General features: G+C 68.7%; 105 protein-coding genes, 2 pseudogenes and 1 riboswitch (2 of these 108 running past the window's edge). Of the genes and pseudogenes, 46 read left to right on the top strand and 61 right to left on the bottom strand.

The genetic code is table 11. From position 1 onward, the window contains the following. Positions 1-223, bottom strand: the beginning of a protein-coding gene (locus tag ACJ7VY_RS14350) for a DUF4126 domain-containing protein (RefSeq protein ID WP_161614956.1). 416 nt of this gene lie to the left of the window's left edge; only the first 223 of its 639 coding nucleotides appear in the window; it begins with the start codon at positions 221-223; its stop codon lies off the left edge, out of view. A 169-nt stretch (positions 224-392) separates the two neighbouring features. Between ACJ7VY_RS14350 and ACJ7VY_RS14345 the strand changes: the two genes are divergently transcribed. From ACJ7VY_RS14345 to ampE, 5 genes are all read left to right on the top strand, one after another. Continuing rightward, entirely contained in the window at positions 393-1,133 is a 741-nt protein-coding gene (locus ACJ7VY_RS14345; protein WP_161614955.1) for a DUF6776 family protein, read from the top strand. Then, positions 1,133-1,561 (top strand): polymer-forming cytoskeletal protein, encoded by a 429-nt coding sequence (locus ACJ7VY_RS14340; RefSeq protein ID WP_104939710.1) that lies wholly within the window; start codon positions 1,133-1,135, stop codon positions 1,559-1,561. The genes ACJ7VY_RS14345 and ACJ7VY_RS14340 overlap by 1 nt, the downstream gene beginning before the upstream one ends. 31 nt (positions 1,562-1,592) lie before the next feature. Continuing rightward, on the top strand, positions 1,593-1,979 hold the full coding sequence (gene erpA / locus ACJ7VY_RS14335; RefSeq protein WP_161614954.1) for an iron-sulfur cluster insertion protein ErpA: 387 nt from the start codon (positions 1,593-1,595) through the stop codon (positions 1,977-1,979). Between the two features lie 86 nt (positions 1,980-2,065). Beyond that, positions 2,066-2,971 carry an NAD(+) diphosphatase gene (gene nudC, locus ACJ7VY_RS14330; protein WP_409475902.1) on the top strand — a complete coding sequence of 302 codons (906 nt, stop codon included), beginning with the start codon at positions 2,066-2,068 and terminating at the stop codon, positions 2,969-2,971. Between the two features lie 76 nt (positions 2,972-3,047). Next, complete coding sequence (ampE, locus tag ACJ7VY_RS14325; RefSeq protein WP_293760912.1) at positions 3,048-3,935, top strand: regulatory signaling modulator protein AmpE; 888 nt, start codon at positions 3,048-3,050, stop codon at positions 3,933-3,935. Positions 3,936-4,139: 204 nt separating this feature from the next. On the opposite strand, the gene ACJ7VY_RS14320 is transcribed toward ampE, so the two are convergent. From ACJ7VY_RS14320 to ACJ7VY_RS14300, 5 genes are all read right to left on the bottom strand, one after another. Then, on the bottom strand, positions 4,140-4,550 hold the full coding sequence (locus ACJ7VY_RS14320) for a DUF2752 domain-containing protein (RefSeq protein WP_233996392.1): 411 nt from the start codon (positions 4,548-4,550) through the stop codon (positions 4,140-4,142). 9 nt (positions 4,551-4,559) lie between these two features. Further along, a complete protein-coding gene (locus tag ACJ7VY_RS14315) occupies positions 4,560-4,868 on the bottom strand; it encodes a CD225/dispanin family protein (protein ID WP_104939708.1) in 309 nt (102 codons plus the stop codon). 22 nt (positions 4,869-4,890) lie between these two features. After that, positions 4,891-5,217 (bottom strand): hypothetical protein, encoded by a 327-nt coding sequence (locus ACJ7VY_RS14310; protein ID WP_240212366.1) that lies wholly within the window; start codon positions 5,215-5,217, stop codon positions 4,891-4,893. Between the two features lie 90 nt (positions 5,218-5,307). Continuing rightward, positions 5,308-7,197 (bottom strand): MFS transporter, encoded by a 1,890-nt coding sequence (locus ACJ7VY_RS14305; protein ID WP_409475901.1) that lies wholly within the window; start codon positions 7,195-7,197, stop codon positions 5,308-5,310. Then, entirely contained in the window at positions 7,184-8,119 is a 936-nt protein-coding gene (locus tag ACJ7VY_RS14300) for a LysR family transcriptional regulator (RefSeq protein ID WP_409475900.1), read from the bottom strand. Before ACJ7VY_RS14300 ends, ACJ7VY_RS14305 begins: the two co-directional genes overlap by 14 nt. Positions 8,120-8,218: 99 nt before the next feature. On the opposite strand from ACJ7VY_RS14300, the gene ACJ7VY_RS14295 reads away from it, so the two are divergent. Next, on the top strand, positions 8,219-9,400 hold the full coding sequence (locus ACJ7VY_RS14295) for an MFS transporter (protein ID WP_409475899.1): 1,182 nt from the start codon (positions 8,219-8,221) through the stop codon (positions 9,398-9,400). Here ACJ7VY_RS14295 and yccS read toward each other — a convergent pair. Then, positions 9,397-11,595 (bottom strand): YccS family putative transporter, encoded by a 2,199-nt coding sequence (gene yccS, locus ACJ7VY_RS14290; RefSeq protein ID WP_409475898.1) that lies wholly within the window; start codon positions 11,593-11,595, stop codon positions 9,397-9,399. The two genes, ACJ7VY_RS14295 and yccS, sit on opposite strands and share 4 nt — an antisense overlap. A 491-nt stretch (positions 11,596-12,086) precedes the next feature. Here yccS and ACJ7VY_RS14285 point away from each other — a divergent pair, with 491 nt between their 5' ends. The 3 genes from ACJ7VY_RS14285 to ACJ7VY_RS14275 all read left to right on the top strand — a co-directional run bounded on the left by ACJ7VY_RS14285 (position 12,087) and on the right by ACJ7VY_RS14275 (position 14,874). Continuing rightward, the gene (locus tag ACJ7VY_RS14285; protein WP_313248698.1) at positions 12,087-12,557 is read left to right on the top strand and encodes a hypothetical protein; all 471 of its coding nucleotides are present in this window, start codon (positions 12,087-12,089) and stop codon (positions 12,555-12,557) included. Positions 12,558-12,605: 48 nt separating this feature from the next. After that, positions 12,606-13,607: an acyltransferase family protein gene (locus tag ACJ7VY_RS14280; protein WP_409475897.1), complete on the top strand. Its 1,002-nt coding sequence runs from the start codon at positions 12,606-12,608 to the stop codon at positions 13,605-13,607. Positions 13,608-13,878: 271 nt separating this feature from the next. Then, positions 13,879-14,874, top strand: a complete 996-nt coding sequence (locus tag ACJ7VY_RS14275) for an aldo/keto reductase (RefSeq protein WP_409475896.1) — start codon at positions 13,879-13,881, stop codon at positions 14,872-14,874. Positions 14,875-15,007: 133 nt separating this feature from the next. On the opposite strand, the gene purD is transcribed toward ACJ7VY_RS14275, so the two are convergent. The 13 genes from purD to cutA form a co-directional block, all read right to left on the bottom strand. Then, a complete protein-coding gene (purD, locus tag ACJ7VY_RS14270; protein WP_409475895.1) occupies positions 15,008-16,294 on the bottom strand; it encodes a phosphoribosylamine--glycine ligase in 1,287 nt (428 codons plus the stop codon). Positions 16,295-16,317: 23 nt separating this feature from the next. Next, positions 16,318-16,725: a hypothetical protein gene (locus tag ACJ7VY_RS14265; RefSeq protein ID WP_409475894.1), complete on the bottom strand. Its 408-nt coding sequence runs from the start codon at positions 16,723-16,725 to the stop codon at positions 16,318-16,320. Further along, entirely contained in the window at positions 16,725-17,534 is an 810-nt protein-coding gene (locus ACJ7VY_RS14260; protein WP_409475893.1) for a hypothetical protein, read from the bottom strand. The genes ACJ7VY_RS14265 and ACJ7VY_RS14260 overlap by 1 nt, the downstream gene beginning before the upstream one ends. A gap of 22 nt (positions 17,535-17,556) precedes the next feature. Next, the gene (gene purH / locus ACJ7VY_RS14255) at positions 17,557-19,140 is read right to left on the bottom strand and encodes a bifunctional phosphoribosylaminoimidazolecarboxamide formyltransferase/IMP cyclohydrolase (RefSeq protein ID WP_409475892.1); all 1,584 of its coding nucleotides are present in this window, start codon (positions 19,138-19,140) and stop codon (positions 17,557-17,559) included. Positions 19,141-19,453: 313 nt separating this feature from the next. After that, the gene (gene fis, locus ACJ7VY_RS14250) at positions 19,454-19,726 is read right to left on the bottom strand and encodes a DNA-binding transcriptional regulator Fis (RefSeq protein WP_054667755.1); all 273 of its coding nucleotides are present in this window, start codon (positions 19,724-19,726) and stop codon (positions 19,454-19,456) included. A gap of 97 nt (positions 19,727-19,823) precedes the next feature. Further along, the gene (locus ACJ7VY_RS14245; RefSeq protein ID WP_409475891.1) at positions 19,824-20,588 is read right to left on the bottom strand and encodes a DUF3426 domain-containing protein; all 765 of its coding nucleotides are present in this window, start codon (positions 20,586-20,588) and stop codon (positions 19,824-19,826) included. Positions 20,589-20,617: 29 nt separating this feature from the next. Continuing rightward, a complete protein-coding gene (gene prmA, locus ACJ7VY_RS14240) occupies positions 20,618-21,532 on the bottom strand; it encodes a 50S ribosomal protein L11 methyltransferase (RefSeq protein WP_104939699.1) in 915 nt (304 codons plus the stop codon). A 177-nt stretch (positions 21,533-21,709) separates the two neighbouring features. Next, positions 21,710-23,077 (bottom strand): acetyl-CoA carboxylase biotin carboxylase subunit, encoded by a 1,368-nt coding sequence (accC, locus tag ACJ7VY_RS14235; protein ID WP_104939698.1) that lies wholly within the window; start codon positions 23,075-23,077, stop codon positions 21,710-21,712. 10 nt (positions 23,078-23,087) lie between these two features. Next, a complete protein-coding gene (gene accB / locus ACJ7VY_RS14230; protein ID WP_104939697.1) occupies positions 23,088-23,570 on the bottom strand; it encodes an acetyl-CoA carboxylase biotin carboxyl carrier protein in 483 nt (160 codons plus the stop codon). Positions 23,571-23,631: 61 nt separating this feature from the next. After that, positions 23,632-24,066: a type II 3-dehydroquinate dehydratase gene (aroQ, locus tag ACJ7VY_RS14225; RefSeq protein WP_409475890.1), complete on the bottom strand. Its 435-nt coding sequence runs from the start codon at positions 24,064-24,066 to the stop codon at positions 23,632-23,634. A 210-nt stretch (positions 24,067-24,276) separates the two neighbouring features. Continuing rightward, complete coding sequence (locus ACJ7VY_RS14220) at positions 24,277-24,849, bottom strand: TlpA disulfide reductase family protein (RefSeq protein ID WP_409475889.1); 573 nt, start codon at positions 24,847-24,849, stop codon at positions 24,277-24,279. A gap of 1 nt (position 24,850) precedes the next feature. After that, a complete protein-coding gene (locus tag ACJ7VY_RS14215) occupies positions 24,851-27,175 on the bottom strand; it encodes a protein-disulfide reductase DsbD domain-containing protein (protein ID WP_409476820.1) in 2,325 nt (774 codons plus the stop codon). 2 nt (positions 27,176-27,177) lie between these two features. After that, positions 27,178-27,504 carry a divalent-cation tolerance protein CutA gene (gene cutA, locus ACJ7VY_RS14210; RefSeq protein WP_409475888.1) on the bottom strand — a complete coding sequence of 109 codons (327 nt, stop codon included), beginning with the start codon at positions 27,502-27,504 and terminating at the stop codon, positions 27,178-27,180. 217 nt (positions 27,505-27,721) lie between these two features. On the opposite strand from cutA, the gene ACJ7VY_RS14205 reads away from it, so the two are divergent. Beyond that, entirely contained in the window at positions 27,722-28,009 is a 288-nt protein-coding gene (locus tag ACJ7VY_RS14205) for a co-chaperone GroES (protein WP_104939694.1), read from the top strand. A gap of 58 nt (positions 28,010-28,067) precedes the next feature. Then, a complete protein-coding gene (gene groL, locus ACJ7VY_RS14200; RefSeq protein ID WP_104939693.1) occupies positions 28,068-29,711 on the top strand; it encodes a chaperonin GroEL in 1,644 nt (547 codons plus the stop codon). Positions 29,712-29,959: 248 nt separating this feature from the next. Here groL and trxC read toward each other — a convergent pair whose 3' ends face one another. Then, positions 29,960-30,403: a thioredoxin TrxC gene (gene trxC, locus ACJ7VY_RS14195; protein WP_293760961.1), complete on the bottom strand. Its 444-nt coding sequence runs from the start codon at positions 30,401-30,403 to the stop codon at positions 29,960-29,962. Between the two features lie 304 nt (positions 30,404-30,707). Between trxC and ACJ7VY_RS14190 the strand changes: the two genes are divergently transcribed. The 4 genes from ACJ7VY_RS14190 to ACJ7VY_RS14175 all read left to right on the top strand — a co-directional run bounded on the left by ACJ7VY_RS14190 (position 30,708) and on the right by ACJ7VY_RS14175 (position 33,124). Continuing rightward, positions 30,708-31,781 carry a 3-deoxy-7-phosphoheptulonate synthase gene (locus ACJ7VY_RS14190; protein WP_313248683.1) on the top strand — a complete coding sequence of 358 codons (1,074 nt, stop codon included), beginning with the start codon at positions 30,708-30,710 and terminating at the stop codon, positions 31,779-31,781. 148 nt (positions 31,782-31,929) lie between these two features. Continuing rightward, complete coding sequence (locus ACJ7VY_RS14185; protein WP_161615507.1) at positions 31,930-32,373, top strand: hypothetical protein; 444 nt, start codon at positions 31,930-31,932, stop codon at positions 32,371-32,373. Positions 32,374-32,391: 18 nt separating this feature from the next. Further along, entirely contained in the window at positions 32,392-32,652 is a 261-nt protein-coding gene (locus tag ACJ7VY_RS14180) for a GIY-YIG nuclease family protein (protein ID WP_104939689.1), read from the top strand. A gap of 133 nt (positions 32,653-32,785) precedes the next feature. Continuing rightward, a complete protein-coding gene (locus ACJ7VY_RS14175) occupies positions 32,786-33,124 on the top strand; it encodes a YegP family protein (RefSeq protein WP_240212351.1) in 339 nt (112 codons plus the stop codon). A 69-nt stretch (positions 33,125-33,193) separates the two neighbouring features. Here the strand turns inward: ACJ7VY_RS14175 and ACJ7VY_RS14170 are convergent, their stop codons facing one another. From ACJ7VY_RS14170 to ACJ7VY_RS14160, 3 genes are all read right to left on the bottom strand, one after another. Beyond that, positions 33,194-34,708 (bottom strand): acetyl-CoA hydrolase/transferase family protein, encoded by a 1,515-nt coding sequence (locus ACJ7VY_RS14170; protein ID WP_104939687.1) that lies wholly within the window; start codon positions 34,706-34,708, stop codon positions 33,194-33,196. Between the two features lie 303 nt (positions 34,709-35,011). After that, positions 35,012-35,422: a TA system VapC family ribonuclease toxin gene (locus ACJ7VY_RS14165; RefSeq protein WP_409475887.1), complete on the bottom strand. Its 411-nt coding sequence runs from the start codon at positions 35,420-35,422 to the stop codon at positions 35,012-35,014. Next, the gene (locus ACJ7VY_RS14160) at positions 35,419-35,691 is read right to left on the bottom strand and encodes a hypothetical protein (RefSeq protein ID WP_321989388.1); all 273 of its coding nucleotides are present in this window, start codon (positions 35,689-35,691) and stop codon (positions 35,419-35,421) included. The genes ACJ7VY_RS14165 and ACJ7VY_RS14160 overlap by 4 nt, the downstream gene beginning before the upstream one ends. Positions 35,692-35,783: 92 nt before the next feature. Here ACJ7VY_RS14160 and glnE point away from each other — a divergent pair, with 92 nt between their 5' ends. Beyond that, positions 35,784-38,588, top strand: a complete 2,805-nt coding sequence (gene glnE / locus ACJ7VY_RS14155) for a bifunctional [glutamate--ammonia ligase]-adenylyl-L-tyrosine phosphorylase/[glutamate--ammonia-ligase] adenylyltransferase (protein WP_409475886.1) — start codon at positions 35,784-35,786, stop codon at positions 38,586-38,588. A gap of 89 nt (positions 38,589-38,677) precedes the next feature. Here glnE and ACJ7VY_RS14150 read toward each other — a convergent pair whose 3' ends face one another. The 4 genes from ACJ7VY_RS14150 to ACJ7VY_RS14135 all read right to left on the bottom strand — a co-directional run bounded on the left by ACJ7VY_RS14150 (position 38,678) and on the right by ACJ7VY_RS14135 (position 41,790). Then, positions 38,678-39,232, bottom strand: a complete 555-nt coding sequence (locus ACJ7VY_RS14150) for a queuosine precursor transporter (protein ID WP_409475885.1) — start codon at positions 39,230-39,232, stop codon at positions 38,678-38,680. A 162-nt stretch (positions 39,233-39,394) separates the two neighbouring features. Next, entirely contained in the window at positions 39,395-39,913 is a 519-nt protein-coding gene (locus tag ACJ7VY_RS14145) for a hypothetical protein (RefSeq protein ID WP_313254836.1), read from the bottom strand. 16 nt (positions 39,914-39,929) lie between these two features. Continuing rightward, positions 39,930-40,778 carry a DUF2145 domain-containing protein gene (locus tag ACJ7VY_RS14140; RefSeq protein WP_409475884.1) on the bottom strand — a complete coding sequence of 283 codons (849 nt, stop codon included), beginning with the start codon at positions 40,776-40,778 and terminating at the stop codon, positions 39,930-39,932. 37 nt (positions 40,779-40,815) lie between these two features. Continuing rightward, entirely contained in the window at positions 40,816-41,790 is a 975-nt protein-coding gene (locus ACJ7VY_RS14135) for a mitochondrial fission ELM1 family protein (RefSeq protein ID WP_409475883.1), read from the bottom strand. Between the two features lie 130 nt (positions 41,791-41,920). On the opposite strand from ACJ7VY_RS14135, the gene ACJ7VY_RS14130 reads away from it, so the two are divergent. Then, positions 41,921-42,511, top strand: a complete 591-nt coding sequence (locus ACJ7VY_RS14130; protein ID WP_054667717.1) for a malonic semialdehyde reductase — start codon at positions 41,921-41,923, stop codon at positions 42,509-42,511. Positions 42,512-42,596: 85 nt separating this feature from the next. Further along, on the top strand, positions 42,597-43,289 hold the full coding sequence (locus ACJ7VY_RS14125; RefSeq protein ID WP_312345740.1) for a YceI family protein: 693 nt from the start codon (positions 42,597-42,599) through the stop codon (positions 43,287-43,289). A gap of 86 nt (positions 43,290-43,375) precedes the next feature. Here the strand turns inward: ACJ7VY_RS14125 and ACJ7VY_RS14120 are convergent, their stop codons facing one another. From ACJ7VY_RS14120 to ACJ7VY_RS14105, 4 genes are all read right to left on the bottom strand, one after another. After that, complete coding sequence (locus ACJ7VY_RS14120; RefSeq protein WP_054667716.1) at positions 43,376-43,777, bottom strand: hypothetical protein; 402 nt, start codon at positions 43,775-43,777, stop codon at positions 43,376-43,378. 117 nt (positions 43,778-43,894) lie between these two features. Then, complete coding sequence (locus tag ACJ7VY_RS14115; protein ID WP_293760988.1) at positions 43,895-44,206, bottom strand: I78 family peptidase inhibitor; 312 nt, start codon at positions 44,204-44,206, stop codon at positions 43,895-43,897. 70 nt (positions 44,207-44,276) lie between these two features. Next, a complete protein-coding gene (locus tag ACJ7VY_RS14110) occupies positions 44,277-45,068 on the bottom strand; it encodes a siderophore-interacting protein (RefSeq protein ID WP_409475882.1) in 792 nt (263 codons plus the stop codon). Positions 45,069-45,152: 84 nt separating this feature from the next. Then, positions 45,153-45,659, bottom strand: coding sequence for a PadR family transcriptional regulator (locus ACJ7VY_RS14105; protein ID WP_161615409.1), 507 nt, complete (start codon positions 45,657-45,659; stop codon positions 45,153-45,155). Positions 45,660-46,734: 1,075 nt separating this feature from the next. On the opposite strand from ACJ7VY_RS14105, the gene aceE reads away from it, so the two are divergent. The 7 genes and pseudogenes from aceE to ACJ7VY_RS14070 all read left to right on the top strand — a co-directional run bounded on the left by aceE (position 46,735) and on the right by ACJ7VY_RS14070 (position 56,650). After that, positions 46,735-49,422: a pyruvate dehydrogenase (acetyl-transferring), homodimeric type gene (gene aceE, locus ACJ7VY_RS14100; RefSeq protein ID WP_409475881.1), complete on the top strand. Its 2,688-nt coding sequence runs from the start codon at positions 46,735-46,737 to the stop codon at positions 49,420-49,422. Positions 49,423-49,479: 57 nt separating this feature from the next. Next, the gene (locus tag ACJ7VY_RS14095; protein ID WP_409475880.1) at positions 49,480-51,759 is read left to right on the top strand and encodes an NACHT domain-containing protein; all 2,280 of its coding nucleotides are present in this window, start codon (positions 49,480-49,482) and stop codon (positions 51,757-51,759) included. 378 nt (positions 51,760-52,137) lie between these two features. Further along, the gene (locus ACJ7VY_RS14090; RefSeq protein WP_409475879.1) at positions 52,138-52,410 is read left to right on the top strand and encodes an XAC0095 family protein; all 273 of its coding nucleotides are present in this window, start codon (positions 52,138-52,140) and stop codon (positions 52,408-52,410) included. Next, a complete protein-coding gene (locus tag ACJ7VY_RS14085) occupies positions 52,407-52,763 on the top strand; it encodes a SymE family type I addiction module toxin (RefSeq protein WP_082394158.1) in 357 nt (118 codons plus the stop codon). The genes ACJ7VY_RS14090 and ACJ7VY_RS14085 overlap by 4 nt, the downstream gene beginning before the upstream one ends. A 1,021-nt stretch (positions 52,764-53,784) precedes the next feature. Next, positions 53,785-53,964 (top strand): annotated as a pseudogene (locus tag ACJ7VY_RS14080) (SymE family type I addiction module toxin); the annotation flags it as partial. Positions 53,965-54,168: 204 nt separating this feature from the next. Next, positions 54,169-55,122 carry a hypothetical protein gene (locus tag ACJ7VY_RS14075; protein ID WP_409475878.1) on the top strand — a complete coding sequence of 318 codons (954 nt, stop codon included), beginning with the start codon at positions 54,169-54,171 and terminating at the stop codon, positions 55,120-55,122. 247 nt (positions 55,123-55,369) lie between these two features. Beyond that, complete coding sequence (locus ACJ7VY_RS14070) at positions 55,370-56,650, top strand: restriction endonuclease (protein WP_312345721.1); 1,281 nt, start codon at positions 55,370-55,372, stop codon at positions 56,648-56,650. Between the two features lie 67 nt (positions 56,651-56,717). Here ACJ7VY_RS14070 and ACJ7VY_RS14065 read toward each other — a convergent pair whose 3' ends face one another. The 3 genes from ACJ7VY_RS14065 to ACJ7VY_RS14055 form a co-directional block, all read right to left on the bottom strand. After that, a complete protein-coding gene (locus ACJ7VY_RS14065; protein ID WP_409475877.1) occupies positions 56,718-56,927 on the bottom strand; it encodes a hypothetical protein in 210 nt (69 codons plus the stop codon). A 287-nt stretch (positions 56,928-57,214) separates the two neighbouring features. Then, positions 57,215-57,673 carry a hypothetical protein gene (locus ACJ7VY_RS14060; protein WP_409475876.1) on the bottom strand — a complete coding sequence of 153 codons (459 nt, stop codon included), beginning with the start codon at positions 57,671-57,673 and terminating at the stop codon, positions 57,215-57,217. A gap of 58 nt (positions 57,674-57,731) precedes the next feature. Then, on the bottom strand, positions 57,732-58,463 hold the full coding sequence (locus ACJ7VY_RS14055; RefSeq protein ID WP_409475875.1) for a hypothetical protein: 732 nt from the start codon (positions 58,461-58,463) through the stop codon (positions 57,732-57,734). 583 nt (positions 58,464-59,046) lie between these two features. Here ACJ7VY_RS14055 and ACJ7VY_RS14050 point away from each other — a divergent pair. Further along, complete coding sequence (locus ACJ7VY_RS14050) at positions 59,047-60,213, top strand: diguanylate cyclase (RefSeq protein WP_409475874.1); 1,167 nt, start codon at positions 59,047-59,049, stop codon at positions 60,211-60,213. 115 nt (positions 60,214-60,328) lie between these two features. Here ACJ7VY_RS14050 and pnuC read toward each other — a convergent pair whose 3' ends face one another. The 7 genes and pseudogenes from pnuC to ACJ7VY_RS14015 all read right to left on the bottom strand — a co-directional run bounded on the left by pnuC (position 60,329) and on the right by ACJ7VY_RS14015 (position 68,133). Beyond that, positions 60,329-60,922, bottom strand: coding sequence for a nicotinamide riboside transporter PnuC (pnuC, locus tag ACJ7VY_RS14045; protein WP_409475873.1), 594 nt, complete (start codon positions 60,920-60,922; stop codon positions 60,329-60,331). Beyond that, positions 60,919-63,087 (bottom strand): TonB-dependent siderophore receptor, encoded by a 2,169-nt coding sequence (locus ACJ7VY_RS14040; RefSeq protein ID WP_409475872.1) that lies wholly within the window; start codon positions 63,085-63,087, stop codon positions 60,919-60,921. The genes pnuC and ACJ7VY_RS14040 overlap by 4 nt, the downstream gene beginning before the upstream one ends. Positions 63,088-63,157: 70 nt before the next feature. Further along, positions 63,158-63,254, bottom strand: a riboswitch (TPP riboswitch). A gap of 318 nt (positions 63,255-63,572) precedes the next feature. Continuing rightward, the gene (locus tag ACJ7VY_RS14035; protein WP_409475871.1) at positions 63,573-64,109 is read right to left on the bottom strand and encodes a GrpB family protein; all 537 of its coding nucleotides are present in this window, start codon (positions 64,107-64,109) and stop codon (positions 63,573-63,575) included. A 62-nt stretch (positions 64,110-64,171) separates the two neighbouring features. Then, entirely contained in the window at positions 64,172-64,459 is a 288-nt protein-coding gene (locus tag ACJ7VY_RS14030) for a hypothetical protein (protein ID WP_161615396.1), read from the bottom strand. Positions 64,460-65,404: 945 nt separating this feature from the next. Then, positions 65,405-65,671: pseudogene (locus ACJ7VY_RS14025) on the bottom strand (aminoglycoside phosphotransferase family protein); the annotation flags it as partial. A gap of 875 nt (positions 65,672-66,546) precedes the next feature. Then, positions 66,547-67,671, bottom strand: a complete 1,125-nt coding sequence (locus tag ACJ7VY_RS14020) for a phosphotransferase enzyme family protein (RefSeq protein ID WP_409475870.1) — start codon at positions 67,669-67,671, stop codon at positions 66,547-66,549. Between the two features lie 177 nt (positions 67,672-67,848). Further along, a complete protein-coding gene (locus tag ACJ7VY_RS14015; protein ID WP_233996229.1) occupies positions 67,849-68,133 on the bottom strand; it encodes a helix-turn-helix domain-containing protein in 285 nt (94 codons plus the stop codon). Between the two features lie 366 nt (positions 68,134-68,499). Between ACJ7VY_RS14015 and ACJ7VY_RS14010 the strand changes: the two genes are divergently transcribed. Together ACJ7VY_RS14010 and ACJ7VY_RS14005 are read left to right on the top strand one after the other, a co-directional pair. Continuing rightward, positions 68,500-70,932, top strand: coding sequence for a TonB-dependent receptor plug domain-containing protein (locus ACJ7VY_RS14010; protein WP_409475869.1), 2,433 nt, complete (start codon positions 68,500-68,502; stop codon positions 70,930-70,932). Between the two features lie 152 nt (positions 70,933-71,084). Continuing rightward, positions 71,085-73,121: an Atxe2 family lasso peptide isopeptidase gene (locus ACJ7VY_RS14005; RefSeq protein WP_409475868.1), complete on the top strand. Its 2,037-nt coding sequence runs from the start codon at positions 71,085-71,087 to the stop codon at positions 73,119-73,121. On the opposite strand, the gene ACJ7VY_RS14000 is transcribed toward ACJ7VY_RS14005, so the two are convergent. The 4 genes from ACJ7VY_RS14000 to ACJ7VY_RS13985 all read right to left on the bottom strand — a co-directional run bounded on the left by ACJ7VY_RS14000 (position 73,118) and on the right by ACJ7VY_RS13985 (position 76,579). Continuing rightward, a complete protein-coding gene (locus tag ACJ7VY_RS14000) occupies positions 73,118-74,845 on the bottom strand; it encodes an asparagine synthase-related protein (protein ID WP_409475867.1) in 1,728 nt (575 codons plus the stop codon). The two genes, ACJ7VY_RS14005 and ACJ7VY_RS14000, sit on opposite strands and share 4 nt — an antisense overlap. Further along, complete coding sequence (locus ACJ7VY_RS13995) at positions 74,845-75,510, bottom strand: lasso peptide biosynthesis B2 protein (RefSeq protein WP_409475866.1); 666 nt, start codon at positions 75,508-75,510, stop codon at positions 74,845-74,847. Before ACJ7VY_RS13995 ends, ACJ7VY_RS14000 begins: the two co-directional genes overlap by 1 nt. Positions 75,511-75,556: 46 nt before the next feature. Next, positions 75,557-75,700: a benenodin family lasso peptide gene (locus ACJ7VY_RS13990; RefSeq protein ID WP_104939662.1), complete on the bottom strand. Its 144-nt coding sequence runs from the start codon at positions 75,698-75,700 to the stop codon at positions 75,557-75,559. Positions 75,701-75,943: 243 nt separating this feature from the next. Then, positions 75,944-76,579 carry a GntR family transcriptional regulator gene (locus ACJ7VY_RS13985; protein ID WP_409475865.1) on the bottom strand — a complete coding sequence of 212 codons (636 nt, stop codon included), beginning with the start codon at positions 76,577-76,579 and terminating at the stop codon, positions 75,944-75,946. A gap of 148 nt (positions 76,580-76,727) precedes the next feature. Between ACJ7VY_RS13985 and ACJ7VY_RS13980 the strand changes: the two genes are divergently transcribed. From ACJ7VY_RS13980 to ACJ7VY_RS13970, 3 genes are all read left to right on the top strand, one after another. Then, on the top strand, positions 76,728-77,819 hold the full coding sequence (locus ACJ7VY_RS13980; protein WP_409475864.1) for a DNA glycosylase AlkZ-like family protein: 1,092 nt from the start codon (positions 76,728-76,730) through the stop codon (positions 77,817-77,819). Between the two features lie 290 nt (positions 77,820-78,109). Continuing rightward, positions 78,110-78,607, top strand: a complete 498-nt coding sequence (locus ACJ7VY_RS13975) for a hypothetical protein (protein ID WP_312345675.1) — start codon at positions 78,110-78,112, stop codon at positions 78,605-78,607. A 99-nt stretch (positions 78,608-78,706) separates the two neighbouring features. Then, on the top strand, positions 78,707-79,903 hold the full coding sequence (locus ACJ7VY_RS13970) for a serine hydrolase domain-containing protein (RefSeq protein WP_409475863.1): 1,197 nt from the start codon (positions 78,707-78,709) through the stop codon (positions 79,901-79,903). Between the two features lie 25 nt (positions 79,904-79,928). Here the strand turns inward: ACJ7VY_RS13970 and ACJ7VY_RS13965 are convergent, their stop codons facing one another. Then, positions 79,929-80,246 carry a hypothetical protein gene (locus tag ACJ7VY_RS13965; protein ID WP_240212320.1) on the bottom strand — a complete coding sequence of 106 codons (318 nt, stop codon included), beginning with the start codon at positions 80,244-80,246 and terminating at the stop codon, positions 79,929-79,931. 76 nt (positions 80,247-80,322) lie between these two features. Continuing rightward, entirely contained in the window at positions 80,323-80,754 is a 432-nt protein-coding gene (locus ACJ7VY_RS13960; RefSeq protein WP_409475862.1) for a helix-turn-helix domain-containing protein, read from the bottom strand. 68 nt (positions 80,755-80,822) lie between these two features. Between ACJ7VY_RS13960 and ACJ7VY_RS13955 the strand changes: the two genes are divergently transcribed. The 3 genes from ACJ7VY_RS13955 to ACJ7VY_RS13945 all read left to right on the top strand — a co-directional run bounded on the left by ACJ7VY_RS13955 (position 80,823) and on the right by ACJ7VY_RS13945 (position 82,541). Then, entirely contained in the window at positions 80,823-81,317 is a 495-nt protein-coding gene (locus ACJ7VY_RS13955) for a DUF2938 family protein (protein WP_409475861.1), read from the top strand. A gap of 67 nt (positions 81,318-81,384) precedes the next feature. Beyond that, complete coding sequence (gene map, locus ACJ7VY_RS13950; RefSeq protein WP_409475860.1) at positions 81,385-82,131, top strand: type I methionyl aminopeptidase; 747 nt, start codon at positions 81,385-81,387, stop codon at positions 82,129-82,131. Positions 82,132-82,205: 74 nt separating this feature from the next. Next, positions 82,206-82,541 carry a hypothetical protein gene (locus ACJ7VY_RS13945; protein WP_313248616.1) on the top strand — a complete coding sequence of 112 codons (336 nt, stop codon included), beginning with the start codon at positions 82,206-82,208 and terminating at the stop codon, positions 82,539-82,541. 874 nt (positions 82,542-83,415) lie between these two features. Here the strand turns inward: ACJ7VY_RS13945 and ACJ7VY_RS13940 are convergent. The 4 genes from ACJ7VY_RS13940 to ACJ7VY_RS13925 all read right to left on the bottom strand — a co-directional run bounded on the left by ACJ7VY_RS13940 (position 83,416) and on the right by ACJ7VY_RS13925 (position 87,044). Further along, the gene (locus ACJ7VY_RS13940; protein ID WP_233996226.1) at positions 83,416-84,057 is read right to left on the bottom strand and encodes an ABC-type transport auxiliary lipoprotein family protein; all 642 of its coding nucleotides are present in this window, start codon (positions 84,055-84,057) and stop codon (positions 83,416-83,418) included. Next, complete coding sequence (locus tag ACJ7VY_RS13935; protein ID WP_104939653.1) at positions 84,054-84,980, bottom strand: MlaD family protein; 927 nt, start codon at positions 84,978-84,980, stop codon at positions 84,054-84,056. The genes ACJ7VY_RS13940 and ACJ7VY_RS13935 overlap by 4 nt, the downstream gene beginning before the upstream one ends. Positions 84,981-85,097: 117 nt before the next feature. Then, positions 85,098-85,919, bottom strand: a complete 822-nt coding sequence (locus ACJ7VY_RS13930; protein WP_161615468.1) for an ABC transporter ATP-binding protein — start codon at positions 85,917-85,919, stop codon at positions 85,098-85,100. A gap of 12 nt (positions 85,920-85,931) precedes the next feature. Then, positions 85,932-87,044 (bottom strand): ABC transporter permease, encoded by a 1,113-nt coding sequence (locus ACJ7VY_RS13925; RefSeq protein WP_293762159.1) that lies wholly within the window; start codon positions 87,042-87,044, stop codon positions 85,932-85,934. A gap of 90 nt (positions 87,045-87,134) precedes the next feature. Here ACJ7VY_RS13925 and ACJ7VY_RS13920 point away from each other — a divergent pair, with 90 nt between their 5' ends. Then, complete coding sequence (locus ACJ7VY_RS13920) at positions 87,135-88,403, top strand: threonine/serine exporter ThrE family protein (RefSeq protein WP_104940275.1); 1,269 nt, start codon at positions 87,135-87,137, stop codon at positions 88,401-88,403. A gap of 180 nt (positions 88,404-88,583) precedes the next feature. Here the strand turns inward: ACJ7VY_RS13920 and ACJ7VY_RS13915 are convergent, their stop codons facing one another. From ACJ7VY_RS13915 to ACJ7VY_RS13905, 3 genes are all read right to left on the bottom strand, one after another. Further along, positions 88,584-88,955, bottom strand: coding sequence for an H-NS family nucleoid-associated regulatory protein (locus tag ACJ7VY_RS13915; protein WP_104939651.1), 372 nt, complete (start codon positions 88,953-88,955; stop codon positions 88,584-88,586). Between the two features lie 222 nt (positions 88,956-89,177). Beyond that, on the bottom strand, positions 89,178-90,872 hold the full coding sequence (locus ACJ7VY_RS13910) for a proline--tRNA ligase (RefSeq protein WP_409475859.1): 1,695 nt from the start codon (positions 90,870-90,872) through the stop codon (positions 89,178-89,180). 72 nt (positions 90,873-90,944) lie between these two features. Further along, complete coding sequence (locus ACJ7VY_RS13905) at positions 90,945-91,328, bottom strand: DUF4124 domain-containing protein (RefSeq protein WP_104939649.1); 384 nt, start codon at positions 91,326-91,328, stop codon at positions 90,945-90,947. An 80-nt stretch (positions 91,329-91,408) separates the two neighbouring features. Between ACJ7VY_RS13905 and pssA the strand changes: the two genes are divergently transcribed. Genes pssA through rimI form a run of 3 tightly spaced genes read left to right on the top strand, consistent with a single transcriptional unit; the run spans position 91,409 to position 93,143 of the window. Further along, positions 91,409-92,188, top strand: a complete 780-nt coding sequence (gene pssA, locus ACJ7VY_RS13900) for a CDP-diacylglycerol--serine O-phosphatidyltransferase (protein WP_240212314.1) — start codon at positions 91,409-91,411, stop codon at positions 92,186-92,188. After that, positions 92,185-92,643 carry a hypothetical protein gene (locus tag ACJ7VY_RS13895; protein ID WP_409475858.1) on the top strand — a complete coding sequence of 153 codons (459 nt, stop codon included), beginning with the start codon at positions 92,185-92,187 and terminating at the stop codon, positions 92,641-92,643. The genes pssA and ACJ7VY_RS13895 overlap by 4 nt, the downstream gene beginning before the upstream one ends. Before the next feature lie 5 nt (positions 92,644-92,648). Beyond that, on the top strand, positions 92,649-93,143 hold the full coding sequence (rimI, locus tag ACJ7VY_RS13890) for a ribosomal protein S18-alanine N-acetyltransferase (protein WP_409476819.1): 495 nt from the start codon (positions 92,649-92,651) through the stop codon (positions 93,141-93,143). 9 nt (positions 93,144-93,152) lie between these two features. Here rimI and ACJ7VY_RS13885 read toward each other — a convergent pair whose 3' ends face one another. The 5 genes from ACJ7VY_RS13885 to ACJ7VY_RS13865 form a co-directional block, all read right to left on the bottom strand. After that, positions 93,153-93,977 (bottom strand): EamA family transporter, encoded by an 825-nt coding sequence (locus tag ACJ7VY_RS13885; RefSeq protein ID WP_409475857.1) that lies wholly within the window; start codon positions 93,975-93,977, stop codon positions 93,153-93,155. An 89-nt stretch (positions 93,978-94,066) separates the two neighbouring features. Beyond that, positions 94,067-96,892, bottom strand: coding sequence for a valine--tRNA ligase (locus ACJ7VY_RS13880; protein WP_409475856.1), 2,826 nt, complete (start codon positions 96,890-96,892; stop codon positions 94,067-94,069). 32 nt (positions 96,893-96,924) lie between these two features. Beyond that, the gene (locus tag ACJ7VY_RS13875; protein ID WP_104939644.1) at positions 96,925-97,125 is read right to left on the bottom strand and encodes a YqaE/Pmp3 family membrane protein; all 201 of its coding nucleotides are present in this window, start codon (positions 97,123-97,125) and stop codon (positions 96,925-96,927) included. Between the two features lie 9 nt (positions 97,126-97,134). Continuing rightward, a complete protein-coding gene (locus tag ACJ7VY_RS13870; protein ID WP_104939643.1) occupies positions 97,135-97,560 on the bottom strand; it encodes a DNA polymerase III subunit chi in 426 nt (141 codons plus the stop codon). Between the two features lie 98 nt (positions 97,561-97,658). Beyond that, on the bottom strand, positions 97,659-99,131 hold the full coding sequence (locus ACJ7VY_RS13865) for a leucyl aminopeptidase (RefSeq protein ID WP_313248106.1): 1,473 nt from the start codon (positions 99,129-99,131) through the stop codon (positions 97,659-97,661). Positions 99,132-99,236: 105 nt separating this feature from the next. On the opposite strand from ACJ7VY_RS13865, the gene lptF reads away from it, so the two are divergent. After that, on the top strand, positions 99,237-100,319 hold the full coding sequence (gene lptF / locus ACJ7VY_RS13860) for an LPS export ABC transporter permease LptF (protein ID WP_161615514.1): 1,083 nt from the start codon (positions 99,237-99,239) through the stop codon (positions 100,317-100,319). Then, positions 100,316-101,422, top strand: coding sequence for an LPS export ABC transporter permease LptG (gene lptG, locus ACJ7VY_RS13855; RefSeq protein WP_104939640.1), 1,107 nt, complete (start codon positions 100,316-100,318; stop codon positions 101,420-101,422). Before lptF ends, lptG begins: the two co-directional genes overlap by 4 nt. A gap of 952 nt (positions 101,423-102,374) precedes the next feature. Here lptG and ACJ7VY_RS13850 read toward each other — a convergent pair. Continuing rightward, the gene (locus ACJ7VY_RS13850) at positions 102,375-102,842 is read right to left on the bottom strand and encodes an RDD family protein (protein WP_161615518.1); all 468 of its coding nucleotides are present in this window, start codon (positions 102,840-102,842) and stop codon (positions 102,375-102,377) included. Positions 102,843-102,913: 71 nt separating this feature from the next. On the opposite strand from ACJ7VY_RS13850, the gene xerD reads away from it, so the two are divergent. The 6 genes from xerD to ACJ7VY_RS13820 all read left to right on the top strand — a co-directional run. Next, complete coding sequence (gene xerD / locus ACJ7VY_RS13845) at positions 102,914-103,918, top strand: site-specific tyrosine recombinase XerD (protein ID WP_409475855.1); 1,005 nt, start codon at positions 102,914-102,916, stop codon at positions 103,916-103,918. A gap of 526 nt (positions 103,919-104,444) precedes the next feature. After that, a complete protein-coding gene (locus ACJ7VY_RS13840; RefSeq protein WP_104939638.1) occupies positions 104,445-105,224 on the top strand; it encodes a DsbC family protein in 780 nt (259 codons plus the stop codon). Between the two features lie 32 nt (positions 105,225-105,256). Beyond that, positions 105,257-105,751 carry a hypothetical protein gene (locus ACJ7VY_RS13835; RefSeq protein WP_409475854.1) on the top strand — a complete coding sequence of 165 codons (495 nt, stop codon included), beginning with the start codon at positions 105,257-105,259 and terminating at the stop codon, positions 105,749-105,751. Between the two features lie 105 nt (positions 105,752-105,856). After that, positions 105,857-109,810 (top strand): phosphoribosylformylglycinamidine synthase, encoded by a 3,954-nt coding sequence (gene purL, locus ACJ7VY_RS13830; protein ID WP_409475853.1) that lies wholly within the window; start codon positions 105,857-105,859, stop codon positions 109,808-109,810. Positions 109,811-110,070: 260 nt separating this feature from the next. Continuing rightward, positions 110,071-110,940, top strand: a complete 870-nt coding sequence (locus tag ACJ7VY_RS13825) for a glycosyltransferase family 2 protein (RefSeq protein WP_409475852.1) — start codon at positions 110,071-110,073, stop codon at positions 110,938-110,940. Next, on the top strand, positions 110,937-111,139 hold the 5' end (the start) of the coding sequence (locus ACJ7VY_RS13820; protein ID WP_293762684.1) for a glycosyltransferase family 2 protein. 634 nt of this gene lie beyond the right edge of the window; the window shows 203 of its 837 coding nt (coding positions 1-203); it begins with the start codon at positions 110,937-110,939; its stop codon lies beyond the right edge, outside the window. The genes ACJ7VY_RS13825 and ACJ7VY_RS13820 overlap by 4 nt, the downstream gene beginning before the upstream one ends.

Raw genomic sequence — 111,139 nt, 5'->3', positions numbered from 1 at the left:
AGATCGAATCCACGCCGGGGATCTTGTCGGCGAAGAACTCGGTGGTCGCCAGCGCCGCCGAGGTGCCCAGCACCCACCAGGACTGGGTGGCCTGCAACGCCGGCGGCAGCTCGACCCAGCCCAGCACGCCGGCCAGGCCGACGCCGAACACGGTCAGGTACACGCGGATGCCGGCCAGCCAGGCCAGCAGGATGCCGATGACGAAAACGTGGGCGTCGGTCATGGTCGCGGACTCCCGCGGGAACTGTGAGCAGGATCGCAACTATCGACCAAGCCCCTGGCGATTGCCAGTTCCCGGCGGGCCATGCCGGGAGTCGTTTACACTGCCCAGCCGTTTCAACCGGAGCGAAGGTGCCGCTTCGCGCAGGACCCGGCACCGGTGATGCAGCGCCATGAGCAACCGATCCCCGTCGCGTTTCCAGATCACCCTGCGCGGCACCCCGCAGCGATCGGCCTGGACCCGGCTGGCCGCCCTCGCCGTCGCCTGGCTGGTGTCGCTGCTGCTGGTCGGCTGGCTGGCCGCCCGCTACGCCTCGCCCGATGCCGGCGGGTTGCGCGAGCGGCTGCGCCAGAGCGAGCGCACCGTGGCCGCGCAGCGCGCGCAGATCGAGGAGCTGCGGCAGCGCCAGGCCACGCTGGAGGCGTCGGACAAGATCAGCCGCGCGGCCAACACCGAGGTGCAGGCGTCGCTGGCCGAGCGTGACGAGGAGATCGCCGGGCTGCGCGCGGACGTCGCGTTCTACGAGCGGCTGGTGGGCGCCACCAGCCAGCGCAAGGGGCTGAATGCGCATTCGGTGGAGTTCTCCGCCGAAGCCGCGGGCACCTGGCAGTACAGTGTGGTGCTGACGCAGAACCTGAACAGGGGAGCCATCAGCCAGGGGCAGATGCGGTTCTCGGTGGAAGGGGTCAAGGGCGGCAAGCTGGCGACGGTGAGCTGGGATGAGCTCCACCAGCGCCGCGACGTGCCCGGGCAGGCCTATTCGTTCCGCTATTTCCAGCGTCTGGACGGCAGCGTGATGCTGCCCAAGGATTTCACCCCGCAACGTGTGCGAGTCTCGTTGACCGGGCCCGGGGGGAGCGCGACGCAGACATTCGATTGGAAACTCGCCGGCAACGGCAGAGGGGAGCAGTGATGTTCAAGAACAAGTCCAGCCGCGACAGCCACCTGGTGGTGGACGCCCTGATCGGGCCGCAGGTGGTGATCCGGGGCGACGTGGTGTTCAGCGGCGGCCTGTACGTGGAAGGCCGCATCGAGGGCCGGGTGATCGCCGAGGAGGGCGCCAAGGCGGTGCTGACCCTGGCCGAACAGGGCCATATCGACGGCGAGGTGCGCGCGTCGGTGGTGGTGCTCAGCGGGCGCATGGACGGCGACGTCCACGCCGGCGAACGCATCGAACTGACGCCCACCGCCCGGGTCAACGGCAACGTCCATTACCAGGTGGTGGAGATGGGCGCCGGCGCGCAGCTCAACGGCCGCCTGGTGCATGCCACGACGATGGCCGCGCTGCCCTCGCCCGAGGCGGCCGCGCTGCAGGCGCAGGCTGAAGCGGCGGAGGCTTGAATCGGCGGGCGGGCGTCCCCATGCTGGGCGCATGAGCACGCTCGTTTCCCTGCCCGGCGCAACGGCCGCCCCCGATTACCAGTCCCTCGATCGCCCGCTGAACTTCACCCCGGCCGCCGCGGCCAAGGTGGGCGAGCTGATCCGCGAGGAGGGCAACGCTGCCCTGGCCCTGCGCGTCTATATCCAGGGCGGCGGCTGTTCCGGCTTCCAGTACGGCTTCGAGTTCGACGAGAACCGGGCCGACGACGACCTGGCGGTGGTCACCGATGGCGTGACCCTGCTGGTGGACCCGCTGAGCCTGCAGTACCTGATGGGCGCCGAGGTCGATTACTCGGAAAGCCTCACCGGGGCCCAGTTCGTGATCCGCAATCCCAATGCCCGCACGACCTGCGGCTGCGGCAGCAGTTTCGCCGTCTGAGCGCGGCGCCAGGCCGCCGGCACGCGCATCCCGCGGCGGACGCCGGCCGCTTCTCGCCACGCTGGTTTGCCGGTAGTCTGCCGACGATGCCTGCTTCCGATTCTTCCTTCCACGCCCATGCCTTTGCCGGCGCAGCGCTGGACCGCGCCGACGCACTGCGCGACGACGCCGACGCGCTGGCGCGGCTGTGGCCCGATGCCCGGGTGCTGGTGCTCGACGCCGATGGCACCGCCTTCGCCGACGCTGATGGGCAGCCGTTCCTGACCAGCGGCCGCGAACTGGGCGGCGGCCCGGGCACCGCCATCTTCCTGGGCATGCAGCAGGCGCGCGCCTGGTTCGTGGTTGAAGCGGCGATGGTGTCGGTACAGGCGCCGGGACGCATCGACCTGCGCCGCGCCGCCGCCGAGTGGCCGGCCGACGCATCCGGCGTGTTCTGCTATGCGCGCGGCATGTCGTACTGGCACTCGCGCAACCGCTTCTGCGGCGTCTGCGGCGCCGCGGTGGTGTTCGGGCGCGGCGGTTTCATCGGCCGCTGCGGCCAGTGCGGTACCGAGCACTACCCGCGGGTGGATCCGGCGGTCATCGTCGCGGTCGAGCATGACGGCCGCCTGCTGCTGGGCCGCCAGGCCAGCTGGGCGCCGCGGCGCTGGTCGGTGGTGGCCGGTTTCGTCGAACCCGGCGAGACCTTCGAGCAGACCGTCGCGCGCGAAGTGTTCGAGGAGACCCGGGTGCGGGTGATCCAGGCCGACTACCTGTGCACCCAGCCGTGGCCCTTCCCGGGGGCGCTGATGGTCGGCTTCCGCGCGATCGCGCACGGCGACGTGCCGCAGGTCGACGGCGAGCTCGAGGACGCACGCTGGTTCGATGCCGAGGAAATCGGCGCGGCGCTGCGCCGCGAGCAGGCCGACGATGGCCAGGGCATCCTGTTGTCGCCACGCATCTCGATCGCCCGTACGCTGATCGAGGACTGGTACCGGCGCCGGCAGCCATGAAGCCGGCAGCGGGTCGTCGCCGGCAGCAGCCTGCGCGGCCATGGCGGGGCCTACAATCGGGACCCGGAGGAATCGCATGTTCACGACCCTGGTAGCAGTGATCGCGGCACTGGTCCTTGGCCACCTGGCGCCCGCGGCGATGGCGGCGCTGCGCGACTGGCGCTGGTTCGGGCGCTGGCTGGGCTGGCTGCAGGTACACGAAGGCGGCGGCAATGCCGGCCGCTTCGGGCTGCTGCTGGCGATCCTTCCCTGGGTGCTGCTGGTGGCGGTCGTGCAGTGGCTGCTCGCCGGGCACCTGCACGGGCTGCCGTCGCTGCTGTTCGGCATGGGGGTGCTGGCGCTGTGCTGGGGGCCGCGCGACCTCGACCGCGATGTCGAGGCGGTCATCGACGCCGAAGACCCGGCCGCCTACGACGCGGCGGTCGCACAGCTGCAGTCGGCCGGCGGCAGCCTGCGCGAGGACCTGCCGACGCTGGTCGACGCGACCCTATACAACGCGTTGCGGCGCTGGTTCGCGCCGCTGTTCTGGTTCCTGCTGCTGGGCCCGCTGGGGGCGGTGCTGTACCGGCTGCTGGTGCAGTCGGTGCATGGCCCGATCGCCGCCGGCGTGGCCACCGAAGCCCGCGAAACGGGGGGCTGGGCGCTGGCGTTGCTGGAATGGCCGGTGGCCCAGCTGATGACCCTGTCGATGGCGCTGGTCGGCAATTTCGACACGGTGTTCTCGGCATGGCGCCGTGCCGGCGGCAACCGCTGGGCGCTGGACCTGGGATTCCTGGGCGAGGCCGCACGCGCCGGGGTCGGCATGGAGCTGGCCGAGGACGCGGCCGATGCGCGCGAGGCCGGCCTGGTCCCGCACGCCGAGCGTCACCCCGAGCTGCGCGACGCGATGAGCATGGTCTGGCGCATGCTGCTGCTGTGGATGGCGCTGCTGGCGCTGTTGATCATCGCCGGCTGGGTGGGCTGAGACCGGCGCAGGTGGCGGGCGTGCCCGGCACGGGGCATCGGCGTTGGGATTTCATGCCAGGCAAACCCCGCCTCCACGCGCCGGTCGCCTGATGCCGCCGGGGGCGCAAACGTAGGTGCCGGGCTTGCCCGGCACGGGCCTGGTGCGCGCGATGCCGGCACGCGCGCCAGGCATGGCGCGCCGGAGGTTGCCGCCCGATGTTTTTCAGCCCGGTGCCAGCAGGGTGAACGGATACCAGGGCAGGTTGCGGGCGATCCAGTAGGCCGGCAGCACCGCCAGCCACAGCTTCGGTGCCATCACCACCTTCATTAGCGGCTGCAACCAGCGTGGGTTCCAGCCGGCGGACCACAGCACCATCAACGGGATCAGGGCCAAGGTCACCAGGCCCAGTGGGTTCATCGAAAACGCGCGCAGCAGGTCGCCGTGGGCCAGCGCGTGCAGCGCGCGGGTCAGTCCGCAGCCGATGCAGTAGTAGCCGGTGAAGGCCAGGAACATGCAGGGCGGGAACGGGTTGCCCTCGACGTTCGGGTCGAAATGCCACAGCAGCCAGAGGCCGGCGGGAATCGCCAGTGCGACCCCCGCCAGCCCGAGCCTGTGCCGGGTTTCGAGCACCAATGCCACGGCTTACTGGTATTTCTGCAGCATTTCCATGTAGGCGGCGGCGCCGCCCATGGCGAAGTAGATGGCGTTGAACACCACGCCGATGATGGCCAGCGCGGTGGCCACCCAGCACCAGGTCTTGGCGTTGTTGGAGGCGCGGCGCGCGCCGTCGATATCGCCCTGGGCCAGCAGGTTGTTGACCTTGCTGGAGAACACGATGGCGACGATGCCCACCAGGCCCAGCGGGCAGCACAGGCAGGTGGCCAGGACCGTGGCGATGATCGACCAGGCCAGGTGGTTGGGGATGCTGCTGGCGGGATTGACGGTATTCATGGGTTCTCCGGTGGGATGGCGATCAGCGTGACTTGCAGGCGTTCGCCGCGGTCAGCGACGAGAGGATCATGGCCGCGACCCAGCACAGCGGCCAGGTGATGAAGCCGATGAAGACGAAGCACAGCAGCAGGTTGACGAGCGTCAGCGCCCAGTAGCCGAACATGATGATCAGGCCGGTGCCGACGTTGCCGGCGTACATGTGGCCGATGCCGAACGTCTGCAGGAACAGCCCCGGCAGCACCTCCAGCAGCGCCGCCACGCCGCCGGACTTCTGCGGATGGTAGTAGTGGTGCACCTGCTGCGGCGCGGGAGCGGCGGGAGCGCTGGGAGGGGGCGGTGGGATGTCCATGGTTCCTCGGTGTCGGCGGATGCCGTGCAATCCCTGCAGCCGCGTGTGGACGGGTAGCGTAGCGATTTGCCGGGCAGGCGGTAAAGCCGGTCAGGCGTCGTCGCCGCGCAATGCCCGTACCCGGGCCTCCAGCGCCGCCGCGTCGGTGGCGGTGCCGTCGACCGCGGGGGCAGCCACCACCTCGATGTGGGCGCGGAAGCGGCGCGGTACCCGCATCCGCCCCAGCCGCGTGTCGCGGCGGCTCCACATGCTGCTCCACATGCCTTTCAGCGCCAGCGGCACCACCGGCACCGGCCGCCGCGCGAGGATCTTCTCCACCCCGGAGCGGAACCGCGCGATGTCGCCGTCGCGGGTCAGCGCGCCCTCGGGGAAGATGCACACCAGTTCGCCTTCGGCCAGCGCCGCATCGATGGCGTCGAACGCGCGCTGCATCAGTTCGGCGTCCTCCTTGGGGCTGGCGATGGGAATGGCCTTGGCGGTGCGGAAGATCCAGCGCATCACCGGGATGTTGAAGATCCGGTAGTACATGACGAAGCGCACCGGGCGCGGGATCACCGCGGCCAGGATCAGCGCGTCCATGTAGCTGACGTGGTTGCACACGATCAGCGCCGCGCCTTCGTCGGGCACGTGTTCCTCGATGCCGGTCCGGCGCAGGCGGTACAGCGCGCGCACCATCACCCAGCTCAGGAAGCGCATCAGGAACTCGGGCACGATACTGAAGATGTAGCCGGCCACCAGCACGTTGGCGATGGCCAGCGCCAGGAACAGCTGCGGCACGCTCCAGTCCAGCACGCTCTGGGTGAGCAGGCCGGCCATCGCCGCCAGCACGATGAAGCCCGAGTTCTGGATGTTGAGCGCGGCGAACACGCGCGACATCTCCGACTTCGGCGTGCGGCTCTGGATCAGCGCGAACAGCGGCACCACGAACAGGCCGGTGAACAGACCGATGCCGAGCAGGTCGACGACGATGCGCACGCTGCCGGGCTGGCGCAGGAAGCCGGCCACGTCCAGCCCGCTCGCCGCCACCGTGCCGGTACGGGCGAAGTACAGGTCGAACAGGAACGCGCTCATGCCGAACGCGCCCAGCGGCACCAGGCCGATCTCGACGGTGCGCGCGGACAGCTTCTCGCACAGCAGCGAGCCGGTGCCGGTGCCCACCGAGAACAGCGCCAGGGCGAAGATGTACAGGGTCGAGCCGCCGCCCAGGTTGATCTCGGCGTAGGCCGGCAGCTGCGAGGTCAGCACGGTGCCGACGAACCAGAACCAGGACACGCCCAGCACCGCGTTGCGCACCGCCTTCTGCCTCCTGACCATGCGCAGCACCGCCAGCGATTCGGACAGCGGGTGCCAGTTGATCTTCAGGCCGGGCGCGCCGGCATCCACTTTCGGGATCAGCCGCGCGGCGATGTTGCCGGCCACCGCCAGCGCGATCACCGCCACCGAAGCCACGACCGGGCCGTGGCTGCCGGCCAGGGTGAAGATCATGCCGCCGGCGATCATGCCACCGAGGATGGAGAGGGACGTGCCCATCTCGACCAGGCCATTGCCGCCGGTCAGTTCCTCCGGCTTGAGGATGGACGGCAGCACCGAGTACTTCACCGGTCCGAACAGGGTGGACTGCAGCCCGGTGCAGAACAGCGCCACCAGCAGTACCGGCATGCTCTGGGTGAGGAAGCCCAGCGCGGCCAGCGACATGATCACGATTTCCATCGTGGTGGTGATGACGATCAGCCGCTGCTTCTCCAGCTTCTCGGCGAACTGGCCGGCCAGCGCCGAGAACAGGAAGTAGGGCAGGATGAAGATCGCCGGCGCGAGCATGGCGTAGATGCTGCGTTCCCTGGTGCTGACGCCGAGGAAGAACAGCAGGCCGATGATCGCCTGGCGGTACACGTTGTCGTTGAAGGCGCCCAGCGCCTGGACGACGAAGAACGGCAGGAAGCGGCGCTGTCCGAGCAGCGCGAACTGGTTATGGCCGGCCACGTGGGTTCCTTGGTTTGCGCCGCACCTTAGCAGGTTCGCTGTCCGCCCCGTGCGTCGCGGCGGCGGGCAGCAGCGCGAGCAGGGCGCGCGCGGCCGGGGTGGGATCGGCACGCCACACCGCGCAGGTCCGGAAGCGGAACGGTTCGTCCAGCGGGCGTACCTCCACCGCATGCATGCGCGCGGCCATGCTGTCCGGAATCGCCGCGACCGCCAGCCCCGCGGCCACCAGCTGGCGCAGCAGTTCGCCGTGGCTGACCTCGTATTGCAGCCGCGGCACGACGCCGCGCTCGTCCAGCGCGTCGTCCATCATCCGGCGCACCCCGGCGCCGGGCACCAGCGCCGCCAGCGGCACGCCGTCGAGCGCGCTCAGCGGCACCCGCTGCATCGCCGCCAGCGCATCCCCGGGCGGCAGCAGCAGCGACAGGCCTTCCTCGTCGAGCAGGCGGTGCTGCGCCGGCAGCGGCACCTGCGGGCCGACGCCGACCAGGGCCACGTCGAGCCGGCCCTCGGCCAGCTCGGCCAGCAGTTCCTCGCTCATGCCCACGCGCAGGTGCACGTCCACGGCCGGATGCGCGCTGCGGAAGCGGGCCAGCAGCGCGGGCACGTCGACCACGCTGAGCGCGGTGATCTGGCCGATGCGGATGCGCCCGCGCACCGTGCCCAGCGCCAGCGCCATTTCCTCCTGCAGCCGGTCGGCGGCCTGCAGGGTAAGCCGGGCGTTGCGCAGGAACACTTCACCGGCCGCGGTGGGCCGCACCTGGCGGTGGCCGCGTTCGAACAGGCGTGCGCCGAAGGCGTCCTCCAGCCGCGCCACCTGGTGGCTCAGCGCCGACTGCACGGTATGGCAGCGCGCGGCGGCGGCGGTGAACCCGCCCTCCTCGGCGACGGCGACGACGAACTCCAGCTGGCGCAGGGTGAACATGCCATCACTCAGAAAGATGGAAAGGATGAAAACAATACATTGGCGTCATTCATGGGTGGCCCACAGACTTGCCTTCCGTTGTTCCCCATCGAGGCCGTGATGTCCAGCCAATCCCCCCAACCGCACGTGCTCAGCCAGCGCCGGGTCATGCTGCTGGCCGCCGCCACCGGGCTGATCGTGGCCAGCAACTATTACGCCCAGCCGCTGCTGCAGCTGCTGGGCGACGCGTTCGGGCTGGGCGCCGGCCGCGTGGGCTGGGTGATGACCGTCGCGCAGTTGTCCTATGCCGCCGGGCTGCTGCTGATCGTGCCGCTGGGCGACCGCCTGGAACGGCGCCGGCTGATCGTGGCGCTGTTCGTACTGGCGGCGCTGGGGCTGCTGGTCAGTGCCAGCGCCGGCCATTTCACGCAGCTGCTGGCCGGTACCGCGCTCAGCGGGCTGTGCGCGGTGGCCGCGCAGGTGATCATCCCGCATGCGGCGACGCTGGCGGCGCCGGAGCGGCGCGGGCGCGTGGTCGGCACGCTCATGGCCGGGCTGCTGCTGGGCATCCTGCTGGCGCGCACGGCTTCGGGGCTGCTGGCCGGGATCGGCTCCTGGCATACCGTGTACTGGGTGGCCGGTGTCGCGCTGCTGCTCATGGCGCTGGCGCTGGCGCGCGCGCTGCCGGCCTACCGGCCGCGGGCGACGCTGTCGTATCCACGGCTGCTCGCCTCGGTGCTGGCGCTGTTGCGCGACGAGCCGGTGCTGCGCCGGCGCGCATGGCTGGGCGCGCTGCTGTTCGCCGGCTTCAGCGTGTTCTGGACGCCGCTGGCGTTCCTGCTGTCCGGGCCGGCCTATGGCTATTCCATCGCCAGCATCGGCCTGTTCGGGCTGGTCGGTGCCGCCGGTGCGCTGGCCGCCAGCCGCGCCGGGCGCCTGAGCGACCGCGGCCACGGCCGCCTGGTGACCGGTGGCGGGCTGGTGCTGTTGCTGCTGTCGTGGGGGGTGTTGCTGCTGGCGCCGGTGTCGCTGGCCGCGCTGGTGGTGGGCGTGCTGGCGCTGGACGTGGCGGTGCAGGCGGTGCACATCGACAACCAGAGCACGATCTACCGCCTGGACGAGAGCGCCCGCAGCCGCATCACCGCGGCCTACATGACCTGCTACTTCATCGGTGGCGCGGCCGGTTCCGCGCTGGGCACGCTGGGCTGGACCCGGTACGGCTGGAACGGGGTGTGCGCGGTGGGCATCGCACTGGCGCTGGCGGCGCTGCTGGCAATGCCGCGCGCGTCGGCGCGACGCTAGCCTTGCGAAGCCGCCAGCGTGGCCGGCGCCGGCGCGCCCACCGCTTCGTCCGCGGCCGCGCGCAGCCGCGGCAGCAGGCGCAGGATCAGCGCCAGCTGGGTGCGTACCAGCCGCGATTTGTCGTCGCTGTCGCCGGGCAACTGCTCCAGCGTATCCGCCAGCGCGGCCTCATCGACCTCGGCCGCCGGCACCGGCCGCCGCGCGGCGAGCGCGGCCGACAGCCCGGCCAGCGCCTGCTGCAGGCATTGCTGGGCATGGCTGACCAGGGGGTCGTCGGTCACCGTGGCGCGCGCGCGGTGCGCGCCGAGCGCGGACAGGTAGCCGAGCAGGGTGTTGGACAGCGCCAGGAAGCGGAACCCGGCATCCAGGTTGCCGCGCGCGTAGCCGGGCTCGCGCAGCATGTTGGACAGCGCCACCGACAGTGCGACGTCGGCGTTGTGCATGTCGCGGCGGGCGATGCGGTAGGGCAGGTCGTCGCGCATGCCGCTGCGGTACTGGCCCAGCACCTCGTCCAGGTAACGGGCGCTGGTGGCGATCACCTGTGCCATCACCCGGTGCAGGCGCCGCCCCTGCCAGTCGGGCAGGATCAGCAGCGAGGCGGTGGCGGCGATCACGCAGCCGATCAGCGTGTCCAGCAGCCGCGGCCAGATCAGCACGAAGCCGTCGCCGAGCAGGTTGAAGCACAGCAGCGCCATGGTGGTGATCGCGGCGGTGGCGATCACGTAGCGCTCGGTGCGGGTGACGAAGAACAGCAGCGCCGCGGCCAGCGCCAGCAGCAATTGCAGCGTGGTGCCCGGGAACAGCTGCATCAGCGCCCAGGTCACGCCCAGCCCGACCAGGGTGCCGCCGATGCGCTGCACCAGCCGCAGCCGGGTGGCGCCGAAATGCGGCCGGCACACGAACACGATGGTGAGCAGGATCCAGTAGCCGTTGCTGGGGTGCACCAGCTTGAGCACGGCGTACCCGGCGATCAGCGCCAGGGCGATGCGCACGCCGTGGCGGAACAGCACCGAGCCGGGCGTCAGCGCCTGGCGCAGCCGGGTGGCCATCTCGCGCAGGGTATGCGGCGAGGAATCGCGCAGGCGGGTGTCGATGCCTTCCAGTGGCGTGTCGGCCAGCGACGCCTCGGACAACTGCCGCGCGATGCTGGACAGGTTGCTCGCCAGCAGCTGCAGCGAGCCGAGCAGGCGCTGCCAGTGCGGGTTGTGCTGGTCGCGCAGGTATTGCAGCGAATGTTCCAGGTCCTGCCCGGCCTGGCGGTTGCGCTCGCCGTAGTCGAACGGCTGGCGCAGGCGGATGGCCTGGCCCAGCGCCATGCAGGCGCTGCCCTGCAGCGACAGCAGGCGCCGGCAGCGGTACAGCACGTCGCTGTGGAAGAACGCCTCGGTCAGCGCCTCGTAGGGATAGTGCGAGGAACTGGCGCGTTCGTGGAAATCCTGCGCCATGTAGTACAGGCGGAAATACAGCCCGGACTGCACCCCGGGGCGCCCGGAGCGGCCGAAGCGGCTGAGGATGGCGGTCTTGGCCGCGTTGAGCGCCTCGACCACGCGCACGTTCTGCTCGGCCAGCGCCAGCCGCCGTGCCTCCAGGTCGCCATGGCGCACCGGCTCGAACAGGTCCGCCTTGAGCTGCAGGTAGCGCCCGAGCTCGGCGAACAGCCGTGCCAGCCGCTCGCGCACCGGCCGGTTGGCGAACATCACCGTCCACAGGATCGACAGCGCGCCATACCACGCCGCGCCGGCCAGCATCTGCGCCACGTCGCGCCAGGCCGCACCGGTGCCGGCGCCGCGGTGCTGGTCCATCGCGATCATGGTGTAGATCGCCAGGGTCACCGTGGCCTGGCCGATGGAGGCGTAGCGTTCGCCCAGGGCGCCCAGCAGGGTCAGCGCGAACGCGGCCAGTGCCACCGCCGCGACGAACGGCAGCGGCCAGTCGAACAGCTGGATGACCGCGGCGGCGGCGGCGACGAAGCACAGCAGCGACAGCAGCACCGATTTGCTGCGGCCCCAGCCGTTGTCGTCGGTCTCGGCCACGGCGCTGGCGATGGTGCCCAGGAACAGCGACGGCAGCGGCTGCAGGTCGCCGCGGTACCAGCACACGGCCATCAGCGTGCCCAGTGCGATGAACACGCGCAGGCCGTAACTGGCCTTCTCATGGGCCCAGAGCCGGTTCAACAGGCGTTCGGTGGGGCGCATGCCGGTGCGGTGGGTCGCCAAGCGATGGAGTGCGTCAGCTTGCAGTGCCTGCCCGTGCAGGACAAGGCCGGGTATGCGTTGCGTCGTGAGCAGGGCGGGTCGACAGGGGTATTGGCATTGCTTGGCGTGGTTGGGTCATGGGATCGTTTGGCCGGCACCCGCCTGGTGGGCAGCCTGCCCGGAGAATCAACGGGAGCCCGCGGTCTTGGAGCGCGGGCTCCACACGCAGGACAACACATGCGAGGAGTGCCCGTCGATGGAGAAGACCTGGACAGATGCATTGGATTGTCTCGGATAATGCTTGGCTCATGATGAGGAGGCAGGGGCGCACCTGTTTCTGATGTGATGCCATCTTGCCAGCCGATTGGTCGGGCCTTGCCGCCGTGGCAATTATCACTTTAGCTGGAGCAAGGCTTCACCAATTGTCCCTAGTGGGTTAAAAGGTGCGCTTACTCCACCATCGGCGGTGGATGACAAGGAGAAGTCTTCTAATGCGGATTCAATCGCGCGTGCTTTTTTTTTGCGCATCGGTGCTGCTAGTAGCCGGTTGTTGCGATGAAGCGGGCCGGCGCCGCGCCGGTGCGGCAGGGACGACGCCGGGCGCACCGAGCATGCAAGCCGAGGTGACCGATGCGTCTGTTGCCGGCATGAGCCTGATTTTCAGCAGTATTGAAGGGATGATGGTGCAGCCGAAAGTGCTCAGGTTGGACTGCAGTGGTGCAGCAGGGTCGTTGGCTGAAGTACAGGTGGCATGGAAATCCGATGTCCCTGCGGCGAATTTCGTGCAGATCACGGTAGGCAGCAAGACCCAGGCGCCGAAGGTATGGGTGGAAGGCGGCGCAGCGGGTACTGAAGTTACCGGGCCTTGGGTCAACGACGGCTCCGTATTGACCCTGAACGATGGCAATGGCCGCACGCTTGCCATCATCCGAGCTGTTTCCACGGCCTGTGCATCCCGCTGATCACGGACGGGCGTTGCGCGGCATCGCCATGTCAACAGGAGCTTTGCTTTGAAACTACCTGTATTTGGATTTGGTGCGAGTCGCTTCGTTCTTGCATCGTTGGTGGCAGCCTCTCATCTGTGGTCGAACATGCCGCATGGCTATGCCGCCTATGCGGTCTGGGCCTTCTTCGTCTTAAGTGGTTTTCTGATGACCCTGGTGCTGACCACCAAATATGGGTTCGATCGCGTCGGCCTGAAGGCTTATGCGTTCAATCGCTTTATGCGGATATTTCCCCTGTACTGGCTGGCTGTGATCATCGGCCTGCTCACACTGTGGTACTACGGCAGTGTCGGCATCGATCTGCGGCCGATCAATGGCGAATTCCACATGCCGCATGGCATGCGGGACTGGGCCTATGTTGTCACGCTTTTCCCAGGTATAACCCGCGGCGGCCTGCCGGTGCCGGTGGCCAATGCGCTGGCCATCGAAGTGGGTTTCTACATGCTGTTGCCGATGATGGCTACCTCGCGCGGTGCAGCGGCGTTTGGTGTTGTCATCGGCATGCTCATCAACCTCAAGATGGGCATCCAGCCGGAGAGTTTCGGTGAACGCTATGCCACGTTCCTGCCATGCCTGCTGCCTTTCGCGGTTGGTGCTCTGATTTGCCAGTATCGCGAATCGCTGTCGTTTATCCGCATGCCGATCATCAGTTGCACGATGTGGCTTTTGCATGGAGCAGTGTGGTTTTTTGTGCCCGGTTGGCCGTGGCACTGGGGTTTGTACGTATCCGTTCTGCTGTCGGCATGGATGGTGTTGTCGCTGCATCAACAGCGTGGCGGAAGGCTGGACAGGATGTTGGGTGACCTTAGCTATCCGATCTACCTGATCCACACCACGGTGGCCGCCTGGTTCGTCTGCGCCTGCGGCTTCGCCCGTCCGTTCATGACCTTTTTCTTGCCGGCATTCGCGGCCACGGTGGCGCTCTCATGGCTGATCGTCATGTTGATCGATCGTCCACTCTCGCGGTTGAAGCGCAAGCCACCCGTACACGTGGTCGAAGCGCGCTAGTTTTGAGGTATCGCCGGGATGCGCATCCGCCGTATCCCGGGAAGCCTGGATTGGACGCCAGCCCAACTCCGGAATGTGGGTTGTGCGACCCACCGCAGGCGGATCGAGCCACTACCGCGACGATGACATGCGAGTCGCCATCTTGAGCTCAGCATCATCGGCTGTGTCTGCAACCGCGACGTGGCGCGGCGCAGCAGCATGCGCTTGGTCCGGCGGTTCGGCACCGGTGTTGAAAGGTAGTGCTGTCCAGATTGCATATCCAGGAGATTCCATGCAGACCCGCACCCTTGGCCGCGACGGTCCCGTGGTTTCCGCCCTCGGCCTTGGCTGCATGGGCATGAGCGCGTTCTACGGCGGCCGTGGCGACGATGCCGCGGCCATCGCGGTGATCCAGCGCGCGCTGGAACGCGGCGTCACCCTGCTCGACACCGCCGACATGTACGGCCCGCATACCAATGAAAGGCTGGTCGGCCGTGCCATCGCCGGGCGCCGCGGGCAGGTGCTGCTGGCCACCAAGTTCGGCGTCCGCCTGGACCCGTCCGACCCGCAGGCGCGTGGCGTCGATGGCCGCCCCGAATACGTGCAGGCCGCCTGCGAGGCCAGCCTGCAGCGGCTGGGCGTGGAGCACATCGACCTGTACTACCAGCACCGCGTGGACCCGCAGGTGCCGATCGAGGAAACGGTGGGCGCGATGGCGCGGCTGGTCGAGCAGGGCAAGGTGCGCTGGCTGGGCCTGTCCGAGGCGGCGCCGGAAACGATCCGCCGCGCGGATGCGGTGCACCCGATCACCGCGCTGCAGACCGAGTACTCGCTGTGGTCGCGCGAACCCGAGCACAACGGCGTGCTGCATACGGTGCGTGAGCTGGGCATTGGTTTCGTGCCGTACTCGCCACTGGGCCGCGGCTTCCTGACCGGCGCGATCCGCAGCCCGGACGATTTCGAGGACGGTGACTACCGGCGCAGTTCGCCGCGTTTCCAAGGCGAGAACTTCGCCCGGAACCTCGCGTTGGTGGCGCAGGTCAACGCGATTGCCGCCGCCAGGGGCATCAGTCCCGGGCAACTGGCCCTGGCCTGGGTACTGGCCCAGGGCGAGGACCTGGTGCCGATCCCGGGTACCAAGCGCCTGGCCTACCTGGAGGAAAACCTGGACGCGCTCGACGTGGTGCTGGATGCCGACGAACTGGCCCGCATCGACGCGGTGTTCCCGGTGGACGTGGCCGCCGGTGCACGTTACCCGGCGGCGAGCATCGGCAGCGTGCATCGCTGAAGAAAGCGGTACGGGCAGCTCTGCGCCGTGCGCCTCTCGCCGCCATAGGCCATGTCCCATCCCGCCGGCAGAGGGAGACAACGAAAAGGGCGGCACCGGGGCCGCCCTTCTCATCTTCCGCCACCCCGGTGGCTTACTGCTGCTCGCGTGCGATCGCCCGCCAGCCGATGTCGTTGCGGTGGAATTCGTTGGCCCAGTGGATCTTCGCCACGCCGGCGTAGGCATGGGCCTGCGCGTCGCCGACGCTGTCGCCCAGCGCGGCCACGCACAGCACGCGGCCACCGGCGCTGACCACGTTGCCGTCGGCGTCCAGCGCGGTGCCGGCATGGAACACCTTGGCGCTGGCCGGTACGTCATCCAGGCCGCTGATCACATCGCCGGTGATCGGCGTGTCCGGGTACGGCTTTGCTGCCATCACCACGCCCAGCGACGGGCGCGGATCCCATTGAGCGTCCACGCCGGCCAAGGCACCGTCGATGGCCGCTTCGAGCAGGTCGACCAGGTCCGACTGCAGGCGCAGCATCACCGGCTGGGTTTCCGGGTCGCCGAAGCGCACGTTGAACTCGATCACCTTCGGTGCGCCCGTGGCGTCGATCATCAGCCCGGCGTACAGGAAGCCGGTGAACGGCACGCCGTCGGCGATCATGCCGGCCACGGTCGGCTCGACCACTTCGCGCATGACCCGGGCGTGCACCTGTGGCGTCACCACCGGCGCCGGCGAGTACGCGCCCATGCCGCCGGTGTTGGGGCCGGTGTCGCCGTCGCCCACGCGCTTGTGGTCCTGGCTGGTGGCCATCGGCAGCGCGACGCGGCCATCGACCATGGAAATGAAGCTGGCTTCCTCGCCCTCCAGGAACTCCTCGATCACCACCCGCGCGCCGGCATCGCCGAAGGCGTTGCCGCTGAGCATGTCGCGCACCGCGGCCTCGGCTTCGTCCAGCGTCATCGCCACGATCACGCCCTTGCCGGCGGCCAGGCCGTCGGCCTTGATCACGATCGGCGCGCCCTTCTCGCGCAGATAGGCCAGTGCCGCATCGACCTCGGTGTGCACCGCGTAGAACGCGGTGGGGATGCCGTGGCGGGCCAGGAAATCCTTGGCGAAGGCCTTGCTGCCTTCCAGCTGCGCGGCGGCGGCGGTCGGCCCGAAGATGCGCAGCCCCGCCGCGCGGAAGGTATCCACCACCCCCGCCACCAGCGGCACTTCCGGGCCCACCACGGTCAAGCCGACGGCCTCGTCCTGCGCCAGCTTGAGCAGACCGGCGATGTCGGTGACCTTGACCGCCGCGTTGCGGCACTTGGCTTCGGTCGCGGTACCGGCATTGCCCGGGGCGACGATCACTTCGCTCACGCGCGCGGACCGGGCCAGCTTCCAGGCCAGCGCATGTTCGCGGCCGCCGGCGCCGATGACGAGGATTTTCATGGGGCAGTTCCTGTAGGGGGAATTCAAGGGGAAAGGCAATCGGAGGCTTTCAGCGTGGCGTCGAAGAACACCGCCCCGTCGGCATCGACGAAGTGCCGGCGCACGCCGCCGCCGGCGGCATGCAGCGGGGCGAACAGCGGATCGGCGCACAGTGCCTGCATCGCGGCCTGCTCGTCGTCGCGCAGCGCGTCGAACACGGCGGGCCTGGCCTTGGCCATGGCCACGGTGATCTCCGCCGAACGGATCACCAGCACCAGCTCGTCGCCGTCGCGGTGCACCGATTCAACCACCAGCCCGTCGCGATAGGGACGCGGAAGCTGCGCGCCGATCTCCTGCAGGGCCGCGCGCTGCGCCTGGTCGAGCGCGTGGTTGCCGCACCCGGCGGCCGCCGCCAGGCAGGCGGTCAGGAGCAGGGGCAGGCGCCAGCGCATCAGCCGCAGGCCTCCAGCTGCATGCGCGCCGGGACCAGGTAGCGCGATTGCGCCGGATCGTAGGCAATGGAATGCAGCGCATCCACCGCGCCGGTGCAGCCGTTGCCGGCCTCGTGCACGCGCAACGGCCAATAGCGCAGCCCGGGCTCGCTGTCGTCCGGACGGGCGTCGAAATCCAGGTCCAGCGTCCCGGGCCGGCAGCTGCCGGTGGTGATGCAGTCGATCGCATTCTGGTCGTCCAGGTGGGCACGCAGCCAGCCCGCTTCGGACACCGTGCTGCCGCCGTCGAACACCAGCCAGCTGCGGTCGCGCATCCGCGCGCCCACCACCACCCGCTCTTCGTCGATCTGGTAGGCCCAGGCACCGGCACCGACCTGCAGGATGCTGATCGCGCCCGGTTGGCCGCCGCTGCCGCTGGCCCGGCCCGGCAGCTCGGCGGCGATGCCCACGCTGCCATCGGCGGCCTCGCGCAGCACGATGAAGTCGCTGACGCCCAGTTCCACGGGGGTCGCGTCGGCATAGCGGGTGCAGACCGCCAGCATGCGATAGCGGCCGCCCGCAAGGGTGATGCCGCGGTCGGCGCACAGCGCGCGCTGGACCTGGCGCGCGGGGTCCAGCTGCGGGTCGTCGAGGCGTTGCGTCCACGGGCCCTTGAGCCGCGCCGGCGCGCCGTAACGCGCCTTGAGCAGCGCCAGCACGGCCGCATCGCCGTCCGGCGCCTGCGCCGTGCCGCCGTCCTGGGTGGCCGCATCCTGCCGGCACGACGCCAGCACGAGCGCCGCGAGCAGTACCGCCAGCGTCCGGATCATGCCCGCCGCCATGCCTGCGGCCTCAGTGGCGGAAGTGGCGCACGCCGGTGAACACCATGGCGATGCCATGTTCGTCGGCCGCGGCGATCACTTCGGCATCACGCATCGAGCCACCCGGCTGGATCACCGCGGTGATGCCCGCTTCGGCGGCGGCGTCCAGGCCGTCGCGGAACGGGAAGAACGCATCGGAGGCCATCACCGAGCCGGGCACCACCAGCCCGGCATCGGCGGCCTTGATGCCGGCGATGCGCGCCGAGTACACGCGGCTCATCTGCCCGGCGCCGACGCCGATGGTGCGCTCGTCCCTGGCATAGACGATGGCGTTGGACTTGACGTACTTGGCCACGCGCCAAGCGAACAGCAGGTCGCGCAGCTCGGCCGCGGTCGGCGCGCGCTGCGTCACCGTCTTCAGCTCGTCGGCGCTCATGCCGCGGTTGTCGGCGCTCTGGATCAGCAGGCCAGAACCAATACGCTTGGTGTCGTAGTTGTTGCGCGCGTCGCCGGCCGGGATGCGCAGCACCCGCACGTTGGCCTTCCTGGTGGCGTACTCCAGCGCGGCCGGCTCGTAGTCCGGGGCGATCAGCACTTCGACGAACTGGCGGTCGAGGATGGCCCTGGCGGTGGCCGCGTCCAGCGTGCGGTTGAACGCCAGGATGCCGCCGAACGCGCTGGTCGGGTCGGTGTTGTAGGCCATCTCATAGGCGGCGCCGACATCGGCGGCCACCGCCACGCCGCACGGGTTGGCGTGCTTGACGATGACACAGGCCGGCAGGTCGAACTGGCGCACGCATTCCCACGCGGCATCGGCGTCGGCCAGGTTGTTGTAGCTCAGCTCCTTGCCCTGCAACTGCACGAACGTGGCCAGGGTGCCCGGCACCGGGTACAGGTCGCGGTAGAACACGCCGCTCTGGTGCGGGTTCTCGCCGTAGCGCAGGTCCATCACCTTGACGAAGGTGGAGTTCATCTGCGCCGGGTATTCCTCGCGCACCGGCACCGCGGCGGCGGTGTCGCTGATCGCCGACAGGTAGTTGCTGATCGCCGCGTCGTACTGGGCGACGCGGTTGAACGCGGCCACCGACAGCTGGAAACGCCTGGCCGCCGACAGCTGGCCGCCGTTGGCGTCCAGTTCGGCCAGCAGCGCGGCGTACTGGTCCGGGCTGGTGGCCACGGCGACGCGGGCGAAGTTCTTGGCGGCGCTGCGCAGCATGGCCGGGCCGCCGATGTCGATGTTCTCCACCGCGTCGGCGAGCGTGCAGTCGGCCCTGGCGGTGACCGACTCGAACGGGTACAGGTTCAGCACCAGCAGGTCGATCGGCGCGATGCCGTGTTCGGCCATCACCGCATCGTCGGTGCCGGCGCGGCCGAGCAGGCCGCCGTGCACCATCGGGTGCAGGGTCTTGACCCGGCCGTCCATCATCTCCGGGAAGCCGGTCACGTCGGACACGTCCTTGACCGGCAGGCCGGCCTCGCGGATCGCCTTGGCGGTGCCGCCGGTGGACAACAGTTCAACGCCGTGCGCGGCCAGCGCGCGGGCCAGTTCGACCAGGCCGGTCTTGTCGGAAACGGACAGCAGGGCCCGGCGCACGGGCAGCAGATCAGCGGACATGGGGGTGGGGAAGGAAGCGGAAGCGGGCCCGTATTGTAGCCGCGCGCAGCGTGCCGGTCCGGTTGCAGCGGTGACGACGCGTACTGCCGGTTGCCGGTTCGGGGTGGTGCGCAGCACCGGCTTGTCCGGCAGGTGCTGTCGACGACGTGCCGTCCAACGCTCGGCACCCACCGCAGGCAGTGGGGGATATATCCGGAGCAAAGTCCCCCTGGGTCAGGGGGCGCGCCGAAGGCGCGGGGTATGCAGGGCGAAAGACGGGGCCCGCGGTTTGCATTGCAGACCGTGCGGCGCCAGCGCGCAGCGATGGCGCCGCTCAGGCCAGCCCGTATTCCTTGAGCTTCTTGCGCAGGGTGGCGCGGTGGATGCCCAGCAGCGCCGCGGCGCGGCTCTGGTTGCCCTCGCAGTGGTTGAGCACCTCCACGAACAGCGGAATCTCCATCTCGCGCAGGACGATTTCGTAGACATCGTCGGCGTCGCAGCCATCCAGATCGCGCAGGTAGCGACGCACGGACTGGGCGACGTGTTCGCGCAGCGGCGGCTTCGGAGCGCCACGACTGTTGTCAGGACGGGGTGGGGCAGCGTTCAAGGGAATTCCCGGATTCAGCGGAGCCGGCGCGGCCGCGCCCGGCATGGGGAGGGGAGTCTAGCGCGTGAACGAGGGGGCCGCCATGTCGGGCGCCGGGTCAGCGGAACTCGAACGCGTAGGCCACCGTGGCCGCCGACGGCTCGCGCAGCAGGAACGCGACCTGTGCGCTCTGTCCCGGTTCCAGCCGCTGCGCGGGGTCGTGCGCGCTGCCCAGGTAGTCGCGCGGCTGCAGCAGGCGGCGCCCGATCACCCGGCCGTCGGCGTCGGACAGCGACAACGACAATACCGGCCAGGCCTGCGCCCAGCGCGCGTCGTTGCGGAAGCTGGCCTGTACCTGCAGCACGCCCGGGCGCCCGGGCAGCGGCCGCACTTCGCGCTGCAGCATGGTGTAGGCCGCGGGCTGGTGCCACGGCGGCAGGGTGCAGCGTAGCACCGCGCACAGGCCGGCCACGACCGGGCGCCAGCCGGGACGCGCGGCCAGCGTGGCGCGGTCGGCGATCACCACCTGGACGGCGAGCAGCAGGGCCAGCGCGGCCAGCAGCAGCCACTGCCAGCGCGGTGCGCGGCGGCCACGGGCGGTTGCCACCGGGGAGCGCTGCAGGAAGCTCGGCGCGCTGCCGCTTTCCTGCGCCGGGCCGTCGCCGTCCTGCGCGCTGTCCGCGGCGTCGCCCAGGGCCGGCGCTTCGCCGTCGGCGGCTCCATCCGCGGGCGGGACCGGCTGCGGCGCATCGCCACCGCCACCGCCATCGACGTCGCCGTCGCCGTCGCCGTCGCGGGCGGGCGGGGTGTCCGGCGGCGGTGTGGCCCCGCTCCGCAGGAGCGTGGCCAGCGAAGGACGGGGCGGCGGGGTTTCTTCGCTCATGGCAGGTCGGTCGCGGACGCTGCGTTCATTCAAGCACGGCGCACGCCGGTAATGCGCATCCAGTCGCCGTCCTGCACGGCTTCCAGCTGCACGAACCACGGCGCGTAGCGTTCCAGCAGTTCGCCTTCCTGGCCATGCAGGATGCCGGACAGGGCGATGCGCCCGCCGGGCGCCACCCGCGCCGCCAGCCGTTCGGCCAGCGCGTCCAGCGCCGAGGCCAGGATGTTGGCGACCACCACCGGGTAGGTCGCCGCCGGCTCGTCCTCGGGCAGGTACGCGGCGATGTGCACGCCGTTGCGCTCGCCGTTGTCGGCGGTGGCGGTGAGCGCCTGCGGGTCGTTGTCCACGCCCACCGCGGCGGCGGCACCGAGCTTGAGCGCGGCCAGGGCGAGGATGCCCGAGCCGCAGCCGAAGTCGAGCACGCTGCGGCCGGCCAGTTCGCCCTCGGCCGAAAGCTGGTCCAGCCAGCGCAGGCACAGCGCGGTGGTCGGGTGGGTGCCCGAGCCGAACGCCAGGCCCGGGTCCAGCCGCACCACCGCGGCGTCGGCGGCCTGCGCTGCCTCGGGCAGTTCATGGTTCCACGGCACGATCCAGGTGCGCTGGCCGAACTGCATGGGCTGGAACTGGTCCAGCCAGGCGCGTTCCCAGTCCTCGTCCTGGACCGAACGGAAGCCGGCGCTGCTCCAGTCCAGCCCGGCGTCGAACGATTCCAGCGCGGCCAGCAGCGCCAGCGCGTTGGTATCGGCCGGGAACAGCGCGCTCAGCACCAGTTCGTTCCACAGCGGCGTCTGCCCCACGCCCGGCTCCAGGATCGCGCGTTCGTTGCTGGTGTCGGCATCGGCGTCGAGCATCGTCACCGCCAGCGCGCCGACGTCCTCCAGGGCGTTCTCGTAGCGGGGCTGGGTGGCTTCGGTGCAGCGCAGGGTGAGTTCGAGAAAGGGCATGGCGATGACGGCGACGGCAGAACGGAAGCGGGCATCCTAGACGAGGCGGCGGATGTTTTCCTTCTCCTGCCGGCCACGGATGCCGTGGTGCCCGGGGCCGTTGCACCCCCATGCGGCCGCGCAGACGGAAGAAGGCGGGTTTCCCCGCCTTCTTCCTTCACCCGCGACGCACCGCGCTCAGGTCAGCGCGATCGACTGGTTCTTGCGCTCGGCCAGGCGCTTTTCCAGGTAGTGGATGTTCTGCCCACCGGCCTGGAAGCCCTTGTCGCGCATGATCCGCTGCTGCAGGGCGACGTTGGTCTTGATGCCGTCCACGACCATCTCGCTCAGCGCCACCCGCATGCGGGCGATGGCGGTGTCGCGGTCCGGGCCGTGCACGATCAGCTTGCCGATCATCGAGTCGTAGTTGGCCGGCACCCGGTAGCCGCCGTAGATGTGCGTGTCCACGCGCACGCCGGGGCCGCCCGGCGGGTAGAAGCCGGTGATGGTGCCCGGACACGGGAAGAAGGTCTCCGGGTCCTCGGCGTTGATGCGGCACTCGATGGCGTGGCCGTTGATCTTGATGTCGCTCTGCTTGATCGACAGCTTGTGGCCGGCGGCGATCTTCAGCTGCTCGGCGACCAGGTCGATGCCGGTGATCATCTCCGTCACCGGGTGCTCCACCTGGATGCGGGTGTTCATCTCGATGAAGTAGAAGCGGCCGTTCTCGAACAGGAACTCGAAGGTGCCGGCGCCGCGGTAGCCGATGCGGATGCAGGCTTCCACGCAGACCTTGCCGATCTCCTCGCGCAGTTCCGGGGTGATGCCCGGCGCGGGCGCTTCCTCCACCACCTTCTGGTGGCGGCGCTGCATCGAGCAGTCGCGTTCGCCCAGGTGGATGGCGTTGCCCTGGCCGTCGGCCAGCACCTGGATCTCCACGTGGCGCGGGTTCTCCAGGAACTTCTCCATGTAGACCATGTCGTTGCCGAACGCGGCCTTGGCTTCCTGCTTGGTGGTGGCGATGGCGTTGACCAGCGCGCCCTCGGTGTGGACCACGCGCATGCCGCGGCCGCCACCGCCGCCGGCCGCCTTGACGATGACCGGATAGCCGATCTCGCGGGCGATCTTGACGTTGGTCGCCGGGTCGTCGCCCAGCGGGCCGCCCGAGCCGGGCACGCACGGCACGCCGGCGGCCTTCATCGCGCGGATCGCCTCGACCTTGTCGCCCATCAGGCGGATGGTGTCGGCCTTGGGCCCGATGAAGATGAAGCCGGACTGCTCCACGCGCTCGGCGAAATCGGCATTCTCGGAGAGGAAGCCGTAGCCGGGGTGGATGGCCTGGGCGTCGGTGACCTCGGCCGCGGCGATCAGCGCCGGGATGTTGAGGTAGCTCTCCGACGACGGCGCCGGGCCGATGCAGACCGATTCGTCGGCCATGGCCACGTGCTTGAGGTTGCGGTCGACGGTGGAGTGCACCGCGACCGTACGGATGCCCAGGGTGTGGCACGCGCGCAGGATGCGCAGCGCGATCTCACCCCGGTTGGCGATTACGACCTTGTCGAGCATGGCCGGCGCCTCAGGCGATCACGAACAGCGGCTGGTCGAACTCCACCGGGTTGCCGCTTTCGCCGAGGATGGCGACCACGGTGCCGGACACCTCGGCCTCGATCGGGTTGAACATCTTCATCGCCTCGATGATCGCCAGGGTCTCGCCGGCCTTGACCTGCTGGCCCACGCTGACGAACGGCGGCTTGTCCGGCGACGGCGACGCGTAATAGGTGCCGACCATCGGCGCGCGCTGCACGTGGCCGTCCGGCAGGGCGTTGCCCGGCTTGGCGGTGCCGCCGGTGGACGCTTCGGTCGGCGAGCTCATCGGCATCGGCGCGGCCGCGGCCGGGGCGGCGACCGGGGCCGGGGCGGCCATCACCGGCGCCGGCGCGTAGCCGCCGACCGGGGTGCGCGACAGGCGCACGGATTCCTCGCCTTCCTTGATCTCGATCTCCGCCAGGTTCGACTCTTCCAGCAGGTCGATCAGCTTCTTGATTTTGCGCAGGTCCATAGGATGCCTCTTGGGTGGTGTAGGCGGTGGCGCGCTCGCGCCCACCGCCCGGGAATGGGGGTCACAGCCGCAGCAGTGCCGCGTCCATGGCGTAGCGGTAACTGTCCGCGCCGAAGCCGCAGACCACGCCGACCGCCTTGTCGCTGAAATAGCTGTGCTGGCGGAACGGCTCGCGGGCGTGGGGGTTGGACAGGTGGATCTCGATGAACGGGATGGCCACCGCGGCCAGCGCGTCGCGCAGCGCCACCGAGGTGTGGGTGAAGGCGGCCGGGTTGATCAGGATGAAACCGATACCATCGCCGCGTGCGGCCTGCACCCGCTCCACCAGCACGTGCTCGGCGTTGGACTGCAGGCTCTCCACCACGTGCCCCGCCGCCTGTGCCTGGCGCGCCAGCGCGGCATCGATGTCGGCCAGCGTGGTGTGCCCATAGACCTCCGGCTCGCGCGTGCCGAGCAGGTTCAGGTTGGGGCCGTGGAGGACCAGCAGTTTTGCCATGGGCCAGCGGTGGGCGGGAAAGGGCGGCAGTGTGAGCGAACCGGGGAATACTGTCCAGTTCGGCGAAATTGACGACGTTTTAATCGATTGTTTGAAATTGCCCGGGATCCCGCCGGCTGCCCGGGGCGTCGTGTGGATGCATGCGTGCGGCGCCCGCGGGGCGTCATGGGCGCGGCCTGCTGGCGGATGTTGGCGTCACGTTCGCCGCGGTTAGCGCGCTTCTTCGTCCAGCCCGGCCCACGCCTCGATCTCGCCGGCCTTGAACGGGCCCAGCTTCTGCCGGACCACGCGCCCCTGCGCGTCGATCAGCACGCTGTAGGGCAGCAGCCCCTGGTGGTTGCCCAGTTTGACGCTGGCGTCGGCCGGGCCGGGGGTCTCCAGCACGATCGGGTAATACACCGGCACGTTGCCGAGGAAATCGAGCACGGCTTCATGGGTGTCCAGTGCCAGCCCCACCACCTGCGGGCCGTCGTCGGCATGGCGGGCGGCGAAGCGCGCCAGTTCCGGCATCTCCTCGACGCAGGGCGCGCACCAGCTGGCCCAGACGTTGATCAGCAGCGGCCGGCCCAGGAAGCGGTCCGGGAACCGCACCGGCATGCCGTCTAGGTCGGGCAGGGTGAAGGCCGGCACCCGGTCGCCCGGGGCGAGCGCCGCGGGCGCCGTGGCCGCGGGCGGCGTCGACGGCTCGTTCATCGGCGGCAGCGCGGGCCGGCTCAGCCAGGCGCCGGCGGCCAGCCCGGCCGCCGCGGCGATGCCCACCACCCACCCTGCCGCGCTGCGCATCTCAGCGCGCCGCGCGCAGCAGCGCGTCCTCGACGATGGCCTGGGTCAGCACGGTCGGCAGCACGCGCGGCGGCGCACCCGGCCCGTACACCACGTACAGCGGCACGCCCACCGCCTTGTGCTGTTCCAGGAACGCGCTGATCTTCGGATCCACGTTGGTCCAGTCGCCGCGCATGTACACCGCGTCCACCCGCTTGAGGGTGTCGCGGAACGTATCGCGGTCGAGCACGTTGCGTTCGTTGGCCTTGCAGGTCACGCACCAGTCGGCGGTCATGTTGACGAATACCACGCGGTTGTCCGCGCGCAGCCGGTCCAGCATTTCCGGCGAGTACGCCACCGTGCCCTCGCTGGCCGCGCGTGCCGGCGGTTCCATGCGGGTCACGCCCCACACCGGCACCAGCGCCAGCAGCGCCAGCACCGCGCCCAGCGCCATGCCCGCGCGGCGGCTGCGCCAGCGGTTGCGCTCGAACCACCACAGCCCCAGCGCCAGCAGCGCCGCGCCGGCCAGCAGCAGCGCCATCGCGTCGATGCCGCGCTGCTTGCCCAGCACCCACAGCAGCCAGATCGCGGTCAGGTACATCGGGAACGCCAGCACCTGCTTGAAGGTTTCCATCCAGGCGCCGGGCCTGGGCAGGCGCCGGGCCAGCGCCGGCACGAAGCCGATCAGCAGGAACGGCAGTGCCAGCCCCAGCCCCAGGGCCAGGAACACCAGCATCGCCACCGCCGCCGGTGCGGTGAACGCATAGGCCAGCGCCGGGCCCATGAACGGGGCGATGCACGGGCTGGCGACCACGCAGGCCAGCACCCCGGTGAAGAAGTCGCCGGCCGCGTCCTGGCGCTGCGCCAGCGACTGGCCGACGCCGCCGAGGTTGCCGCCCAGGGTGAACACGCCGCTCAGGCTCAGGCCGACCACGAACATCAGGTACACCAGCGCGGCGATGAACCACGGGTGCTGCAGCTGGAAGCCCCAGCCGGCGGCCTGCCCGGCCGCGCGCAGGGCCAGTACCAGCGCGCCGATGGCGGTGAACGCCACCAGCACCCCCAGCGTGTACCACAGCGCGTGGCGGCGGGCGTGCTGGCGGCTCTCGCCGCTCTGCGCCAGCCCCAGCACCTTCAGAGACAGCACCGGCAGCACGCATGGCATCAGGTTCAGGACCAGGCCGCCGGCCAGCGCCAGCAGCAGGATCCACGCCAGCGAGTCATCCTCGCCGGCGCTGCCCGGCGGCTGGCTGCGGCCGGCGTTGTCGGCCGAGGCGTCGGGCGTGGTGGCGGCGCCGTTGCCGCTGTCGTTGGAACGGACCACCAGCGGCTGCGGGGCGGGCGGGTTGGCCGGGTCGATGGCCACCGGGTCGGCGGGCTTGCGGCCGCTGGGCAGCGGCGTGATCACCAGCGGCGTGACCATGGCCTCGCCGCTGGGCGAGACCTTGCCGGCGGGCAGTGACAGCCGCACCCGCCGGGTCATCGGCGGGTAGCAGATGCCGTCGGTCTGGCAGCCCTGGAAGGTGGCCACCAGCGTCGCCGGGCTGGCGTCGGCGCGTTCGCGGTGCAGCGGCAGCGGGACGTCGACCTGGTCGAAGTAGACCACCACGTTGCCGAAATGCTCGTCGCGGTGGGAGGTGCCCGCCGGCCACTGCGGCTTGCCGGTGCGGATCCCGGCCGCGCCTTCCAGCGCCAGCGAGGTGCGGTCGCGGTACAGGTAATAGCCCGGCGCCGGGGAGAACCGCAGCAGCAGGCGGTTGCCGTCGTCGACGATCGCCTCGAAGCCGAACGCCTGCTCCGAGGGCAGCGGCAGCGACTGGGTGGCGGCGCTGCCCGGCAGCTTCAGGCCGCCGCCGTCGTTGCGCGCCAGCGGGTTGAACAGCGGCGCGCCGGTCGCCGCGGCAGGGGTGGCTGCGGCGCCGGGCAGCCGGACCTCGACGGTGCGCTTCTGCGGCGGATAGCACACGCCGGCATCGGCGCAGCCCTGGTAGCGCACCTCCAGCGTCACCGTCCCGGCGGTGGCGTCCGCGGTGCCGGGCAGGGTGGCCTTGAGCTGCCGGTGGTAGGTCTCGACGTCCCCGAAGAACTCGTCGTGCTTCTTTTCCCCGGCCGGCATCTGCAGCGCGCCGGCGCTGAACCCGGGCCCGGCCTTGACGCTGGTGCGGTGGCGGTAGAGGTAGTAGCCCGGGGCGATGTCCCAGCGCAGCTCGATGCGGTCGCGCGTGTCCGCCTGGACCTGGAGGGCGAAGGCCTGGTCGACCGGCAGCAGGTCCTTCTCGTCCAGGGCCAGCGCCGGGAAGGCACAGAGGGTAAGCAGGCACAGGGCGGTGAAACGGCGCAACAGCATCTTCAAGTCAGGTCCTCGCGGGTCTGGGCCCGGATCCAGTCCAGGTAGGCCGGCAGCCCCGTGCTGGGGGAAACGGCCAGTATTTCCGGCAATTCATACGGGTGGTGCTGCAGGAGCGCCGCGGTCAGCGCGTCCAGGCGATCGGCGGTGGTCTTGATCAGCAGCTGGACTTCCTCCGCCTGCTCGACCCGCTCCTGCCAGCGATACACAGACTGTATATGCGGCAACAAGTTCACGCAGGCGGCCAGCCGCTGCTCGACCAGCAGCCGGGCAAGCGCCTGGGCGGTGGCGGCGTCGGGGCAGGTACAGAAGACAAGGCGGGCGTCCATCCGCGGCATTGTCGCAGATGCCGCCGCCGCCGCCGGGGGCACCGGTGGCGGGGCCGCAGGAAGTTGGGTTCAGGCACTTGAAAGCCCGCCGGCGGTCCCCATTTCCCAGCCAAGCCCGGCGACGGGCGTTTTTAGGCGTGGCGTCGCTGCTGCCGGACGGCAGCGGTGGCGACCACCGGACTTTCCAGACCCATCACCAACATCCAAGAGGTCTCACATGAGCATCAAGCCGCTGCACGACCGCGTCGTGGTCAAGCCCATCGAAGCCGAGGAAGTCTCTGCCGGTGGCATCCTGATCCCCGATTCGGCCAAGGAAAAGTCCACCAAGGGCGAAGTCGTGGCCGTCGGCCCCGGCAAGCCGCTGGACAATGGCAGCGTCCGCGCCCCGGCGCTGAAGGTCGGCGACAAGGTCATCTACGGCCAGTACGCCGGTTCCACCTACAAGGCCGACGGCGTCGAATACAAGGTGCTGCGTGAGGACGACGTGCTGGCCGTGATCGGCTGAGCCGCGTTTCCGAACGACTCCCAAGACCCCTTAAACCCTGATCCACTGAGGTATAGCAATGGCTGCCAAGGATATCCGTTTCGGTGAAGACGCCCGTTCGCGCATGGTGCGCGGCGTCAACATTCTCGCCAATGCCGTCAAGGCGACCCTGGGCCCGAAGGGCCGCAACGTCGTGCTCGAGAAGAGCTTCGGCGCCCCGACCATCACCAAGGACGGCGTGTCCGTCGCCAAGGAAATCGAACTGGCCGACAAGTTCGAGAACATGGGCGCGCAGATGGTCAAGGAAGTCGCTTCCAAGACCAACGACAACGCCGGTGACGGCACCACCACCGCCACCGTGCTGGCCCAGGCCCTGATCCGCGAAGGCGCCAAGGCCGTGGCCGCCGGCATGAACCCGATGGACCTCAAGCGCGGCATCGACAAGGCCGTCGTGGCCGCCGTCGCCGAGCTGAAGAACATCTCCAAGCCCACCGCCGACGACAAGGCCATCGCCCAGGTCGGCACCATCTCGGCCAACTCGGACGAGTCGATCGGCAACATCATCGCCGAAGCGATGAAGAAGGTCGGCAAGGAAGGCGTGATCACCGTCGAGGAAGGCTCGGGCCTGGAGAACGAGCTGGACGTGGTCGAGGGCATGCAGTTCGACCGCGGCTACCTGTCGCCGTACTTCATCAACAACCAGCAGGCGCAGTCGGCCGACCTGGACGACCCGTTCATCCTGCTGCACGACAAGAAGATCTCCAATGTCCGTGACCTGCTGCCGGTGCTGGAAGGCGTGGCCAAGGCCGGCAAGCCGCTGCTGATCGTCGCCGAGGACATCGAGGGCGAGGCGCTGGCGACCCTGGTGGTCAACACCATCCGCGGCATCGTCAAGGTCGTGGCGGTCAAGGCCCCGGGCTTCGGCGACCGTCGCAAGGCAATGCTGGAAGACATGGCCGTGCTGACCGGCGGCACCGTGATCTCCGAGGAAGTGGGCCTGTCGCTGGAGAAGGCCACCATCAAGGACCTGGGCCGCGCCAAGAAGGTGCAGGTCTCCAAGGAGAACACCACCATCATCGACGGCGCCGGCGATGCCGCCGCCATCGAATCGCGCGTCAAGCAGATCAAGGTGCAGATCGAGGACACCACCTCCGATTACGACCGCGAGAAGCTGCAGGAGCGCGTGGCCAAGCTGGCCGGTGGCGTTGCCGTGATCAAGGTCGGTGCTTCGACCGAGATCGAGATGAAGGAAAAGAAGGACCGCGTCGACGACGCCCTGCACGCCACCCGTGCGGCGGTCGAGGAAGGCGTGGTGCCGGGCGGCGGCGTCGCCCTGATCCGTGCGGTCACCGCGCTGGCCGGCCTGAAGGGCGCCAACGAAGACCAGAACCACGGCATCCAGATCGCCCTGCGCGCCATGGAAGCGCCGCTGCGCGAGATCGTCGCCAACGCCGGTGAAGAGCCGTCGGTCATCGTCAACAAGGTCAAGGAAGGCACCGGCAGCTTCGGCTACAACGCCGCCTCGGGCGAGTTCGGCGACATGCTGGAGTTCGGCATCCTGGATCCGACCAAGGTGACCCGTTCGGCGCTGCAGAACGCCGCCTCGATCGCCGGCCTGATGATCACCACCGAAGCGATGGTGGCCGAGGCCCCGAAGAAGGACGAGCCGGCCGCTGCCGGTGGCATGGGCGGCATGGGTGGCATGGGCGGCATGGACTTCTAAGTCCGCCGCAGCCTCACCGCTGCCGTTGCACGAAGGAACCCCGCCGCGAGGCGGGGTTCCTGCTTTTTGGTTCCCCGTCGCCGGACCGGGTGTCTTGTGGGGCGAGGCTCGCCCCGCACGATGGCTTTTGCGATGAAGCTACCGTGCCGTAGGTGCGGGGGCTCGCCCCGCACCGGGCTTTCGCGGTGAAGCTTCATGCGGGGCAAGCCCCGCATCTACGGTATGCGGGTTGTTTCGATGCCGGGCGCTCACCGCAACTGCGCGCGCACCCACTGCACGATCGCGCCGGCCGGCATCGCCCCGGACTGGCGCGCCAGCTCGCGGCCGCCGTGCAGCAGCACCAGCGTGGGGATGCTGCGGATGCCGAAGCGCGCCGCCAGCGCCGGCTCGGCCTCGGTGTCGAGCTTGCCCAGGCGCACCTGCGGCTCCAGCTGCGCGGCCGCCCTGGCGAACTCCGGCGCCATCTGCCGGCAGGGGCCGCACCAGGCCGCCCAGAAGTCGACCAGCAGCGGCAGCTGCGAGCGCTGCGCGTGGGCCTCGAAGGCGGCGGCGTCGAGCACCACCGGCGTGGCGGCGAACAGCGGCCGGTGGCAGCGTCCGCACGCGGGCGACTGCGCCAGCCGTGCGGCCGGCAGGCGGTTGATGGCGTTGCAGTGCGGGCAGGCGACCTGCAGCAGGGTGTCGGTGGTCATGGCCGGGCCTCGCCGGGCATCGGGGGGAAGACGCACAAGTATCGCGCCCCGGGGGTGAATCGCGGTTGCGGTTGAAACTGTCGCATCGCACAAAAAACCGTGTTATCAATGCTGCCCATGAACGCAACCCGCGCCAGCTTTTACTTCTGGTACTACTTTCCGAAGCCGCTGGCGGAGGAAGGACTGCGCTCACCCTGAAGAAACTTTCAGACGCATTCCCGAAAAGCCGCCAGCGAACCTGGCGGCTTTTTTCATGCCGCCTTCCGCTGGGGCCCCCACCACGCTTGACACCGGAGACCCCGCAATGCCCCCCCACACCGACGACCTTCGCATCCGCCGGCTCGATCCGCTGACCCCGCCGGCGCACCTGATCTCGCTGCTGCCCTGCGACGAACAGGCCTCGCAGACGGTGGCCGACGCCCGCGCCGCGCTGCACCGCATCCTGCATGGCCATGACGACCGCCTGGCGGTGGTGGTCGGGCCGTGCTCGATCCACGACCCGGTGGCGGCGATGGACTACGCCCAGCACCTGCGCCCGCTGCGCGACGCGCTTGGCGGCGAACTCGAAATCGTCATGCGCGTGTACTTCGAGAAGCCGCGCACCACCGTCGGCTGGAAGGGGCTGATCAACGACCCGGACCTGGACGGCAGCTTCAACATCAACAAGGGCCTGCGGGTGGCGCGCGGCCTGCTGCGCGACATCAACCGGCTGGGCCTGCCGGCCGGCGTGGAGTTCCTCGACGTGATCTCGCCGCAGTACATCGCCGACCTGGTGGCCTGGGGCGCGATCGGCGCGCGCACCACCGAAAGCCAGGTGCACCGCGAGCTGGCCTCCGGGCTGTCGTGCCCGGTGGGCTTCAAGAACGGCACCACCGGCGACGTCAAGATCGCCGCCGATGCGGTGGGCGCGGCCTCGCATCCGCACCATTTCCTGTCGGTCACCAAGGAGGGCGGCACCGCCATCGTCGCCACCCGCGGCAACCCCGACTGCCACGTCATCCTGCGCGGCGGCAAGCTGCCCAACTTCGACGCGGCCAGCGTGCAGGCGGCCAGCGAGGTGCTGGCCAGGGCGCAGCTGCCGGCGCGGTTGATGATCGACGCCAGCCATGCCAACAGCAGCAAGAAGCCGGAGAACCAGCCGCAGGTGATCGCGGACATCGCCGCGCAGCTGGAAGCGGGCGAATCGCGCGTGGTCGGGGTCATGGTCGAGAGCCACCTGGTCGCCGGCCGCCAGGACCTGGTCGACGGCCAGCCATTGGTCTACGGCCAGAGCATCACCGACGGCTGCATCGGCTGGGACAGCACCGTGCAGGTGCTCGAGCGCCTGGCCGAGGCGGTGCGGGTGCGCCGCCGCGCGCGGCTGGAGGCGGCCGCCTGAGCGGATGTGACGCCTGCACTGGCAACGGCCGGCCGCTCCAAGTAGCTTACCCGGCGGGAGGCGCCAGGCCTCCCGCCTGCTGTGTGGAACAGGACGCGCCGCGTCCGGCAGGAAGCCGATCAATCACCGTACCAGGGAGAAGGAAGTGATGCGTACCCTCAGTTGCACCGTCGCGATGGCATTGATGCTGGTGCCGGCACTGGCCATGGCCAAAAAGCCGGTCCAGGACTCGGGCAGTGGCTGCCTGCAGAATCTGTCGGTGACCGGCGGCTTCACCACCGGCAAGCAGTTCCTGGCCGCGACCGAACACGAAGGCGTCAGCTACGCCGAAGCCTTCCGCAAGACCGTCGCCGCGATCGAGGCCGAGGGCATGGTGTCGGTGTCGCCGAACGAGCGCACCGGCTACATCGCCGCCGAGAACCCGGTGCGCGGTGGCGGCGGTTCCACCGTGCCGCTGCGCACCACCGTGCGCCGCCAGGACGACGGCAGCATCCGCGTGGAAGTGCGTTTCAGCATCAAGGGCGGGCAGATGACCTCGAACAAGGCCGTGGGCGAGGGCATGTGCAAGATCGCCGACGCCGCCAGCCTGTAAGCCGCGTACGGGGGCAACGTGGCCGGCGGCGCCTGGTTCCTGTACCTGCTGGAGTGCAGCGGCGGCAGTTACTACGCCGGCATCACCACCGACGTGCAGGCGCGCTTCCAGGCGCATGCGGCCGGCAAGGGCGCGCGCTACACCCGCGCGCACCCGCCGCTGCGCGTGCTGGGTGTCCGCCAGTACGCCGACCGCGCCGCCGCGTCGCGCGCGGAGTGGCAGCTGAAGCGGCAACCACGCGACCGCAAGCTGGCCTGGCTCGAACACGGCGGCCGATAAGGGTAGATTCGGGCCTGGCCGTGGGGCTTTGCGCGGCCACAGCGGCCCGCTTGCGGCGGGCCTCCGGCCGGAGCGGGGCGGCGGCGGTGCCGCGGCGTCGCGCGCCGGCGACTCCAGCAGCGGGGGAAACCTGATGAAGGGTTGGTTCGAGTTGCATCGCAGCAGTGACGGCCAGTTCCACTTCGTGCTCAAGGCCGGCAATGCCGAAGTCATCCTGGGCAGCGAGCGCTACACCACGCGCGCGGCCGCGGAGAACGGCATCGCCTCGGTACGCGCCAACTGTGCCGATGACGCGCGCTACGCGCGCAGGACGGCCAGCGACGGCCGTTACCATTTCAACCTCACGGCGGCCAACCACCAGGTGATCGGCAGCAGCCAGCTGTATGCATCGCAGGCCGCGCGCGAAGCCGGCATCAGCAGCGTCAAGGCCAACGGCCAGGCCACGACGGTCAAGGACCAGACCGGCGGCTGAGCCGGGCCCGCCCGTAAACGCATGAAGCCCGGGATTCCCGGGCTTCATGCGGTGCGGCAAATGCGGGCCTCAGGCCTTCATCGTGCCGGTGTCCAGCCAGCGCTGGTGCCAGGACAGCGCCTCCGGCAGCAGGTGCGGGGTGTGCTTGCCGTAGCTGTCGCGACAGGCACGCTCGAAATAATCGCTGAGCTGGTCGCGGAACTCCGGGTGCACGCAGTTGGCGATCAGCGTCCGTGCGCGGGCCCGCGGCGGCAGCCCGCGCAGGTCGGCCAGGCCCTGCTCGGTGACCACCACCGCCACGTCGTGCTCGGTGTGGTCGACATGGCTGACCATCGGCACGATCGAGGAAATGCTGCCGTTCTTGGCGGTGGACGGGCTCAGGAAGATCGACAGGAAGCCGTTGCGCGCGAAGTCGCCCGAGCCGCCGATGCCGTTCATGATGCTGCTGCCCATGACATGGGTGGAATTGATGTTGCCGTAGATGTCGGCCTCGATCATGCCGTTCATGCCGATGCAGCCCAGCCGGCGCACCAGCTCCGGGTGGTTGGACACTTCCTGCGAGCGCATGATGATGCGCTGCCGGTAGAAGTCGATGTTGCGCATGAACTCCTCGGTGGCCACCGGGCTCAGCGCGAAGCCGGTGCACGAGGCATAGCGCAGCACGCCGGTGCGCAGCAGCTCGAGCATGCCGTCCTGGATCACCTCGGTGAAGGCTTCCAGGTCGCGGAAGCCGCTGCTGGCCAGCCCCGCCAGCACCGCATTGGGAATGTTGCCCACGCCCGACTGCAGCGGCAGCAGGTTGGCCGGCAGGCGGCCGCGCGCCACTTCATGCTTGAGGAACTCGATCAGGTGCCCGGCGATGCGCTGGCTGTCGGCATCGGGCGGGTTGAACGGGCTGTTGCGGTCCGGCGCGTGGGTCAGCACCACCGCGGCGATCTTGTCCGGGTCGCAGCGCAGCGTGGTCTGGCCGATGCGGTCGTCGCCGCGCACCAGCGGGATCGGCTTGCGGTGCGGCGGCAGCGCGGTGCCGTAATAGACGTCGTGCATGCCGTCCATGCCCAGCGGCTGCCACGCGTTGACCTCGATGATCACCTTCTTGGCCAGGTCCAGCCAGGTCTTGTTGTTGCCCACCGAGGTGGACGGCACCAGCGAGCCGTCGGCGTGGATCGCCGAGACCTCGACCACCGCGGTGTCGATTTCGTTGTAGAAGCCGAACCACACGTGCTGGGCGACGTGCGACAGGTGGATGTCCAGGTAGTCCAGCTTGCCGGCGTTGATGCGCTTGCGTGCGTCCGGGTCGCTCTGGAACGGCATGCGCATGGCGATGCCATCGACCTTGGCCAGCGCGCCGTCCAGCTCCGGTGCGGTCGAGGCGCCGGTCAGCAGGTTGATGCGGAACTCCTCGCCGCGCGCGTGCGCCTGTTCGATGCGCTGGGCCAGGCACTGCGGCACCGCCTTGGGGTAACCGGAACCGGTGAAACCGCTCATCGCGACGGTTTCGCCCGGCTGGATCAGGCTGGCGGCGTGTTCGGCGGAGACGACCCGTTCGCGCAGGCGCGGGTCCAGGATGCGTTCTACAGACATGGAAACGACGTTGGCTCGTGGGGATGGCCGATTATCCCGGATGGCGGCCACCGGCGGTGTTCTACCTTCGTGGGATGGCATTCGCCCGGCGATGCGGGGGCGGCGGGGCCGGCCACGGGCCGTTTCCGGGGCCTTGCCGGTGCCGGCGGCTTTTTTGCACTGCAGCGTGCAACTTGTACGCCGACCCCGCAGGATCGCCCTGCATCCCGACGTGGGGGAGGGAGCAAAGCCCGCTGGCAGTTCGCTGCCAGCGGGCTTTTTATTTGTGGTCTCCCGGTGCCGTGCCCGGTGCCGCGGTCGGCCTTACAACTGCACCAGGTGCTCGGGCCGCGCGCCCGCTACCGCACTCAGCGCAATGTGCCGGTTGAAGGTCACCAGCCGCCCGCCGTGGTGCACCGCGAGCGCGAGCAGGTACAGATCGGTCAACTGTCGCGGACTGTGGATGTAGCCATGCTGGAAATGCGTGCGATCCAGCACGCTGATGGCGTCCGGCCAGAACGCATGGAAGCGCGTGGACGTGGAACGCGCCAGCATGCTCACCAGGCTGCCCAGCGGTTGCGGCTTGGCGTATCCGGGCTGGGACATGATGCGCAGGCAACCGTTCTGGGTAAGCGGACAACTGGCCCAGCCATGCGCGATATGCGTGCGCAGCCAGGCCGAGGCAGGGTGATGGTGGACGTGGTCGCTGTCGTGCAGTGCGATCAGCACGTTCACGTCGAGCAACGCACGCATCGGATGCCCTCTTCGTCGCGCAGGCGGTCGATGAGTTCATTGCTGACCACCACGCCGCGTGGCGGCAGCGGATGAATGCCGTAATCGGCCAGGGGTTCGGCCACGCCGGTCGTGCCCCAGGGGGCATCGGACTGGGCGAACGCCCGCCGCGCCAGTTCGCTGATCACCTGGCCGAGTGGCTTCTTCTCGCGGCGTGCCAGCTCCTTGGCGGCAAACAGCACGTCGTCGGCGATGTCGAGGGTGGTGCGCATGAGGCTCTCCCTGATGCGTGATGCTGCCACATCACCTGTTCAGGAGCCTCCGCTCCCGCGGGGCAGGCGCCCGGCAATGCCAGAATGGGCCCATGACCTTGCCGATTTCCGACCCGCCCCCGCCCGTGGCCGCCCTGCTCGACCGCGCCATCGCCCGCCTCAGGCTCGCTGCGCCAGACCCGGCGCACTGGCCGCAGGCCCCTGACGTCGAGGCCGGCCTGCGCCGGCTGGCGCTGGCCAGCGATTTCGCCATCGACACCCTGTGCCGGCAGCCGGAGCTGCTGGCGCAGCTGGCCGTCGACGCGCCGCTGCCGCTGCCCGTGCTCGACCCGCTGCAGCCCAGCGCCTGGCCGGTGCAGCTGCGCCGCTACCGCGCCGCCGCCTCCACCCGGCTGGTCTGGCGCGACGTGAACGGGCTGGACGACGTCGACGCCACCCTGCGCGGCGCCACCGCCCTGGCCGAGGACTGCCTGCAGCTGGCGCTGGCCGCGCTGGAGCAGGAGTTCGCCCAGCGCCACGGCGTGGTCCGCGCCGACGACGGCAGCGCACAGCGGCTGGTGGTGTTCGGGCTGGGCAAGCTGGGCGGCGGCGAACTCAATTTCTCCTCCGACATCGACCTGGTCTATGCCTACCCGCAGGCGGGCGAGTCCGACGGCGCGCGGCCGCTGGCGGCCGAGGAATACTTCGCGCGGCTGGGCCAGCGCCTGGCGCGGCTGCTGGACGAAACCACCGCCGACGGCTTCTGCCACCGCGTCGACCTGCGCCTGCGCCCGTTCGGCAGCGCCGGGCGGGTGGCGCTGTCCTTTGCCGGCATGGACCAGTACTTCCAGCGCGAGGGCCGCGACTGGGAGCGCTATGCGTGGATCAAGGCACGCGCGGTGGCCGGCGACATCGCCGCCGGCGAGGCCTGGCTGGAAACCCTGCGCCCGTTCGTCTACCGCCGCTACCTGGACTTCACCGCGCTCGACGGCCTGCGCGAGATGAAAGCCGCGATCACCGCCGAAGTCGCACGCAGCGACCGCTTCGACGACATCAAGCGCGGCCCCGGCGGCATCCGCGAGATCGAGTTCCTCGCCCAGGCGCTGCAGCTGATCCGCGGTGGCCGCGAACCGGCGCTGCGCGAACGGCGGCTGCTGCCGGCGCTGCAGGCGCTGGTGGAATCCGGGCAGATGGACGCGGCCGATGGCGCCGCGCTGGCCCACGCCTACCGCTTCCTGCGCCGGCTGGAGAACCGCCTGCAGATGCTGCGCGACGCGCAGACCCACCGCCTGCCGGCCGATGCCGACGACCGCCTGCGCATCGCGCTGGGCCTGGGTCATGCCGGCTGGGACCAACTGCTGGTGGCGCTGGACCAGCAGCGCCAATGCGTGGCCACCGAATTCGCCGCGCTGCTGGCGCCACGCCGCGGCCAGGCCGCGCCCGACGCGCTGTCCAGCTACTGGCGGGTGCTGCCCGGTGGCGGCGACGCCGAGGTGCTGGCCGCGGCCGGCTTCGCCGACGCCGCCGGCGCCGACCAGTCGCTGCGCGAGTTCGCGCAGTCGCTCGGGGTGAAATCGCTGTCCGACGCCGCGCGCGCGCGCCTGGACCGGGTGCTGCCGGCATTGCTGCACGCGGCCACCCGTTCGCCGCAGCCCGACGCCGCGCTGCGCCGCGTGCTCGGCCTGCTGCAGGCGATCCTGCGCCGCACCAGCTACCTGGCGCTGCTGGACGAACAACCCAGCGCGCTCACCCGGCTGGTCAACGTGCTGGCGCGCAGCGCGCTGCTGTCCGAACGCCTGGTGGCGTTCCCGCTGCTGCTGGACGAACTGCTGGACACGCGCGTGGCCGGGCCGCTGCCGGGGGCGCAGGAAATGCGCGACGCGTGCGCCGCGGCACTGGCCATCGACGACCCGGAAGCCGCGCTGCGCGCGCTCAACGAGGTACGCCTGGCGCTGAGCTTCCGCATGGCGCTGGCCTTCCACGATGGCCGCCAGCGCGCGGTGGACTGCACCCGGCAGCTGGCGCAGCTGGCCGACGCCGTGGTCGACACCGTGCTGGCCATGGCGCACGCCGACCTGGTCGCCGCGCACGGCCAGGTGCCCGGCGGGCGCTTCGCCATCATCGGCTACGGCAGCCTGGGCGGGCTGGAGCTGGGCTTCGGGTCCGACCTGGACCTGGTGTTCCTGTACGACCACCCGCCCGCGGCCGAGGAAAGCGACGGCCGGCGCCCGCTGGAAAGCAGCCGCTGGTTCGCGCGCCTGGCGCAGAAAGTGATGGCGCTGCTGTCGGCGGTCACCGCCGCCGGGCGCCTGTACGACATCGACGTGCGCCTGCGTCCGGACGGCGGCAAGGGCGCGCTGGTGTCCTCGCTGGCCAGCTACACCGAATACCAGCGCGAGCGCGCCTGGACCTGGGAACACCAGGCGCTGGTGCGCGCCCGCGGCGTGGCCGGCGACGCGGCCCTGCTGGCCGCGTTCGAGCAGGTGCGCGGCAGCACGCTGGGCCGCACCCGCGACCCCGGCACCCTGTTCGACGACGTGTTGAAGATGCGCGCGCGCATGCGCGCCGAACTGGACCGCAGCGATGCCGCGCGGCTGGACCTCAAGCAGGGCGCCGGCGGCCTGGTGGACCTGGAGTTCCTGCTGCAGACCGGCGTGCTGGCCGGCGCGGCGAGCGCCCCGGCGCTGTGCGGGCCGCGCGAAACCCCACGCCTGATCGACGCGCTGGCCACCAGCGGCTGGCTGCCGCCGGCCACCGCCACGGCCCTGCACGACGCCCACGCCACTCTGCTCGATGCCGGCCTGTCGTGCACCCTGGACCGGCGCCCGCGCATCACCGTGCCCACCCCGGGCATCGAAAGCGCGTGCGCGGCGATCACCGCCGCGGCGGTGGCGCAGGGCCTGCCGTTCGAAGCGTAGGCGCCGGGCTCGCCCGGCACGGGGCTTCACCGGCAAAGTCACACGCCGGGGGCAAGCCCCGCCGCCGTGAAACACGCCGCCGCGGCGCCTTACATCCGCGCCGGGGCCATCTTCCACAGCAGTGCGCGGAACGGCACCAGCAGGCACAGGCCGAGGCCCAGCTTGACCAGCCAGTCGCCCACCGCCCAGCTCACCCACGGCAGCGGCGCGCCGGCGAAGGCGATGGTCCAGAAGATCGCCGTGTCCAGGGTCGCGCTGCAGCTGGTGGCCACCGCCGGCGCGCGCCACCAGTTGCCGCGGCGCAGCCGGTCGAACACGGTGATGTCCAGCAGCTGCGCGCAGATGAAGGCCATGCACGAGGCGACCGCGATGCGTGGCGTGGCGATCCACACCGACAGCAGCACCGCCACCGCGAACCCGGCCCAGGCCACGCGCCGCGCCGCCTGCGGGCCGAAGCGGCGGTTGATCAGGTTGCTCACCAGGAACGCCACCGGGTAGCTGAAGGCGCCCCAGGTCAGCCAGTCGTTGATCGGGTACTGCACCAGCACGTTCGAGCCCAGCACCACCGCGCCCATGGCCAGCACGGCCAGCAGCAGCGACAGCGGAGTGAGCGGGGCGAAACGGATCGGCGGAGTCGGGGGCATGGCAGCAGGCAGGCAACGGACGGCAACGCCAGGGAGCGTGGCCGCCGGCGGGCGGGAAAAAGTGGGGGGGCGGTGCCGGAGCAGGCAGGCAACAACGGGCCGGCATTGTACCGGCCGCCGGCTTTACCGCCCTTCACCCGCTGCCGGTGGCCGGGTACGGGCCTACAGCGTGGCGCTGTGGCTGTCGTCGGCCGCCTCGATGGTCGGCACGAAGGTCAGCACCGCGCCGTCCTCGGCGCGCAGCATCCAGCCGCTGCCGCGCGGGCTGGGGGTGAAGGCCACGGTCTGGCCGGGCACGAAATTGGCGGCCGGGTTGTCCTCGCGCTGCGGCCACTGCAGGCGCGCGCTGTTTGCCGGGTCGCGCGGGTCCACCAGGGTCACGCTGCGGCCGCCATCGGCGGTCGGTGCGATCGCCTTGACCTGCATGTCCGGCAGCGGCCCGGCACTGATCCGGCGGCGGCCGTCGCTTCGGGCGTCCGCCGTCCTGGACAGCTCGCTGGCGCGGTTCACGCCCGCCGCCGACAGGAACACCGGCCCGGAGACCACCATCACCGCGCTGCCGCTGACCAGCAGCACCGAGACGTCAGAGGTGTTCAGGTTGTCGCCGGCGCGTGCCGGGGCAGTGGGCAGCAGCAGGGCCAGGGCGAAGGTCAGGGCGGCAGCGGCGGGCAAGGGCTTCATGGGGGCGTTCCTGGGGTCACGGGGAAGAAGGGGCGGGCGCGGCGGCCGCGTCGCCCTGGTGGGGAATGCTCAGCTCGCGCTCCAGCGCGCCACGGTGGTGCAGGAAATCGAACACCGACTCCACCGTCACCACCGAATAGTTGCCGGAAAGGCGCTCGCTGGCCGGGTGGTCGGTGACCGCCACGTTGTCGGCGAACAGGCGCGCGCCCAGCCGCTTGCCCAGGCCGATGTGCAGCCGCGCGGGGCGGTAGTCGTTGCGCTGCAGCCAGTCGCGGGTCGCGCTGCGCCCGTCCAGCACGCGGCCCTCACCGGCGCGCGCCATCGCCGCGGCCAGCACCTCCAGCACCCACTGGTTGGAGTTCTGGTAGTCGCTGCTGCCGGGGTAGGCCAGCATGCTGTAGCGCGGCTGGTGCAGGGCACGCGCCGGCGCGGCATCGCCGTCCAGCAACTGCGCCAGCGCCGCGCGTACCGCGGCGCTGGGAATGCCCACGCGCAGGTCGGTACGGATGGCGCTTTCGCCCACCAGGTTCACCAGCCCCTCGCGGTACAGCGCCGAGGTACCGCCCTGGCAGCGGTTGAGCAGGTGCAGTACCTCCCAGCGGCCGGCGGCGTCGCGGCGCAGGAACGCCAGGTGGCTGTGGCGCAGCCCATACCGGCTCAGGTCCTGGCCGCCGCGCGCGACAATGGCCACGTCCACCCCGGGCAGGGCGTCCAGGGTGTCGGCGGTGAGCGCGGCCATGTCGAACATCGCCGCCATCGTGGTGGGCGGCGGGTAGCGCGGGGCGCAGGCCGGCGGCTGCGCCAGCGCAGCCGGCGCCAGCGTGGCCAGGCCCAGCGCCAGCAGGGCGGGAAGATGGCGGTTCATCGGCGGCGCATCCTTGCAGGGGGCACGTAAGAAAGAGTTACAGGCCAAGCCGCGCCTTCACCTCGGCGGCGATGCGCGGGGTTTCGCGCAGCGGTTCGATCGGCTGCCGCGGATCGGCCTGCAGCGCGTCCAGCCCGTCCAGCAGGCGCCCGCGCGCGCGCAGCGCGGCCTGGAACCGGCGCATCCGCGCCTGCGCGCGCTGGCCCAGCAGCACGCCCACCGGAACCCGCGTGGCACACGCCTCGGACAGCAGGTTCACCGAATCGGGCGTGCACACCACCCGGTCGGCCCAGCCCAGCAGGCCGGCATACGGGTTGCTGCCGTCGCCGCCGTCGCTCCAGATCACCCCGGGCACGTCGTCGAACGCGCGCAGCAGCGCCTGGGTCACCGGCCGCGGCGTGCGCCGCGAGGTGGTGGCCAGCACGCTGCCGCCTTCGGCGCGGATGCGCGCGGCCAGTTCGCGCAGCACCGGCACGATCTCCGCCTGCTGCCACGGCGCATGGTCGGTGGGGCCGCCCACCAGCAGCGCGGTGCGCGGACCGGGCAACTGCTCGAAGCTGGCGAACGCGGCGCGGCCGCAGGCCAGCCAGTCGTCGGTCACCGGGTTCAGGCTGCCCAGCAGGGTCAGCACGTTGCCGCCGCGCAGGCGGTCATGCTCTGGCACCACCACCAGGTCCCAGTGGCGGGCATTGATGCGCGGGTCCAGGATCTGCACCGTGCGCGTGCCACGCGCGCCGAGCACCCGCAGCGCGCCGGCGGCCTGGCGGCCGCAGCCGATCGCCAGCGCCGGCGCCGGCCCGGTGGCCAGGCGTTCGAACGTTTCGCCAAAGCCGCGCGCGGCGCCGGGCAGGGTGCGCGGCGCCAGCCAGCGCCACGGCGCGCCCGGTGCCAGCTGCAGCCGCTGCTGGCCGCCCAGGCGCAGCGCCGACGCCAACGCCACGGCCTGGCGCACGTTGCCGGCGCGGCCGTCGGTGATCGTCCAGGGAAGCGTCGATCGTTTCGCGTGTGGCATTAATTCGTTTCAGTCAGGCCGGGTGTTGCAACAGTCACGACGCCCTACACTGCGGCCTCTGCTGCGCTGGCATTGTCCGGGGCTTGCCCGTACAAGGCCACGACCGTAGCCAATCCATCACGGAGTTTCCATGTCTGATGTTCTTGCCGATGCCGCGCTCGACCAGCTGTTCCGCACCGCGCGCACCCAGAATGCCTTCCAGGACCGCCCGGTCGAGGACAGCCAGCTGCGCGCGCTGTACGACCTGCTGAAGTGGGGCCCGACCGCGGCCAACTCCACGCCGGCGCGCTTCGTGTTCGTCAAGTCCGCCGAAGCCAAGCAGAAGCTGGCCCCGGCGCTGTCCGAAGGCAACCTGGCCAAGACCCTGGCCGCGCCGGTCACGGTGATCGTCGGCTACGACGAGGACTTCCACGAAAAGCTGCCGTACCTGTTCCCGCACACCGACGCCAAGTCCTGGTTCGACGGCCCGCGCGAAGGCCGCCACGAGGCCGCCTTCCGCAACGGCAGCCTGCAGGGCGCCTACCTGATGCTGGCCGCGCGCGCGCTGGGGCTGGACGCCGGCCCCATGTCCGGCTTCGACAACGCCAAGGTCGACGCCGCGTTCTTCGCCGGCACCGCCATCAAGTCCAACTTCCTCGTCAACCTGGGCTATGGCGATCCGTCCGGCGTGTTCCCGCGCCTGCCGCGCCTGTCCTTCGACGAAGCCGCGCGTATCGTTTGACCGCTCCACCCGGCGCCGTGACACGCGCGCCGGCATGCTGAAAAGACCGTTCCCGCCTTCCCATTCCGCATCCCAGGAGACACCCATGTCCACCGTCACCAAGCTGCTGCTCCCGCTGGCCCTGGCCGCCGCCATCAGCGCCTGCTCCAAGCCGGCCGACACCGCTGCCCCGGCCGCCCCGGCCGACACCACCGCCGCTGCCCCGGCCGAAGCCGCCGCCGCCCCGGCCGCGCCCGAAGTCGCCCCGATCCAGGTCGCTTCCGGTACCTACAAGCTCGACCCGACCCACACCGACGTGCTGGTGCAGTGGACCCACATGGGCTTCTCCAACCCCAGCGCGCACTTCGGCAACGTTGACGGCACCCTGGTCTACGACGCCGCCGACGTCAGCAAGTCCAGCGTGGAAGTGACCCTGCCGCTGTCGGGCCTGAACGCCTTCACCGCCAAGTTCGACGAACACCTGCGCAGCGCCGATTTCTTCGACGCCGCCAAGTTCCCGACCGCCACCTTCAAGAGCACCAAGGTCGAAGCGGCCGGCACCAACAAGCTCACCGTCACCGGCGACCTGACCGTCAAGGGCACCACCAAGCCGGTCACCCTGGACGTCACCATCAACGGCGCCGGTGAACACCCGATGCTGAAGCTGCCGTCGGTCGGCTTCGACGCCACCACCACGCTCAAGCGCAGCGACTTCGGCGTGGGCGCCTACGCCCCGGCCGTGAGCGACGAGGTCAAGGTGCGCATCACCACCGAAGCCTCGATCCCGAAGGCCGAATAAGCCGCCGGGCACCTGGCCCGCACGCAGTACGCACAAGGCCCGCCAATGGCGGGCCTTGTGCTTTTCATCGCGGCCGCGCCGGTGGCTCAGCGCAGTGCCTGTAGCCACGCCAGCACCGCCTCGCTGGGCGACTGCTTCGGCTTCAGCGCCAGCCCGCTGGCCTGCACGAAGGTCTGCGCCACCTGCGCCAGCCGCTGCCGCGCGATCAGCATTACCTGCTTTGCGGCCGCCTGCTGCTTGCGCAGCTGCACGATATGGATCGACGGCCGCCCGGCCGGCGCGTACTTCTGGTCGCGGCGCAGCACGTCGGCCACCTGCGCCACCTCGTGCTCGGCCTGCAGCAGCTGCTGCTGCGCCTGCACCAGCGCCCGCAGCGGCGCGCGCAGCGCCTGCGGCTGCGCAAACCCGGCCAGCAGCGTGTCGCACTGGCCATCGTCGGCCACGCGTGCCTGCAGGGTATCCATCACCGCCATCGTCAGCTTGCCCACGTTGCCGCCTGTTCCGTCATGACCGGGCGCGATTGTCGCATCGCCCATGTGCAAAAGGCCCGCCGGGGGCGGGCCTTTGCTCGTTCGTCGTTCGTCGCGGGTCGTGCCGCGCGGCGCCTATTCGCAGCGCACCGCGGTGATGGTGTTGCCCGCGTCCAGGTACACCCGCAGCCGGTCCTGGCGGATATCGCGGCTGACGATGGTGGCCGGGCCGATCGGGTTCAGCAGCCCGGCGCCGCTTTCCTGCTTCAGGCGGCGGATGTTCGCCTCGTTGCCGGGCTGGCCTACCGCCCACTGCGACCGTGAGGCATCGCAGCGGCCGTCGCCGGCCACCGTGGGGCCGGGGGTGGACAGGCAGCCACCCAGGCCGGCGGCGAGCAGCACGGCGGTGGCGGGAACAAGCAGCAGGTTCAGCGGGCGCGGGGTCATGGCAGGCAACCGGATCAACTGCCCGCAGCATAGCAGCGGGCGTCCGCGCCGGCGTCGTGGCGCGGGCGGCTCAGTCGGCATCGCCGGGGTGCGCCTTCCAGTACCCGGTGGCGCGGATCCAGTCGGCCGGCACCTGCAGGTGCCCGGCAAAGAACTGCCGCATCGCCCGCGCGCGCCGCGATTCCAGCGCGATCCAGTAGAACGCATCGCCGTCGGGCACTTCGAAATCCACCAGCGCGTCCTCCAGCAGGGTGCTGCTGGCCGCGTCCACGCCATTGCGCTCCAGCCACGACACCCGCACCTGCGCGGCGCTGGGCAGCGGCTGCCGGTCGGCCTCCTCGGGAATCTCGACCAGCACCTCGGCCTGCGCGTGTGCCGGCAGTTCCGCCAGGCGCCGGGCAATGGCCGGCAGCGCGGTCTCGTCGCCAATCAGCACATACGCGTCGTAGTCGTCGGCCACCTGGAATGAACCGCGCGGCCCGGCCACCACCAGCGCATCGCCCGGCTGCGCGCGCAGCGCCCAGCCCGACGCCACGCCATGGCCGTGCAGCACGAAATCCAGCACCAGCTCACCGGCCGCGGCGTCGTGCAGGCGCGGGGTGTAATCGCGGCTGGGCGAGGGCACCAGCCCGTCCGGGTAGCGCGGGCCCTGCGCGGTCAGCTCCGGCAGCACGAACGCGCCCTGCGCATTGGGGAAGAACAGCTTGACGTGGTCGTCCGGCCCCGGGCTTTCAAAGCCTTCCAGCTCGGCGCCGCCCACCACGATGCGCTGCATGTGCGGGGTCAGGCGCTCGCTGCGCAGTACCTGCAGCTGGCGGAAACGCGGGGTGAGGCGAAGGGTGCGGTTTTCGTGCAATGACATGGGCATTCCTGGGGGTCGGTGGGCGCAGTGCGCCGGGGTGACCTGGCGGGAGGCGTCTGGCTCGGTCGTGGGGAAACAGAAAGATCAGGCGTCGGCGTCGCCCTGGCGTACCAGCGCCGCGGCCTGTTCCAGCAGCGCGGCCACGCGCCCGGCATCGACGTCCTGCCAGCGGCCGCCGCGCAGCACCAGCGCCTTCTTGAGCCGGTGCATCGCCTCGCGTACCGGCGGCGGCAGGTTGGCCTTGGTGATGGCGCGCGCGCTGTGGCGGGCGCGCAGCTGCGCCGCTTCCACCTCGGCCTGCCGCAGCTTCAGCTGCGCCTGGCCGAGGGCGGTAATGCGGTAGCGCCGGCGGCCGCCGTCTTCCTCGGCCACCACCCAGCGCTGCTTCTCGAAATCGGCCAGCAGCGGGTACACCGAGCCGGCACTGGGCGCATACACGTGCATGAACATCTCACCGACCTGCTGGATCAGCTCATACCCATGCCGCGGCGCCTGCCCCAGCAGCGACAGCAGCAGCAGGCGCAGGTCGCCACGGCCGAGCGGGCGCGCGTTGGGGCGTTTACGGGCGGTGGGCGGCGGCGCAGACGGCATGATTTCGATATATCGAATTTGGTCGTGACGATATATCGAAAACCACGCCGTCGCAAACCGGCCACCCCAGCCAGCGCCTGGCCGCATCGCATCGCCCGCCGCATTCACGGAGCAAGGAGGCGCAAACGCCCGTAGGTGCCGGGCTTGCCCGGCACGGGGCCTCACCGGGAAAGCCCCATGCGGGGCAAGCCCCGCATCTACGGTGCCGGGCTCCCCGCGCGGCAAGCGCCGCATTCACGGGCCAAGAGAGCGGGCAGAGGCCCCAGTAGGTGCCGGGCTCGCCCGGCACGGGCTTCGCCGGGAAAGCCCCATGCGGGGCAAGCCCCGCATCCACGAAATGCGCGGCTCCCCACGCGGCAAGCGCCGCATTCACGGGGCAAGAGAGCGGGCAAACGCCCCCGTAGGTGCCGGGCTCGCCCGGCACGGGCTTCGCCGGGAAAGCCCCATGCGGGGCAAGCCCCGCATCCACGAAATGCGCGGTTCCCTGCGCGGCAAGCGCCGCATTCACGGAGCAAGGGGGCGCAAACGCCCCTGTAGGTGCCGGGCTTGCCCGGCACGGGGCTTCGCCGGGAAGGCCCCATGCGGGGCAAGCCCCGCATCTACGAAATGCGCGGCTCCCTGCATGGCAAGCGCCGCATTCACGGGATATGAGAGCGGTCAATCGCCCCCGTAGGTGCCGGGCTTGCCCGGCACGGGGCTTCGCCGGGAAGGCCGCATGCGGGGCAAGCCCCGCATCCACGAAATGCGGGCCCCTGCTGGAAAGCCCCGCATCCATGGGGAACACGCTGTTCCGTGGCGCTGCGTGTCGCCACGGGCGCCTGGCCGGGCACTGCCTCAACGCGGGCGCGCGGCCGCTCCACGCGCAACGCGCCGCAACAAGGCGCACAGGGCGTTGCACCTGTCCGCCGCTGTCCCGCGGGCGGCCAACGCACTGTCGCGCGTTGTCCGCCAGACACCGCTGCCGGCACGCCCATACGCAGGCGTAGCCAGCTTCGCAGGCGGGCGGGTGCGCTACACTTTGCGGCTCAAAACTACTGAACAAGCGCGCGCGTGCGTGCCGTACCTGGGAGCGCCAATGAACTGGTTGAATGAAGTGCTGCACAACGACCCGAACCCCCTGGAAACCCAGGAGTGGATCGAGTCGTTGAAGGCCGTTATCGATGTCGAGGGCCCCGAGCGCGCGCATCAGTTGCTGGAAGGCATGGTTGAGCTGACCCGTCGTTCGGGCGCGTTCCTGCCGTTCTCCCCCACCACCGAATACGTCAACACCATCGAGCCGCAGCTGGAGGCCAAGAGCCCCGGCAATGCCGAGCTGGAATGGCGCATCCGTTCCATCATCCGCTGGAACGCCATGGCCACCGTGGTGCGCGCCAACCGCAAGCCGGGCGACCTGGGCGGCCACATTGCCTCCTTCGCCTCCGGCGCCACGCTGTATGACGTGGGCTTCAACCACTTCTGGCGCGCCCCCAGCGACAACCACCCCGGCGACCTGCTGTTCATCCAGGGCCACAGCGCCCCGGGCATCTACGCCCGCGCCTTCCTGGAAGGCCGCATCAACGAGCAGCAGCTGGACAAGTTCCGCATGGAAGTGGACGGCGGCGGCCTGTCGTCCTACCCGCACCCGTGGCTGATGCCGGACTTCTGGCAGACCCCCACCGTGTCCATGGGCCTGGGCCCGCTGGCGGCCATCTACCAGGCGCAGTTCATGCGCTACCTGGAGAACCGCGGCCTGATCGAGAAGTCCGACCGCAAGGTGTGGTGCTTCATCGGCGACGGCGAGAGCGACGAGCCCGAAACCCTGGGCGCCATTGCCCTGGCCGGCCGCGAAGGCCTGGACAACCTGATCTTCGTGGTCAACTGCAACCTGCAGCGCCTGGACGGCCCGGTGCGCGGCAACGGCAAGATCATCCAGGAACTGGAAGGCGTGTTCCGCGGCGGCGGCTGGAACGTCATCAAGCTGCTGTGGGGCTCCTACTGGGATCCGCTCCTGGCCAAGGACACCAACGGCGTCCTCAAGAAGCTGATGATGGAAACCGTCGACGGCGAATACCAGAACTGCAAGGCCTTCGGCGGCGCGTACACGCGTGAGCATTTCTTCGGCAAGTACCCGGAAACCGCCGCCATGGTGGCCAGCCTGTCCGACGACGACATCTGGCGCCTGAACCGCGGCGGCCATGACCCGCACAAGGTGTACGCCGCCTACCACCAGGCGGTGAACACCAAGGGCATGCCCACCGTCATCCTGGCCAAGACGGTCAAGGGCTACGGCATGGGCAGCGCCGGCGAGGCGCTCAACCCCACCCACCAGACCAAGAAGCTGGACGACGAAGCGGTGCGCCACTTCCGCGACCGCTTCAACATCCCGGTCACCGACGAACAGCTCAAGGACGGCCAGGTGCCGTTCTACCACCCGGGCCCGGATTCGCCGGAAGTGCAGTACCTGCAGGAGCGCCGCGCCGCGCTCGGCGGCTACCTGCCGCAGCGCCGCCGCAAGGCCGACAAGTCGTTCAACGCGCCCAAGCTGGAAACCTACGAGCGCCTGCTCAAGGATTCGGGCGAGCGCACCTATTCCACCACCATGGCCTTCGTGCAGACGCTGAACATCAGCCTGCGCGACAAGGAACTGGGCCCGCGCCTGGTGCCCATCGTCGCCGACGAAGCCCGCACCTTCGGCATGGAAGGCCTGTTCCGCCAGATCGGCATCTACGCCCCCTACGGCCAGAAGTACAAGCCGGTGGACGCCGACCAGCTCATGTACTACCGCGAAGACCAGAGCGGCCAGGTGCTGCAGCAGGGCATCAGCGAGCCGGGCGCCATCGCCTCGTGGATGGCCGCCGGCACCAGCTACTCGGTCAGCAACGTGCCGATGCTGCCGTTCTACATCTACTACTCGATGTTCGGCTTCCAGCGCGTGGGCGACCTGGCCTGGCAGGCCGCGGACATGCGTACCCGCGGCTTCCTGCTGGGCGGCACCGCCGGCCGCACCACGCTCAACGGCGAAGGCCTGCAGCACGAAGACGGCTTCAGCCACATCGTGGCCGGCGGCATTCCCAACGTGCGCAGCTACGACCCCACCTTCGGCTACGAAGTCACGGTGATCCTGCAGCATGGCACCAAGGCCATGATGGAAGACCAGGTCGACGAGTACTACTACATCACCCTGATGAACGAAAACTACACCCACCCGGCCATGCCGGAAGGTGCAGCCGACGGCATCATCAAGGGCATGTACCTGCTCACCGACGCCGGCAAGCCCAAGAAGGGCGAACTGCGCGTGCAGCTGCTGGGCAGCGGCACCATCCTGCGCGAAGCCATTGCCGCGGCCGAGCTGCTGGACAAGGACTTCGGCGTCACCGCCGACATCTGGTCCTGCCCCAGCTTCAACGAACTGCGCCGCGACGGCTTCGACGCCGAGCGCTGGAACCGCCTCCACCCGGAAGCCGAACAGCGCAAGCCCTACGTCACCCAGCTGCTGGAAGGCCGCCAGGGCCCGGCCATCGCCGCAACGGACTACGTGCGCGCCTACGCCGACCAGATCCGCGCCTTCGTGCCGATGACCTACTCGGTACTGGGCACGGACGGCTTCGGCCGCTCCGACACCCGCGCCAACCTGCGCCGCTTCTTCGAGGTTGATCGTTATTACATCGCGCACGCGGCGATTGCAGCATTGGCGAAGGACGGCAAGATGACCGCGAAGGACGTGGCCCGGGCGATCAAGCAGTACAACATCGATCCGGAGAAGGCGAACCCTGTTGGGGTTTGATTTGAAGTTTAAGAAGGGCGGCTGAAAGGCCGCCTTTTTTTATGCCAAGGAGTGCAGATGACTACTATGCCTGTTGACCGGTTGGGGAAGATAAACTCGCTGAGTGATGAGGTGCGGCAACTTCATCCTGTCCTGAGGGTCCTTTTCCCTCGGCTGCCCAACATATTGAGCGTTGAGTACCGCCAAGGTCCAAGGGAAATGGGGGCGGATTTTGTTCTTGAAAAGACCGATGCCACACTTTTAACCACGGAGTATATCGGTGTCATCGTAAAAACAGGGAAGATTAAGCAAGATCATTCTGAGATTGATCGGCAGATTGAAGAGTGTGAGCTTGAAAGGACTTTTGGGAGCGGGAAGAAGAAAGTCCATATCTCAGAGATCTGGGTCGTTTCAAATGACTCCATATCTCAGGGTGCTCAGGATAAAATAAATCATAAGTATAAAAATAAAAGCATCAAATTTATTCCTGGCGAGAGGCTTTTGGAGCTCATAAACAAGTTCTATGAAGAGTACTGGACGGATGTTTCGGTAGGCATTGGTGACTACTTCCGTCGCCTTGAGGCTTCTACAAAATCGCTTTCTCTCGTTTCACCTGAAATAGGCACATCTTCAGAGATTAAGGTGGAGCGGCAATTGGTGGAGTACCTTGGTGCTTCAGATTACCAGCGTCGACAGCGCAAATTACGCCGCTTTAGCATGCAGGGTGTGCTCGATCAAGGCCGATATACACTTATTGAAGCCTCAATGGGCGCGGGTAAATCCACGTTGTTGGCCGATGCGGCGCTTAGTATGGCTTGCGCGGATCATTATAATTCTTGTGGCGCCATACCAATTTTTAGAACCGTTAAGGATGTTGTCGATTCTTATGGCTGTAATGTAGAGAAATTGGTCAACGACGTTTTGGATGAGCTGGATCTGGAGGGCGTGGCTTGTGTTGTCTTCTTGGATGGTCTGGACGAGCTTAAGATTGACGCAGAGGAGCAAATATCTGTTCTAAAAAATCTAAAGGAGTCGATTTCGAGCCTTGAAAGTGTGTCGATGGTTGTTTCGTCACGACCATTGGCTGTTGAGCATGACCAGGTTTTAAATAAAGAGTTCAATAGATACTCTTTGCCGCCATTTACCATCAAGCAAGTTATTGCACTGGTTGATTCTATATGTAAGAGCCAAGGGGTTCATTCCCGTCTTACGAAAGATCTAGAGAAATCAAAATTGTTCAAGGTTCTGCCCAAGACGCCCATATCTGCGATCTTGCTGGCTAAACTCTTGAAAGAAAATGTGCATGAAATCCCTTCCACTATGACCGAACTCTATGGAAAGTATATGGAATTGGTTATGGGGCGCTGGGATATGAGTAAGGGGCTTCAGTCGCAAACGGAATATGAGGTGCTTCAGAGTGTCACGATCCAACTTGCTCGTTACATATTGGATAATTCGCTAGATGCTCTTTCCGTTGCTGAAGCCCGTCAGATGTTTACGGATTATATAGGCTCTAGGAATTTAAAAATTTGCCCTGATGAGACATTTAATAAGCTCATTTCTCGCGCAGAGGTCTTCAATCTCTCGCCTGATGGTGGGGTTATGTCTTTTAGGCATAGGACATTCGCGGAGTTTTTCTATGCGTCGGGAATGGATAGGCAGCCCTTAAAGGGGCTTGATCTCGACGTCTTTCGGCAATATTGGTCGACCGTATATTTTTTCTATTTCGGGCTAAAGAAGGACTCTTCCGAGCTCGTAAGTCAGCTAATGGCTCTAAGTTCGCTTGATGAGGATATTAGAATTGGGCGAATGTTGGCGGTGCCAAATTTGCTTCTTGCTGCGTACTTGACTCCATACGGAGACATTACAAGGGCCGTATCGAAATACCTTGATGAAATTGTCGGCATGTATATGTCGATTATTTCGGGTGGAAGTCCAAATTCTGTTTTTGTGAATTTTTCAAAGCTTGAGCTCTGTTGCATATTTACTAAGGTTGTTTCGACCTCTCTTGGGTATGATTTCTTTCTGAGGGCTTTGAGGGAATGTGCAGAGGATACATATAGTAGTCCGTCGCTAGATAAGGAATATGGAATGTCACGTTTGTTCTTTATCAACAGTGCATTGGCTTCTATTGGGTATCAACATGCGTATGCGGAGCTTTTGGATAACTACAGTAGTGAGCTGCCCGTTCAGTTGAGAATTGGTATTGTTGAGCACTCTCGCGAGGTTGGTTTTCAGACAGATTTGGTGGTTAGGTATTCCAAGCATCTCGAGAAGAGGATTAGGAGTGAGCGTGGTATGAATAATCTTGTGAAGGAAACTATTAAGCCTATTTCTGAACTGCTCAGGTTGAAGTAGACGAGCGCGTGATGGGAAGGGGTATGGCGGTTGATTGTCGGATGTGTGGTCCTTGTCGAATTTGTGTAGACGTCAATGTAGGATTTTTCCTCACTCTGTACACTCTGGGCGCATCGCTGTTGACAATGCTCCAAAGCCGTATCACTCTCGCCCTCAAGGAGCGTCGAAACTCCTCGTACAGCGGTACCCACCTCCGTCAAACCGGTGGGTTTTTTGTGCCTGATCTTGGCGCAAGCCGACGCGATGCCTGCGTCGGGAGGGCGGCTAATACAACACCCTTCGGGGAAATACGCCCGCCGTCTGTACGCGGTTTCGAACCTCCCGACATCCCGTCGCCTTCGGGCGGCGGTACTTGGTGTATTCCAGGAGGGCGTTGCCATGTACACCGCACCATCCCCGCCGGCCCCCGCGCCGGGCTACCTGTTGCCCGAGGGCGCGCACGCCCTGCTGCTTGAAGTGGGTGACGTCATGCAGCGGCTGGCCGCACTGGCGGCCACCGAGCAGGGCAACCACGATCTCACCGCGCATCTGCTGTGCCAGCCCGGCGTGCTGGCGCAATGCCTGCGCAGCCTGTCCGCCCGCATCAATGTCGCACTGCGCGAATGCAACGGCGCGGCCCAGTCCGCGTGCGACGCGCAGGAGGCCCCATGAGCCGCCGCCGCGCCCCCGCCACCTCGCGCGTCAATCGCCCGGCCCGCCGCGATACACGCACATTGGCGCAAACGCTACTCGACGCCTTGCCGCCCCTGCCGCCGCCCGACCTGCAACCCGATCCACTCCCCACCCGTCGCGGCCGCCTGAGCGCACCCCGCCGCCCACGCCAGCCCCGCCAGTGCACCGTCAGCTGCACGTACTACCCCGGCGCCCACGGCCACGGCGGCGACCAGCCCGTCCCGCACCTGCGCCTGAGCGGCCTGTGGCTGGAGCAGTTGGGCTTCGCCATCGGCGCGAAGGTGCGCATCACCGCGCAGGAGGGGCGGCTGGTGATTGAGTTGCCGGCGTGATCAGCGGTGTGCCGGGGTGGAGGGGCGGCGCCATCCACCTGGCCACGCGGATTGGTGAGCCATGGGCGGTCAACTGACGACCTTGTCCGCACAAGGAATGCCGCCGCCGGTAGGCTGGGCCCCAGGTGGACCTTTCCGGATGACGAGACCCGGTGGGCGGCGATATAGCAACTGAAACCCGCTACAGCCAACGCATGAATATCGCGCCCTACTGCAGAAGGTGCTATCTCGAAAGCTTCGTTCTGCGTAATGATGCTTCCAATGGCGCGGGTCTCGTTGGCGGCCGTTACCTGAAGCAGATGCGTTGTTCTGGCCGGGAATGCACGTAAGCCCGGTCACGGCAGCCAAATGCAAAGGCGCCCTCGAGGCACCGAAGAGAAATGCTCGGCGTTTGAGAGACGGAGGCGGCAATGCGTTTGCGCTACATCGCTTTCATGGCTCTGCTTTGCAGCCCGCTGCTTGCATGGGCGCAGACAGCGCATGAACTTCGTGAGTGGGAAGCCATCAAGGCTAGAGCATTCGAGCGCCTACCTGGCACCGTGCTTTCGTACGCGAGCTCAATCGGCTGCAACGTCTCGTTCAATCCAAACAACATAGTGCGTTGGAAGGAGGAACCTGGGGTGAGGTACATAGCCTTGGTCAGGCTCGACGTGGGCTGTTCCGGCGGTTCCAGAAGTTGGAGGTCGATAGTTCTGGGCATACGGCAAGGAGCAAATGCAGCGCTGCTCATCCATCCAGACTATTCCCTGCCAACGCTCACTTCGAACGCGTTCCCGCAGATGATCGACTCCATTTCGGCTACATCGCACGGCGTCCGGTTTGCGGGGCGTGTCCCGCAAGGGAATGACAGCGCGAACAGTCCGTCAAGGCGTGTAGAAGGAACCATCGGGTGGAACGGAAAGGGGTGGGACGTTCGGCGCTGATAAAGGCCCGCTCTTACCCAGAGTAGCCAGAAGCCACCAGCGATCGGCGCGCTGTCCATTCTCCATCAGCGCAATACACGGCCGCCTGAGCGCGCCGCCGCCGCCCACGCCAGCCCCGCCAGTGCACCGTCAGCTGCGTGCACTAACCCGGCGCCCACGGCCAGGGCGGCGACCAGTCCGTCCCGCACCTGCGCCTGAGCGGCGTGTGGCTGGAGCAGCTGGGATTCGCCACCGACGCCAAGCTGCGCATTACTGCGCAGGAGGGGGCTGGTGACTGAGCTTCCGGCATAACTTAGGGGCGTGTCTTTCAACCAAGATGACCCGGACCTAGCAGCCGATAGCAAAAGGCATATCTCAACACTATGCAGAGAGGTTCTATCCGCTGTGTGCGTGCGGAGCTTTAGTGTAGAAGTGGCTTGCAAGCACACTAAAGCTGGCTGTACGGAGGTCGATATGTTGTAGAGCCATGCTATGAGGTTGAGATGGGAACGGAACTGGCATATAGCGAGCAGTTTAACGATGTTGTCAACGCCGAGCGTGCCTACGAGCTTTATTGGGCTAATGTGATCACTGACAAGCGGGCGTTCCTTTGTTCGGAGTATGAGAGCGGCTGCCCCGCAAGATATACCTGCGCGAACATGGATACCGAGCAGCTTCAGTTGAAGCAAGTGCCACATTTTCGTAATCAAACCGGCAGCATGCCCCACATGAATGGCTGCCCGAATTTATTCGAACAAGAAGGAAGAGGAAGAGGTAGCGATGTAGGGCAGGCATCTGAGGCTGGCCAACCAGCCCCTGATCGATTTCTACTAACACGCCCAGCGGGCCACTTCGCAATCCGTGAGCGCGTGGTGGCAGGTGGTATTGGGGTGGGGTATGGGCACAACGAGGATAGAGGAGGTGGAGGCAAGCGTAGTCGGGGTGCTGAGCTCTATTCGCTGGCCGGACTGGTTTCGCGCTGGTTGAAGGCCCGTCGGGACAATGTTGATAGCAAGCTGATCATCAGTGCAGGTACGCAGGGCCCGATGACTTACCGAGAGATGTTCGAGAACTTCTTTGTGAAGCGTCCCTCTCTCTCCGGCGAAAAACGAGTGTATTGGAGCAAGGCGTGGATTAATGTGACCCCCAAGGGTCATCGAATAAGGTTTTGCACATCGGTCAACGCAATCAATGGTCAGGAGTTGGAATATCCCATCTTTCCCTCCGCAATGATCTGGGAAAATGTGCTGGCCGAATCGGAGATGAAGAAGCTGCATACCAGGCGGCTCATTAGATTTTCTGATACTAGAAAGCCATGTGTTGTATTTATCTACGGCGCCCCAAAGCTGCAGGAGAGAGATGGCAGGAAGTTCATTAATTTCGAGGTGGGGAGTCTGGATCACCTAGATGTGCAAGGGGTTGACCTATTTGAGAGGATTCGGCGCGCTAAGAAATAGAGTGGGCATAATCCAATTTTTAGCTTGACGTGCGTGGCGATCTAGTCTTTGCACATGCTAGGCATGTGCGCGCAACATTCGAGAGCGGATCACCAGCAGGCTGATGGCGCTGTATCGAGACAAGGACGTCAGTCACGATCACTCCAGTTGCAGTCTACGTTAGTGCCTCCCGTAGGATTCCGTTCCAGCTACTTGGTAGGCTCAGATCATTTAGCTACCCTGTAGCTCGCAATCGAATGGGGAAGTCATGAAGCGGTTTCGTATGGGGGAGCTGTACCGGTATGCACGCCCCACGCTGCCCGAGGAGCCTGTGATTGATGGGCTGCCTAACTTCCACTACGTAGTCGCAGCCCCCGGGCAGCCTACGTTGCAGCTGGAGCGGGGAATCAATGCCCCTAGCGCCACGCGCGCTGTAGACGGGGAGCGGCTTGCGGTCATCTTGCTCTCTAGTAATGAGCACAAGCGCGGCTCGGCAGAGAACCCGTGGCACGATACCTTGGCGCCGGACGAGGGTTTCGCCAGGTACTTTGGCGACAACAAGCTGCCGGATGTTGACCCCGGTACGACGCTGGGCAACCGTACATTGCTGCGTCAGTTCGATCTTCATACATCGCCTGACCGTACCAAGCGCGAGCGTGCAGCCCCTATTCTCCTGTTCCGCTCCTCGCGGAAGGGGTTCAAAGAATTTGCAGGGTTGGGGCTGATTACCGGTGCTCAGCGGGTTACGCAGTTCTCGGAAAAGAACGGCGGCTTCTTTACCAACTATCTGTTCGACCTGGCCATTTTGTCCTTAACAGAAGAGGACGAGAGCTTGGCGATGCTCTGGATCAGCGACCGCCGCAATCCGAAACATGACGCAATGGTTGCCAACGCCCATGCGCCGAAGGCTTGGCAGCAATGGGTGAAGTACGGAAGTCCAGAGATCGAGCGCATCAAGCGGCGTGTTGCGCGCTATCACATAGTGCGCAGGCAGGACCAAGTGATGCCGGCGAGCTCGACAATCGGCAAAACGTTGGACACCGTGTATCGCTTCTATGAAGGGAAGAAGCACCGATTCGAGGCGCTTGCTAGTCTCGCTTGTGAGTCCATGGTCCGCGGTACAGGCGCTGGCTACAGGCGTGGATGGCTAACCCGTGGAACGGGGGATGGGGGCTTGGACTTTGTGGGCCGTATCGACATCGGCGAGGGCACTTGGGGAACGAAGCTAGTGGTGCTGGGGCAGGCCAAGTGCGAGAAGGTCGACACGCCGACCGGCGGTGTTCATATCGCCCGCACTGTGGCAAGGCTGCGCCGTGGCTGGGTGGGCGCTTATGTCACGACCTCGTTCTTCTCAGAGGCCGTGCAACGTGAGGTGCACGACGATCAGTACCCCGTCATCTTGCTCAACGGCGCGAGCTTGGCCGGCGAAGTGGCCAAGATGCGGCTTGCGGGCGGCTTCGCAACCGATCAGCAGTTCTTGGAGCATGTGGATGCGGGGTACGAGGACCAAGTGAGCAGCCGACGGCCCGAAGAAGTGCTTTGGGACTAGTTGCCGTGGCAGCTCATCAGGCAACCGCAGTCATGCCTTCGAAAGGTGGCGGGCATTGGCTGGTGAATCACAGTTGCGTGGGCGACATCCAGTCAACGTCTACCCGTTGTAGATCGTAGTCTTCCCCGTACTGCAGAGCGGCGTCGTGCGGGCGAAGGTCTGCATAGCGGGCTAAGTCCGTCTCACCCATGCCAGCTTCTGCATGGTCAATCAAAAAATAACGCTTCAACGCGGTATCAAAGTCCTGCAGCCAATTCGGATCAACGTTGCATTTCATGTCGGCTTTCCTGTTGGCGATGCGACGATTGTGTCCGTTGTCATCTCGGTGGCTGCGACGAGCTGTAGGCTATCCGGCGCTATCTGCTGTTGCATGTCAGAAGCACCGCGCGGCCATGTCGTGCATGTAATGCGTGGCTGTGGACCCATGCTGTTGGGGTAAATGCGGAGGCTCTCCAAGAGCGTGCCATTGTTGCTGATGACGTGGACAATCCAGCGCAGGCGGGCCACCTCGTAAGCGGTGTGGCGTTCGATCCAGCGCCTCGTCTGGCCGAGCTGTCGTCCCCATCAATTGCAGTGCGCGCCATACGCTGGCCGGTTGCCGCTGGCGACGGCTTCGGCCTCCGTGGCGTACCGGCCTTGCCTGGTGGCACCGTAGTAGCGCGTGCCGGGGCAGTGATAGACATGCGAGCCGGTATTGATCCAGACGCGCGTGGCGGCGGCGGGCGCGGCGTGGGTGGCCGATTGCGTGAGCTGCTGGATGGCCTGCTGCCGGCCGGCTGCGGCCTCGCCGGGTGTGCAGGTGCGGCCATAGGCGGCGCGGTACCCATGCTGTGCTGCCTCGCGCTCGGACATGAAGCGGCCGCGTTTGGTGGCACCGTAATATTGCCCGCCGGGGCAGTGGTAAACGCCGGTGCTGGTGTTCACCCAGACGTCGGCGGCTGTCGCTGGCAGGGCCCAGGCCAGCAGGAACAGCAGGGCCAGTAACAAGGCGAGCTGCTTTGGTTGGTTCGTGGCGTCAGCCATGTCCCTGCCTGTCATCGCAAAAGGGGCACCGCAACAGTCGAAGAAACACTATTTGTGGCTACGCGCCGTCCTGTGCATTGGCTTCGGCCAGGAGCAGCTCGTAAGCCTGCACCCGGGCACGAAGGTTGATCAGGTGCCAGGAGAGCGCGTACGCAAGGAAGATTGCGAACGCCAGGAGGCCCTGCACCAACGTGACGCTGGCGAAGGTGTTCCAGTTGCCCCAGCGCCAGTCCTTGAACTGCAGGTACAGCGCCACAAGCAGCGGCAGTACCCCCAGCCGTTCCATTCCACCGGTGAACAAGCCCAGGCGCTCATGCATGGTGGTTCGCCGGTCACGGATGTAGCGCAAACGCCGGCGACGCTGTTCCAGCGGGAAAGCGCGCACCTGCTGGACCAGTTGCTGGTACTGCGTATACCCCTGTTCGATGTCCCGCGCGTGCTGAAGGCGCGCCTCCAGGAACTGGTGCCGGTCCCGGTGCATCTGCAGCAGGAACGCCGTGCCGAGCCCCAGCACTTCCAGGGTCAGCCCGGATAGGGCGGCAATAACCCCTGCCTGCCCGGATAGAACACTGCCCAGCAACATGCCCAGCCCGGCACCGGCGACGCCGACGATCAGCGACCAGCGTTCCCAAGGGCCGGCTTTGGTGCCCCCTGTTCGCGCCAGATAGTCATCCAATGCCGCGTTGAGCGCGGGGAAGGTGAGCCACTGCAGGGCTATTGCCGCATCGACCGTGGGCGCCACCGTTGCGGTGGGCGTATTAGGTGCTGCTGGCGCGGGAACGGTATCCATACGATTCCTGGGGCATAAGCTGCCCCACACCATGCCCGATTGCCCCGGGTGGGTCGAGGTCTGCACCACGTTGCCCCTGCGCGCGGTTGCACATGAGGTTGTCGCGGACGGCTCGGTACGGCCTGGGTGTGGACCGGTTTCTTTACGATTCCCGCTCGATCAATCCGGGACACGTCCCCTTGTAACATCCTGTTTCGCAAGGAATAGGCGGGGAGGAGTGCGGGCGGTTTCTTTACGATTCTGAAACGAAAAAGCCTGCGCAGCCGCCGTCTCACGGAGCGCCACCCCCTGCTTTCCGCCCGATCGCCGTGCGCCGGTGGGGCGATGCGCACCAGAATGATGCCCAAGGTGCGCATGTCGCTGTTCTGGAAACTCGGCTCTGATCCTCATCTCCCGATGAGTGTTCAAAGAACGCCTGCGCATGCCGATAGTAATTGCGGCACTGCACGCAATGCGTGCCGCCACCATGGCGCGCGGCCTGTGAGCGGATACGTTCACTGCAACGAACGTTGCGTGCCGGAAGGTGAGCCACTCACCACTCGAATCTGTCCCCGGTTTTGTCCCTCCAACTTCGAATTACCCGATGATCGCAACCCTCCTGGTCGGCATGCTCTGCGTCCACCTGCTGTGCTTTGCCGTGATGTTCCTGCTCATCAGCCGGCGCCTGGAGGGCGACCGGATGGGGATGGAAGTGTTCGCGCTGGGCAACCTCATGCTGGGCGGGGCGTATGTGCTGCAATTGCTGGAGGGTACGCTGGGCTGGGGCTGGATGAGCGTGACCAACCACATGCTCACGCTGTGCGCGCCGGTGGCGTATTGCGTGGGTGGGCTACGCTTCTTCGGGCGTTCGGCGCCGCTGCTGCGGCCATTGCTGGCCGTGGCGCTGGGCTACGTCGCCCTGCAGGGGCTGGCGCAGGCGGTATGGGGGCCGGTAGGGCGCTATGCCCTGCTCGCGGCCACCTGTGCGGTGCTGTTCGCCGGCATGGTGCTGGTGCTGCTCCGTGGCATGCGCAGCTTCGCGCGGGATCTCCGTGGCGAGATGGTGTTGTTCGTCTGCCTGATCAGCGGCATCAGCGTGCTCAACGCCATGAAGTTCGCCAAGCTGCTCGGCGGCGGGCTGGAGGCACTGCGCATGGACAGCCAGTTCCAGATGGTCTTCTACGTCTACATGTGTTCGCTGGCGACGATTCTGCCGCCGTTGATCGTGTGGCTGGTGCTGCGGCGCATGAGCGATGCACTGCGTGCCACGGCGGCGCGCGACCCGTTGACGCAGCTGCTCAACCGCCGCGGCCTGGATGCGGCGCTGAATACTCACTTCCGGCGCGGGGCCGGTACCGCGCATCTGCTGCTGATCGATATCGACCACTTCAAGCGCATCAACGACACCCACGGCCACCACATTGGCGATGCCGTGCTGTGTGGCGTCGCCGACGCCTTGCGCGGGGCGGTGCGCAAGGGCGACCTGGTCTGCCGGCTGGGGGGTGAGGAGTTCGCCGCCATCTGCCTGGAGTCCGACGGCGCGTCTGCGCTGCAGGTGGCCGAGCGTGTGCGCAGCGCCATCGAACAGAAATCCATGTCGCACGGAGCGCGCCGGAATGGGGTGCATTGCACGGTGACCATCGGCGTCTCGCACGGCTTCATCGGGGAAGCCTCGCTGGAGCAGGCCATGCGCCAGGCCGACGTCGCCCTGTACCGCGGCAAGAGGGGTGGCCGCAACCGCATCGAGCTGCACTGCGAACTGGAGCACTGAGTGCGGCCTCCCTTGGAGCGCCGGTAGCCTTCCCTGTGCCAACCATTGCGGCCTGCCGCCCGCCGGCGGCCACCCGTGCTTCGATGGCCGCCGGCAAACGAGGGCGTTTGACGGGTCAGGGAAACGATGCCGGCGCCTGGTCCCGAGCCCGCTTCTGCTGTTTCTTCCACGCATGCAGGCCGGTGGCCGCCAGCGCCACGAACACCAGGTACAGCGCGGCGGTGGCGTGCAGCGCTTTCACCAGGTACATGCCCACGTAGACCACGTCCACCACGATCCACAGCCACCATGCCGCGGCGTGGCGGCGCGCCTGCCACCACTGCGCCACCAGGCTGAGCGCGGCGAGCATGGCGTCCAGCCAGGGCAGGGCGGCGTTGGTCCAGGTGTGCATGGCCGCGCCCAGGGCCAGGCCGAAGGCCACGCCTATGGCCAGGTCGCGGGCGCCGGCTTGCATGGCCAGCGGGGCGATGGCGACGCGGCCGTCGGGCTTGTCCTGGCGGTGCCAGGTGGCCCAGCCGTAGCCCAGGAACGCGGCGAAGGCGCCCTGCAGCAGCATGTCCGAATACAGCCGCGCCTCGAAGAACACCAGCGCGTACAGGCCCACGGACACCAGCCCCACCGGCCAGGCCAGCATGCGCCGCTGCGCCATCAGCCACACGCCCAGGGCGCTGGCGATGACCGCCGACCATTCCAGCAGGGCCGGGTTCATAGCGCGAAGCTCACCGTCAGCCGCGCCTGGCGCGGGGCGCCAGGGAACAGGTAGTAGTCGCCCGAGCTGCTGCCGGTGTCGCGCCAGTAGAAGCGGTTGAACACGTTGTCCACGCTCAGGTTCCAGTCCAGCGTGCGGCCGTGCAGTTCATGCCGGAAGCGCAGGCCGGCATCGACCACGCCGTAGGCGGGGGCGCGCACGCGGCCGTCGGCGGTGGCCACGTTGGAAGACGCGAAGCGCCAGCCGCCGGTCACGCCCAGCCCGGGCACCCACGGCAGCGCGTAGTCGGCGTGCACGCTGGCGCGGGTGGTGGGCACGTTGATCAGCGGGTGGCCTTCGTAGGCCGGGGTGCCGGTGCCGCGCGCCCGCGCCCGCAGCACGCTGGCGCTGGCACTGAGCTGCAGGTTGTCGCCCACGCGCCCGCGCGCGCTCAGTTCCAGCCCGGTATGGGTCTGCCGGCCTTCCTGCACGAAGGTGTAGCCGTAGTCGCTGGCGTCCGGTTTGGCGTACTGGAACGGCCGGCTGATGCGGAACAGCGCCGCGCCCAGGGTCAGCGCGTCGGTGGGCGTGTACTTGGCGCCCACTTCCAGCTGGCGTGACAGCACCGACGGCAGGAAGCTGCCTTCGTTGCTGGTCCAGAACGGCGCTTCCTCGCCCAGGGCGATGCCGCGCACGTAGCTGGCGTACAGGTTGAGCTGCGGGTTGGCACTCCAGATCAGCGCGGTCTGCGGCAGGAAGTGCGACACCCGGCTGTCGCGCTCGGGGTTGCCGCGCTTGTCCCAGGCGCGCTCGTCCAGGCGCACGAAGCGGCCGCCGGCGAGCCACTGCCAGTTGTCGGCCAGCTGCATGCGGTCCAGCACGAACAGCGCCTTCTGGCGGCTGTCCACGCGCCGCACGGAGGGGCCCGGCTGCAGCGGCGAGGGCTCGAACTGCGGCACCGCGGGGTCATGGATGTTGCCGGTGCCGACGTATGCGTTGACGTTGCGGCGCTTGTCCACGCTGCGGTGGAAGTAGTCGGCGCCAAGCACCAGCTGGTGCCCGACCGCGCCGGTGGCGAAGCGGCCGCGCAGTTCGGCGCGCAGCTGCTGGTTGCGGCGGGTGTCGTCGGGGCTGCGGTAGTCGTAGATGTCGTAGTCGCCGTTGGGCGCGAAGTAGTTGCCCGGCACGCTGCCATCCCAGCAGGCTTCGGCGTAGTAGCAGCCGTAGGCGAAGGCGACGTTGTCGTCGATCACCGAGCGGCTGTGGCTGGCCGACACGCGCGACTGCCACGCCGGGCTGAAATCGTAGGTGTGCAGTGCGCTGAGGTTGGTGCTGTCGATGCCCACCGGCTTCTGCCAGCGCTGGTAGCCCAGCATTTGCGTGCGGTCCACGTGCTGCGGCAGCGCGCTGGCGCCCAGCAGCTGGTAGCCCGAGGCCGAGCGCTGCGCGCTGGTCTGGTAGCTGGCGTCCACCTCCAGCTTGCCGCGTTCGCCGATCAGCCAGTCGGTGGCCAGCGCGTAGAAGTTGCGGCGGCCGTCGGCATGGTCGATGTAGGAGTGGCTGTTGTCCCAGGCGGCGTTGAAGCGCACGCCGATGCGTGGCGTCAGCCAGTGGCCCATGTCGATGGCGGCGTAGCGCGAGCCTTCGGCGTCGGTGCCCAGGGTGACGTTGCGCACCTCGGCCGGGCGCTTGCCGACGTAGTTGATGACGCCACCCGGGGCGATCACCCCGGCGGCCAGCCCGGCCTCGCCCTTGAGGATTTCCACCTGCTGCACGTTCTCCAGCGCCAGCCGCTGTTCGCCGGCGATGCTCAGGCCGTTGAAGCGGTAGCCGGTGGCGGTGTCCAGCGCGAAGCCGCGAATGGCGACGTTCTGGTAGTAGCCCACCGGCGCGTAGCTGTCGCCCAGCGAGGCATCGTTGTCGGCCAGCTCGGACAGCGTGCGCACCACGCGGCGGTCGAGCAGCCCGCGGTCCAGCACGCTGATCGAGGCCGGGGTGTTCTTCCAGTCGCCACTGCCGAAGCTGTTGGACTGCGGCTCCTTTGCGCCGGGTTGTTTGGCCTGTACGCGCACGGCAGCCAGCTCGGTGGGCGAGCGCTCGGCGGCGGTGTCCAGGGCGTGCGCGTGCAGCGGCAGGGCCGCGGCCAGCGCGGCGGTCAACAGCGAAAGGGAGGGGCAGCGGTTCATTCGTTTCGTCATCAGCCGTGGGGGGAGACGAAGCGAAGGCGCGCACGCGCGACCGGCCACGAAGGCGGTGTGCCTGCTGCTCAAAGCTCCCTACGCCGGTGCAAACCGGATCAGGTTCCAAGGGACTCTCTCAGCCTGGACAAGCCCAGGCACCCCCGCTTCAGGCGCGTATTTGACCACAAAAGCCGCGGCTTGGCCCGTGGGTGGGTTTGGGGGCGCTTGCGCGCATGGGGCCTCGCATCTCGTAGATGCGGGGCTCGCCCCGCATGGAGCCTTCCCGGCGAAGCCCCTTACGTGCTGCCAAGGAGCCGGAAAGCTCTGCCATCGGACTGGACGCCGCCGCCAGCGAGTTGGACGCAGTAGAAGCGCTCAGACGGACTACGGGTTTGGTCACCGGCAGAAATCGGCCAGAAGCCGACGTTCAACGTTTGACATGAGAGGCGTTTGGAGGCTGTAGGCCGGAAAGCATTCTCTCGATGGAAGGGTTAGGCGGCTCGTGACACGGCTTGAACGAAGTGCGCCTTGGCATCTGTATATGCCTCTCTGTCTTGTGAATGCTCGGTAGTCATTTGGACCTTGAGCTTTTCGTACTTTGCTGCGAGGTCAGGATCGGCGCGCAGCGCATTCCGGAACTTGAGGCGCTCACTCCAAACAGGCCCCGCGTGAACGACAACATGCAGATGATGAGTGCGGTGGCCGTTGGCCCAACGCATGAACCACTTGCGATCTGTGAGTGACCGGTTGAACTCAGCGGATGTGGTGTAGCCGGATTTGCACAGAACTTCGCCAATCGACTCTGCAACTTCCATTGATGCCACGCCAGCAAGGATGTCGATGATGGGCTTGGCCATCAACCCTGGAACTGACGTGCTGCCGATGTGCTGGATGTCGATGATCGTGCCGGGCAGCAGTGCATGAAGTCGTTGGCGCTCTTCTTCGTAAAGAGACGGCCAAGCTGAGTTGTACGCGCAGAGTTTGACTTCTTCGTTGATCGCCGCTACGAGGGACTCTTGCTCATCCATTGCACGCCGCCTAACTCCGGAATTAAGCCGCGCCGCGAAGCGGCGTCGGCCTGAGTGAATTGTTAGCTGCTATTGCCGGAAGGCAACTGCTTGTCATACCAGGCTTCTGAATGTACGTCTTTCTTAGCCGCGGCTATCAAGGACTCTAGCTGCGCAACGGCTATACGAACAGGACGGCCACATACTGTCAGCTCTAGTGCCAGTGACTCATCCGCCGGATCAGCTACAAAGCTCGCGAAGTAATGTTTTTCCCCGGAGATATCACAAGAGAGCTCAAGCTGCATTCCCTCCCCATGCATCCCGGCCCATTGGGTACTGATTGTTGGATAAGACACTGAATTGTTGGTCATAACAGCTAACGCCTGAATTAGGCCGCGCCGCGAAGCGGCGTCGGCCTGAATGAATTGCTAGGTGGCAAGGCTAGCAAGTGCAAACACAAAAGCAACCGAGCCTGCGCCAAGTAAACCGTAGGTAGCCCAGAGAGGCATGCCCTGACCAAATGAGAAGGCAACGTATCCCGCCCGCGGGTCTCTCCCGGAGAGGATAGACACTATGAAGATGGCCAGAAGTGGCAAAACAGACGCGAGGCCGAAACCAAGCCCGAGTGGTCGCCAGTCGGTGTTGTCGAAGCCGCCGATCCGATACAGGGCGACACCGAAGATAAGGCCGAGAAAGAAGAGAGTGTTGGCCGTCCAGATAGCAGGACGATGTTGCCGAAGAAGCGCGTCGCGTGACTTTCCGTTGTGCCTTGAAGGCAGCCGACGAGACCAGCGAGAGGTGAGCCATGTGGCAATGATGCCACCAGCCACACCGCTAAGAACTGGACGTATCGACTCAAATTCCATTGGCACCTAACTACCGAATAGACGGACCCACGGGTCAGGTTATGCGACTTGTCTACAAAGCACCGTATGGCGAGCTTTTCTCTTGCGATACCTCGATCTTAGGGTGGCTTGGTTCGGCTAACAAGCCAGCGTATAACCGGATCCACCGATGGGCTCAGTTATCACGGCAAGCTCGTTCCGGTAGCAGTACAGATGTCCGCCCTGGGCCGCTTGCCGCCGGCGCAGTGAAAGGACGCCCTACTCAGTTCGTCGGTATCGCCGGCCGGTTCAACCGGCGTCGGTGTTCGACCAACTCGACTGGGGATGTCCAGCCAACCGGCATTCCATAACCTTGTGCCGGGCAAGCCCGGCACCTACGGGTGCGGGTTCCCGCAGCGCCGCGCTCCAAGGGGCAGGTTTGCCTTGCATGGTCCGTACTCCGTAGATGCGGGGCTTGCCCCGCATGCGCGTTCAGGCGGCCGCGTGCAGCGCCGCCAACAGCGCCTGGCCTTCGGCGCTGCCGAACCATTGCGCGTGGCCGAGCAGGAACGGTTGCCAGGCGACGTCGGCGTTGGCGGTGGAGCCGGTGACGCCTTCGAAGTACTCCACTTCGGACAGCGCGAAGTCCAGGTGCATCACTGGCAGCAGGTCGGCCAGCAGGTGCATGCGCGCGGCGGACAGCGGCAGCAGTTGGCGGTAGCCGTCGAGCAGGGCCAGTGCGATGTCGATGCGCACGGCCAGCGACTACGGCTGGCGCACCCCAGTGACCTTGCCATGCTCGATGCTGCCGAACAGGCCATCCGACACATGCGTGCCACTGAAGCGCCCGCCAGATACGTTGCCGACAAGCGAAGTGTATGCATCGCAGAGTTCGGACGACAGGAGGAGTTCAAGCCGGCCGTTTGAGTAACTGTAGGCGGGTTGCGAGAAGGCCAAGCTGCCCGGAGAGACGACTACAGCCTTGAGCCAATCACCCGATTGGCAGGTCTTTGCAGGCTCCTTGGTGAGCGTGACTACCGGCTCCCGGACCCCGTCTTTCCCGGCCACACGAAACTGCCACCGACCCGTCACTTGGGCTGGCGCGGGCTCCGACACCGCGGCCTTCTTCGCGCCACCGGCTGGCATTGCGGAGCAGGCGGTGGCTGACCAGAGGAGAGCTGCAAGTGCGCTGCAATTTCTCATGGCCGCCTAACTATCCAATAGCCGGACTCGTGGGTCCGGTTATACGACTTATCCATGGCGCATCGTATGGTTCGCTGCCGCCTTGATACAGCTTGAGCTTAGGGTTAATCGGGTCCGGCTAACAAGCCGACCGTATAGCCGGACCCGGCGGCAGGTTCGGCGACGGCACCCATGTCCGCGATGGGACGCTTGCCGCCGGCGCAGTGAAAGGACGCCCTACTCAGTTCGTCGGTATCGCCGGCCAGTGCAGCCGGCATCGGTGTTCGACCAACTCGACTGGGGATGTCCAGCCAACCGGCATTCCATAACCTTGTGCCGGGCAAGCCCGGCACCTACGGGTGCGGGTTCCCGCGACGCCGCGCTCCGTGGGGGGCGGGTTTGCCTTGCATGGTCCGCACCACGTAGATGCGGGGCTTGCCCCGCATGCGGATTCAGGCGGCCGCGTGCAGCGCCGCCAACAGCGCCTGGCCTTCGGCGCTGCCGAACCATTGCGCATGGCCGAGCAGGAACGGTTGCCAGGCGACGTCGGCGTTGGCGGTGGAGCCGGTGACGCCTTCGAAGTACTCCACTTCGGACAGCGCGAAGTCCAGGTGCACCACCGGCAGCAGGTCGGCCAGCAGGTGCATGCGCGCGGCGGACAGCGGCAGCAGCTGGCGGTAGCCGTCGAGCAGCGCCAGTGCGATGTCGATGCGCACGGCCTGCGCGCCGCGTTCCAGCTCCAGCCAGGCGACCGCGTTGCGTTCGATGGCGGTGGCCAGGTCGAACAGCGCGCTGGTGGGCGAGGCCAGGCCGAAGTCGAGCACGGTGCTCACCGTGTCGCCCTGCCAGAGCAGGTTGGAAACGTGCCAGTCGTTGTGCGCCCACAGCCGCGGTTCGTCGCGCAGGCGCTCGGCCAGGCTCGCATGCCAGGGCAGCACGATCCCGCGTAGTTGTTCCTCCCACGGAATGCGCGCCAGGTAGCGGGCAAGGCCGGGGCGGTTGTACAGGTCGGCCTTGATCGCGGCGATGGGGTCGTGGCTGCGGATCAGGTCGTCGCGCGCCACCAGCAGGTGGGTGCCGCGCTGCGGGGCGTGGTAGCGGGTGGCGGCCTGGTGCAGGCGCGCCAGCATGCGCCCGGCGTCGCGTGCCTGGGCCACGTTGGTCAACGGTGTCCATGACACCGCGTCGCGGTACAGGTCCTCGCCGTTGCCCGGTGTGTGCAGTTCGTAGGTCCAGCCGTCGTGTTCGACCGCGGTGGCGCCGTCGTGGTCGCGCAGCACCTGCACCACCGGCACGCCGGCGGCCGCCAGGTGCGCGATGAAGCGGTGCTCCTCGCCCAGCGTGGCGGCGTCGCGCACGCTGTGGTGGTGGCGCTTGACGAACACGCGCCCGGCGGCGGTTTCCACCAGCGCCGCGGCCGACAGCGGCCGCGGGCTGTGCCACTGCGCGGCGGTCGCGCCGCGCAGCTGCGCGAAGCGCCCGGCCAGCCACGCGATCTCGTGCGGGGCGATGGCGGGCCAGTCGGCGGGCACCTCGTCGTTGTTGAGGCCCTGGACGCGGTGGGAGCAGGCGGTCATGGCGGGATAAACCGGTGATGCGGGGCTGTGCGGGGCGACAGGGTAGCGTGCGGCACGCCAGCGGGCGCGTGGGTGGCAGGGGAAGCGCTGATGCGGAGCCGTCGGGCAAGGGCGCTACGCGGCGTAGGAAATTGCCGCCCGGGACTGTAGGGAAACGACGCGCCGCAGTATCGGCGATCAGCCTTTCCCGTGCTTCCCGCGCCCGTACTGCTTGATCAATTCCGCCAGCGCGTCGTCCTCGGCGAAGAAGTACGCCACCGGCAGGTCGAGCACCTCGGCGATGCGCTGCAGGGTCTGCAGGTCGGGCTGGTGGACGCCGGTTTCGTAGCGGTTGACGCGGGTGCTGGCGACGAAATCGTCCAGCCCGGCCTTGATGCCGAGATTGCGCTGCGAGATGCCATAGGTCTCCCGCGCTTCGCGCAGACGCACGCTGTAGACGGGGAGCTCTCTCTTCTCGGACAAGGCCGTGTACATCCCGGGCTTCGGTGCATGGAAGCTTCCGGAAGGGCGCTTGACACCGATACTACGTTAAACGTAGTGTGCGCACCGGGTTAATGAATGAACGCAATGCGTGCATGGCGCTTCCGCTCCCTCGGCGGAAGCGCGGGCGGCAACGCAACCGCGCCGCGACGGCGCGCACACCGCCGCCGCACAGGGCCACGGGAAACACCACCTGCAATTCGCCCGCACCGCCGGTGCGCGCCGCTGCCATGGCGCGCGGCCGCCTGTGCGCCGGCATCGCGTGCCCGCCGCACCGGCCACCGTCCGGGCCGCGGGACAGCAGCACCGCAGCACCGAGTACCCACCATGGAAACCAAAGGACGCAGCATGAAGACCCGCGCTTTACGCAACGCCATTTCCATCGCCCTGTTCGCCACGCTCTATGGCCTGGCCGGCACCGCCCCGGCGCGCGAGGCAGGCGCGGCCCGCGCCGCGCCGGGCGCAGGGCAGGGCGCCACGCCGCGGCAGGCCCCGCCGGTGGACGAGGAAGCAGGGCAGGGCGCCGGTGCGCCGCGCGCGGCCGCCGCGGCGGCGACACCACCGGCCGACGCGACGACCGAGCTGGAGACGGTGACCGTCACCGGCACCCGCATCCGCGGTGGCACCACGCCCTCGCCGGTGATCGCCATCGACAGCGAGCAGATCCGCCAGGAGGGTTTCAGTACGCTGGGCGAGGTGGTGCGCAGCCTGCCGCAAAATTTCAATGGTGGGCAGAACCCGGGGGTTACCGGCGCGGCGTCGGGTGTCGGCAACCAGGACCTCACCGGCGGGTCCGCCCTGAATCTGCGCGGTCTGGGTGCGGATGCGTCGCTGACGCTGCTCAATGGCCGCCGCATGGCGTACGACGGGTTCTCGCAGGCGGTGGACATCAGCGCCATTCCGGTGGAGGCGGTGGAGCGCCTGGAGATCGTTGCCGATGGCGCGTCGGCGATCTATGGCTCGGACGCCGTCGGGGGCGTGGCCAACGTGATCCTCAAGCGTGACTTTGATGGCGTGGCGCTGGGGATGCGGCGCGCCACCACCGCCGACGGCGGGTTCGCCACGCAGGAGTACACCGCGACCGCTGGTGCGCAGTGGCAACGCGGCGGGATGATCGCCACCTTCAAGGACACCACGTCCGATCCGATCCATGCGCGTCAACGCGCCTACACCCGGCATCTGGGCGAGCACTACACGATCCACGGCGGCAGCGACGCGCGCAGCGGACTGCTCAGCCTCCACCAGGCGCTGGGCGAGGTGGCCGAGCTGAGACTCGATGCGCTGCGTACCCGGCGCGACATGTTGCGCTACGCGAGCCAGGGCAACTCCTACTACCGCTATACCCCACAGACCGACATCGCGCTGGTCTCGCCCAGCGTCGCGTTCTTCCTGGGAAGCTGGACACTCACCGTCGGCGGCGCGCACGGCAGCGACGAGAACACCGACGAGCGCTATTTCGTCTCCGCGGCCGGAAGCAGGCGGGTGACGCAGACATGCTACTGCAACCGCAGCCGCTCCTATGAGATCGGCGCGGAAGGGCCGCTGTTCGCGATTGGAGGAGGAGAGGCGCGCGTGGCGGTCGGTATCGGTTCGCGTGAGGACACGTTCCGGTATCGTCCGCGCGTCACCGGGACACCTTATGGCGGCGACGAACGCGCGCGTTCGGCCTACGCCGAGCTCAGCGCTCCATTGGTCACCCCGTCTCGTCGCGTACCCGGCATGCATCGCCTGGAACTAAGTGCGGCGCTGCGCAGTGAGGATTACGCCAGCTTCGGAGCCGTGACCACGCCGAAGCTTGGCGTGATCTACGATCCCAATGCCCACCTTACCCTCAAGGCCTCATGGGGACGATCATTCAAGGCGCCGACGTTGCTGCAGCGGCATCAGGACCGGATGGCGTACCTGTGGCGTGCATCCGCGGTGGGAGCGACGGCAGGCCCCGCCGATGCCACCGTGCTGATGTCCTATGGCGGCAACGCGGAACTGGAAGCCGAGCGCGCGCGCACCTGGACCGCCTCGCTGGCGGTACATCCGCTGGCGGCACCCGGGCTGGAAGCAGAACTGACCTGGTTCGATGTCGACTATACGGACCGCGTGGTGGAGCCGGTGAGCTATGCGCAGGCGCTTTCAAATCCGGCATATGCGGAGTTCGTGGACCATGCGCCGACACCCGAGCAGATAACGCAGCTGCTGTCGATCTACAACAGCGCGTTCTACAACCTGGCCGGAGCGCCCTACGATCCCACGAAGGTGGTGGCAATCATCCGCGATCAGTATGTCAATGCGGCACGACAGCGCATCCAGGGCATCGATCTGTCGGTGTCATACCGGCTTGATCTGCCGCGGGGACAGCTGTCAATCAGGGGGGCGTCCAGCTGGCTCGACAGCGAACAGCGGACCAGCGCGAACCAACCGGTTCATGCCCTGGCCGGCACGGTTGCCAATCCAGCACGGTTCAATGGACGCCTCGGTGCGGTTTGGACGTCAGGGGGATTCACCGCGTCCGCATTTGCCAATCACACCAGCGGGGTAACCGATCGCCGCGGCGCGATGTCCGAGAAGGGCGCATCGTTCACCACGCTGGACACCACGCTGGGCTACGACCTGGCCACCCGCGACGGCATTGTCCCGGCGCTTTCGCTGGGTCTGTCGGTGCAGAACGTTCTCAATCGCGCTCCTCCGCTGTATGCACCGGCCGTCGCGACGTATGTGCCTTATGACGCCACGAACTATCCGGCCATCGGGCGGCTCGTCAGTGCGTCGGTTTCGATGCGCTGGTAACGGGGAGATAAGGCATGCGTGGTCACCTTCTTGGAGCGTGGCGGATGGGGCCATGCGTCACCCGCGCCTCCTGCATCTTCCGCACTCACACCTGGCCGGCGGCACTGTGGCTGGTGCTGGTGGTGGCGTGCACCTCACCGGGAGCGGGTGCCGTGACAATCTCGCCACGCCGGCTTCTTGAGCTGAGTGACCTGGGCAATCCTGCACTCTCGCCCGACGGCCGCCAGGTAGCTTTCCGTGTGGAGCGTGCATCCGTCGAGCGTAACGCCTATGACAGCATCTGGTATGTGCAACGCCTGGATGGACGTTCGCCGCCGCTACGGATCGGCGAGGGCGGGGAGCCGATCCGCGAACTCGTCACCGGACTGGTCGTGCCGTCGCCCGCGGTATGGTCCCAGGATGGGCGCTGGCTCTACTACCGTGCCCGAATCGATGGCCGCGTATCGGTTTGGCGCGCCGCCAGCGACGGTGCAAGTGCCGTTGAGATGGTGCACGACCCGGCTGACGTCCAGGACTTCGCGCTGGGCGCGGACGGAGCCCGGCTGTTCTACAGCGTCGGCGCTACGCGCGATGCGGTCTTCGCCGCCGAGCAGCGCGAGTATGAGCAGGGCGTGCGCATCGACGAAACGGTCGTGTTGGCTGCCGGCCTGCACCGTTCGGCCAGGGTCAATGGCCGCGCCGCAACCCAGCGGTTTCTCGGCGACTGGTTCTCGACCGGTCCGTTGCTCGCGGATATGCCGGCGAGATGGAAAGTCGTTGACCTGGATACCGGAGTGGTGCGGGATGCAGCTGTGCACGAGCTGCCGAGCGCGACGAAGAAGGCCGCCAGCTTCTCTGCGGCCCTGCCAATACCGACGATGCGGGCGGCGCATCCACACGATAACCGTGTCGCGGTCGTGTTCCCGGCAGGTGAGCCCGAGTCCGGCATGTTGCAGCCTAGGGACGGAATGCTGGCCGTACTGCCGCACATGCGGTCAACCCAGTGGCGACGTTGTACCGACCGCCTGTGCAACGGGCGGACGATAAGCGATGTGCGCTGGCGACCTGGGCACGACGAAGTGCTGTTCACGACCACCGACCATGAGCGTGGGCGCGCGCAGACCATCTATCGCTGGAACGTTGCCACGGGAGCGGTCCAGCCCGTCGTGGTGTCGGCCGGCCTGGTCAGCGGAAGCCAACGCCACTGGGACGTGCCTTGCGCGGTATCGGCGATGACGCTGGTATGCGTTGCCGCGGAGGCGGACCGTCCGCCACGCCTGGAGGCGATCGATATCGACACTGGACAGCGGCGGATCCTGTTCGAGCCCAACAAGGGGTTGGAAAAGGACATCGCCGCCGTGGCACCTGCCCGGATGATCCGCTGGACAGACGTACGCGGGCGCGAGTTCACTGGGCAATTTTTCGAGGCGAAGAATGCTGGCAGGCCATCCCCGCTGTTCGTGACGTTCTATACCTGCCAAGGCTTCCTGCGTGGTGGACTGGGTGACGAATGGCCGCTGGCATCGCTTGCCGAGCAAGGCATATCGGCACTGTGCATCAATGCTCTGCCTGGTTTCCGTCTGGACTACGTCGAGCGCCACGATCAGGGGCGGACAGCCGTGGAAAGCGTGGTTGCGGCCCTTGCTGCCGAAGGGAAGGTCGATCCGCATCGGGTCGGCATGGGCGGACTCAGCTTCGGCAGCGAGGTGACGTTGTGGACCCTCATGCACTCTGACGTAGTCGCAGCCGCGTCCGTATCCAGCATTTCACCGACTCCGAGCTACTACCTGCTCAACAGCCTGCGTGCGCCATTCCGCAGCAATCTGCAGCTGATGTGGCAACTTGGCGCGCCCGACGAGACTCCGGAGCGCTGGAAGACGATATCACCTGCTTTCCAGCTGGACAGAGTGCGTGTCCCGGTGCTGTTCCAGTTGCCGGAACAGGAGTTCAGGATGCTGCTGGATTACGCGTTGCCTCTGCTGCGCAGGCAACAGGGCGATCTGTACGTGTTCCCGGAAGAAGCCCACATCAAGTTCCAACCACGGCACAAGCTGGCTGCCTACCATCGCAACATCGACTGGTTCCGCTTCTGGCTGCAGGCATACGAGGATCCCGATCCCGGGAAGACGGTGCAGTACCGTCTATGGCGCCAAATGCGCGCGCATGGATCAGGAGCGGAGTATCGCGGGCGGACCGGCGAAACAGACTAGACCTGCTGCCTGGCCCAGTTTTCCGCGGCACACAGGTCGAAGACGCGCAGGAACGAAAGGTCACGGGGGGCCAGTTCATGGTCCAGGAAGTCCATCAGCGCAGCGTGGTCCAGCAACCCATGGGCAGCCAGCTGTCCTTCTCCCAGAAACCGGCGCATACCCTGCCTGTTGCGGGCATAGGCGGCGGCCATGTAGCCGGTATACGAGCCCTTGCTGCGCCGATCGCGAACAGCCAGCGGCAGCCGTTCTGAGAAGGCGTCGCGCGCCACCGCGCGATTTCGGCCTCGATTTATCCACATCCATGAAGGAACGCGCAGGCATGCTTCCATGACCGGCTGTGACAGCAGCGGAAAGTGCATGGAACGCCCTCCGCGGCGGGGGGCGGTATCACGGAACAACTGTGTACCGATCAGATCCTGGATCTTCTCCCGGTCCCCCGGCAACGCATCGACCGGCATGTCCAGCCACCCATGGTACTCGGGTGCTTCGGGCACATGTTCCATGGCAAGGAAGCGGCGGTCCTGCTTCCACACGTCGCGCCCTGGACGAGCCAGCTTGCGCAGCGTCAGCCGCAGTGCTTTCCAGAACGTGCACTGGTGAAGGGTGGAGAGGTCTTCAATGGCGGCGATGCCGGCCAACAGCCCGTTCTCGCGGAAGGCGTCGGCGGCCGGTGCTGCTGTCTTCAGGTAGCAGAAGACGGTATCTCCGCCTCCGCCGGACACATAGCTGTCCGCCGCGTGGGCTGCGCCAGCCACCTCCCAGGCTTCGTTCACCGCATTCTGCAGGATACCCATCGCCGGCAGGAACGCCGACGGCGCCAATGGAAAGTCAAAGCGGACATTCTGGAATCCAACCTGCTGGGTGACGAGCTCGGTTGCAAGGGCATCCGTCACCAGGCGTGCATAGGGGCGCTCATCGGTCCCGGCCACCGGCATCACCAGCGTACAGAAGATGGCGGTCGCGGCTTGCTCCCGAAGGCAGACCGCGACGATGGACGAATCAAGACCGCCTGATAGTTCCACCACCAACTTCCGGTCCGCGGCAGTCAGTGCGCAGACCACCATGCTGACCGCTGAGCGTATATCCGCCGCGGCCGCGTCGCGATCCTCATGGCGCCTATCGGAAGACACGAAACGCCAAGGTGTCCAGGCCATCCGCGTGGAGGAGCCGGTGCCGTCACAGTGGAGCACAAACCCCGGCAGGAGCTCTCGTAGCTGGTCCAACGTGGTACGCCCCGTCCTCAGGTAGGGATAGGCCAGTCCATGTGCCATCGCGGCCCAGTCCACTGTCTTGTGGTACAGGCCCAGGTGCGCGGCCAGGGCGATGTCGGAGGTCACGAATCCCCCCTTGCCGGTCACCTGGTAGACACACGGTACCGCGCCGGACGGATCGCGCAGAAGCCGCAGTATCGGGTCCTCAGCAGACCCAGCCAGCTGTACCAGCAGGTACTCGCCCCAGCTGTCGTGCAGTACCTGGTGCTCGCGCTCCTCCGCGTTTGAATCCAGACCGAAGGGGAGGGTGATTGCCTTGCCATTGCGGTCGAAAAGCCGGCCTATCAGGACGCCGTGGCCAGGCCACCTCAGCACGGGTGTGGCGGTGGAGACGTACAGGCAGGCATGCGGGATACGTAGTTCACAGCGGAATCCCCGGGCAAGCAGGGACGCTTCCGTCGATGCGGCGTCGCGTGCGCTCTCGCCGAACAGGAGAAGATAGTGTGGTTCCATCAGATTATCCTGACCGGGGTATGCGCACCCGCGTCTGACAAGGTCTCGTTGAGGATGGTGCCCCCCGCCTGGAGCCAGCAGTGCGCCGCGAACGGAAGCAGGGTCACGCCGAAGACGATGCGCGCCGGCAGACGACGGCGTGCGAGGAAGCGGAACAGTGCCAGTGAATCCAGCAGGCAGCATGGGGCGATGGGCACGTAACGACGCGCCCTGATGAACTGCAATGTGGCTTCCTCCAGTGCCCGGTGCGACGTCATGCAGGAACCAGATGGGCGCGGAGCTCCGCCGGTTAGGGTATTGTCGATAACGGACCTGAATGGGGCGCGTCGCAGGCGACGCCTGGTCCCCCACACGGTTGCCGCGACTTCCGCCAGTACCGACGGCCCAGTTCTGGGCATTGCCATGGCCGGCGACTCGATGGCGCTGGCCGTAGGGGCGGGCAGGTCGGGCATGGTGGCGCATTCGGGCGCGTAGGCGATCACGATTCCGCTGCGTTCCAGCGCCTCGCGCTGATGCCGGGCAAGCGTTCCCGACGCCAGATAGGCACGCATTGCCGACTCCAGCGGAGGCGACAGTCTGAAGTAGCGGTCGAGAGCAAGATCAAGGAAGACCAGGTGTTCGTCGATCTCGCAGCAGGACAAGTCCTGGTTGATGAGCCAGCGCATGCGTTCTCCCGGCAGGACGCGCACCGGAGTGCGCGTCCTGGGTGGCTTACTCTTCGGAAATGCCCGGAATCATCGGCAGACCCGGGCCCGTCGGCTCGCCGGGACCGGCGCCTCCCTGCGTCTCCACACTGGCGACGCCGAGCACGATCACATCGTCCGCGTGCATGCGGTGGTTGTCGTTGCTGTTCATCTTTGCCTCTCCTGCGGTTGCGTCATGGCGGTTTCCATGACGACAGCCAGCCTAGGAGCCGGGAAATTTGATTATCAAATGATTATTGCGTTGCTAAACGATGATTGTCCGAAGACGTGCAGCCGGTCATGCAATGCGCCGCTTCCCTGTGCGGTGCATGGGGTGCCGCTGCGCCGGCCGGCACTGCCCGCACCATGCACCGGCGTGATGGCATGCGCGCGGGCGATGGTGCGTGGGCGCCGGTTACGGCTGCTGGTCGCGACGGTCGACCAGCAGCGCCACGATCCGCGGCACCAGTTGCCTGCGGCGTGCGTGATACGCGCGCAGCCCGGCCCGCAGCGCCGCCATGTCGCGCGCCTGCCAGTGGCTGCCGAGCCGCGCCAGTTCCTCGTCGGGCTGGTCGATGAGGCCGCGTTTGGCGCGACGCACCGGCGCGAGCCGGTCGTTGGCCTGTTTCACCGCATGGTGCAGCGGGCGGAATCCGGGCGCGCGGGCGATGGCGTCGAACAGCTGCCAGGTGCCCTTCACCGGGTCGCCGCGGGGACCGCCAGGCAGGTACGGCAGTGCTTCGCCGGCGCCCACCGCGGGCGGTGCCTCGACCTCGCAGGCCATCAGCAGCAGGCGTTCCATCCAGTCGTAGAGGTCGCGCAGGGCGACTTCGGTGAGCAGCGGCACATGCAGTCCGTCGCGGGCGTGATCGTCGATCAGCCCCTCACCGACCAGGCGGTACAGCGCGAACCGCACCGGCGTGGGACTGATGCTGAATTCCTCGGCCAGCGTGCCCGGATCGATCCGCTGCCCGGGCAGGTAACGCCCCGACTGCAAGGCCCGCCGGAGCTGGCGGTAGAGCAGTGCGCTCTTGGAGCGGTTCGCACGCATGGGCGGACTCCCTGTCTGCGTATGGCGTCCTTCTCGCGGTCGATGGTACAGGAAGTGCCCGCGCACGCCGCCACTGGCGTGCCGCTGCGTGGCGTGAGCGGCATGTCGCGATGCGCGCCAGGGCGCCGGCGGCTGGCATGATGCGCGCATGCCGCCCACCCTCGACCAGCTCCGCCGCTATGCCGTGGCCCGCTCGCTGTTCGCGCCGACCACGCTGATGCGGGCGATCACGAAACTCGGCTTTGTCCAGGCCGATCCCATCCGTGCGCCGGCGCGCGCGCAGGACCTGACCCTGCGCCACCGGGTCAGGGACTACCGCGCCGGCGAGCTGGAACGGCGCTACCCGCGCCTGCCGCTGGAAGAGGATTACTTCGTCAACTACGGCTTCCTGCCGCGCGCGCACCAGGCATTGATGCATCCGCGGCAGGCGCGCGTGGCATGGACCCCGGCACGCTGGAAGCAGGCGCACGCGGTGCGCGCGTTCGTCGCCGCGCACGGTGCGGTGCATCCGCGCCAGGTCGATGCCCATTTCGCCCACGGCAAGACCACCAATGGGTTCGGCGGCGCGTCCAACGCCAGCACGCAGCTGCTTGACGGCATGCACTACCGCGGCCTGCTGCGGGTGGCGCGGCGCGACGGCGGTACCCGAGTGTACGCCGTGCGCGAGGACGCCCCGCCGGTGGCGGCGCAAGAGATCCAGGCGCGGCTGGATACGTTGCTCGACATGATCGTGAGTACCTACGCGCCGCTGCCGGCCGCCAGCCTGCGGCAGCTGGTCGGCTACCTCGGCAACGGCGTGCCGCAGTGGCGCGATGCGTGCGGGCCGGCGCTGCTGCGCGCCCGCCAGCGCCTGCAGTGCGCGCGCGTGGACGGCATGGATTGGCTGTGGCCTGACGGTGAGCGCGCCGAAAGCCGGCGCTGGCAGCTGGATGAGGACGCGCGCCTGCTGACGCCGTTCGACCCGGTGGTATGGGACCGCCGCCGCTTCGAACAACTGTGGGGCTGGAGCTACCGGTTCGAGGCTTACACCCCGGCGCCGAAGCGCAAGCTCGGCTACTACGCGATGCCGTTGCTGTGGCGCGGGCAGGTGATCGGCTGGGGCAACCTGGCGGTCGTGGCGGGCGCGCTGCAGGCGCGGCTGCACTATGTCGCCGGCCACGCGCCGAAGGACACCGCGTTCGACACCGCGCTGGAGGTGGAGCTGGCGCGGATGCGGTTATTCCTTGGCCTGGAGGGCTGAACCGCCGTTGTTTCCACGGCGCTCACGTTTGTGTCCGCGCGCATCACGCCTTGGCACGCCACGCTGACCGGCCGCGGCGCACGCTCGATCCGCGGCAGGTGCCGCGATGCGCGAGGAACCCCCATGGCCCATACCCGTGACAGCACCGGCCAGGTGCAAGCGCCGTCGCGCCCCGCTGGCGGCGGCCCGCGCACGATCCCCCCCGCACGGCACGCGGCGCGGGTGGTGGCAAGCGTTCCGGTCACTGCCATGCGCGCGCTTGCCGGTCGTCGCGCAGGCAGGGTGCGGCCATGAACAAGCGCCATGTATTCAGTGCGCCCGGGCTGGCGCTGGCCGAGCAGGCGATGGCGGCCGCGCGCAGCGCCGGCGTGGACAACGACGCCATCCTGCTGGTCGCGCGCGCCGACATCGAGAAACGCGCGATTCCGGATATGCGCAAGATGGCCGATACCGACCTGATGGCGGCGGTGGGCCGTGGCGCCGGTTACGGCGCCGCCACCGGGCTGTTGGCCGGACTGGTGGCCGTTGCCGTGCCGCCGCTGGGCATCACCCTGGCCGGTGCCGCGGCGGTGGGCGTGGCCGGTGCGATGGTCGGCAGCCTGGCATCGGCACTGCTGGGGGCGAGCGTGCCCGATCCGGTGCGCCAGGCCTTCGACGACGAGATCCAGGCCGGCCACATCCTGCTGGTGATCGACGCCGAACCGGAGGTGCTCGACGTGGCCGGCGCGGCCATCGTGCGCCTTGGCCTGCGCCCGCTGCCCTACGAATCCACCTCGGCGCTCAGCTGACGCCCCGCGCCGGTACGCCCGTGCATGTGCCCATGCGCACTCGACGCCAGCGCGGTTGTTGCCTATGGTCGGCGCTTCGCCAATCGAGGGGAGCGGGCAATGCGCGTTGGGCTTGTGCTGGGAATGTGGCTGTTGGCCGGTTGCCTGCAGGCGGCCGAGCCGGTGGCGACGGTACGGGTGGCGTTCGACCGCGACGGCGTGACCGCCACGCAGGTGCAGGGCATGGCCGACATCGCCGCCGGGCGCGCGGTCAGCGCCGACGATCCGGTGCGCATCGCCTCGATCTCCAAGCTGGTCACCGCGCTGGGGGTGATGCGCATGGTCGAGGCCGGGCAGCTGGAGCTGGACGCGGATGTGTCGCGCTGGCTCGGCTGGCCGCTGCGCCACCCGCAGTTCCCGGACACGCCCATTACCCTGCGCCTGCTGCTGTCGCACCGCGCCGGGCTCACCGATGCCGCCGGTTACTACGCCGTGCCGCTGGGCGCGCCGCTGCGCACCGTGCTCGACGACCCGCGCGCGTGGGACACGGCGCACGCGCCGGGAACGTACTTCCGCTACGCCAACATCGATTTCCCGCTCATCGCCGCGGTGATGGAGAAGGCCAGCGGCGAACGCTTCGACCGGCTGATGCAGCGCCTGGTGCTGCAGCCGCTCGGCATCGCCGCCTGCTACAACTGGGCCAGCTGCGACAACGCCAGCGTGGCGCGCGCGGTGGTGCTGTACGACGAAGCGCACCGGCCGGTGCGTGACGACAACCGCGGCCGTCGCCCCGATTGCCCGGTGGTGGCCGCGGCCGATGGCAGCTGCGACCTGGGCCGCTGGCGCGCCGGCGACAACGGTGCGTTGTTCGCACCGCAGGGCGGGCTGCGCATTTCCGGCAACGGCCTGGCGAAGATCGGGCGGCTGTTGCTGGGTGGGGGCGAAGTGGACGGCGTGCGCCTGCTGCGCGCCGACTCCGTGCGCGAACTGGCACGCCCGCAGTGGACCTACGCCCCCGGCGACGGCATGACCACCGAAGAGGACGATAGCGGCCAGGGCGGTGACGGCTTCTTCTGCCGCTATGGCCTGGCGATGCAGACCCTGGCCACGCCGGTGAAGGGCTGCCGCGACGATCCGTTCGGCGATGGCGTGGCGCGCATCGGCCACTCCGGCTCGGCGTACGGGCTGCTGTCGGGGCTGTGGGTGGACCCGGCCAGCGGCACCGGCGTGGCGGTCTTCGCCACCGGCCTGCCGGAAGCGCGCAAGGGCGAGCACTCGGCGTTCTCCGCGGTCGAGGAGCGCCTGCTCAAGCCGTGAGGCGCGGGGGCGCCGCGCCGCACGCTCAGGCGGGGCGGGCGCCCGCCAGGTGCGCGGCCAGCTGGCTGATGCCGCCCACCGCCAGCTCCACCCAGATCGCGAGCAGCGCGCACAGCAGGGCGATGCCCAGCGTCCACCGCTGCCCCCTGCCGCCGAGCCGGGGCGCGATACAGGCGTAGCCCAGCCCCGTGGCGAACAGCAGGGCGCCCATCACCACGAAGTCCAGCGGGCCCCAATGCCAGCCTTCGCCGGCGGGCGCGTGGCGGTCGCGGAGGGTCAGGGCCAGGGGGACGAGCAGCAGCAGGCCGGTGCCGACGGCCGGGCGGATCACGCGGTGCTTCATGGCGGTACTCCACGAGGGAAGGAGGAGCCCGCAGCATCGGCCCGTTTCGCGGCGCCTGGATGGGGGCGCGGCGAAGTCACGGTGAAGTCCGCCCGCGGTCATCGCCCCGCCGGCGCTGTCGGCGCAGTGCGGCGCGCATCAGGCGCTGGAAGGTGGGGCATTGCAGGTGGTCGGCGTGACGGCAGCCTGCGGCATGGCGCAGGCCATCGCGCAGGGCCTGCAGCCGGGTGATGCGCCGTTCCAGCGGGTCGGCCTTGCGCAGCAACTGTGGGCGATCGATGCCGGGCATGGCGCCGTCGCCGAGCATGCTGCCGATCTCCTCCAGCGGGAACCCGGCCGCGCGCCCCAGTGCGATCAGCGACAGGCGCTGCAGCACCGAGGTCGCATAGACGCGCCGCAGCCCGTTGCGATCGATCGGCTGGACCAGGCCGCGGGTTTCGTCATAGCGCAGGATGGACGCGGCGATCCCGCTCTGCCGTACCACCTGCCCGATGTCGATCTCCTGCACGCTTGACCTCAAGTCGGCTTCAACGTCGAGACGGATGGAAACAGGTTTGCGCACAGGCGGGAAGGGCGATGGACGGTGGGGGAATCCTCCTGCGGGTCGTGATCGTGGGCGTCGTCGCCATCGCGGCGACCGATCTGTGGGCGGTGCTGCTGCGCCGGCTCGGGCGTCCCACCCTGGACTACGCGCTGCTCGGCCGCTGGATCGGGCACTGGCGCGCCGGGCGCTGGCGCCATGCCGCCATCGGCGACGCCGCGCCGGTCAGGCATGAGCGCATGCTGGGCAGGTGCGCGCATTACGCCATCGGCGTCGGCATGGCCGGGATGCTGATGGCGATGCTGGGCAGTACCTGGCTGCGCCAACCGACGTTGGGCGCGGCGCTGGGGTTCGGCGTGGGCAGCGTGCTGCTGCCCTTCCGGGTGATGCAGCCGGCGTTCGGCGCCGGCATCGCCGCCGCGCGCACGCCGCGGCCGTGGCAGGCGCGGCTGCAGAGCCTGGCCACGCATGCCGTGTTCGGTGCCGGATTGTTCGCCGGGGCCGCGATATCCGACAAATTTATTATTTAAATCAATGATTTGAATAAAATAGACATAACGCTGCTAGCCTGTTCCCGCCAATCATCTGGGGAACCCCATGACCATCGGATCGCAGTCGGACATCGACGGCCTGCAACGTATCGGCCGGCTGGTCGCGCGGGTGCGCGAGGAAATGCTCGCCGCCGCCTGCCCCGGCATGACCACCGGTGAGCTCGACCTGATCGGCGAGCGCCTGCTCGCCGCGCACGGCGCGCAGCCGGCGCCGCGCCTGGTGTATGGGTTCCCCGGCGCAACCTGCATCAGCGTCAACGAAGAGGCCGCCCACGGCGTGCCGGGCGCGCGCGTGCTGGCCGCGGGCGACGTGGTCAACGTGGATGTCTCCGCCGAACTGGGCGGCTACTTTGCCGACACCGGCGGTACCCGCGTGCTGCCTACGGCCGCGGCGCGCGATCTGCGCCTGTGCCACGCCGCACGCAGCGCACTGGCCAACGCGCTGAAGGTCGCGCGTGCCGGCCAGCCGCTCAACCGGATTGGTGCGGCGATCGAGTGCACCGCGCGCCAGGCCGGCTTCCGCGTGATCGAGAACCTGGGCAGCCATGGCGTCGGCCGCGCGCTGCACGAGGAACCGGACCACATTCCCGGCTACCACGACCCGCACGACACGCGGCGGCTGCACGAAGGCATGGTCATCACCATCGAGCCGTTCCTGTCCACGCGCAGCCGCGTGGTCGAGGAAGGCGACGACGGCTGGACCCTGAGCGGCGCGCCCGGCAACCGCTCCGCGCAGTACGAGCACACGCTGATCGTCACCCGTGGCGAGCCGATCGTGGTGACGCTGCACTGAGCACGCGCGGCATCGACACCCCCTGCACGCACCGGCGGCCAGGGTGGTGGCATGTCCCCGCACCCCCGACCGGCATGAGCGCGTCGCCGCTACGTACCCCCGATGGTCGTTACCTGGTGGTGCGCGGCCGCCTGTGGCGCGCCACCAATCCGCATCTGCCGGAGGAACAGCGGCAGGCGGCGGTGCGTGAGCTGATGGCCGCGCGTCGCGAGGTCGGCCGCGCGCGCCGCGCCGGCGACCCACAGGCGCTGGCGCGTGCCGGCCAGGCGGTGGACGCGGCCAAGCGCGTGCTGGGCGAACGTGGCCCGGTGTGGTGGAGCGATGGCGCCCCGGACTACAACCGCCACCTGGCGAAGAACACGCCCTATGCGGCGTGGCATGCGCGGGTAACCGCCACCGCGGACGATTGAGCAGCCGCGCCGCGCCGCGGGCACGGCACCGGAGAAGACCACACCCCGTAGGTACCGGGCTTGCCCGGCACGGTGCCATGCAAAAAACACGCGGGGCGGGATGGTCTCGCCCGACATGGCGCGATGCGGGAGGGCGTGCAAAAAGCATGCGGGGCAAGCCCCGCATCTACGGGTATGTCATGCAGGCGCCGGGCTTGTGCGGCGCGGCCGGGCCGGTATCGGAACACGGATGGACGAACGCGTGATCAGCCCGGATGCCCGCCACACACCGTAGGTGCCGGGCTTGCCCGGCACGGCGCCCTGCAAAAAAAACGCGGGCCGGGATGGTCTCGCCCGGCACGGCGCCGTGCGGGAATGTGTGCAAAAGAAGCATGCGGGGCAAGCCCCGCATCTACGGGTATGTCAATGCGGGTGCCGGGCTTGTGCGGTGTGGCTCGGCCGGTATCGGAACACGGATGGACGACGCGTGATCAGCCCGGATGCCTGCCACACACCGTAGGTGCCGGGCTTGCCCGGCACGGCGCCCTCGCCCGGCACGGCGCCATGCAAAAAACACGCGGGGCGGGGTGGGCTTGCCCGGCGCGGCACGGTTCGGAAGGGCGTGCAAAAAAAGCATGCGGGGCAAGCCCCGCATCTACGGGTATGTCAATGCGGGTGCCGGGCTTGTGCGGTGTGGCTCGGCCGGTATCGGAACACGGATGGACGACGCGTGATCAGCGCGGATGCCCGCCACACCGTAGGTGCCGGGCTTGCCCGGCACGGCGCCCTCGCCCGGCACGGCGCCATGCAAAAAACACGCGGGGCGGGATGGTCTCGCCCGACACGGCGCCATGCGGGAAGACGTGCAGAAAAGCATGCGGGGCAAGCCCCGCATTTACGGGGCGGGGTGGGCCTGCCAGTCGGCCTGGCCGGCGGCCAGGGTCCAGCCGATCAGCTCGGTGGTGGTCCGTGCCAGCGCGGTCTCGAACGCGGTGGCCACGCTGGGCACCGCGGTGTCGGCGGCGGGCTCGGCGACCAGGAAGGTGCGCGAGGCCACCACGCGCTGGTCCAGGCTGTGGATCAGCTTGGCATTGAGCTCGATGGTCGCCGCCGGGCGTGCGTTGCCGGCGTAGTCCGCCTCGAAGCGGCGCAGGTCGATGGCCAGCTTGTAGTCCGAGCGGATGCCGGTGGCGATGCGCGCCACCGCGCCGATCCGGCCGGAGTCCTCGAAGCCGCGCAGCAGCGCGTCCTCGAGCATGTCGGTGGCTGGTTGCGACCAGGTGGCGCCGCGGTAGACCTCCAGTTCGCCGGGGGTCGGGCGCACGTTGATGCGCGGGCTGTCCACCAGCCGCGCGGCGGCGGGCTTGGCCACGGCCAGTTGCCAGTCCACCCGTGGCCACGAGGCGTCCACCGCGACCCGCGCCTGCGGCGCGTAGATGGTGATCGGGTGGCGGTCGCCGCTGGCCAGCACCGCGCAGCCGGCCAGGGCCAGGACGCAGAAGGGGGCGAGTAGTCGCATCGACGGGAAGCGCTTCATTTGGGTTCGAACTCCTTCGGTGCATCGCGGCCGAGCAGGTAGCGCGCCGGGTTGTTCTCGAGGCGGTCGCTGACCCGGCGCAGGTCACGGATCAGCCCGCGCAGTTCGGTCAGGGTCGGGCCCAGCTGGGCCAGGCCATCGTTGGCGAAGCTGTTGATGGCCGCGCGGTTCTCGCCGAGGATCGCGTTGGCGTTGCCCGCGGCCGAATCGAGCTTGGCCAGGCTGGCGTCGAGCTTGTCCAGCGTGGCCGGCAACTGCCGCACCACGTTCTGGTCCAGGTGCTGGAGGGTACCGTTGGCGGTGGCCAGGGTGGTGTTGAGGTTGCGCGCCGCGTCGCGCGCTTCCACCAGCAGCGCCTGGGTGCCCTGGTCACGGTCAGCCAGGCCGCCGCTGACCGTTTCCAGGTGCGCCAGGGTGTTGGAGATGCGCTCCACGTTCTCGTCGCTGAGCAGCTGGTCCATGCGCTCGACCACGCGGTTGGCCACGTCGGTGATGTTCTGCAGCGCCGAGGGCGACGTCTGGATCGTCGGCACCTGCTCGCGGTTGACCGTGGTCAGCGCCGGCGCCTGCGGGCTGCCGCCGCTGAGCTGGATGATGGCCGGGCCGGTGATGCTGGTGATGGCCAGCTTGGCGCGGGTGTCGGTCTTGACCGGGGTGGTCGAGTTCAGCCGCAGCTTGGCGATCACCTTGCGCGGGTCATCCGGCGCCAGCGACAGGTCGGTGATCGAACCGACCGAAATGCCGTTGTACTGCACCGGGCTGCCGACCGACAGGCCGGTCACCGCTTCGTCGAACACGACGCGGTACTCCTGCCAGGTGCGGTCGGACGAATACTTGGCCGCCCACAACCCGAAGCCGAGCAGGGCCAGCGAGACGATGAGGGTGAAGGCGCCGATCAGGACGTAATGGGCTTTGGTTTCCATGGGGTCACGGCCGGGAAGGGGGAGCGGGGAGCAGCGGACGCCGGTGCGCGGCGGCGTCCGGCCGGTGCGGGGATGAAGACTGCCGCAGGGCGGTGAAGGCGAAGCGATGGTGGCGGTTCATTCGCGCCCCCCGGCTTCGCGTTCCCCGCTGCCACGCGCGGCGCGTGCGCGCGGGCCGTGGAAGTATTCGCGGATCCACGGGTGGTCGAGGCGTTCGATCTCCGGCAGTGGCGCGTTGGCGACCACCTTGTGGTCGGCCAGCACCGCCACCCGGTCGCAGATGGCGTAGAGCGTGTCCAGGTCGTGGGTGATCAGGAACACGGTCAGGCCCAGCGCTTCCTGCAGGGTCTTGATCAGGCGGTCGAAAGCGGCCGCGCCGATCGGGTCCAGCCCGGCGGTGGGTTCGTCCAGGAACAGCAGCGGCGGGTCCAGCGCCAGCGCGCGCGCCAGCCCGGCGCGCTTGCGCATGCCACCGGACAGCTGCGAGGGCAGCTTGTCGAGCGCATCGGCCGGCAGCCCGGCGAGTTTCACCTTCAGCAGCGCCAGTTCGTAATGCCAGCGCTCGGGCAGCTCCGGGTGGTGCTCCTTGAGCGGCACCTGCACGTTCTCGCCGACGGTGAGCGAGGAAAACAGCGCGCCGTCCTGGAACAGCACCCCGGTGTTGCGCTCCACATGCAGGCGCGCGGCCGGTTGGTCCGAGCGTGCGTCCACGCCCAGCACCTCGATCTGCCCGGCATCGGGGGTACGCAGGCCGAGGATGGAGCGCATCAGCACCGATTTGCCGGTGCCCGAGCCGCCGACCACGCCGAGGATCTCGCCGCGGCGCACGTCCAGGTCCAGCCCGTCGTGCACGGTCTGGTCGCCGAAGCGGTTGACCAGACCGCGCACGCGGATGGCCAGTTCGTCGCCGCCGTGCCTGTCCCTGGAGGGAATCGCCATCGTGCCGCCCCCTCACCAGTCCATGTGCATGAACCACAACGCGGCCAGCGCGTCGAGGATGATGACCAGCGAGATCGTCTGCACCACGCTGGAGGTGGTGCGCTCGCCCACCGACTGCGCCGTGCCCTGCACCTTGAGCCCTTCCAGGCAGCCGATCAGGGCAATGATCAGCGCGAACACCGGGGCCTTGGACAGCCCCACCAGCAGGTGCCGCAGCTGCATGGTCTCGTGCATCCGGGCGATGTACATCTGTGGCGGGATGCCCAGGTCGAACGCGCCCACGGTGACGCCACCGGCCAGGCCGGCGACCATGGCGATGAAGGTCAGCAGCGGCAGCGTCACCACCAGCGCCAGCACCCGTGGCAGCACCAGCAGGTCGATCGGGTCCAGGCCCAGGGTCTGGATCGCGTCGATCTCCTCGCGCGCCTTCATCGCCCCGATCTGCGCGGTGAACGCGCTGGCGGTGCGCCCGGCCAGTACGATCGCGGTGAGCAGCACGCCGAACTCGCGCAGGAACGCGATGTTGACCAGTTCCACCACGTAGATCTCGGCGCCGAAGTCGCGCAGGATGGTCGAGCCGAGGAAGGCGACCACCGCACCCACCAGGTAGGACAGCAGCGCGATCAGCGGTACCGCGTCCAGCCCCACCTCTTCCATCTGGTGCACGGTGGCGGTCAGGCGCAGGCGCCGCGGCTGCCGCAGCAGGCGCGCCAGCTTGGCCAGGTTCTCGCCGAAGAAGCCCACCAGCACCACGATGTTGCCGGCGATGGCATGCACCGAGCGGCCGAGCCGTTCCAGCGCGGCGGCCACGCCGTAGTCGCGCTGCGGTGGCGGACGCTCGTCGGCGACCTCGTCGATGGTGCACACCAGCGCGCGGTGCTCGTCGCGGAACAGCAGCGCATCGTCGCTCAGCCCGGCGCTGCGCGAGTAACGCAGCAGCTGCAGCACCCCGGCCGAATCGAGCTGGTCGATGCCGCGCGCGTCCAGCCCGCGTACCGGTGCCCGGATGTCGCCCAGCAACTGGGCCGATTGCAGGGCGGTGGACAGGGTCCAGCTGCCCGACAGCCGGAGTTGGCCGTCGACGTCCGGGTCCATCGCGCAGTGGGGCGGTTCGGCGTTCTTCATGGGGGCGTCCGCCGCCGAGCATACCCTGTCACCCCGTCGCGGGCCCATGAAGCGATCAAGCCGGCGCACTTCCGGGTGATACTAATGCGCATGTCCGCCGAATCCATCGCCTCCGTTTCCATCGTCCCCGGACGCGCAACCTATGCGCAGCGCGTGGCCTTCGTCACGGAGATCGCCGGCCGCCTGCATACCTACGGCACCACCGCGCAGCGGCTGGAAGCGGCGGTGGTGGCGCTGGCGCAACGGCTGGACCTGGATTGCGAGCCGTGGTCCAACCCCACCGGGCTGATCCTCAGTTTCAGCGACCCGACCCAGGCGATCGGCTCCAGCGACATCACCCGCGTGGTGCGGCTGGACCCGGGCAGCAACGACCTGCACAAGCTGACCCTGGCCGACCAGATCGCCGACGCGGTGGCGAGCGGGCAGATGAGCATCGCCCAGGGCCATACCGCGCTGCGCCGGCTCGACAAGCCGCCGACCTGGCGCGACAACGCGCAGATGCTGCTGTCTTTCTGCCTCGGCTCGGCCGGCGTGGCCGGCATGTGGCGGCTGCCGTGGCTGGACGTGGTCACCGCCGGTTTCACCGGCCTGCTGATCGGGCTGATGCTGTTCTACACCGACCGCCGCGTGGCCACCCGCGAGGCCAGCGACGCGCTGGCGGCGATGCTGGCCGGTTTCGTCGCGGTGCTGGTGGCGACCTTCATCGGTCCGTTGAACCAGAATTCGGTGATCATCGCCTCGCTGGTGGTGCTGCTGCCGGGCATGGCGCTGACCAATGCGGTCAATGAGCTGGCCAGCCAGCACTGGGTATCGGGCACCGCGCGTTTCGCCGGTGCGCTGACCACGATCATGAAACTGACCGTGGGCGCGATGATCGCGGTGACCATCAGCGACCTGATCGGGCTCGATCCGCTGGTGCGCGGCTCGCGCCCGCAACCGGAATGGGTGGAATGGGCCTCGGTGATGCTGGCCGCGTTCGCCTTCGCGATGCTGTTCCGCGCCTCGCGCCGGGATTATCCCTGGGTGATGGCCGCGTCGCTGGCCGGGTATGCCATTTCCCGTTATGGCGGGCAGCAGTGGGGCGGGCCGGCGGGGATATTCCTGGCGGCGATGATGCTGACCGCCGCCGGCAATCTGTTCGGTCGCGTGGTGCAGCGCCCGGGGGCGATCATCCGCCTGCCCGGCATCATCATGCTGGTACCCGGCAGCATCAGCCTGCGCGGGGTATTGAGCCTGATCCAGCAGCAGAACGTGAATGCCGGTGAATCGGCGCTGCTGACGGTGCTGAACGTGGTGATGGCGCTGGTGGCGGGGCTGCTGTTCGGCAACCTGCTGGTGCCGGCGCGGAAGAATCTTTGAGCGAGGAGTGAGTGAAGAGGAGTGAGAAGTGAGAAAAGGCAGGAGCAAAAGCCGTCATCTCCGCGAAGGCGGAGATCGCTCTTGCTTCTTCTCACTTCTCACTCCTCTTCACTCACTCCTTGCCAATTAAAGAACGCCGGCATATGCCGGCGTTCTTTAATTGCCATCTTCCCGCCCCGATCACTTCTGGATCAGGAATTCCTCGACCTTGCGGCCGCCGGCGGTGTATTCGGCGAGCCAGCGCGGCTGCTTGCCGCGGCCGGTCCAGGTATTGGCGGCATTGGCCGGATCGCGGTACTTCGGTGCGACCTTCACACCCTTGCTGGCGCTCTTGGCCGGGGCCTTGGCGGCGCGCGGGGCGCGGCTGGCCTTGGGCGCGCCGGTGCCGAACAGCTCCTCGATGGTGTAACCGGCCTTCTGCGCGGTCTTGACCAGCTGCGCGCGGACCTTGGTGATGGGCTGGCGCTTGGCGACCACGCTCTTGCGCTTCTGCGCGTCGCGGATCAGGGATGCCAGTTCTCGGGCCGACAGGCCGCTCAGGTCAATACTCATCGAATTGCTACTCCGGATAATGGGGTGGGTATAGCCGATCCGTGGCAGCACGTAAAGCATAGCGGCTGTTTCACGGTAACGGCAACGATAATGTGGGTCATGTATTGATTACATGAGAAAAGGCCGGGTTTTGACCCCGGCCTTTTCCATGGCGCACTTCCCCGTGCGTCACCCTTCGCGCGGCTTTGCCGTGAAAAACGGCTGCCGGGCTGTTGTTTCATGTCAGCCGGCGATTTTCCGCAGCAGCCCGGCCTTGTCCAGGTTCTCGGCCTCGCTGGCCGCGCGCGCGCGGTATTCGTAGGTGCCCGCGGCCAGCCCGCGCTCGGAAACCACGATGCGGTGCGGGATGCCGATCAGCTCCATGTCGGCGAACATCGCGCCGGGGCGCAGCCCGCGGTCGTCCAGCGCGGCGTCGATGCCGGCGGCCTGCAGTTCGGCCAGCAGCGCTTCGGCGGCGGCGGTCACCGCGGCGTCCTGTTTCGGGTTGATCATGCACACCACCGCCTGCCACGGCGCCATCGCCACCGGCCAGATAATGCCGGCGTCGTCGTGGTTCTGTTCGATGGCGGCGGCGACGATGCGCGACACGCCGATGCCATAACAGCCCATCGCCATTACCGTGGCCTTGCCGTTCTCGTCCAGCACCGTGGCCTTGAGTGCTTCGGCATATTTGCGGCCGAGCTGGAACACGTGGCCGACCTCGATGCCGCGCGCGAGTTTCAGTTCGCCGCCGTCGCGGGCGCGGTCGCCGGCGACCACGTTGCGGATATCGGCCACGTCCGGCTCGGGCAGGTCGCGGCCCCAGTTCACCCCGGCGATGTGGAAACCGGGTTCGTTGGCGCCGACCACGAAATCGGCCAGCGCCGCCACCTCGCGGTCGGCGACGATGCGGATCGCCTTGCGCGGGTTGAGCGGGCCGAGGAAGCCGGGTTCGCTGCCGAGGTACTCGGCGATCTCCGCCTCGCTGGCCATGCGGTGGTCGGCCAGCCCCGCCACCTTGCCCAGCTTGATCTCGTTGACCTCGTGGTCGCCACGCACCAGCGCCAGCACGAAGGTGCCGTCGGCGCTCATCACCGCGACCGACTTGACCGTGCGCGCCAGGGCGATGCCCAGCAGCGCGGCGACGTCCCCGCAGGTTTTCTGGGTCGGGGTCTCGACGTTGCGCAGCGCCTCGGTCGCGGCCGCGCGCGGCGCCGGGTCGGCGGCGACGGCGGCCTCGACGTTGGCGGCGTAGTCCGAGCCGGTGGAGAACGCCAGCGCGTCCTCGCCGGAATCGGCGATCACGTGGAATTCCTGCGAGGCGTCGCCGCCGATCGCGCCGGAATCGGCCTGCACCGCGCGGAACTCCAGCCCCAGGCGGGTGAAGATGCGGGTGTAGGTGGCCTTCATGTTTTCGTACTCGGCCACCAGGCTGGCGTCATCCAGGTGGAAGGAATACGCGTCCTTCATCAGGAACTCGCGCGCGCGCATCACCCCGAAGCGCGGGCGGATCTCGTCGCGGAACTTGGTCTGCACCTGGTAGAAATTGACCGGCAGCTGCTTGTAGCTGGACAGCTCCTGGCGCGCGAAGTCGGTGATCGCTTCCTCGGCGGTGGGGCTGTAGCAGTACTCCTGCTCCTTGCGGTCCTTGATCTTCAGCAACTGGCCGCCGAACTTTTCCCAGCGCCCGGTTTCCTCCCACAGCTCCCTGGGCTGGATGGTCGGCAGCTGCAGTTCCACCGCGCCGGCGCGGTTCATTTCCTCGCGGACGATGCCTTCCACCTTGCGCAGCACGCGCAGGCCCAGCGGCGACCAGGTGTACAGGCCCGAGGCCAGCTTGCGGATCATGCCCGCGCGCAGCATCAGCTTGTGGCTGACCAGCTCGGCGTCGGCGGGTGTTTCCTTGGTGGTGTGCAGGTGGAAACGGGAAAGGCGCATGGGGTGGCTTCACGGAACGGCGGACCGCCTATTCTGCCAGAAGCCCAGGCGCCGCAAGGCCCGGGGCGTCGCCTACTTCTTGCAGTAGGCGGCCGCGGCGGCCTCGGCCAGCTGCTTCTGCGCGCTGCGCTGGGCGTCGTCCAGCTGGGTGTCCGGCTTGCCGTCGCCGTTGGTGTCCTGCATCAGCGGGCCGCTGCCCTTGAGCAGTTCCAGGTTGTGCCGCGCCGCGGTGCACTCCGGCGCCTCGTCGGCCTTGGCCGGCTCGGCCGCGGCCACCGGCTCGCCGGAGGTGGTGATGCGGCGGGTCTCGTACTTCTGTCCGGCCGGCGGGCGCTCGGAGTACTGGGTCACGCCATTGGCGTCTTTCCACTTGTACAGGTTGCCGGTGCCGGCAACGGCACCACCGGCGGCGCCGGCCAGGGCCAGCAGGCAGCAGAAACGGGGCAGGGCGCGCATGGCGACTCCGGTCGCTTGACGGGACAGAACCCGATTGCAGCACCCGGTGACGCGGCTGGCAAGTCGATTAAACTGGCCGCATGGACCAAACCAGACCGCCGCCGCGCTCGCGCAGCATCTACCTGCTGCCGAACCTGTTCACCACCGCCGGGCTGTTCGCCGGCTTCTACGCGATCATCGCCGCCTCCAACGGCGACTTCGTCAACGCCGCCGTGGCGGTGTTCGTGGCCGGGGTCATGGACGGGCTGGACGGCCGGGTGGCGCGGCTGACCGGCACCAGCAGCGAGTTCGGGGTCCAGTACGACTCGCTGGCCGACCTGGTCAGTTTCGGCATGGCGCCGGCGCTGGTGATGTACCACTGGTCGCTGTCCTCGCTGAAGTTCGACGGCGAGGTGCTTGGCCGCATCGGCTGGCTGGCGGCGTTCCTGTACGCGGCCTGCGCGGCGCTGCGCCTGGCGCGTTTCAACACCCAGGTGGGCACGGTGGACAAGCGCTGGTTCGTGGGCCTGGCCAGCCCGGCGGCGGCGGGATTGATGATGTCCTTCGTCTGGGCGTTCGCCGACGGCAGCCTGGGCTGGAGCGGCGAGGAGCTGCGCTACGTGGCGCTGGCGGTGTCCATCGTCGCCGCGCTGCTGATGGTCAGCCGCATCCGCTTCTGGAGCTTCAAGGGCGGCAGCGAGAAGGGCCCGCGCTCCGAGCGCGTGCCGTTCATGGTGCTGGCGCTGGTGCCGATCGTGATCGCCATCATGGTGGTGGACCTGCCGCGCACGCTGTTCGTGGTCGGCGTGCTGTATGCGCTGTCTGGGCCGCTGATGTGGCTGTGGCAGCGCTGGCGGCAACCGGCCAGCAGGGTGCAGTGAACGCGGCCGCGTCCACGCCGTTGTGGTCGCCGCAGCAGCAGGCGTGGCTGCAGGCGATGGGCTATTCGGTCTACCTGGAAGGCGGCGCGCTGGACGCGCCGCTGCCGCAGCCGGCGGCGCGCGGCGCACCGCCGCCGGTGCCGGATGCCGGCCCCGTCGCCGCGCCGGCACCCGCGCGCGCGGCCCCGCCGCCGCGGCGCGAGGCCCCGCCGCGCATGGCGCCCGATGCCCCCGCCGCCCCGCCCCTGGCGCGGCCCGCGCCGCGCCGCGCCGGGGTGCGCCTGCCCGACCGCCTGCAGATCGCGCTGCTGCGCGCGTCCGGCTGCAATCCGAACGACCCGCAGACCCGCGCGCTGATGGACAGCTGGCCGCTGGACGAGCTGCGCGCCAACCCCGCGGCCAAGCGCGCGCTGTGGCCGCACCTGCGCGAACTGCGGCGGAAGCAGCGGCAATGAACGCGGTGGCGGCGACGCCCGCGCCCGCGCCGGTCCTGCGCCCGATGCACGAGGGCGACCTGGACGCGGTGATGGAGATCGAACTGCGCGCCTATCCGTTCCCGTGGACCCGGGGCATCTTCCAGGACTGCCTGCGCGCCGGTTACCCGGGGCGGGTGCTGGTCGGCGACACCGGCCTGCTCGGCTATGGGCTGCTCAGCATCGCCGCCGACGAGGCGCACGTGCTCAACGTCTGCGTCGATCCGCTGCGGCAGTCGCGCGGGTTCGGGCGGCGGCTGCTGCGCGAGCTGGTGCAGGTGGCACGCGAGCACCGCGCGGCGCGGGTGTTCCTGGAGGTGCGGCCGTCCAATGCCGCGGCCATCGCGCTGTACCACAGCGAGGGCTTCAACGAGATCGGCCGGCGGCCGCGCTATTACCCGGCGGTGATCGGCCGCGAGGACGCGCTGGTGATGGCGATGGAACTGGTGGACGCGGACATCGCCAGCATGCCGCCGCTGTAGGCGGCCCGTTCACCCCAGCCGCAGCAGGACCACGCCGGCCACGATGAGCGCCGCGGCGGACAGGCGCCTGCGGTCGATATGCTCCTTCAGCACCCGGGCCGAGATCAGCAGCGCGAACAGGATCGAGGTTTCGCGCAGCGCGGCGACGACCGCCACCGGTGCCTGGGTCATCGCCCACAGCGCGATGCCGTAGGACGCGGTGGTGCCGGCGCCGCCCACCAGCCCGCGCCGCCAGTGGTCGCGCAGGTGCCGGCACAGCTGCACGCGGCGGGTGGCCAGCGCCCACAGCGGCAGCGGCAGCCCGGACAGCAGGAACAACCACAGCGCATAGCTGGCGGCATTGCCGGACAGGCGCGCGCCACGCGCGTCGACCAGGGTGTAGGTGGCGATCAGCACGGCGACGTACAACGGCAGCCGCAGCTGCCGGCGGGCCGCGCCGCCGGCCATGCCGACGACGCCGGCGCTGACCACGGCGATGCCGAGCCAGGCGCCGGCGGTCAGCTGTTCGCCGAATGCCAGGCCGGCGGCCAGCGCCACCAGCGGCGGTGCGCAGCCGCGCATCAGCGGGTAGGACAGGCTCATGTCGGCGGCCTGGTAGGCGCGCGCGACCAGCACGTAGTAGCCGGCCTGCAGCAGTGTGGATGCGGCCAGCCACGGCCAGCTTGCCGGCGCCGGAAGCGGCAGCCACGGCAGCGCCAGCGCGGACAGCAGCGCGGCCCAGCCGGTGACCAGGATCGTGTTCAGCAGGGGGTCGCCACCGCGCTTGACGAGGGCATTCCAGCCGGCGTGCAGCAGGGCGGCGAACAGCACCGCGCAGAAGATCGCCAGCGACATCGCATGCCCGGGGTGCGGTGGAGCGCGCAGCATAGCCGCAAACACAAACGCCGCCCGCAGGCGGCGCTTGCGTCACCGCGGGGGGCAGCCTACAGCTTGGCGCGCTGTGCCTGCAGGCCGGCCAGCTGGCCGTTCCAGTCGGCCAGGCGCACGCGCTCCTGCTCGACCACCGCCGCCGGCACCTTGTCGGTGAACCTGGACAGCTTGGTCTCGCTCTTCTCTTTCTCCGCCGACACCCGCGCGATCTCCTTGTCCAGGCGCGCGCGCTCGGCATCCAGGTCGACCAGGCCTTCCAGCGGCACCAGCAGCTTGAGCTCGCCGACGATGGCGGCCGCGGCCGGCGGGGTCTGCGCGTCCGCGGCCAGCCACTCGATGCTCTCCAGCTTCAGCAGGAAACGCAGCTGCGAAGTGAAGCGCTCCACCCGCGCCTGGTCCACGGCCTGGCCCCCCTGCAGCAGCAGCCGGACCAGCCGGGACGGCGGCACGTTCAGCTCGCTGCGCACCCGGCGCAGGGCGTTGACCATGGTCTTGAACCACTCCACGTCGGCCTCGGCCTGGGCGTAGTCGCCGCTGAACTCCGCCGCGCTCGGATAGGGGCGCAGCGACAGCGTGTCGACGGCGATGCCCAGGCGCGGCGCCACCTGCTGCCACAGCTGTTCGGTGACGAACGGAATCAGCGGGTGCAGCAGGCGCAGCACCGCTTCGAGCACGTACAGCAGGGTGTGGCGGGTGCTGGCCGCATCGGCGGCGTTGTCACCGTTGAGCGCCGGCTTGGTCAGCTCCAGGAACCAGTCGCAGAACTCGTTCCAGACGAACTCGTACAGCGCCTGCGCCAGCAGGTCGAAGCGGTAGTCGGCGAAATGCTGCTGCGCCTCGGCCGAAACTTTCGCCAGGCGCGAAAGAATCCAGCGCTCGGCATCGGTGCGCGGCTGCGGCGCGCCGCTGAAGCCGGCCCCTTCGGTGTTCATCAGGGTGAAGCGGCTGGCGTTCCACAGCTTGTTGCAGAAGTTCTTGTAGCCCTCGGCGCGGCTCATGTCGAACTTGATGTCGCGGCCGTGGGTGGCCAGCGCCGCGATGGTGAAGCGCAGCGCATCGGCACCGTGGGCGATGATGCCGTCCGGGAACTCCCGGCGGGTGGCCTTCTCGATCTTCTCGGCCATCTTCGGCTGCATCAGGCCATGGGTGCGCTTGGCGACCAGGTCGTCGATGCTGATGCCGTCGATGATGTCCAGCGGGTCGAGCACGTTGCCCTTGGACTTGGACATCTTCTGGCCCTGCGCGTCGCGGATCAGGCCGGTGATGTAGACGTCCTTGAACGGGATCTGCCCGGTGAAGCTGTCGGTGGCCATGATCATGCGCGCCACCCAGAAGAAAATGATGTCGAAGCCGGTGACCAGCACGTTCGACGGCAGGTAGCGCGCGAAGCCGCGCTGCGCCATGGCCGCTTCCTCCGGCCAGCCCAGCGTGGAGAACGGCCACAGCTGCGAGGAGAACCAGGTCTCCAGCACGTCGCTGTCCTGGGTGAGCGCCACGTCGTCGCCGAGCCCGGCCCGGGCGCGGGCGTCGGCCTCGTTGCGGCCGACGTAGCAGTTGCCGGCGTCGTCGAACCAGGCCGGGATGCGGTGGCCCCACCACAGCTGGCGGCTGATGCACCAGTCCTGGATGTTCTCCATCCAGTGGCGGTAGGTGTTGATCCAGTTGCCCGGCACGAACTTGATGCTGCCGTTCTCGACCAGCTCCAGGCCGCGCCTGGCCAGGCCGTCCATCTTCACGAACCACTGGTCGGTCAGGTACGGCTCGATCACCTGGCCGGTGCGGTCGCCGCGCGGCACCTGCAGCTTGTGCGCCCGGGTCTCGACCAGGATGCCCAGGTTTTCCAGCTCGGCCAGGATCACCTTGCGCGCTTCGTAGCGGTCCAGCCCGCGGTACTGCTCCGGCGCGTTCTCGTTGAGCGCGGCGGTCGGGGTGAACAGGTTGATCATCGGCAGGCCGTGGCGCACGCCGACCTGGTAGTCGTTGAAGTCGTGCGCCGGGGTGACCTTGACCACGCCGGTGCCGAACGCCTTGTCGACGTAGTCGTCGGCGATCACCGGCACGCTGCGGCCGGTCAGCGGCAGGGTCACGCGCTTGCCGACCAGGTGGGCGTAGCGCGTGTCCTCCGGATGGACCATGACCGCGGTGTCGCCCAGCAGGGTTTCCGGGCGGGTGGTGGCCACCACCAGGTAATGGCGGGTTTCGCGCAGGGTCTCGTTGCCGTCGGCGTCGAGCTCGACGTGCTCGTAGCTGGCGCCGTCCTCGAGCGCGTAGGCGATCGACCACAGGAAGCCGTCTTCCTCGACGCTTTCCACTTCCAGGTCGGAGATGGCGGTCTTCAGCACCGGGTCCCAGTTGACCAGGCGCTGGCCGCGGTAGATCAGGCCCTGCTCGTGCCAGCGCACGAAGGCTTCGACCACCGCCTCGCTCGGGCCCGGGTCCATGGTGAAGGTGCTGCGCGACCAGTCGGCCGAGGTGCCGAGGCGGCGCATCTGCCCTTCGATCACGTTGCCCGAGTGCGCCTTCCACTCCCACACCTTGTCGATGAAGCCGTCGCGGCCCAGCGAATCGCGGGTCTCGCCCTTGCCTTCCAGCGCCAGGTTGCGGCTGACCACCATTTCGGTGGCGATGCCGGCGTGGTCGGTGCCGACCTGCCACAGCGTGTCGTAGCCGCGCATGCGGTGGTAGCGGATCAGCGCGTCCATCAGTGTCTGCTGGAACGCGTGGCCCATGTGCAGGGTGCCGGTCACGTTCGGCGGCGGCAGCAGGATGGTGTACGGCTCGCCCTTGCCGGACGGCTTGAAATGGCCGGCTTTCTCCCACGCATCGTAGAGCGCGGTTTCGAAGGACTTCGGGTCGTAGCTGGAGGCGAGTTGGGTCATGCGGGGAGACCGGGTGGAAGGCGGGGAGGGGATCAGCGGAACGCGCCGGTTTTCAGCGCGCGCCTGATCTTCTGGTCGGTGTGGTACTGGCTGACCGCGTAGGCGGCCCAGATCGCGGCCGGAACCCAGCCGATCAGGGTGACCTGCAGGACCAGGCAGACGATGCCGGACAGCGGCCGGCCGATGGTGAAGAAGGCCAGCCATGGCAGCAGCAGGGCGATGAGCAGGCGCATGCGGGTCCCTTACATGTCGTGCTTGTTGAGCGCGTAGCCGGCGGCCTTGTACTGGCGCCAGCGCTCGCGCAGCGGTTCCCGCGCGGCCGGGTCGGCCGGCACCACTTCCAGCACCCGCTCGCAGCTGCCCAGGTACGGCTCGTCGCGCAGGTTGATCACCAGCGGCCGCTCCGGCGCGTCGGCGCCCGGCGCGGCGATCAGCACGATGGCTTCTTCCTCGTCCACGTCCTCGCCGACGATCTGGTGCGGGATGTAGGCGTCCGGGTCGAACGACCACAGCAGCTCGTCCAGTTCCTCGGCCTGCGCCGCGTCGCGCGCCAGCACCAGCGTGTACTGGCTGGTGTCGTTGGCCTTGCGCGCCAGTTCGCACACCAGCTTCAGTGGCTCGGTGAGGAAGCGGGGCTTGGCGATCAGGTAGAAGTCGGCACGGGTCAAGGCGGGTAACCGGAAGGGGAAAGGGAAGTGAACGGGGGCGGGGCGGGGAGCCGGCACGGGGAATTTCCATTCCCCGTGCCCGGTTCCCGGGTCCGGCTTCAGCCCACCCGGTCCAGCAGCCACTGCGCCAGCAGCCCGACCGGGCGGCCGGTGGCCATGCCGCGCTTGCCTTCGTCGCTGGCCACGCCGGCGATGTCCAGGTGCGCCCAGCGCTGGCCCTCGGTGAAGCGCGACAGGAAGCAGCCGGCGGTGATGGCGCCGGCCCAGCGGCCGCCGATGTTGTAGACGTCGGCGAAGCTCGAATCCAGCATCGGCTGGTACTCGTCCCACAGCGGCAGGCGCCAGGCGCGGTCGAACACGTGTTCGCCGGCGGCGAGCAGTTCGTTGGCCAGGTCGTCGTGCTTGCTCATCAGGCCGGCGGTCTGGTGGCCCAGGGCGACCATGCAGGCGCCGGTCAGGGTGGCCACGTCGACCAGCGCGGCCGGCTCGAAGCGCTGCGCATAGGTCAGCGCGTCGCACAGGATCAGGCGGCCTTCGGCGTCGGTGTTGCCCACTTCGATGGTCTTGCCGGACATGGAGGTGATCACGTCCGACGGGCGGTAGGCGTTGCCGTCGATCGCGTTCTCCACCGCCGGCACCACCACCACCAGGTTCAGCGGCAGCCGGGCCTTGACCGCGGCGACGAAGGTGCCGATGACGTTGGCGCCACCGCACATGTCGTACTTCATTTCCTCGATGCCGCCCTGGGTCTTCAGGTTGACGCCGCCGGTATCGAAGGTGATGCCCTTGCCGACCAGCACGTAGGGCTTGGCGTCGCCGCCGTTGTTCCACTTCAGTACCACCAGCTTGGGCCGGTTGGCCGAGCCGCGGGCCACCGCCAGCAGCGAGCCCATGCCGAGCGCTTCCATCTGCTGCTCGTCCAGGATCTCGGCCTGCGCGCCTTCGTGCTCAGCGGCGAACTTGACCGAGGATTCGGCCAGGTAGGCCGGGGTGCACAGGTTCGGCGGCAGGTTGCCCAGCTCGCGGGCGTACTCGACGCCGGCGGCGATGGCCTGGCCCTGCGCCAGCGCGGTCTCGTCGCTGCCGCTGATCGCCAGGGTTTCCAGCCCCGGGGCGTCAGGCTTCTTCTTGCCCAGGGTGGCGGTGTAGCGGTAGCTGGCATGGTTGGCGGCGATCACCGCCTGGCGGATGTTCCAGGCCGCGTCGCGGCCCTTCACTTCGAGCTCGGCCAGGGTGAACAGCGCGCTGCGGGTGATGCCGCTGCGCAGCGCGCGGGCGGCGTCGCCCACCGCCTTGATGTACTGCGCCACGCCGAACTTGGCGGGGTCGCCCAGGCCGACCACCAGCACCCGCGGCGCGGCCACGCCGGCCAAGTCGTGCAGCACGGTGGTGTTGCCGGTCTTGCCGCCGACGTCGCCGCGCTCCACCAGCGCCGCGAGGCGGCCGCCCGAGGCGGCGTCGAGCGCCTGGGCCGCCGGCGACAGCGACTTGTCCGAGAAGGCGCCAACGATGACGCAGTCGACCGCGGCCGAGGCCGGGGCGGCGTGGTTCAGGGTGAATTGCAGAGACATTGATCAGATTCCATTGCCAAATCCGTACAATCGCGGACTGTTTCCACCCCTCCAGACCGGCCGGGCGCGCCGCGAACGAAACCGGGAGTTTAAACCACCCACCCCATGGCGAAGCTTGACCGCTACCTGCTGAGCGACTTCATCCAGAGCTTCCTGGCGACCCTGACCGTGCTGCTGGTGGTGAGCGTGGGCGGGGTGCTGGTGGACATCCTGGGGCGGATTGCCGACGGCCGCATGCCGGCCGGGCTGCTGCTGTCGCAGCTGGGCCTGCAGTTCATCGTCTACCTGCCCATCATCCTGCCGCTGGCGCTGCTGCTGGGCCTGTCGCTGGCCATCGCCCGGCTCTACCGGGACTCGGAAATGGCGGTGCTGACCGCGGTCGGGGTCGGCCCGCGGCGGTTGCTGCGGCCGGTGCTGATGCTGGTGGCGCCGGTGGTGGCGGTGGTCGGGGCCTGCTCGCTGTGGCTGGGGCCCTGGGCCAACCGCACCGCCGACGCGATGGTCGAGGCGGCCAGCCGCAGCGTGGTGGTGGCCGGGCTGGAGCCGGGCAAGTTCACCCAGCTCTCCGGCGGCGGCATCGTCTACCTGTCCTCGCTGAACGAAGACGGCACGAAGATGGGCAAGGTGTTCATCCAGCGGCAGAAGGACGGGCGCATCGACGTGGTCTCGGCCAACAGCGGCAGCATGTTCTTCGAGGGCGAGCGCCAGCGCTTCCTGCGGCTGGAGGACGGCCACCGGGTCGAGGGCCCGGAGAACGGCGCGCTGGACTACCGCCTGATGCGCTACGCCAGCAACGAGGTGGCCCTGCCGGACCGTGACGAACCGCGCGGGCAGGACGACCCCGAGGTGCTGCCGACCCTGCGCCTGCTCGGTGACGAGCGGCCCGAGGCCCAGGCGCAGCTGCACTGGCGCATCACCCCGCCGCTGCTGGCGCTGGCCTTCGCCCTGCTGGCGCTGCCGCTGTCGCGCAGCACCCCGCGGCAGCAGCGCTACGGAAGCGTGATGCTGGCCTTCCTCGGCTATGTGGTGGGCGTCAGCCTGATGATCAGTGGCCGGCAATGGCTGGCCAACGGTACCCTGCCGCCCGCGCTGGGCATGTGGTGGCTGACGGTGCCGCTGCTGGCGCTGGCGCTGTGGATGTACTTCCGCGATGGCCGGCTGTCGCGCCGCAGGGGAGCCCGCGCATGATGCTGCGCCCGCGCATCCACGATTTCTACGTCGGCCGCACGGTGCTGCTCACCGTGCTGCTGGCGTGGGCGGTGCTGACCGGGCTGGACGCGATGCTGTCGCTGTCCGGCGAGGCCAAGAACATCGGCACCGGCAGCTATACCTTCGGCCATGCCGTGGCCTGGAGCGCCTACACCCTGCCGCGCCGCGCCTACACGCTGTTCCCGATGGCCGCGGTGATCGGCGCGCTGATGGGGCTGGGGCAGCTGGCCGCGACCTCGGAGCTGACCGCGCTGCGCGCGCTCGGCCTGTCGCGGCGCCGGATCGCGCTGTCGGTGGCCATCGCGCTGTCGCTGCTGACCGCGGTGATGGTGGTCAACGGCGAAACCCTGGCGCCGTGGGCGCAGGAAAAGGCCGATGCGCTCAAGGCCAGCGCCAAGTTCAATACGGACATGGCCGTGGCCCGCTATTCCGGGTTGTGGGCGCGCGAGGGTGACACCTTCCTCAATGCGCAGAGCGGCGAGGAACAGCTCAGCGACGATGGCGGCACGCGCCTGCTGCTGCATGACGTCCGCCTCTACCGGCTGGACGCCGACGGTCGCCTGGCCAGCCTGACCCATGCGGTCACCGCCCGCCACGACGCCAGCGGCTGGACCCTGGAGCAGGTGCGGCGCGACACCTTCGGCGAGCGCTCGGCCAGCCGCCAGACGGTGGCCAGCGAGCCCTGGGACTCGGCCCTGGATGCGGCGGCCCTGGCCTCGGGCCTGGCCAAGCCGCGCAGCCTGACCGCCGCCGAGCTGCGCACCAGCATCGAGTACCGCAAGCGCAACGGGCTGGATGCGCGCGACTACGAGGACACCTACTGGAGCCGCTGGTTCTACCCGGTGAACGTACTGGCGCTGTGCCTGGCCGCGGTGCCGTTCGCGTTCGGCTCGCTGCGCAGTGGCGGCATGGGCAAGCGCCTGTTCCTGGGCATGCTGTTCGCGCTGGGCTTCCTGCTGCTGCAGATGTTCTTCGGGCGCATGGCCGGCGCGCTCAAGTTCGACTACCGCATCGCCTACGCGCTGCCGCCGGTGATCATGCTGGCGGTGTCCGGCTGGCTGTTCAGGCGGCGCTCCAGCTGAGTCCACGCCGTGGGCAGGCACGGGCGCTGCCCGCGCCGCACGCGGGGCTGATGCGGCGGGTGCCGCGCGGATGCTGCCGGCCGCACAAGGCCGAACGCGCCGATTGCGCTGCCGCCGCCGCGCGCCGGGTCAATGACGGCTGGGCTGTTTGCTGCGATTGCCGGTTGGGGGGGGCGTGCAGCAGCCGGGTGTTGCCCGGGCGGCCGTGCCGCACCGCGGGAAACCACAAGTACCGGTGGTCCAGCCGCGCCGCCGCGCGCCGGGATAATGGCGGCTTGGTTGTCTGCGGCGATTACCGGTCGGGGACGTGCACCAGCCGCGTGTTGCTCAGCCGGTCATGCCGCGCCGCAGGGAACCGCAAGCACCGGTTGCCCAGCCGCGCCGCCGCGCGCCGGGGTAATGAAGGGTGGGCTGTTTGCGGTGGTTACCGGTCGGGGACGTGCACCAGCCGCGTGTTGCTCAGCCGGTCATGCCGCGCCGCAGGGAACCGCAAGCACCGGTTGCCCAGCCGCGCCGCCGCGCGCCGGGATAATGGCGGCTTGGTTGTCTGCGGCGATTACCGGTCGGGGACGTGCACCAGCCGCGTGTTGCTCAGCCGGTCATGCCGCGCCGCAGGGAACCGCAAGCACCGGTTGCCCAGCCGCGCCGCCGCGCGCCGGGGTAATGAAGGGTGGGCTGTTTGCGGTGGTTACCGGTCGGGGACGTGCACCAGCCGCGTGTTGCTCAGCCGGTCATGCCGCGCCGCAGGGAACCGCAAGCACCGGTTGCCCAGCCGCGCCGCCGCGCGCCGGGGTAAAGAAGGGTGGGCTGTTTGCGGTGGTTACCGGTCGGGGACGTGCACCAGCCGCGTGTTGCTCAGCCGGTCATACCGCGCCGCAGGGAACCGCAAGCACCGGTTGCCCAGCCGCGCCGCCGCGCGCCGGGGTAATGAAGGGTGGGCTGTTTGCGGTGGTTACCGGTCGGGGACGTGCACCAGTCGCGTGTTGCTCAGCCGGTCATGCCAGGTCAGCCCGTCCCGATCCACCAGCGCCCACCAGAACCCCAGCCCGCCGCACAGCAGCGACAGCGTGCCCAGCGCATAGCGCTTCCACAGCAGGGCCATCGATGGCGGGCCGTCGGTGCCCTGCACATACAGCCGCCACGGGCGCATGCCCAGGGTCTGCCCGCCGCGCCTCCAGCTGAGCGTCGCGTACCCGCCGGCAACCACCCAGCAGCACAGCCACAGCAGCCACTGCAGCGGGCTGTAGGGGGCGATGTTGTGGTGGGTGTTGCCGCCGCTGGCGACCACGTCCAGCAGGGTGAACGGCACGGCGGTGAGCATCCACAACGCCAGCACCGGCCACAGGTCGTAGAACAGCGCCGCCAGCCGGCGCAACAGCAGTGGCGAGGGGCGGGACGGGGCGGCGGAATCGGCGTTCATCGCGCGAGCATACGGGCTGGCGTGCGCGATGTGGATGGGCAGCGGTGCCGGCATTGCCTATCCTGCGCGCCATGACGTCGCCTTCCACCGCCGCCGAACGCCGCCAGCGGGTGATGCAGCTGCCGCCGCCGCGCGAGGCCGATGGCCGCCACATCCAGCGCTTCCTCGATGCGATCTGGGCCGAGCAGGGGCTGGCGCGGGCCACGCTGGACAGCTACCGCAGGGACCTGGAAGGGCTGGCGCGCTGGGCGAACGCACGCGCCGGCGACGCCGCGGGCGCGTCGCCGCCGGGACTGCTGGCCGGCCTCGACCGCGCCGGCCTGTTCGATTACCTGGCATGGCGCACCCGTCACGGCTGGTCGCCGCGCAGCAACGCGCGCCTGCTGTCGGCGCTGCGCGCGTTCTTCGCCGACTGCCTGCGCCGCGGCGAGCGCGACGACGATCCGTCCGCGTTGCTGGAGCCGCCCCGGTTGCCGCGGCCGCTGCCCAAGGCGCTGGCCGAGAGCCAGATCGAGGCGCTGCTGGCGGCGCCGGACATCACCACGCCGGAGGGCCTGCGCGACCGCGCCATGCTGGAACTCATGTATGCCGCCGGCCTGCGCGTGAGCGAGCTGGTCGACCTGCCGGCCAATGCCGTCAACCTGCGCCAGGGCGTGCTGCGGGTGACCGGCAAGGGCAGCAAGGAGCGGCTGGTGCCGCTGGGCGAGGAATCCCGCCACTGGCTGGAGCGCTACCTCGCAGACGCGCGCCCGGCGCTGGCGGCGGGCCGGCCGGTGCAGGCCACGGCCGACGGCCAGGTGCCGCTGTTCCTGACCCGTGCGCAGAAGCCGCTTACCCGGCAGCAGTTCTGGGCGCTGGTGAAAGCCAGCGCGGCGGCGGTCGGCATCGATCCGGCGCGGATCAGTCCGCACAGCCTGCGCCACAGCTTCGCCACCCATCTGCTCAACCACGGCGCCGACCTGCGCGCCCTGCAGATGCTGCTGGGCCACAGCTCCCTGTCCACCACCCAGATCTACACCCTGGTCGCCCGCGAACACCTGCAGAAGCTGCACCGCACCCACCACCCGAGGGGGTGAGCGACCGCGCTTGCGCGCCACTGGCGCGCGCGGTCGCGAACGCCCGGCCGCGCCAGGCCGAAACAAGGGCGCCGGTACGGCCTGCCGCGCCGCCGCGCGCCCGGAACCAACCGCACCCCCGGGCATGATTTCTGACAGCGTCCCACCCGTAGCGCTGGCCTGTGCTGCAAGCACCAGCGGGGCAGGCCGCAGCGGAGTGCGGGGGGCGCCGCGTAGGTGCCGGGCTTGCCCGGCACGGGCTTGTGCATGCGGGGCGAGCCCCGCATCTACCCGCGCGACGTTGCGCCAATGTGCGGCGAGCCCCTCATCTACCCGCGCGATGTCGCGCCAATGCGCGGCAAGCCCAGCTTCTAGCCGTGCGACCTCGCGCCAGGATGACCTGCGTGCAGGTCCAGGCTGCGCGCGCCGCCATCCCTCGCAGGTCCCCTGCGGACGGCGCCACCCCCGCCACCCCCTGAACGTCGCCATCGGCGGGGTATGCGAGAATCGCCAGGATTTCCGTCCTTCCCGTTTACCTGGAATCCCCATGCTCCGAATCGCCATCGCCGCGCTGCTGGGCGCGATCAGCTTGACCGCCTGCGCGCAGCCGAAAACGCCCGAAACGACGGCCGCCGCCGCGCCGGCCCGCGCGGACGGCGCGGTCGAGAAGCGGGTGCGCGATGCGCTCCGGCAGCTGGACCCGAATTTCAACCCGGATTACATCGGCGCAGCGCCGTTCGCCGGCTTCCGCGAAGTGGTGGTGTCCGGCCAGGTGCTGTACGTCACCGACGACGGCCGCTACCTGCTGCAGGCCCAGCCCTACGACATCGAAAAGCGCGCGCTGGCCACCAGCGAGGGCCTGCTGGCCCACCGCCGCAAGCTGCTGGCGTCGCTGCCGCATTCGGACCGGATCGTGTTCGCGCCGCCGAATGCCAAGTACACCATCAGCGTGTTTACCGACATCGAGTGCGGGTACTGCCGCAAGCTGCACCAGGACATCGCCGAGCTGAACCGTCAGGGCATCGCCGTCGAGTACCTGGCGTTCCCGCGCATGGGGCTGGGCAGCAAGGACCACACCGACATGGTCTCGGTATGGTGCGCCAGCGACCGCAAGGCGGCGCTGACCGCGGCCAAGTCCGACCGTCCGGTGGAGCCGAAGAACTGCACCAACCCGGTGACCATGCAGTACACCGTCGGCCAGCAGCTGGGCATCAGCGGCACCCCGGCGATCTTCGCCGCCGACGGCACCCAGCTGGGCGGCTACCTGCCGCCGGCGCAGCTCAAGGCCGCGCTGGAGCGGCTGCCCGGCGCCGCCGGCAGCCCCTGATCGGTCGGCCCCGGGGCAGCGCGATGCCGCAGGTGTCGCGCCGCCGTGCTCCCGGCGCAGGGTGGACGGCGCTTGCCAGGCGCGCGGCGCTGCTTGCGCCGCTGCTCCACGCCGGCTGCGCGTCGGCACCGCCCACGTTCCAGGCCCACCGCGTCGCGCTGAGCCGCATCGACCATCCGGCGCCGGCGAAGCTGCCGCGCACGGACATCGGCTGGAAGATGGTGCGGTACCTGCAGGCCGACGGCGAGGCGCCGGAACCGCCCAACTTCGCCGACCGCTTCACCCTGTTCGTGGTCGGCTGCGGCAGCGGGTGCCGCCAGTACGCGCTGATCGACCGCCGCAGCGGCAAGGTCCACCCCGGCCAGGCGCTGAACAACGTCCGCTTCGACTACCGGCGCGACAGCCGGCTGCTGGTGGTCACCCATGCCGAGGGGGTCCGCTCTCCGGACAGCGTCGATTACCTGGTCTGGGACGGGGCGCGGTGGCGCCGGGTTGGGCGCGAGGTCGGGCCGGCGCCCGCAGACTAGGCCCTGGCCGACTCCGCGGCCCGGCCGCGGCCGCCGTCGCCGGGCCCGGCCCAAAGCCGGCTCCGGTACAATGGCCGGCCCGACTCCCACCATGGTCTCCCGGACATGATCGTCCTCGAGGGCGCAGCCGCCCTTTCGCCGTTCCGCCGCGAACGTCTTGAATCCCGCCTGCAGTCCATCGCCGCCGATCTGCGCATCACCGGTGCCTGGCACGTCTATTTCACCCAGGCCGCCGATGCCGCGGCCGTCGACCGGGCCACCCTGGGCCGCATCCTGCAGGCCCAGCCGCACCCGGCCGAGGCGGCCGCGGGCACGGTCTCGCGTTACGTGGTGCCGCGCCTGGGCACGCTGTCGCCGTGGTCGAGCAAGGCCACCGAACTGGTGCGCGGCGCCGGCCTGGCGATCCAGCGCGTCGAGCGTGGTACCCGCATCGACCTGGCCGGCTGGCCGTCCGATCCGGCGCAGCAGGCGGCCGTGGCCCGGCTGCTGCACGACCCGATGACGCAGTCGCTGCTGGCCGACATCGCGCAGGCGCAGGCGCTGTTCGACAGCCCGGCGCGCAAGCCGCTGCAGCGCATCGCGCTGGCCGACCTGGAGGGCGCCAACAAGCGCCTGGGCCTGGCCCTGGCCGACGACGAGATCGAGTACCTGCGCCAGCGCTATGGCGAACTCGGCCGCGACCCGTCCGACGTCGAACTGATGATGTTCGCGCAGGCCAATTCCGAGCATTGCCGGCACAAGATCTTCAATGCCAGCTGGACCATCGACGGACAGGCGCAGGAGCGCTCGCTGTTCCGGATGATCAAGCACACCCACCAGCAGACCCCGCAGCACACGCTCAGCGCCTACAGCGACAACGCCGCGGTGATCGAGGGCGAGCCGGCCGCGCGCTACCGCCCGGACCCGGCCACCGGCCGCTACCGCAGCGAAGCGGTGGTGCCCAGTGCGTTCCAGATCAAGGTGGAGACGCACAACCACCCCACCGCGATCGCGCCGTTCCCGGGGGCCTCCACCGGCGCCGGCGGCGAGATCCGCGACGAGGGCGCGACCGGCCGCGGCGGCAAGCCCAAGGCCGGCCTGACCGGCTTCTCGGTCTCGCACCTGCGCATCCCGACCCTGCCGCAGCCGTGGGAGGCGCCGCGCGCGCTGAACCCGCGGATGGCGCCGGCGCTGGACATCATGCTCGACGGCCCGCTCGGCGGCGCCGCGTTCAACAACGAGTTCGGGCGCCCGAACCTGCTGGGCTACTTCCGCAGCTTCGAGCTGCCCGAGGACGGCATCACCCGCGCCTACGACAAGCCGATCATGCTGGCCGGCGGCCTGGGCGCGATCGACCGCGTGCAGGTGGACAAGCTGAAGCTGCAGGATGGCGACATCGTCATCGTGCTGGGCGGCCCGGCGATGCTGATCGGCCTGGGCGGCGGCGCCGCTTCGTCGGTGGCCTCGGGCGAGAGCGCCGAGGACCTGGATTTCGCCAGCGTGCAGCGCGACAACCCGGAAATGGAGCGCCGCTGCCAGGAAGTGATCGACCGCTGTGTGGCCATGGGCGCGGGCAACCCGATCAAGTTCTTCCATGACGTCGGCGCCGGTGGCCTGTCCAACGCCATTCCCGAACTGCTGCACGATTCCGGGGTCGGCGGCGTGATCGACCTGGGCAAGGTGCCGACCGACGATCCCTCGCTGTCGCCGCTGGAACTGTGGTGCAACGAGTCGCAGGAGCGCTACGTGCTGGGCATCCCGGCCGACCGCCTGGCCGAGTTCGCCGCGATCTGCGCGCGCGAGCGCTGCCCGTTCGCCGCGGTCGGCGTGGCCACCGCCGAGGAGCGGCTGGTGGTGGGGTATGGCGCAACGGTTGAAAGTGTCTATGGCAGCGCTGCCGCGACGGATAGCCCCGGCCCGGCGCAGCGCGCCGGGCGTTCGGACGAGCCGCGCGGCAGTGCCGCTCACCCGATCGACCTGCCGATGGACGTGCTGTTCGGCAAGGCGCCGAAGATGCACCGCGACACCGCGCACCCGCCCGCGCCGCGCTGGCCGCAGCTGAAGACCGCCGGCATCGACCTGCACGACGCCGGCCTGCGGGTGCTGTCGCACCCGACCGTGGCGGCCAAGAACTTCCTGGTCACCATCGGCGACCGCAGCGTCGGCGGCCTGACCGCGCGCGAGCAGATGATCGGCCCGTGGCAGCTGCCGATGGCCGATGTCGCCATCACCCTGGCCGGGTTCGACACCTACGCCGGCGAGGCGATGGCGGTGGGCGAGCGCACCCCGCTGGCGCTGCTCAACGCCGCCGCGTCGGCGCGCATGGCGGTGGGCGAGGCGATCACCAACCTGTGCGCCGCGCCGCTGACCTCGCTGGACACGGTCAAGCTGTCGGCCAACTGGATGGCCGCCTGCGGCCACGACGGCGAGGACGCGCTGCTGTACGACGCGGTCCGCGCGGTGGGCATGGAACTGTGCCCGCAGCTGGACATCAGCATCCCGGTGGGCAAGGACTCGCTGTCGATGCAGGCGCAGTGGCAGGCCGATGGCCGCACCGAGAAGTCGGTGTCGCCGGTGTCGCTGGTGATCTCGGCGTTCGCGCCGGTGGTCGACGCACGCCAGCAGCTGACCCCGCTGCTCGAGCGCGAGGGCGAAAGCGAGCTGTGGCTGATCGGGCTGGGCGCGGGCAAGCAGCGCCTGGGCGGCTCGATCCTGGCGCAGACCCAGGCCGACCACAGCGCCCTGCCGGCGTTCGCCGGTGAAGTGCCGGACCTGGACGACCCGCAGCGCCTGCGCGGCTTCTTCGAACTGATCCGCGATGCACGTGAAGCCGGGCTGCTGCTGGCCTACCACGACCGCAGCGATGGCGGCGCCTTCGCCGCACTGTGCGAAATGTCGTTCGCCTCGCGGCTGGGCCTGGACATCGTGCTCGATGCCTGGGGCGATGACCCGTTCCGCAGCCTGTTCAACGAGGAGCTCGGCGCGGTGGTGCAGATCGCCCGGGAAGACCGCGCCGCGTTCGCCGACCTGGTCGAACGGCATGCCCTGACCGAGTGCGCGCAGCGCATCGCGCGCCCGACCACCGCGCCGGTGGTGCGCGTGCAGCTCGGCGGGCAGAGCCTGGCCGAATGGCGCTGGGAGGAACTGTTCGACGCCTGGTGGTCGGTGACCCACGCCATGCAGAAGCTGCGCGACAATCCCGAGGCGGCCGACCAGGAGCGCGCGGTCGCGCGCAGCTTCAACGCCCCCGGGCTGAAGCCGAAGCTGGCGTTCGACCCGGCCGAGGACGTCGCCGCGCCGTTCGTCGCCACCGGGGCGCGGCCGAAGGTGGCGATCCTGCGCGAGCAGGGCGTCAACGGCCAGATCGAAATGGCCAACATCTTCGAGCGCGCCGGCTTCGACGCCTTCGACGTGCACATGAGCGACCTGATCGAAGGCCGGGTGCGGCTGGCGGACTTCCGCGGCCTGGCCGCCTGCGGCGGCTTCAGCTACGGCGACGTGCTGGGCGCGGGCCGCGGCTGGGCCACCTCGATCCTGGAACGCCCGGCGCTGCGCGAAGCCTTTGCCGCGTTCTTCGCACGCTCGGACACCTTCGCCCTGGGCGTGTGCAACGGCTGTCAGATGATCAGCCAGCTCAAGGCCATCATCCCCGGCGCGGAGCACTGGCCGACCTTCCTGCGCAACCGCAGCGAGCAGTTCGAGGCCCGCACCGCGCTGCTGGAGGTGGTGGAATCGCCGTCGATCCTGCTGCGCGGCATGGCCGGTTCGCGGCTGCCGGTGGCGGTGGCGCACGGCGAGGGCCGCGCCGCGTTCGACAGCGCGGTGGACCAGGCCGCGGTGGACGTGGCGCTGCGCTACGTCGATGGCGACGGCCGCGCGACCGAACAGTACCCGCTCAACCCGAACGGTTCGCCCGATGGCATCACCGGCCTGACCACCCGCGACGGCCGCGTCACCATCCTGATGCCGCACCCGGAACGCACCCCGCGCACGGTCAACCTGAGCTGGGCGCCGAAGGGCTGGGGCGAGGATGCGCCGTGGCTGCGCATGTTCCGCAACGCGCGGGTGTGGTGCGGCTGAGCGCGCCACGCCATCGCCGGGCCCGTGGCGACACGGGCCCGCGGCGACGCCGCGCCGGCACGCCTGCGGCCGCGGACCGGGCCCGGCGCCGCTGCCGTGCCTGGCACGGCGGATGCGCGCCGCGCTGCCGCGCCACGGCGTACGGGCAGCGGGTACGCGTCGCCACGGGCGACTGCTAGAGTTCGCGGCGTCAGCCTCAGGGGACCGCCGGTCGTGACCACTACCGCACCATCCACGCCACGCCGCACCGGGGACGCCGCGTGCCCTTGCCGGTGATCCTGTTGCCGGTGGGCGTGGACGACGTGGCGCTCGACGCCTGCCTGGCGGCGCTGGAAGCGGCGACACCGGCTGGTACCCCGGTCTGGTTGGCCGATGACGCGCAGGGGGGGCCGCGGGTGCAGGCGGTGATCGAACCGTGGCTGGCGCGTACCCGGTTGCAGGCGGAGTACACCCGGCGCCCGCGTTCGATCGGTGAATCGACGCACCTGGAACAGATGCTGCAGGCCTGCGGCGATGCCGACGTGGCGGTGCTGGCGCCCGACGCCGTACCGCTGCCGGGCTGGCTGCAGCAGTTGTCCGACTGCCTGGCGCGCGATGCCTCCATCGCCACCGCCACGCCCTGGAGCAATGCCGGCGAGACCGTGGCCTGGCCGCGCGCCGGCGAACGCAATGCGCTGCCGGCCGATCCGGCGCGGCTGGCGCGCGCCTGCGCATCGATGCCGCTGCTGCACCCGGAACTGCCCTCGGCGGTCACCCATGCGGTGCTCATACGCGGCAGCGCGCGGCGCCGCGCCGGTGGCCTGGACACGCAGAGCTGCGCCTCCTGGTACGCGGCGCTGGTGGACCTGAGCCTGCGCATGAGCGGGCTGGGCTGGCGCAACGTGCTGTGCGACAACGCTTTCGTCGGCCGCCACGACGAGGGCCGCCCCGCCGACGGCGACATGGAAGTGCTGGGCAACCGCTGGCCGGCCTGGACCGCGCGCCTGGCCGGCTTCCTGATGGACGATCCGCTGCATGGCCATCGCCAGCACCTGCTGCAGTTGTGCGAGCAGGCGGCGCTCCCGGCGCGGCAGCCGGACCTGTTCGGTGACGGCGACGGCGACGGCCTGACGTCGGAGGCGGCGTCGTGAGCGCAGCGATCGCGGTGGTGGTGGTCAGTTACCAGAGCGCGGCGACGCTGGACGAATGCCTGGCGCGGCTGCGCGCCGCGCATGGCGTGGCGCAGATCCGGGTGGTGGACAACGCCTCGGACGACGGTTCGCTGGGCATCGTCCAGCGCCATGCGCTGGCCGATCCGCGCGTGCGCTTCATCGCCAACCCCGACAACCC

The organism is Stenotrophomonas sp. Y-13, assembly GCF_046267925.1.
Lineage (GTDB): Bacteria > Pseudomonadota > Gammaproteobacteria > Xanthomonadales > Xanthomonadaceae > Stenotrophomonas > Stenotrophomonas acidaminiphila_A.
This window is presented reverse-complemented; position numbering and strand designations above follow the sequence as displayed.

What these genes read in the sequence shown, in the direction of transcription:
- ACJ7VY_RS14345 (WP_161614955.1), top strand. Translation starts at nt 393, where the DNA reads ATGAGCAACCGATCCCCGTCGCGTTTCCAGATCACCCTGCGCGGCACC.
- ACJ7VY_RS14340 (WP_104939710.1), top strand. Translation starts at nt 1,133, where the DNA reads ATGTTCAAGAACAAGTCCAGCCGCGACAGCCACCTGGTGGTGGACGCC.
- erpA (WP_161614954.1), top strand. Translation starts at nt 1,593, where the DNA reads ATGAGCACGCTCGTTTCCCTGCCCGGCGCAACGGCCGCCCCCGATTAC.
- nudC (WP_409475902.1), top strand. Translation starts at nt 2,066, where the DNA reads ATGCCTGCTTCCGATTCTTCCTTCCACGCCCATGCCTTTGCCGGCGCA.
- ampE (WP_293760912.1), top strand. Translation starts at nt 3,048, where the DNA reads ATGTTCACGACCCTGGTAGCAGTGATCGCGGCACTGGTCCTTGGCCAC.
- ACJ7VY_RS14315 (WP_104939708.1), bottom strand. Translation starts at nt 4,868, where the DNA reads ATGAATACCGTCAATCCCGCCAGCAGCATCCCCAACCACCTGGCCTGG.
- ACJ7VY_RS14310 (WP_240212366.1), bottom strand. Translation starts at nt 5,217, where the DNA reads ATGGACATCCCACCGCCCCCTCCCAGCGCTCCCGCCGCTCCCGCGCCG.
- ACJ7VY_RS14300 (WP_409475900.1), bottom strand. Translation starts at nt 8,119, where the DNA reads ATGTTCACCCTGCGCCAGCTGGAGTTCGTCGTCGCCGTCGCCGAGGAG.
- ACJ7VY_RS14295 (WP_409475899.1), top strand. Translation starts at nt 8,219, where the DNA reads ATGTCCAGCCAATCCCCCCAACCGCACGTGCTCAGCCAGCGCCGGGTC.
- yccS (WP_409475898.1), bottom strand. Translation starts at nt 11,595, where the DNA reads ATGCGCCCCACCGAACGCCTGTTGAACCGGCTCTGGGCCCATGAGAAG.
- ACJ7VY_RS14285 (WP_313248698.1), top strand. Translation starts at nt 12,087, where the DNA reads ATGCGGATTCAATCGCGCGTGCTTTTTTTTTGCGCATCGGTGCTGCTA.
- ACJ7VY_RS14275 (WP_409475896.1), top strand. Translation starts at nt 13,879, where the DNA reads ATGCAGACCCGCACCCTTGGCCGCGACGGTCCCGTGGTTTCCGCCCTC.
- purD (WP_409475895.1), bottom strand. Translation starts at nt 16,294, where the DNA reads ATGAAAATCCTCGTCATCGGCGCCGGCGGCCGCGAACATGCGCTGGCC.
- ACJ7VY_RS14265 (WP_409475894.1), bottom strand. Translation starts at nt 16,725, where the DNA reads ATGCGCTGGCGCCTGCCCCTGCTCCTGACCGCCTGCCTGGCGGCGGCC.
- ACJ7VY_RS14260 (WP_409475893.1), bottom strand. Translation starts at nt 17,534, where the DNA reads ATGATCCGGACGCTGGCGGTACTGCTCGCGGCGCTCGTGCTGGCGTCG.
- purH (WP_409475892.1), bottom strand. Translation starts at nt 19,140, where the DNA reads ATGTCCGCTGATCTGCTGCCCGTGCGCCGGGCCCTGCTGTCCGTTTCC.
- ACJ7VY_RS14245 (WP_409475891.1), bottom strand. Translation starts at nt 20,588, where the DNA reads ATGAGCGAAGAAACCCCGCCGCCCCGTCCTTCGCTGGCCACGCTCCTG.
- prmA (WP_104939699.1), bottom strand. Translation starts at nt 21,532, where the DNA reads ATGCCCTTTCTCGAACTCACCCTGCGCTGCACCGAAGCCACCCAGCCC.
- accC (WP_104939698.1), bottom strand. Translation starts at nt 23,077, where the DNA reads ATGCTCGACAAGGTCGTAATCGCCAACCGGGGTGAGATCGCGCTGCGC.
- accB (WP_104939697.1), bottom strand. Translation starts at nt 23,570, where the DNA reads ATGGACCTGCGCAAAATCAAGAAGCTGATCGACCTGCTGGAAGAGTCG.
- aroQ (WP_409475890.1), bottom strand. Translation starts at nt 24,066, where the DNA reads ATGGCAAAACTGCTGGTCCTCCACGGCCCCAACCTGAACCTGCTCGGC.
- ACJ7VY_RS14220 (WP_409475889.1), bottom strand. Translation starts at nt 24,849, where the DNA reads ATGCGCAGCGCGGCAGGGTGGGTGGTGGGCATCGCCGCGGCGGCCGGG.
- ACJ7VY_RS14215 (WP_409476820.1), bottom strand. Translation starts at nt 27,175, where the DNA reads ATGCTGTTGCGCCGTTTCACCGCCCTGTGCCTGCTTACCCTCTGTGCC.
- cutA (WP_409475888.1), bottom strand. Translation starts at nt 27,504, where the DNA reads ATGGACGCCCGCCTTGTCTTCTGTACCTGCCCCGACGCCGCCACCGCC.
- ACJ7VY_RS14205 (WP_104939694.1), top strand. Translation starts at nt 27,722, where the DNA reads ATGAGCATCAAGCCGCTGCACGACCGCGTCGTGGTCAAGCCCATCGAA.
- groL (WP_104939693.1), top strand. Translation starts at nt 28,068, where the DNA reads ATGGCTGCCAAGGATATCCGTTTCGGTGAAGACGCCCGTTCGCGCATG.
- trxC (WP_293760961.1), bottom strand. Translation starts at nt 30,403, where the DNA reads ATGACCACCGACACCCTGCTGCAGGTCGCCTGCCCGCACTGCAACGCC.
- ACJ7VY_RS14190 (WP_313248683.1), top strand. Translation starts at nt 30,708, where the DNA reads ATGCCCCCCCACACCGACGACCTTCGCATCCGCCGGCTCGATCCGCTG.
- ACJ7VY_RS14185 (WP_161615507.1), top strand. Translation starts at nt 31,930, where the DNA reads ATGCGTACCCTCAGTTGCACCGTCGCGATGGCATTGATGCTGGTGCCG.
- ACJ7VY_RS14175 (WP_240212351.1), top strand. Translation starts at nt 32,786, where the DNA reads ATGAAGGGTTGGTTCGAGTTGCATCGCAGCAGTGACGGCCAGTTCCAC.
- ACJ7VY_RS14170 (WP_104939687.1), bottom strand. Translation starts at nt 34,708, where the DNA reads ATGTCTGTAGAACGCATCCTGGACCCGCGCCTGCGCGAACGGGTCGTC.
- ACJ7VY_RS14160 (WP_321989388.1), bottom strand. Translation starts at nt 35,691, where the DNA reads ATGCGCACCACCCTCGACATCGCCGACGACGTGCTGTTTGCCGCCAAG.
- glnE (WP_409475886.1), top strand. Translation starts at nt 35,784, where the DNA reads ATGACCTTGCCGATTTCCGACCCGCCCCCGCCCGTGGCCGCCCTGCTC.
- ACJ7VY_RS14150 (WP_409475885.1), bottom strand. Translation starts at nt 39,232, where the DNA reads ATGCCCCCGACTCCGCCGATCCGTTTCGCCCCGCTCACTCCGCTGTCG.
- ACJ7VY_RS14145 (WP_313254836.1), bottom strand. Translation starts at nt 39,913, where the DNA reads ATGAAGCCCTTGCCCGCCGCTGCCGCCCTGACCTTCGCCCTGGCCCTG.
- ACJ7VY_RS14140 (WP_409475884.1), bottom strand. Translation starts at nt 40,778, where the DNA reads ATGAACCGCCATCTTCCCGCCCTGCTGGCGCTGGGCCTGGCCACGCTG.
- ACJ7VY_RS14135 (WP_409475883.1), bottom strand. Translation starts at nt 41,790, where the DNA reads ATGCCACACGCGAAACGATCGACGCTTCCCTGGACGATCACCGACGGC.
- ACJ7VY_RS14130 (WP_054667717.1), top strand. Translation starts at nt 41,921, where the DNA reads ATGTCTGATGTTCTTGCCGATGCCGCGCTCGACCAGCTGTTCCGCACC.
- ACJ7VY_RS14125 (WP_312345740.1), top strand. Translation starts at nt 42,597, where the DNA reads ATGTCCACCGTCACCAAGCTGCTGCTCCCGCTGGCCCTGGCCGCCGCC.
- ACJ7VY_RS14115 (WP_293760988.1), bottom strand. Translation starts at nt 44,206, where the DNA reads ATGACCCCGCGCCCGCTGAACCTGCTGCTTGTTCCCGCCACCGCCGTG.
- ACJ7VY_RS14110 (WP_409475882.1), bottom strand. Translation starts at nt 45,068, where the DNA reads ATGTCATTGCACGAAAACCGCACCCTTCGCCTCACCCCGCGTTTCCGC.
- ACJ7VY_RS14105 (WP_161615409.1), bottom strand. Translation starts at nt 45,659, where the DNA reads ATGCCGTCTGCGCCGCCGCCCACCGCCCGTAAACGCCCCAACGCGCGC.
- aceE (WP_409475881.1), top strand. Translation starts at nt 46,735, where the DNA reads ATGAACTGGTTGAATGAAGTGCTGCACAACGACCCGAACCCCCTGGAA.
- ACJ7VY_RS14095 (WP_409475880.1), top strand. Translation starts at nt 49,480, where the DNA reads ATGACTACTATGCCTGTTGACCGGTTGGGGAAGATAAACTCGCTGAGT.
- ACJ7VY_RS14090 (WP_409475879.1), top strand. Translation starts at nt 52,138, where the DNA reads ATGTACACCGCACCATCCCCGCCGGCCCCCGCGCCGGGCTACCTGTTG.
- ACJ7VY_RS14085 (WP_082394158.1), top strand. Translation starts at nt 52,407, where the DNA reads ATGAGCCGCCGCCGCGCCCCCGCCACCTCGCGCGTCAATCGCCCGGCC.
- ACJ7VY_RS14075 (WP_409475878.1), top strand. Translation starts at nt 54,169, where the DNA reads ATGGGAACGGAACTGGCATATAGCGAGCAGTTTAACGATGTTGTCAAC.
- ACJ7VY_RS14070 (WP_312345721.1), top strand. Translation starts at nt 55,370, where the DNA reads ATGAAGCGGTTTCGTATGGGGGAGCTGTACCGGTATGCACGCCCCACG.
- ACJ7VY_RS14065 (WP_409475877.1), bottom strand. Translation starts at nt 56,927, where the DNA reads ATGAAATGCAACGTTGATCCGAATTGGCTGCAGGACTTTGATACCGCG.
- ACJ7VY_RS14060 (WP_409475876.1), bottom strand. Translation starts at nt 57,673, where the DNA reads ATGGCTGACGCCACGAACCAACCAAAGCAGCTCGCCTTGTTACTGGCC.
- ACJ7VY_RS14055 (WP_409475875.1), bottom strand. Translation starts at nt 58,463, where the DNA reads ATGGATACCGTTCCCGCGCCAGCAGCACCTAATACGCCCACCGCAACG.
- ACJ7VY_RS14050 (WP_409475874.1), top strand. Translation starts at nt 59,047, where the DNA reads ATGATCGCAACCCTCCTGGTCGGCATGCTCTGCGTCCACCTGCTGTGC.
- pnuC (WP_409475873.1), bottom strand. Translation starts at nt 60,922, where the DNA reads ATGAACCCGGCCCTGCTGGAATGGTCGGCGGTCATCGCCAGCGCCCTG.
- ACJ7VY_RS14040 (WP_409475872.1), bottom strand. Translation starts at nt 63,087, where the DNA reads ATGAACCGCTGCCCCTCCCTTTCGCTGTTGACCGCCGCGCTGGCCGCG.
- ACJ7VY_RS14035 (WP_409475871.1), bottom strand. Translation starts at nt 64,109, where the DNA reads ATGGATGAGCAAGAGTCCCTCGTAGCGGCGATCAACGAAGAAGTCAAA.
- ACJ7VY_RS14030 (WP_161615396.1), bottom strand. Translation starts at nt 64,459, where the DNA reads ATGACCAACAATTCAGTGTCTTATCCAACAATCAGTACCCAATGGGCC.
- ACJ7VY_RS14020 (WP_409475870.1), bottom strand. Translation starts at nt 67,671, where the DNA reads ATGACCGCCTGCTCCCACCGCGTCCAGGGCCTCAACAACGACGAGGTG.
- ACJ7VY_RS14010 (WP_409475869.1), top strand. Translation starts at nt 68,500, where the DNA reads ATGAAGACCCGCGCTTTACGCAACGCCATTTCCATCGCCCTGTTCGCC.
- ACJ7VY_RS14000 (WP_409475867.1), bottom strand. Translation starts at nt 74,845, where the DNA reads ATGGAACCACACTATCTTCTCCTGTTCGGCGAGAGCGCACGCGACGCC.
- ACJ7VY_RS13995 (WP_409475866.1), bottom strand. Translation starts at nt 75,510, where the DNA reads ATGCGCTGGCTCATCAACCAGGACTTGTCCTGCTGCGAGATCGACGAA.
- ACJ7VY_RS13990 (WP_104939662.1), bottom strand. Translation starts at nt 75,700, where the DNA reads ATGAACAGCAACGACAACCACCGCATGCACGCGGACGATGTGATCGTG.
- ACJ7VY_RS13985 (WP_409475865.1), bottom strand. Translation starts at nt 76,579, where the DNA reads ATGCGTGCGAACCGCTCCAAGAGCGCACTGCTCTACCGCCAGCTCCGG.
- ACJ7VY_RS13980 (WP_409475864.1), top strand. Translation starts at nt 76,728, where the DNA reads ATGCCGCCCACCCTCGACCAGCTCCGCCGCTATGCCGTGGCCCGCTCG.
- ACJ7VY_RS13975 (WP_312345675.1), top strand. Translation starts at nt 78,110, where the DNA reads ATGAACAAGCGCCATGTATTCAGTGCGCCCGGGCTGGCGCTGGCCGAG.
- ACJ7VY_RS13970 (WP_409475863.1), top strand. Translation starts at nt 78,707, where the DNA reads ATGCGCGTTGGGCTTGTGCTGGGAATGTGGCTGTTGGCCGGTTGCCTG.
- ACJ7VY_RS13965 (WP_240212320.1), bottom strand. Translation starts at nt 80,246, where the DNA reads ATGAAGCACCGCGTGATCCGCCCGGCCGTCGGCACCGGCCTGCTGCTG.
- ACJ7VY_RS13955 (WP_409475861.1), top strand. Translation starts at nt 80,823, where the DNA reads ATGGACGGTGGGGGAATCCTCCTGCGGGTCGTGATCGTGGGCGTCGTC.
- map (WP_409475860.1), top strand. Translation starts at nt 81,385, where the DNA reads ATGACCATCGGATCGCAGTCGGACATCGACGGCCTGCAACGTATCGGC.
- ACJ7VY_RS13945 (WP_313248616.1), top strand. Translation starts at nt 82,206, where the DNA reads ATGAGCGCGTCGCCGCTACGTACCCCCGATGGTCGTTACCTGGTGGTG.
- ACJ7VY_RS13940 (WP_233996226.1), bottom strand. Translation starts at nt 84,057, where the DNA reads ATGAAGCGCTTCCCGTCGATGCGACTACTCGCCCCCTTCTGCGTCCTG.
- ACJ7VY_RS13935 (WP_104939653.1), bottom strand. Translation starts at nt 84,980, where the DNA reads ATGGAAACCAAAGCCCATTACGTCCTGATCGGCGCCTTCACCCTCATC.
- ACJ7VY_RS13930 (WP_161615468.1), bottom strand. Translation starts at nt 85,919, where the DNA reads ATGGCGATTCCCTCCAGGGACAGGCACGGCGGCGACGAACTGGCCATC.
- ACJ7VY_RS13925 (WP_293762159.1), bottom strand. Translation starts at nt 87,044, where the DNA reads ATGAAGAACGCCGAACCGCCCCACTGCGCGATGGACCCGGACGTCGAC.
- ACJ7VY_RS13920 (WP_104940275.1), top strand. Translation starts at nt 87,135, where the DNA reads ATGTCCGCCGAATCCATCGCCTCCGTTTCCATCGTCCCCGGACGCGCA.
- ACJ7VY_RS13915 (WP_104939651.1), bottom strand. Translation starts at nt 88,955, where the DNA reads ATGAGTATTGACCTGAGCGGCCTGTCGGCCCGAGAACTGGCATCCCTG.
- ACJ7VY_RS13910 (WP_409475859.1), bottom strand. Translation starts at nt 90,872, where the DNA reads ATGCGCCTTTCCCGTTTCCACCTGCACACCACCAAGGAAACACCCGCC.
- ACJ7VY_RS13905 (WP_104939649.1), bottom strand. Translation starts at nt 91,328, where the DNA reads ATGCGCGCCCTGCCCCGTTTCTGCTGCCTGCTGGCCCTGGCCGGCGCC.
- pssA (WP_240212314.1), top strand. Translation starts at nt 91,409, where the DNA reads ATGGACCAAACCAGACCGCCGCCGCGCTCGCGCAGCATCTACCTGCTG.
- ACJ7VY_RS13885 (WP_409475857.1), bottom strand. Translation starts at nt 93,977, where the DNA reads ATGTCGCTGGCGATCTTCTGCGCGGTGCTGTTCGCCGCCCTGCTGCAC.
- ACJ7VY_RS13880 (WP_409475856.1), bottom strand. Translation starts at nt 96,892, where the DNA reads ATGACCCAACTCGCCTCCAGCTACGACCCGAAGTCCTTCGAAACCGCG.
- ACJ7VY_RS13875 (WP_104939644.1), bottom strand. Translation starts at nt 97,125, where the DNA reads ATGCGCCTGCTCATCGCCCTGCTGCTGCCATGGCTGGCCTTCTTCACC.
- ACJ7VY_RS13865 (WP_313248106.1), bottom strand. Translation starts at nt 99,131, where the DNA reads ATGTCTCTGCAATTCACCCTGAACCACGCCGCCCCGGCCTCGGCCGCG.
- lptF (WP_161615514.1), top strand. Translation starts at nt 99,237, where the DNA reads ATGGCGAAGCTTGACCGCTACCTGCTGAGCGACTTCATCCAGAGCTTC.
- lptG (WP_104939640.1), top strand. Translation starts at nt 100,316, where the DNA reads ATGATGCTGCGCCCGCGCATCCACGATTTCTACGTCGGCCGCACGGTG.
- ACJ7VY_RS13850 (WP_161615518.1), bottom strand. Translation starts at nt 102,842, where the DNA reads ATGAACGCCGATTCCGCCGCCCCGTCCCGCCCCTCGCCACTGCTGTTG.
- xerD (WP_409475855.1), top strand. Translation starts at nt 102,914, where the DNA reads ATGACGTCGCCTTCCACCGCCGCCGAACGCCGCCAGCGGGTGATGCAG.
- ACJ7VY_RS13840 (WP_104939638.1), top strand. Translation starts at nt 104,445, where the DNA reads ATGCTCCGAATCGCCATCGCCGCGCTGCTGGGCGCGATCAGCTTGACC.
- purL (WP_409475853.1), top strand. Translation starts at nt 105,857, where the DNA reads ATGATCGTCCTCGAGGGCGCAGCCGCCCTTTCGCCGTTCCGCCGCGAA.